This is a genomic window from Prevotella heparinolytica (assembly GCF_004342845.1).
In the GTDB taxonomy this organism is placed as follows: Bacteria; Bacteroidota; Bacteroidia; order Bacteroidales; family Bacteroidaceae; genus Bacteroides; species Bacteroides heparinolyticus.
The window spans coordinates 288,358-380,829 of record NZ_SLXB01000001.1 but is presented as its reverse complement, the minus strand read 5'-3'; the positions used below and the strand labels follow the sequence as shown (position 1 = coordinate 380,829).

Annotated in this window: 60 protein-coding genes, 1 tRNA gene and 3 pseudogenes (1 of these 64 only partly in view); 43 read left to right on the top strand and 21 right to left on the bottom strand. The window is 48.8% G+C overall.

Translation table 11 applies throughout. The features are described 5' to 3' along the window. Positions 1-423, top strand: a pseudogene (locus EV202_RS01400) (IS5/IS1182 family transposase); the annotation flags it as partial. A gap of 809 nt (positions 424-1,232) precedes the next feature. Beyond that, positions 1,233-2,303: a M20 family metallo-hydrolase gene (locus EV202_RS01395; RefSeq protein WP_131924891.1), complete on the top strand. Its 1,071-nt coding sequence runs from the start codon at positions 1,233-1,235 to the stop codon at positions 2,301-2,303. Positions 2,304-2,315: 12 nt separating this feature from the next. Here EV202_RS01395 and EV202_RS01390 read toward each other — a convergent pair whose 3' ends face one another. The 4 genes from EV202_RS01390 to dut are packed head-to-tail and all read right to left on the bottom strand — an operon-like array spanning position 2,316 to position 6,495. Further along, complete coding sequence (locus EV202_RS01390; RefSeq protein WP_131924888.1) at positions 2,316-3,629, bottom strand: murein hydrolase activator EnvC family protein; 1,314 nt, start codon at positions 3,627-3,629, stop codon at positions 2,316-2,318. An 18-nt stretch (positions 3,630-3,647) separates the two neighbouring features. Beyond that, positions 3,648-4,235: a DUF4292 domain-containing protein gene (locus EV202_RS01385; RefSeq protein WP_106069797.1), complete on the bottom strand. Its 588-nt coding sequence runs from the start codon at positions 4,233-4,235 to the stop codon at positions 3,648-3,650. After that, a complete protein-coding gene (locus tag EV202_RS01380) occupies positions 4,213-6,042 on the bottom strand; it encodes a tetratricopeptide repeat protein (protein WP_131924885.1) in 1,830 nt (609 codons plus the stop codon). The genes EV202_RS01385 and EV202_RS01380 overlap by 23 nt, the downstream gene beginning before the upstream one ends. Before the next feature lie 18 nt (positions 6,043-6,060). Beyond that, positions 6,061-6,495, bottom strand: coding sequence for a dUTP diphosphatase (gene dut, locus EV202_RS01375; protein WP_131924932.1), 435 nt, complete (start codon positions 6,493-6,495; stop codon positions 6,061-6,063). A 209-nt stretch (positions 6,496-6,704) separates the two neighbouring features. On the opposite strand from dut, the gene EV202_RS01370 reads away from it, so the two are divergent. After that, positions 6,705-8,030 (top strand): deoxyguanosinetriphosphate triphosphohydrolase, encoded by a 1,326-nt coding sequence (locus tag EV202_RS01370; RefSeq protein ID WP_131924882.1) that lies wholly within the window; start codon positions 6,705-6,707, stop codon positions 8,028-8,030. A 211-nt stretch (positions 8,031-8,241) separates the two neighbouring features. Here the strand turns inward: EV202_RS01370 and EV202_RS01365 are convergent, their stop codons facing one another. Together EV202_RS01365 and EV202_RS01360 are read right to left on the bottom strand one after the other, a co-directional pair. Then, positions 8,242-9,231: a GNAT family N-acetyltransferase gene (locus EV202_RS01365; RefSeq protein ID WP_106069794.1), complete on the bottom strand. Its 990-nt coding sequence runs from the start codon at positions 9,229-9,231 to the stop codon at positions 8,242-8,244. A gap of 43 nt (positions 9,232-9,274) precedes the next feature. Next, a complete protein-coding gene (locus tag EV202_RS01360) occupies positions 9,275-10,093 on the bottom strand; it encodes a 1-acyl-sn-glycerol-3-phosphate acyltransferase (RefSeq protein WP_131924879.1) in 819 nt (272 codons plus the stop codon). 223 nt (positions 10,094-10,316) lie between these two features. On the opposite strand from EV202_RS01360, the gene EV202_RS01355 reads away from it, so the two are divergent. The 16 genes from EV202_RS01355 (at position 10,317) to EV202_RS01280 (ending at position 29,333) form a co-directional block, all read left to right on the top strand. Next, on the top strand, positions 10,317-10,820 hold the full coding sequence (locus EV202_RS01355; protein ID WP_106069792.1) for an RNA polymerase sigma factor: 504 nt from the start codon (positions 10,317-10,319) through the stop codon (positions 10,818-10,820). Positions 10,821-11,616: 796 nt separating this feature from the next. After that, positions 11,617-12,105, top strand: a complete 489-nt coding sequence (mraZ, locus tag EV202_RS01350; protein WP_106069790.1) for a division/cell wall cluster transcriptional repressor MraZ — start codon at positions 11,617-11,619, stop codon at positions 12,103-12,105. Positions 12,106-12,147: 42 nt separating this feature from the next. Further along, positions 12,148-13,065, top strand: coding sequence for a 16S rRNA (cytosine(1402)-N(4))-methyltransferase RsmH (gene rsmH / locus EV202_RS01345; RefSeq protein ID WP_106069789.1), 918 nt, complete (start codon positions 12,148-12,150; stop codon positions 13,063-13,065). 1 nt (position 13,066) lies between these two features. Further along, the gene (locus EV202_RS01340) at positions 13,067-13,414 is read left to right on the top strand and encodes an FtsL-like putative cell division protein (protein WP_106069788.1); all 348 of its coding nucleotides are present in this window, start codon (positions 13,067-13,069) and stop codon (positions 13,412-13,414) included. Between the two features lie 86 nt (positions 13,415-13,500). Then, the gene (locus EV202_RS01335; protein ID WP_131924877.1) at positions 13,501-15,645 is read left to right on the top strand and encodes a penicillin-binding protein; all 2,145 of its coding nucleotides are present in this window, start codon (positions 13,501-13,503) and stop codon (positions 15,643-15,645) included. 88 nt (positions 15,646-15,733) lie between these two features. Beyond that, entirely contained in the window at positions 15,734-17,182 is a 1,449-nt protein-coding gene (locus EV202_RS01330; RefSeq protein ID WP_131924874.1) for a UDP-N-acetylmuramoyl-L-alanyl-D-glutamate--2,6-diaminopimelate ligase, read from the top strand. A gap of 101 nt (positions 17,183-17,283) precedes the next feature. Further along, positions 17,284-18,552: a phospho-N-acetylmuramoyl-pentapeptide-transferase gene (gene mraY / locus EV202_RS01325; protein ID WP_131924871.1), complete on the top strand. Its 1,269-nt coding sequence runs from the start codon at positions 17,284-17,286 to the stop codon at positions 18,550-18,552. A 27-nt stretch (positions 18,553-18,579) separates the two neighbouring features. Beyond that, positions 18,580-19,914: a UDP-N-acetylmuramoyl-L-alanine--D-glutamate ligase gene (gene murD, locus EV202_RS01320; RefSeq protein WP_125238407.1), complete on the top strand. Its 1,335-nt coding sequence runs from the start codon at positions 18,580-18,582 to the stop codon at positions 19,912-19,914. Between the two features lie 77 nt (positions 19,915-19,991). Continuing rightward, positions 19,992-21,308 (top strand): FtsW/RodA/SpoVE family cell cycle protein, encoded by a 1,317-nt coding sequence (locus EV202_RS01315; protein ID WP_106069784.1) that lies wholly within the window; start codon positions 19,992-19,994, stop codon positions 21,306-21,308. A gap of 52 nt (positions 21,309-21,360) precedes the next feature. Continuing rightward, positions 21,361-22,551: an undecaprenyldiphospho-muramoylpentapeptide beta-N-acetylglucosaminyltransferase gene (murG, locus tag EV202_RS01310; RefSeq protein ID WP_131751714.1), complete on the top strand. Its 1,191-nt coding sequence runs from the start codon at positions 21,361-21,363 to the stop codon at positions 22,549-22,551. Continuing rightward, complete coding sequence (gene murC, locus EV202_RS01305) at positions 22,548-23,933, top strand: UDP-N-acetylmuramate--L-alanine ligase (protein ID WP_125238409.1); 1,386 nt, start codon at positions 22,548-22,550, stop codon at positions 23,931-23,933. The genes murG and murC overlap by 4 nt, the downstream gene beginning before the upstream one ends. Before the next feature lie 22 nt (positions 23,934-23,955). Beyond that, a complete protein-coding gene (locus tag EV202_RS01300; RefSeq protein ID WP_131924868.1) occupies positions 23,956-24,693 on the top strand; it encodes a cell division protein FtsQ/DivIB in 738 nt (245 codons plus the stop codon). A 102-nt stretch (positions 24,694-24,795) separates the two neighbouring features. Beyond that, positions 24,796-26,220, top strand: coding sequence for a cell division protein FtsA (gene ftsA, locus EV202_RS01295; protein WP_131924865.1), 1,425 nt, complete (start codon positions 24,796-24,798; stop codon positions 26,218-26,220). Between the two features lie 63 nt (positions 26,221-26,283). Further along, a complete protein-coding gene (ftsZ, locus tag EV202_RS01290) occupies positions 26,284-27,609 on the top strand; it encodes a cell division protein FtsZ (protein ID WP_106069779.1) in 1,326 nt (441 codons plus the stop codon). A gap of 89 nt (positions 27,610-27,698) precedes the next feature. Continuing rightward, positions 27,699-28,148 (top strand): GatB/YqeY domain-containing protein, encoded by a 450-nt coding sequence (locus EV202_RS01285; protein ID WP_106069778.1) that lies wholly within the window; start codon positions 27,699-27,701, stop codon positions 28,146-28,148. A 690-nt stretch (positions 28,149-28,838) separates the two neighbouring features. After that, complete coding sequence (locus tag EV202_RS01280; RefSeq protein WP_106069777.1) at positions 28,839-29,333, top strand: DUF3836 domain-containing protein; 495 nt, start codon at positions 28,839-28,841, stop codon at positions 29,331-29,333. A gap of 11 nt (positions 29,334-29,344) precedes the next feature. On the opposite strand, the gene recO is transcribed toward EV202_RS01280, so the two are convergent. After that, positions 29,345-30,073 carry a DNA repair protein RecO gene (gene recO / locus EV202_RS01275; protein ID WP_106069776.1) on the bottom strand — a complete coding sequence of 243 codons (729 nt, stop codon included), beginning with the start codon at positions 30,071-30,073 and terminating at the stop codon, positions 29,345-29,347. A 285-nt stretch (positions 30,074-30,358) separates the two neighbouring features. Between recO and EV202_RS01270 the strand changes: the two genes are divergently transcribed. The 3 genes from EV202_RS01270 to gyrB all read left to right on the top strand — a co-directional run bounded on the left by EV202_RS01270 (position 30,359) and on the right by gyrB (position 32,906). Further along, positions 30,359-30,430 (top strand) — tRNA-Glu (locus EV202_RS01270). Between the two features lie 36 nt (positions 30,431-30,466). Next, the gene (gene rpsT / locus EV202_RS01265; protein WP_125238414.1) at positions 30,467-30,721 is read left to right on the top strand and encodes a 30S ribosomal protein S20; all 255 of its coding nucleotides are present in this window, start codon (positions 30,467-30,469) and stop codon (positions 30,719-30,721) included. 211 nt (positions 30,722-30,932) lie between these two features. Further along, complete coding sequence (gene gyrB, locus EV202_RS01260) at positions 30,933-32,906, top strand: DNA topoisomerase (ATP-hydrolyzing) subunit B (RefSeq protein WP_106069774.1); 1,974 nt, start codon at positions 30,933-30,935, stop codon at positions 32,904-32,906. Positions 32,907-33,298: 392 nt separating this feature from the next. Here gyrB and EV202_RS01255 read toward each other — a convergent pair whose 3' ends face one another. Next, the gene (locus EV202_RS01255; protein WP_131924862.1) at positions 33,299-33,880 is read right to left on the bottom strand and encodes a DUF3109 family protein; all 582 of its coding nucleotides are present in this window, start codon (positions 33,878-33,880) and stop codon (positions 33,299-33,301) included. 180 nt (positions 33,881-34,060) lie between these two features. Here EV202_RS01255 and EV202_RS01250 point away from each other — a divergent pair, with 180 nt between their 5' ends. Further along, complete coding sequence (locus EV202_RS01250) at positions 34,061-34,690, top strand: porin family protein (RefSeq protein ID WP_106069772.1); 630 nt, start codon at positions 34,061-34,063, stop codon at positions 34,688-34,690. 84 nt (positions 34,691-34,774) lie between these two features. Here EV202_RS01250 and gpmI read toward each other — a convergent pair whose 3' ends face one another. Then, positions 34,775-36,289, bottom strand: a complete 1,515-nt coding sequence (gene gpmI / locus EV202_RS01245) for a 2,3-bisphosphoglycerate-independent phosphoglycerate mutase (protein ID WP_131924860.1) — start codon at positions 36,287-36,289, stop codon at positions 34,775-34,777. A 194-nt stretch (positions 36,290-36,483) separates the two neighbouring features. Here gpmI and EV202_RS01240 point away from each other — a divergent pair, with 194 nt between their 5' ends. Both EV202_RS01240 and EV202_RS01235 read left to right on the top strand, forming a co-directional pair. Next, positions 36,484-38,037, top strand: coding sequence for an outer membrane protein assembly factor BamB family protein (locus tag EV202_RS01240; RefSeq protein ID WP_131924857.1), 1,554 nt, complete (start codon positions 36,484-36,486; stop codon positions 38,035-38,037). Between the two features lie 689 nt (positions 38,038-38,726). After that, the gene (locus tag EV202_RS01235) at positions 38,727-39,653 is read left to right on the top strand and encodes a magnesium transporter CorA family protein (protein ID WP_131924854.1); all 927 of its coding nucleotides are present in this window, start codon (positions 38,727-38,729) and stop codon (positions 39,651-39,653) included. A 25-nt stretch (positions 39,654-39,678) separates the two neighbouring features. On the opposite strand, the gene EV202_RS01230 is transcribed toward EV202_RS01235, so the two are convergent. From EV202_RS01230 to EV202_RS01215, 4 genes are read right to left on the bottom strand one after another with little or no spacing between them, the layout of a single operon-like run. Then, positions 39,679-40,284 carry a ribonuclease HII gene (locus EV202_RS01230; protein ID WP_131924851.1) on the bottom strand — a complete coding sequence of 202 codons (606 nt, stop codon included), beginning with the start codon at positions 40,282-40,284 and terminating at the stop codon, positions 39,679-39,681. A gap of 59 nt (positions 40,285-40,343) precedes the next feature. Continuing rightward, complete coding sequence (locus tag EV202_RS01225; RefSeq protein WP_129588753.1) at positions 40,344-40,979, bottom strand: hypothetical protein; 636 nt, start codon at positions 40,977-40,979, stop codon at positions 40,344-40,346. Between the two features lie 16 nt (positions 40,980-40,995). Next, positions 40,996-41,928, bottom strand: coding sequence for a 4Fe-4S dicluster domain-containing protein (locus tag EV202_RS01220; protein ID WP_131924850.1), 933 nt, complete (start codon positions 41,926-41,928; stop codon positions 40,996-40,998). Continuing rightward, entirely contained in the window at positions 41,904-42,284 is a 381-nt protein-coding gene (locus EV202_RS01215) for a hypothetical protein (RefSeq protein ID WP_131924847.1), read from the bottom strand. Before EV202_RS01215 ends, EV202_RS01220 begins: the two co-directional genes overlap by 25 nt. Positions 42,285-43,159: 875 nt before the next feature. Between EV202_RS01215 and EV202_RS01210 the strand changes: the two genes are divergently transcribed. The 15 genes from EV202_RS01210 (at position 43,160) to EV202_RS01140 (ending at position 72,792) form a co-directional block, all read left to right on the top strand. Next, entirely contained in the window at positions 43,160-44,782 is a 1,623-nt protein-coding gene (locus tag EV202_RS01210) for a tetratricopeptide repeat protein (protein ID WP_131924844.1), read from the top strand. Between the two features lie 613 nt (positions 44,783-45,395). Then, on the top strand, positions 45,396-48,473 hold the full coding sequence (locus tag EV202_RS01205; RefSeq protein WP_131924842.1) for a SusC/RagA family TonB-linked outer membrane protein: 3,078 nt from the start codon (positions 45,396-45,398) through the stop codon (positions 48,471-48,473). Between the two features lie 29 nt (positions 48,474-48,502). Beyond that, positions 48,503-50,038, top strand: a complete 1,536-nt coding sequence (locus tag EV202_RS01200) for a RagB/SusD family nutrient uptake outer membrane protein (protein ID WP_131924840.1) — start codon at positions 48,503-48,505, stop codon at positions 50,036-50,038. A gap of 126 nt (positions 50,039-50,164) precedes the next feature. After that, complete coding sequence (locus EV202_RS01195) at positions 50,165-52,174, top strand: MGH1-like glycoside hydrolase domain-containing protein (protein ID WP_131924838.1); 2,010 nt, start codon at positions 50,165-50,167, stop codon at positions 52,172-52,174. A 69-nt stretch (positions 52,175-52,243) separates the two neighbouring features. After that, a complete protein-coding gene (locus EV202_RS01190) occupies positions 52,244-55,480 on the top strand; it encodes a glycoside hydrolase family 2 TIM barrel-domain containing protein (RefSeq protein WP_131924835.1) in 3,237 nt (1,078 codons plus the stop codon). A gap of 101 nt (positions 55,481-55,581) precedes the next feature. After that, positions 55,582-55,860, top strand: coding sequence for a LysO family transporter (locus tag EV202_RS01185; protein WP_106069754.1), 279 nt, complete (start codon positions 55,582-55,584; stop codon positions 55,858-55,860). After that, on the top strand, positions 55,857-56,459 hold the full coding sequence (locus tag EV202_RS01180) for a lysine exporter LysO family protein (protein WP_106069753.1): 603 nt from the start codon (positions 55,857-55,859) through the stop codon (positions 56,457-56,459). Before EV202_RS01185 ends, EV202_RS01180 begins: the two co-directional genes overlap by 4 nt. Positions 56,460-56,601: 142 nt before the next feature. Further along, on the top strand, positions 56,602-59,721 hold the full coding sequence (locus tag EV202_RS01175; RefSeq protein WP_131924832.1) for a glycoside hydrolase family 2 TIM barrel-domain containing protein: 3,120 nt from the start codon (positions 56,602-56,604) through the stop codon (positions 59,719-59,721). Between the two features lie 81 nt (positions 59,722-59,802). After that, positions 59,803-61,734 carry an MGH1-like glycoside hydrolase domain-containing protein gene (locus tag EV202_RS01170; RefSeq protein ID WP_131924829.1) on the top strand — a complete coding sequence of 644 codons (1,932 nt, stop codon included), beginning with the start codon at positions 59,803-59,805 and terminating at the stop codon, positions 61,732-61,734. 149 nt (positions 61,735-61,883) lie between these two features. Beyond that, positions 61,884-62,450 carry an RNA polymerase sigma factor gene (locus EV202_RS01165; RefSeq protein WP_131924826.1) on the top strand — a complete coding sequence of 189 codons (567 nt, stop codon included), beginning with the start codon at positions 61,884-61,886 and terminating at the stop codon, positions 62,448-62,450. 57 nt (positions 62,451-62,507) lie between these two features. After that, complete coding sequence (locus EV202_RS01160; protein ID WP_131924823.1) at positions 62,508-63,494, top strand: FecR family protein; 987 nt, start codon at positions 62,508-62,510, stop codon at positions 63,492-63,494. Then, positions 63,491-65,527: a beta-glucuronidase LacZ4 gene (gene lacZ4 / locus EV202_RS01155; RefSeq protein ID WP_131924820.1), complete on the top strand. Its 2,037-nt coding sequence runs from the start codon at positions 63,491-63,493 to the stop codon at positions 65,525-65,527. The genes EV202_RS01160 and lacZ4 overlap by 4 nt, the downstream gene beginning before the upstream one ends. A gap of 432 nt (positions 65,528-65,959) precedes the next feature. Then, positions 65,960-69,379, top strand: coding sequence for a TonB-dependent receptor (locus EV202_RS01150; protein ID WP_131924817.1), 3,420 nt, complete (start codon positions 65,960-65,962; stop codon positions 69,377-69,379). 21 nt (positions 69,380-69,400) lie between these two features. After that, positions 69,401-71,338 (top strand): RagB/SusD family nutrient uptake outer membrane protein, encoded by a 1,938-nt coding sequence (locus EV202_RS01145; RefSeq protein WP_131924814.1) that lies wholly within the window; start codon positions 69,401-69,403, stop codon positions 71,336-71,338. A gap of 101 nt (positions 71,339-71,439) precedes the next feature. Further along, entirely contained in the window at positions 71,440-72,792 is a 1,353-nt protein-coding gene (locus EV202_RS01140; protein WP_131924929.1) for a sulfatase, read from the top strand. 30 nt (positions 72,793-72,822) lie between these two features. Here EV202_RS01140 and EV202_RS01135 read toward each other — a convergent pair whose 3' ends face one another. From EV202_RS01135 to EV202_RS01105, 7 genes and pseudogenes are all read right to left on the bottom strand, one after another. Then, positions 72,823-75,024: a sodium-translocating pyrophosphatase gene (locus EV202_RS01135; protein ID WP_131924811.1), complete on the bottom strand. Its 2,202-nt coding sequence runs from the start codon at positions 75,022-75,024 to the stop codon at positions 72,823-72,825. A gap of 177 nt (positions 75,025-75,201) precedes the next feature. Further along, positions 75,202-75,522, bottom strand: coding sequence for a heavy metal-binding domain-containing protein (locus EV202_RS01130; RefSeq protein ID WP_131924808.1), 321 nt, complete (start codon positions 75,520-75,522; stop codon positions 75,202-75,204). Positions 75,523-76,004: 482 nt separating this feature from the next. Next, on the bottom strand, positions 76,005-79,223 hold the full coding sequence (locus tag EV202_RS01125) for a cyclically-permuted mutarotase family protein (RefSeq protein WP_131924806.1): 3,219 nt from the start codon (positions 79,221-79,223) through the stop codon (positions 76,005-76,007). Positions 79,224-79,251: 28 nt separating this feature from the next. Beyond that, positions 79,252-81,312, bottom strand: coding sequence for a family 20 glycosylhydrolase (locus EV202_RS01120; RefSeq protein ID WP_234878221.1), 2,061 nt, complete (start codon positions 81,310-81,312; stop codon positions 79,252-79,254). 327 nt (positions 81,313-81,639) lie between these two features. Next, a complete protein-coding gene (locus EV202_RS01115; RefSeq protein ID WP_131924803.1) occupies positions 81,640-83,277 on the bottom strand; it encodes a sialidase family protein in 1,638 nt (545 codons plus the stop codon). A 153-nt stretch (positions 83,278-83,430) separates the two neighbouring features. After that, on the bottom strand, positions 83,431-84,987 hold the full coding sequence (nanU, locus tag EV202_RS01110) for a SusD family outer membrane lipoprotein NanU (protein WP_131924800.1): 1,557 nt from the start codon (positions 84,985-84,987) through the stop codon (positions 83,431-83,433). Between the two features lie 18 nt (positions 84,988-85,005). Then, positions 85,006-88,331, bottom strand: a pseudogene (locus EV202_RS01105) (SusC/RagA family TonB-linked outer membrane protein). Positions 88,332-89,097: 766 nt separating this feature from the next. Between EV202_RS01105 and EV202_RS01100 the strand changes: the two are divergent. Together EV202_RS01100 and EV202_RS01095 are read left to right on the top strand one after the other, a co-directional pair. Continuing rightward, positions 89,098-89,862, top strand: a complete 765-nt coding sequence (locus tag EV202_RS01100; protein ID WP_131924798.1) for a hypothetical protein — start codon at positions 89,098-89,100, stop codon at positions 89,860-89,862. A gap of 85 nt (positions 89,863-89,947) precedes the next feature. Next, positions 89,948-91,030: a hypothetical protein gene (locus EV202_RS01095; RefSeq protein WP_131924795.1), complete on the top strand. Its 1,083-nt coding sequence runs from the start codon at positions 89,948-89,950 to the stop codon at positions 91,028-91,030. A 24-nt stretch (positions 91,031-91,054) separates the two neighbouring features. On the opposite strand, the pseudogene EV202_RS15490 reads toward EV202_RS01095, so the two are convergent. Next, positions 91,055-91,150, bottom strand: a pseudogene (locus EV202_RS15490) (IS982 family transposase); the annotation flags it as partial. An 819-nt stretch (positions 91,151-91,969) separates the two neighbouring features. On the opposite strand from EV202_RS15490, the gene EV202_RS01085 reads away from it, so the two are divergent. Next, positions 91,970-92,472, top strand: partial view of an ATP-binding protein gene (locus tag EV202_RS01085; RefSeq protein WP_131924792.1) — the beginning only. The gene runs 871 nt beyond the window's last position; the window shows 503 of its 1,374 coding nt (coding positions 1-503); its start codon is at positions 91,970-91,972; its stop codon lies off the right edge, out of view.

Here is a 92,472-nt window from a genome sequence, read left to right as displayed (position 1 = left end):
CGGCAAGGCATACCGGTTATCATGTCTTCGCCTAAAAGCGGCGAACATCATGATACTCATGACATAAAAAACGTAATCCGCTCCATGATGCATGACCTTGGGATTGCAAAAGTCAGAACAGATGGTCTTTTCTTGAATGCGGATGCCGGATTTGACTGTAAAGCTCTTCGAAGTGTACTTGGCTGTCATGGAGTAGTCTCCAATATCTGCATCAATAAAAGAAACGGGACTCCCAATAATACCGTTGTGGACGAACTGTTATATGCTGAACGCTATACCATTGAGAGGACCAATGCATGGATGGACAGTTACAGGACTGTTTTAAATCGATTTGAAACAACGGTTAGGAATTGGGAATCATGGAACTATATTGCGTTTATGGTAATTCTGCTAAGGAAATGTTTGAGAAAAAGAAAAGTTTAAATCACTTCTTTTTATGTAATTCCAGCCCTCAAAGTGTACTTTCATAAATCACGAAGCGTGGAACTGTAATGCCACATCGTAAAGTTGAGGTCCTGAGAAACCCTTGATACAAATATGGTAATAGCAGCCCACGCTATAACGTGAGAACCACTATGCCAATCTCTTGTATCAAAATAGAAATTTCTCAGGTTTCCAACTTTACAAGATAAGCATAACGCTTCCTTCTTTATCTAATACACCTTGGGATGAGTTGCCCCAATCCGGTGGCAAAAATAATAAAATTCTGATAAAAGTTGCATATAGACATTGCACTAATGTGTCTTACATTAACGCGAATTCGACATAACTTAACCTGAGTCGGGATGAGAAGCTGGTCGACAACCTCACCCGGCGGCTTGTGTTTTAAGGTCAAAGCATATTGGTTATCAGGCGTTTGCCATGCCCCGTCAGACACTTGTCCCTGACAGCTCAAACACTTGCGTCTGTCGCGACAAACACAAGTGTCTGTCGGCTTGAACACTTGCCACTGTCGCGACAAAGGATTGCAGCTGTCAAAACAGGGCGAGGGCGGGTCGGCGTAAAAGGCCCTCTTCTGCCCGGCCACTGTAAACCGGTGCATTCAGGAAATATCCGTCCGATAGGATGCAACCCCTAAAATCTTTAGCAAAAGCAACCGCCTGTTCCGAACTCAAGTCACATTGAATACAATGAACCAACTTGGCAAAACAATAAAGCGTTTCTCTTCTTTATATTAATTCTGAAATTTATCCGTAAATTTGCGCCCAAACAGATTATAACCCCACAGCATTATGAACTACGATATACCCGGCCTGACATCAGAAGCCATCGGACTGCTGAAGTCGCTCATCAGCATCCCCTCCATAAGCCGCGACGAAGAGAAGGCCGCCGACTTTCTGCAAAACCACATCGAGATGCAAGGTATGGCAACGGGCAGGAAAGGCAACAACGTATGGTGTCTCAGCCCGATGTTCAATCTGGAAAAGCCTACCATCCTGCTGAACTCCCACATAGATACGGTGAAGCCCGTGAACGGATGGAGAAAAGACCCGTTCGCCCCGACGCAGGAAAGCAACGGAAAGCTGTACGGATTGGGCAGCAACGATGCCGGCGCAAGCGTAGTCAGCCTGCTGCAAGTGTTCCTGCAACTGTGCCGCACCACGCAGCCCTACAACCTGATATATCTTGCCTCGTGCGAAGAAGAAGTGTCGGGCAAGGATGGCATAGAGAGCGTCTTGCCGGAACTGCCTCCCATCCGGTTTGCCATTGTGGGCGAGCCTACCGAGATGCAACCCGCCGTGGCCGAGAAAGGGCTGATGGTGCTGGATGTAACGGCAACCGGCAAGTCGGGACACGCCGCACGCAACGAAGGAGACAATGCCATCTACAAGGCGCTGGACGACATCGCTTGGTTCCGCGGTTACCGCTTCCCGAAAGAATCTCCCCTGTTGGGCCCGGTAAAGATGAGCGTGACCATGATAAATGCCGGAACACAGCACAACGTCGTCCCCGACTGCTGCACGTTCACAGTGGACATACGCAGCAACGAATGCTACAACAACAGCGAACTCTTCGACGAGATACAGAAACATATCACCTGCGAGGCCAAAGCCCGCTCCCTCCGGTTGGGTTCGTCGCACGTACCGCTCAATCATCCCGTCGTACAGAAAGCCATTGCCATGGGGCGCACGCCTTTCGGCTCGCCTACGCTTTCCGACCAAGCCCTGATGCCGTTCCCCTCCATGAAGATGGGACCCGGCAAGAGCGCACGCTCTCACACGGCCGACGAATTTGTCTTCATCAAAGAGATTGAAGAGGCCATCGCATTGTATCTGGAACTGCTGGACGGGATAAGAATGTAAGCCCTCCCCCCCCTATCTGTTGAGCCACGGTTCGGGGTTCAGCTTCTCCTTCTCCTTTCTTAACTGGAAGTGAAGCACCGTGCATCCGCCATCAGCCCCGTCGGAAAAGATTTCGCCGAGCGTCTGCTTGGTAGTGACATTATCGCCCTGCTTCACCGAGGCGGAAGAGAGATTACAATATACGGAAATGTAGTTGCCGTGGCGGATAAGGATGTTGAACAGTCCGTTCAACCGGAATACCGCCGCCACCTTGCCGTCGAAGATGGCACGAGCCTGAGCACCCGGCCTACCTTGAATATCGATGCCTTTATTGTCGAGTTTGACGTTGCGCAACCCCTCTACGGCATACTGCCCGTAGTGGCTGACGATAATATAAGCACCGGTGAGGGGCATCGGCAGTTTTCCCCGATTATTGGCAAAGTTGCCTGAAAGCTCGCGGTCGGCCTTGCTCATCGAATAAGTCTCCAAAGGAGTGGCCTTAGGCTTCGAAGACGTGGAAGAAGCGGCACTCTTCTCACTCTTTCCACCTTTCTCATCGGCCTTTTTGCGTGCGGCGGCCTCGCGTCGCGCCTCTTCCTCGGCACGCTTACGGGCTTTCTCTATCTCTTCGGCTATCAACCGGTCGATACGGGCATTGAGGCGGTCAGCCTCGCGGCGTTTCTTACCGATTTCATCTTGCAAGCCCCGTTGCTTCTTCCGCAGATTGGCAACCAGCGTCTTTTTCTCTTTCTCTTGCACCTCCAAGCGGGCTTTCTCCGCCTCACGCTCCTTCAGCAAGCCTTCTTTGGCGGCCTTCACTTGCCGGAGTTCCGCCTGCTTGCGGTTCACCTGCTCCTGCTTTTTCAATACCTCTTCGCCTTGCAGGCGCTGATAGGTGGCGTATTCGCGCACATAGCGCATGCGACGGTAGGTTTGGGCCAACGTCCGGGCAGAAAAGATAAACATCAGCTTCTCCTCGATGGAACGGTTCTTATACAGATATTGGACAGACGATTCGTACTTCTGTTTTTTGTCCTTCAAATCGTTTTGCAGGCGCACAAGCTGACGCCCCAGCACGCCCAGCTCACGCTCTATCGCCTCAACATCGTTGTTGATGGCAAGGATATAACGTTTCCGTTCTTCTATCTGTCCGGTCAGTGCGGCAAGTCCGCTCAACTGGCTGCCCACATCCTTACGCGTATTGACCAACAGCGTCTCCGACTCTGCAATCTGCTTCTGCAAAGCCCCGCGCCTGTTTTCCAACTCCTTAATCAGCTTGTTGGACTGGGCAAGAAGCGGAATAGCCAGACAGAAACAACTTATAAGAATAGAAAAGAAACGTTTCATGCACATGACATATGTTGATTAAAGGTCCATCAGCATCTCCAACAACTCCTCCCATGCCACCTCTCTGTATTTTTGCGAGAGTTGAGTGGGAGACATCGTGAATCCCTTGTTAGAGAAGTCGGAAAAGACAAGTTTCCCTTTTGCCAGAGAGGGAATGCCCAGTTCTTTGCCGGTCAATGTTTTTTTGCCATCGGGTTTGGAAGCGGCATAGAGCAGTTTCTCCAACCGGGCAAAGTCCGCTTTCTTGGGCAATATGCGCTTCAGTTCCTTACGGGTGGCCTGCACGTAGCGTTTTCCCATACGGTCTACCAGCAGGATGTCGTCCGGTGTGACTTCCATGCGTGCCACTTCCGTGCGCAGGATGGGCATAAGGAAAGAGAGTTGCATGCGCTCGCCCTCTTTCAGTTTCATGGTTCCGTTCACCGTGAGCACCGCATCCTTATGGGGAACGGTCAGTTGCACTTTGGAAGAAAGGTATCCGGTATTCTCAACGCCCATGTGAGCCATGCGCGACGTCTTGCACCCGGCAAGGGCCACGGCCAGCAGAAGCAAAGGCAACATGCGGAGTGCCTTCGACACTGTTTTATTGAGCAGGTTTGTTTTCATCGGCTATGTATTTCTTTTTCTGGATTTTCTGTTTCAGCGTATCGGAGCGGCTGCCCTTCTCCCAAGCCTGTTTCCAATACTTCAACGCTCCTTCCACGTCGCCCGTCATGTAGTAGATGTCGCCGCAATGCTCTATCACCACGCTACTGTTTCCGGCATCGTTTTTCATGGCTTCGTCCATGTAGAGGCGCGCTTCGGCATAATTTCCCTTCACAAACAATATCCATGCGTAGGTGTCGAGGTAAGTGGGGTTATTCGGATCGGCCTTCACGGTCTTGTAGCTCATCTCTTCCGCCTTGTCCAGGTCGCGCCGCTCCAAAGAGAGGTAGTAGGCATAATTGTTCAGCGTACCGATGTTCGACGGATTGTAGACCAAAGACGAGTCGTAGGCGGCATAGGCATCGAGGTTGCGGTTCTTGGTGTGGTAGATGTCGCCCATAATAGCATAGAAGTTCGACACCATTTCCTTATTGCTCTCGTCGGTGACACGAGTCAGGGCTTTGAGGCAGACGTTCAGGGCATCGTCTGTCCGTTCCGCCTGATTGTATGCAAAGGCCAAATAGAAATAAAACTCCAGCATATCGGGATTCGACTCCACTCCGGCTTCGCACAAAGCCATCAATTCCTTATTGTCTTCCTTGCGCACGGCCTCGCCCACCAGCATCATGCGTGCCGCCGTGTTGGTAGGGTCGATAACCAGCACCTGCCTCAGCACCGGCCACGTCTGCTCGTTCATCTTTTTGGAAAGAAGATATTGGGCATAGAGCATCGGCAGGTTGGCATCGTCGGGGTCTTGCTCCATGATACGGTCGAAGAGAGTGAGCACGCGGGTACTGTCGCGCCCTTCCTGCTCGTTCTGCACAATGAAGCGGCGCATCACGTTCAGCTTGACGTCCGAAGCCACTTTTTTGTTCAGGAGCAGCGTGTCCAGTTGCTGTTCGTAAAGCTCTTTCTGCCCGGTCTGGTCGTAGTAAGAGGCCAGCGAATACATCGCCATCACGTTGTCGGGCTCTTCGGCCAGCACTTTCTTGTAAATGCCGTAGGCTTCGTCTTCCTTGCCGTGTTGCATATAGACATCGCCCAGCACCACTTGATAGCGCATGTCGTTGGGATACTCTTCCACCAGACTCTCTATTTCACGAAAAGCGCGCTTGTCGTCTTTCTTCTGCAGATAGATGCGGAACTTCTCCATGCTGAGCTGCTCGTTCTTGCCCGTTTTCTTCTCCAGCTTGTTCAGTATGCCTATTACCTTGTCATAGGCTTCTGCCTTGTTGTAGATTTCCAGCAGATTGTAAAGCGGGTCCATCTTGTCGGAGAAGCGGGCCGCCATCTGTTCCAGCAGTGCCGCAGCCTTATCGGTTTCGTTTTGCTGCATATAGAGATTGGCCAACGCCTGACTATACCAATAGTTGTCGGGAGCTTTCTCCACCGCTTTCTCCAAAGCGGCCTGTCCCGGCGGCACTTGCTTGAGGAAGAGGTAATACTGGGCTATCTCGTACAAAGCCGAAGGCTCGTCGGGGGCAATCGTCAGGCAGTGTTGCAGCAAGTCGAAGGCGGCGGCATACTCTTTCTGCACTTTCAGGCGTGCAGCCTCAAGGAAGAAGTAGTCGTAGCGCCGTTGCTCCTCGTCGGTAAGTTGCACCGGAGGGGAAGCCGGCTTTCTTTGTTTCTTCTTGTTTTTCTTGGCTGCCGCACCGGCGATGACAGAGGAAGCCGCTCCGGTCGCAACGCTTCCAACCAAGACTCCGTACGACGGGCCGACCGAAGAAAGGAGCAAAAGAAAAGCTATCAGTCTGATATATCTCATGTTTTCAATCTTAAATCCTTATTTTTTCCCGGTATGTCCGAATCCGCCGGCACCGCGCTCCGTCTCGTCCAGCACTTCCATTTCCTGCCAAACGGCCTGTTCGTGGCGGGCTATCACCATTTGGGCAATGCGTTCGCCGTCTTCTATCACAAACGCTTCGGCAGAAAGGTTGACGAGGATGACGCAGATTTCACCGCGATAATCGGCGTCGATGGTTCCGGGAGAGTTCAGCACCGTGATTCCCTTCTTCAGGGCCAACCCGCTGCGGGGACGCACTTGCGCTTCAAAGCCTGTGGGCAGGGCGATATAAAGCCCCGTAGGAACCAGACACCTTCGCATCGGAGCCAGCGTAAGGGGCTCGTCGAGGTTGGCACGGAGATCCATCCCGGCAGACAATTCGGTGGCATAAGCGGGAAGAGGATGTTTTGACTTGTTGATTATCTGTACATTCAGCATGATTCACAATTTAGGGGTTATTCAACAGCGAAAGGCAGTAGAGTCTTCGCCGGCCATCCAAGAGCCGCAAAACCTGCCTGTTGCATTTAATGGGCGAAAATACGGAATTTGATACAAAATAATGGTACATTTGCAGTTAAATAATAAGAAAGCTCGGGAAGAATGCCGGGTAAACCCCGACAGACCCTGAATTAATTTGACTTAATATGGACTGGAATACGCTTATATCCGCCAAACGTTTCGGATTGGAAGAGTTTCACCGCGAACGCCACGAAAACCGTTCGGAGTTTCAACGGGATTACGACCGCCTTGTATTCTCCGCCCCGTTTCGCCGGTTGCAGAACAAGACGCAGGTATTCCCCCTGCCGGGAAGCATCTTTGTCCACAACCGGCTGACGCACAGTCTGGAAGTATCGTGCGTGGGACGTTCGTTAGGCAACGACGTGTCCAAAGCCATCCTTGCCCGCCGCCCGGAGTTGCAGCACACCTACCTGCCCGAAATCGGTTCGATTGTCTCGGCCGCCTGCCTGGCTCACGATTTGGGCAATCCTCCCTTCGGGCATTCGGGCGAACGGGCCATCTCCACTTACTTTTCCGAAGGCAAAGGCATGGATTTGAGGGCGCACCTCACGCCTGAGCAATGGGAAGACCTGACGCACTTCGAAGGAAACGCCAACGCCTTCCGCCTGCTCACGCATCAGTTTGAAGGGCGGCGAAAGGGAGGCTTCGTACTTACCTACCCCACCCTTGCAAGCATCGTAAAATATCCCTTTTCGTCGAGTCTGGCGGGCAAGAAGCCGAAGTTCGGCTTCTTCACCACGGAAGAGGAGGGCTTCCGCCGCATTGCCGAAGAGCTGGGGATGAAGAAGCTGAGCGACGCCCCGCTAAGATATGCCCGCCATCCGTTGGTATATCTCGTAGAGGCTGCCGACGACATCTGCTATCAGATGATGGACATCGAGGATGCGCACAAGCTGAAGATTCTTACCTCGCAAGAGACGCAGGAGTTGCTGCTGGCCTACTTCACCGACGAGCGCAAGGAGCACATGCTGAAGACGTTGGAGATTGTGAGCGACGTCAACGAGCAGATAGCCTACCTGCGCTCCAGCGTCATCGGGCTGCTCATAAGCGAATGCACCGAGGCTTTCCTGAACAATGAAGCGAAAATCCTGGAAGGAGAGTTCGAGGGAAGCCTCATCCGGCATATATCCGAACAGCCTGCCGCCGCCTATAAGCATTGCGCCGACGTTTCAATGCGGAAGATTTACCGCTCGCGCGACGTACTGGACATCGAGCTGGCGGGTTTCCGCATCATCAGCACGCTGCTCGAACTGATGATAGACGCCGTGCGCTCGCCCGAGAAGGCATATTCGCAACTGCTCATCAACCGCGTGTCGGACCAATACAACATAAAAGCACCCGCACTCTACGAAAAAATTCAGGCGGTGCTGGACTACATTTCGGGTATGACGGACGTGTATGCCCTCGACCTCTATCGAAAGATAAACGGAAACAGCCTGCCGGCGGTGTGAGCTGCGGTGAAGGGTGAGTGGAGGAGGCATGCCGCGCGTTTCGGCCGGAAGCATCCACGTAGCCACCTATAAATCAAATGGTTGACAGGCACAAGTGTGCGAGCCGATAGAGACAAGTGTTTGAGACGACAGACGCAAGCGCCTGACATGACAGAGACAAGCGTCTGCGAAACCGCCCAACCGCCCGCCGCCAACCGTAGGCCACCGGCCGCTAACAGCTGCTTTTATACACCACTTTGTTTGCGCCCGACGTCAGCCTGCACGCTTCCGGTTCGCTCTCGATGAACGATTGGATGTGACGGATGCGCTTCTCTGCCAAGATTTCGTCCACGGCAATCAGGATGCCCGTTTCCTCCACTTCGCCGAAGCCGTAGTTGATGGCTGTACCGAACATGCGCATCGTTGGACTGAGTCCCATGTAAGCGTTCACTAAAGGAGGAATGTTATATCCCAACCTGCGTATCTCACTGTTCAGGATTTTATAATCTTCTTTGAATGTATCTTTACAGAACAAAGCCTCCAACTCTCTCTCGTCCGACTCCAAAACCAACGGTTTCATCGGGGTAATCAGGTTGTCTTTATCGGCAAAATGCTTTCTGAGAAAATAAAGAATCATGTCGCGCCCCTGCCGGTGATAGCTGGGATACATGGTAACCTTCCCGAAGAAGTACTTCACATCGGGCATCACCACCGTCAGTGCGCCCAAGCCGTCCCACAAATTGTCCAAAGCAAAAAGCCCCTTGCTGTCGCTACGTGTAGACTGGTATTCCAACGTGACGAACGAACGCCCCAACTCGATGGTGGTAGGAAGATACTCCTTCAGGAATTTTTCGGAGAAGTTAAACATATGTGCAGTAGCCAGCACAGGCGCGCCATGCCCGTCCAAACGCACATCCGTGCCCAAGATATAGCGATATCCGCCCAATATTTCTTCGGCCTCCGGATTCCATACAATCAGTTGCTTGTAAGGGTTATCCATCACGTCATACTCATCTATATCCATGGACTTCCCAGTTCCCCCTCCTGCAGCACGAAACGCAATCTCACGCAAACGCCCTATTTCCCTCATCGTGTTTGGCGAGTCTTGAGCCGTAATGATATATATTCGGTTGTTGCTTCTATTCGTCATGCGCAAGCGCTTAGCCTCAGTCAACTCTGCTTTCAGCAATTCCTTGCTCACCGGTGCAATAATATCTTCCATATCCTTTGTCAGTAGTACTTCTTTAAGTAAAATAACGGTCTTTCTACAATTTATATACAATGTCCTTCACATACTGCGCCCATGCGGCCGGCGTTTTCGACTTATCGAACGTCTGCCACGGTATGGGCTTGCCAATAGTAATGGTAAAAGTTTTGTGGCGGTTTTTCAGCATCTCGTCTGCCAGATAAAGCATGGCTATATTGAACTTGATGCCCAAAGCCTTGCACAGGTTGGCAAGGTTGTAAAAAAAGTTGGAGTTGCGTCCCTCGAAATGGATAGGAACCACATCGCGTTGTGCCTCGACACTCTTTACAATGAACGTCTTTTTCCAGTCCAAGTCACGAATCACACCGTTCTGCCTGCGCGAACACAACCCGGCCGGGAACATAATCAACTGGTCGTCCGAGGCGAAACCCGCTTCCACCATTTTCGGGAAGTCTTTGGATTGCTTTCCGGTCTTGTTGATGGGTATGCAGAGCGGTGCCAGTCCACGCAGGTTCATCAGCAGGTCATTGACCATATATTTCACCTTGCCATCGTAGAAAGTGCCCAACACATAGCCCAATGCCACTCCATCTTGCCCACCCAAAGGATGATTGGAGACAAAAGTATAAAGCCCCTCCTTGGGCAAGTTCTCTTTCCCTTTCACCACGATGTGCGCATCAAGGAAATCCAAAGTCGATTTCAGGAAATCCACCCCGACTTTATCTTTCGATTCGCGCAAAAAGACATTCAGTTCCTCTTGATGTACAATGCGCTTCAGATAAGAAACAACGAACTTAGGAATGTAGCGGACTTTCCCCGGAGCTTTCTCCCGGAGTATCTTGTCTATATCAATCAAAAATAAAGAGTCGTCAGTCATTCTTCGTTTGGGTGAAATGAATGCGCAAAATAACTCATCTTTTTAATCAATCACAAAAAAAACAGCAGAAAACTGCACCCGAACACTATCAAAAAACACCCGAAATCTATCAATTGACAATTTATCCCCCAAAGAATGTCTGAAATCCGTCGGTCGAAACGGAAGATAGTTCATAAACTTGCAACATCGAATTAAAAAAACAAGAAAAGAAAATACAGCACTTATGAACAGCATCACTTTTAAGACAGATTTAATAAAAGTTCAAGACGACTTGTTACGCTTTGCATATAAACTCACTTCCAACCGCGAAGAAGCCAACGACCTGCTTCAGGAAACCTCTCTGAAAGCCCTGGACAACGAAGACAAATACACGCCCGACACCAACTTCAAAGGATGGATATACACCATCATGCGCAATATCTTCATAAACAACTACCGCAAAGTAGTGCGCGACCAGACGTTCGTCGACCAGACCGACAACCTCTACCACCTGAACCTGCCGCGCGACACTGCTTTCGAAAGTACCGAAAGCGCATACGACCTGAAAGAGATGCACCGCATTGTCAACGCCTTGCCGCGCGAGTACAAAATCCCGTTCTCCATGCACGTTGCCGGCTTCAAGTATCGCGAAATCGCCGAAAAACTGGAACTTCCCTTAGGCACCGTGAAGAGCCGCATCTTCTTCACCCGCCAAAAACTACAACAAGAATTGAAGGATTTTGTTTAGTCTTTACGAACCAAACTGTTCCGAACAACCCTTATTCCGCACAAGACCTATGGTGCGTGGCAAGGTTGTGGTTCAGTAGCCCGCAGAGAGAATTACATAACCGTTTTTTCATCTTGATAATTATAGGGGGGGGAAGGAGAAGCCCTTATATATCAGACCTTATCCAACTCACTTTACAATATTCACCGAAAATAAAGTTATAGAAATATTCTTTATGGCAGATGGGTTCTGCAAGTTTTTTGACCAAATGATGGCAAAATACACTATCAAAGAACGTTTAATACGAAATGTAATAAATTTCCGCATCATTGCCACACAACATCACGGCTTTTTCATTTAAAACCGGGAAAAAGTTCCGGCAAAGGCTAAATATGTCACTATTTTTCCTGCATAGTCGCCCCTTCTCTACCATCTTCCTACCAACTCCTTATCATCTTCTTATCATGTCCTTATCATGTCCTTATCATGTCCTTATGATACCCGACCCATTTCTATATTTTCTTTCTCGCTATAAACAAGGAGATTACACGAATTTGATAAAAAAATATACACCCTCTTTGGAGAGACGGAAAACCATTTTATTTGGTGAGATTTTTCATAAAACAGCTATGAATTATTTGCAAAACATCGCTTATCTCCCCACTAAAAAAATCACCGAATTAAGATTGTTCATTATCAAACAAATAAACAATCAACAAGATGTTGATAACTTCTCCATAAGATTTTTATAAAAACATGGTGGGGAATTGTGGGGAAATATGTATTTTTACCGTCGCTTATTATACTAAGGTAAGAAATGGTGCAATTCTTAGGCAACATAGAGGCCAAGACGGATGCAAAAGGAAGAGTTTTCATCCCCGCCGCATTTCGGAAACAGCTCCAAGCCGTTTCCGAAGAAAGACTTGTGTTGCGCAAAGACGTGTATCAAGACTGCTTGGTGCTCTACCCCGAAAGCGCATGGTTTGCCACGCAAAACCTGCTCAGAAACAAACTGAATAGATGGGACGCCCGGCAACAAATGATTTTCCGCCAGTTTGTGAGCGATGCCGAAGTCGTGATTCCCGACAGCAACGGACGTATCCTGATACCGAAACGATACTTACAGATGGCAGGCATTCAAAGTGACGTCCGCTTCATCGGCATGGACAACACCATGGAAATCTGGGCGAAAGAGCGTGCCGACAAACCGTTCATGCCGCTCACAGCATTCAGTGAAGCCCTCGAAGAACTGCTTGGAAGTTCAAACAGCAGCCCGGAAAAGGAAGAAGCGACAGCAAAGGATTAACCAACCACCGGATTTATACCGGGGCGACAAAGAAGACAGAAGATGAAAGAAGAAACAACATATCACATCCCCGTATTGCTGAAACAAAGCGTAGACGCAATGGACATCCGCCCGGACGGCACATATGTGGACGTCACCTTCGGCGGAGGAGGACATTCGCGCGAAATCTTGTCCCGGCTGAAGGACGAAGGACGCCTACTAAGTTTCGACCAAGACGAGGATGCAGAACGCAACATCGTGAACGACCCGCACTTCACCTTCGTACGCAGCAACTTCCGCTACCTGCACAACTTCCTACGGTATCACGGCATAGACCGCGTGGATGCCGTGCTTGCCGACCTCGGCGTTTCGTCCCACCATTTCGACGACAGCGAACGAGGCTTTTCTTTCCGGTTTGAGGGAGCACTGGACATGCGGATGAACAAGCGTGCCGGAATCACTGCCGCCGATGTGGTGAACACATACGGTGAAGAGCAATTGGCAGATATTTTCTACCTGTACGGCGAATTGAAGAACAGCCGGAAACTGGCATCTGCCATCGTAAAGGCACGTGCCACCGCAAGAATCACTACCATCGGCGATTTTCTAAACATCATCAAACCCTTCTTCGGACGCGAACGCGAGAAAAAGGAACTGGCAAAAGTATTCCAGGCCCTGCGCATCGAAGTCAACCAAGAGATGGAAGCACTGAAAGAGATGCTATATGCCGCCACAGAAGCACTAAAGCCCGGAGGCAGGCTGGTGGTAATCACCTACCATTCTTTGGAAGACCGCATGGTAAAGAACATAATGAAGGCCGGCAACGTGGAAGGCAAAGCAGAGAAAGATTTCTTCGGGAATGTGCAGACTCCGTTCCGCCCGGTGAACAACAAAGTGATTACCCCCGACAACGACGAAATAGAACGCAATCCACGCTCACGAAGCGCCAAGCTGCGAATTGCAGAGAAAATAAAACAATGATATGAAACAAGAAAAAACAGAGAAAACGAAAAAAGGCCCTTCGCTGACAAGCATCATCGGAGGAGATATTCTCGCCACGGACTTTTTCCGCCGGCAGGCAGGATTGCTGTTTCTCGTCACCGTGCTTATCATTATCTACATCAACAACCGCTACGAATGCCAGCAGCAACTCATCGAGATAGACAACCTCAAAAAGGAATTGACAGACATCAAGTATGATGCCCTGACACGCAGCTCGGAACTGATGGAGCGAAGCCGGCAATCGCGCATCGAAGAGTACATTGCCACCAAGGAGAGCGACTTGCAGACCTCTACCAACCCGCCGTATCTCATAAAGAAAGAACCTTAAGATAATCTGCGAACGCATTTCCTGATATAAAAGATTAGTAACCCCTTAAACAAAATCAGATTTTGGCCGTAAACAAAAGCAACATAATGAACCGTTACTCCCTCGTACTCCTTGTACTGGGATTGATAGGGATAGCTGTTATCGTAAAAGGCGGCATAATCATGTTTGTCGAGAAGCAGTACTGGCACGATGTGGCCGATAGGTTTGTGAAAGAGAATGTAGCAGTGAAGCCCAACCGTGGGAACATACTCTCAGCAGATGGCAAACTCATGGCAAGTTCATTGCCCGAATATAAAATCTTCATGGACTTCATGTCCGGCGAAAGAGATGAAGAACGACGCAGAAAAGACCAGCACCGCAAAGACTCCATCTGGAAAGCCAACCTCGACTCCATCTGCATTGGCCTTCATCAGATATTCCCCGACATCAGCACAGCCACCTTTAAAAGCCACCTGCGCAAAGGACGGGAAATGAAAAGCCGCAACTACAATATTCTGCCCAACCGCAACAGGCGCATCTCTTACATTCAATACAAAGAAGCTAAACGGCTGCCGGTATTCAAGATGACCAAATACAAGGGAGGCTTCCACGAACAGATATACAACCAGCGCAAGAAGCCTTTCGGCTCTTTGGCCGCCCAAACGCTGGGACGCTTGTATGCCGACACGGCAATGGGAGCACGCAATGGCCTCGAACTGGCTTTTGACACCTTACTTAAAGGACACGACGGAATCACCCATCGGCAGAAGGTGATGAACAAATTCCTGAATATCGTGGATGTTCCGCCCGTAGACGGCTGCGACATTATCTCTACCATCGACGTGGGCATGCAGGATATCTGTGAGAAGGCATTGGTAGACAAGCTGAAGGAACTTGACGCCACCGTGGGTGTGGCTGTATTGATGGAAGTAGCCACCGGAGAGGTGAAAGCCATCGTCAACATGATGAAGGCAAGCGACGGCAACTATTACGAGATGAACAGCAACGCCATCAGTGACATGATGGAACCGGGTTCTACTTTCAAGACAGCCTCCATCATGGTGGCATTGGAAGACGGCAAGATTACGCCGGACACAGAAGTAGATACGGGTAATGGTGTCATGAGAATGTATGGCAGCAACATGAAAGACCATAACTGGCACCGTGGCGGCTACGGAAAGATAAACGTGACGCGTATTCTGGAAGTGTCTTCCAATATCGGTGTCTCCTACCTCATAGACAAGTATTACAAAGACAACCCGCAGAAATATGTGGACGGACTGAAGCGGATAAGCATCGACCAACCGCTCCACCTACAAATACCGGGTGAGGGAAAGCCCAACATCAAGGGACCAAAAGAACGCTATTTTGCCAAAACCACCTTGCCATGGATGAGCATCGGCTATGAGACGCAGGTGCCGCCCATGAATATCCTGACATTCTACAATGCCATAGCCAACAACGGCGTGATGGTGCGCCCCAAATTCGTAAAAGCCGCCATGAAAGGCTCCGAAGTGGTGAAAGAATATCCCACCGAAATTATCAATCCGAAAATCTGCTCGGACCGCACGCTGACACAAATCCGCGAAATACTCCGCAGAGTGGTAGCCGAGGGATTGGCTAAACCGGCAGGGAGCAAGCAATTCTCGGTAGCTGGAAAAACGGGTACGGCACAGATTTCACAAGGAGCAGCCGGATATAAATCCGGCCGCGTGAACTATCTGGTAAGTTTCTGTGGTTATTTCCCCTCCGAAGCACCCAAATACAGCTGCATCGTGTCCATACAAAAGCCGGGGCTTCCCGCCTCAGGCGGATTGATGGCAGGTAGCGTATTTGGTAAAATAGCAGAAAGAGTATATGCCAAAGACCTGCGCTTCGACATACGCAGTGCCATAGACAGCACCACCAACGTAATTCCTTCCGTGAAAGCGGGAGAGATGAACGAAACGTTTCTGGTACTGAACAAGTTGAAAGTTCCTGTCCGGAAAGAGTTCTCCGAACAGAAAAAGAAAGAAGTTTGGGGACATGCCCAAGCAGCCCCGACGGCCGTTATCTTACAAGACCAGACGCATTCTTCTTCGCCCACCGCCGTGCCCAGTGTCATCGGCATGGGAGCCAAAGATGCCGTCTACTTGCTGGAAAGCAAAGGTCTGAAAGTAAGGCTGAGCGGTGTGGGACAAGTGAAAAATCAGTCGATAGCCGGTGGTACCCGGACAGTGAAAGGACAGACCGTCTCTTTGACGCTGCACTGACATCTGAAAAGAGAATGATAAGATTAGTATATACTATATATAAGAAGGTAAGTACACTTGATACAAAAACAAATAAGAGAACAGACTTATGAAATTAAGTGATTTGTTGAAAACGATACAGCCGGTTCGGATAATCGGAAGTACGGATGTAGAAATTACGGGAATAAACATTGACTCCCGTTTGATAGAAGCCGGACATCTGTTCATGGCTATGCGCGGTACGCAAACCGACGGACATGCTTATATCCCGGCCGCCATCGGGAAAGGTGCTGTGGCAGTGCTATGCGAAGAACTGCCGGAAGAACCGGAAACCGACATCACCTATGTTCAGGTAAAAGATAGCGAAGATGCTGTGGGGAAAGTGGCTACCGTTTTCTATGGCGACCCCACTTCGAAAATGGAACTTGTAGGAGTGACCGGAACCAACGGGAAGACAACCATTGCCACTTTACTATACAATACGTTCCGCTACTTCGGCTATAAAGTGGGGCTGATCTCTACCGTATGCAACTACATAGACGACCGTCCCGTGCCAACCGAGCACACCACCCCCGACCCCATCACACTGAACCGCCTGCTGGGTGAAATGGCCGACTCCGGATGCAAATATGCTTTCATGGAAGTAAGTTCTCACTCCATTGCACAGAAGCGAATCAGTGGTTTGAAGTTTGCCGGAGGTATCTTCACCAACCTGACCCGAGACCATCTGGACTATCATAAGACGGTAGAAAACTACCTCAAAGCCAAAAAAGAATTCTTTGATGATATGCCTAAAAGTGCTTTCAGCCTGACCAATATCGACGATAAAAACGGACTGGTAATGACCCAGAACACACGTTCAAAGGTTTACACCTACTCCCTGCGCAGCCTCAGCGACTTCAAAGGAAAGGTTTTGGAATCGCACTTTGAAGGGATGTTGCTCGACTTCAACAATCACGAACTGGCCGTGCATTTCATCGGAAAGTTCAACGCAAGCAATCTGCTGGCCGTATTTGGCGCAGCGGTATTGCTGGGAAAGAAAGAGGAAGATGTTTTGGTAGCACTCAGCACCCTTCGCCCTGTGGCCGGACGTTTCGATGCCGTCCGTTCGCCCAAAGGATTTACTGCCATCGTGGACTATGCTCACACTCCGGATGCATTAGTCAATGTGCTGAATGCCATCCACGGAGTGCTGGAAGGAAGAGGCAAGGTCATCACTGTATGTGGTGCGGGCGGCAACCGCGACAAGGGTAAGCGTCCCATCATGGCAAAAGAATCGGCACGCCTGAGCGACCGCGTCATCATCACCTCCGACAATCCGCGCTTCGAAGAGCCACAAGACATCATCAACGATATGCTGGCCGGACTCGACAAAGACGACTTGCAGAAGACAATCTGCATCGTAGACCGTCGGGAAGCCATTAAAACCGCCTGCATGCTTGCACAACCGGGAGACGTGATTCTCGTTGCCGGAAAAGGACATGAAAATTATCAGGAAATAAAAGGTGTGAAACATCATTTTGACGATAAAGAGGAACTGAAAGCCATTATGTGTTGAGCATAACAGAAAAGTGAGAAAAGCCTCTCGACGTACAACGCCCATGCGTTTTCATTTATAAAAAACGAATCTACAAGAAGTCTGATAAATTAGAAGAGATTATGCTGTATTATTTATTTCAATGGTTAGACCGATATGACTTTCCCGGCGCGGGAATGTTTGGCTATACATCGTTCCGGTCGCTGATGGCAATCATTCTGGCGTTGCTCATTTCGAGCATTTGGGGAGACAAGTTCATCGACCTGCTGAAACGTAAGCAAATCACCGAAACGCAACGCGACGCCAGCATCGACCCGTTCGGTGTAAATAAGATAGGCGTGCCCAGTATGGGAGGTGTCATCATCATATTTGCCATTCTTATTCCCTGCTTGTTGTTAGGCAGACTGGGAAACGTGTACATGATACTGATGCTGGTTACAACCGCTTGGCTGGGTTCGTTGGGATTTGCAGACGATTACATCAAAATATTCAAGAAAGACAAAGAAGGGTTACACGGAAAATTCAAAATCATCGGGCAGGTGGGTCTGGGTCTTATAGTAGGGATGACACTCTACCTCAGCCCGCAGGTGGTTATCCGCGAAAACATAGAGCAGCAAAAGCCGGGCGGACAAATAGAAGTGGTGCATGCCGCCAAAGAAATCAAGGCCACGCAAACCACCATTCCGTTCTTCAAGAGCAATAACTTCGATTATTCCGACCTTGTAGGCTTCATGGGCGAATATGCCCAAACTGCCGGATGGATATTGTTTGTCATCATCACCATCTTCGTTGTCACTGCCGTTTCCAACGGTGCCAACCTGAATGACGGTATGGATGGCATGGCCGCCGGGAACTCTGCCATCATCGGATTGACGTTAGGAATTCTGGCCTACGTATCCGGCCATATCGAATATGCCGGCTATCTGAACATCATGTACATTCCCGGTTCGGAAGAACTCGTAATCTTTATCTGCGCATTCATCGGTGCACTTATCGGTTTCCTTTGGTATAATGCTTATCCCGCTCAAGTATTCATGGGCGATACAGGCAGCCTGACCATTGGAGGAATCATAGCTGTATATGCCATCATTATACACAAGGAATTGCTGATACCTATTCTTTGCGGCATATTCCTCGTAGAGAATCTGTCGGTCATCCTGCAACGTATCTACTACAAAGCAGGCAAACGAAAAGGCGTGAAGCAGCGCCTCTTCAAACGAACACCAATACATGACCACTTTCGCACCGGCATGAACCTGGTGGAGCCGGGATGCAAAGTGGTATTCACCAAACCGGACAAGTTATTTCACGAATCGAAAATCACCATTCGTTTTTGGATCGTGACCATCATGTTGGCAGCAATCACCATTATAACATTAAAGATAAGATAAAAGCTAAGAAGCAAAACAAAATAAGTTATGAGTAGAATTGTAGTTTTAGGAGCCGGCGAAAGCGGTGCAGGAGCTGCCGTATTGGCTAAGACGAAAGGATTCGACACGTTTGTATCAGACATGTCAGCCATTAAAGACAAGTACAAAGAGCTGCTGAACAAACATGACATTGCGTGGGAAGAAGGCCGGCATACGGAAGAGTTGATTCTGAATGCCGACGAAGTGGTGAAAAGTCCCGGTATCCCCAACGATGCTCCGCTCATTCTGAAACTGAAAGAAAAAGGCACGCCCATCATCTCGGAAATAGAATTTGCCGGCCGCTACACCAATGCCAAAATGGTGTGCATCACCGGCTCGAATGGAAAGACCACGACCACCTCGCTCATCTACCATATCTTCAAAAGTGCAGGATTGAACGTGGGGTTAGCAGGAAACATAGGCAAGAGCTTAGCTTTACAAGTAGCCACCGAACAGCATGACTATTATGTGATTGAACTCAGTTCTTTCCAACTGGACAATATGTATAACTTCCGTGCCAACATAGCCGTACTGATGAACATCACCCCCGACCATTTGGATCGCTACGACCACTGCATGCAGAAGTATATAGATGCCAAATTCCGTATCACACAAAACCAGACACCTGAGGATGCTTTCGTCTTTTGGAACGACGACCCCATCATCAAGCAGGAGTTGGACAAGCACGGATTGAAAGCTCATCTCTACCCTTTCGCCGCTGTAAAAGAAGATGGAGCCATTGCCTATGCCGAAGACGGAGAGATAGAGATTAACGAACCGATAGCTTTCAACATGGAGCAAGAGAAGCTGGCGCTGAGCGGAAAGCACAATTTATATAATTCGCTGGCCGCCGGTATATCTGCCAATCTTGCCGGCATTAAAAAGGAATATATCCGCAAAGCCTTGTCCGACTTCAAGGGAGTGGAGCATCGTCTGGAGAAAGTGGCTACAGTGCGTGGCGTGCACTTCATCAATGACTCCAAGGCTACAAATGTGAACTCCTGCTGGTACGCCCTGCAAAGCATGAATACAAAAACGGTATTGATTCTCGGCGGAAAGGATAAAGGCAACGACTATACGGAGATAGAAGACCTTGTTCGCGAAAAGTGCTCGGCCCTTGTCTACTTGGGACTGCATAATGAAAAGCTGCACGACTTCTTCGACCGCATGGGCTTACCCGTAGCCGATGTGCAAACCGGAATGAAAGATGCCGTAGATGCGGCTTTCAAGTTGGCAAAGAAAGGTGAAACCGTGCTACTCAGCCCTTGCTGCGCTTCGTTCGACCTTTTCAAGAGTTATGAAGACAGAGGAGACCAATTCAAAGCTTGCGTAAGAGCTTTGTAGCAGACAAATGCCGCATTGCCTCCAATAGAGGAATATAATGTTTGACTTTTTATTATAAACTTTAAAATAGAGAAGTATTGGACTTATTAAGAAGCATATTCAAGGGCGACAAGGTGATTTGGATTATCTTCCTTTTCCTCTGTCTCATCTCCATCATAGAGGTGTTCAGTGCCGCCAGTACACTGACTTACAAGAGCGGCGACCATTGGGGGCCCATCACCCAACACAGCATTCTTCTGATGGTAGGTGCGGTGATTGTGGTATTGGTACACAACATCCCCTACAAATGGTTTCAGGTATTCCCTATACCTCTACTGGCCATTTCTTGCTTGTTACTGGCCATTGTCATGGCGACGGGTTTCTTCACAGGCGACCGCGTGAACGGTGCCGCCCGATGGATGTCCTTCATGGGCATTCAGTTCCAGCCATCGGAAATAGCCAAAATGGCCGTCATCATAGCTACTGCCTCCATCCTTGCTCGTGGGCAAAATGAGGACGGAGCAAATCCAAAAGCCTTCAAACGTATCATGCTGATCACTTGCCTCGTCTGCGGGCTTATCTTGCCCGAAAACTACTCGACAGGGATGTTGCTATTCGGAACCGTATATCTGATGATGTTCATCGGGCGAGTACCTGCCAAAAAACTGATAATACTGGGCGGAGGAATTCTTGCCTTTATAGTCCTGTTCGTAACCTTCCTGCTTGCCACACCGAACGATACACTCGAAAAAATACCGATGGGACACCGCTTCACAACCGTGAAATCCCGTATCGCCGACTTTAGCGGCAAGGAAGAAATACCTGCCGCCAAATTCGACATAGACGGAGACGGACAAGTGGCACATGCCCGTATTGCCGTAGCCACAAGCAACTTAATTGGCAAAGGACCGGGCAACTCCGTACAACGTGACTTTTTAAGTCAGGCATTCTCCGACTTTATCTATGCCATCATCATCGAAGAGCTGGGACTGCTGGGCGGATTCTTTGTCGTATTCCTCTATATCTGCCTGCTAATACGCGTAGGACGCATCGCCAAAAAATGCGACCGGACATTTCCGGCTTTCCTTATCATCGGGATAGGGTTGCTACTCGTCACGCAAGCATTATTCAACATGATGGTTGCCGTAGGACTCGCACCTGTTACCGGACAACCGCTACCTCTCATCAGCAAGGGTGGTACATCCACCTTTATCAATTGCGCCTATATCGGCATGATATTAAGCGTCAGCCGCTATACGGCCAAATTGGAGGAACAGCGTCTGCACGATGCACAAATCCCTATGCTGATAGATACCGGAGATATAGGAAACCAAGCATCTACAACAATCAGTGACGCACAGACGGCAGCCGACCCGACAGCAGAAATGCTGAATAGGGATGCAGAATTCAAATAAATCCGACGGCAAGCAATAACTAAAAAAGACAGTATAAAGAAAGGAACCTAATATGAATCAAAACAGCAACAATAACAACCTTCCACCTCTTTCTGCAGATGAAAAGCAAAAGATCAGGCTCATTATCAGCGGTGGTGGAACCGGAGGACATATTTTTCCTGCAATTTCCATAGCCAATGCAATAAAAGAACTCCGCCCCAGTGCCGAGATTTTATTCGTGGGAGCCGAAGGAAGAATGGAAATGCAGCGAGTTCCTGATGCCGGATACAAGATCATAGGACTCCCCGTTGCAGGCTTCGACCGCAAACGACTGTGGAAAAACTTTGCCGTACTGGTGAAGCTGGTACGCAGCCAATGGAAAGCACGCTGCATCATCAAGGAGTTCCACCCACAAGTTGTTGTAGGCGTAGGTGGTTATGCCAGCGGTCCCACGCTGAAAATGGCAGGAATGATGGGGATTCCCACGTTGATACAGGAACAGAACTCTTATGCCGGCGTCACCAATAAACTGCTCGCCAAGAAAGCCGACAAGATTTGTGTGGCTTATGAAGGCATGGAGAAATTCTTTCCGGCAGAAAAAATCATCATGACCGGAAACCCTGTACGCCAAAGTCTGCTCACGCACCTCACCTCGCACGAAGAAGCCATAGGAAACTTCGGGCTGAATCCGGCAAAGAAAACCATTCTTATATTGGGCGGCAGTTTAGGAGCACGCACCATCAACCAAACACTGACCGCAGAGCTGGAAAGCATCCGTGCCAACTTCGACATACAGTTTATCTGGCAGACAGGGAAGATATATATCAATCAGGTCAGAGAAGCAATCACTGCTGCCACAGGTGAACCCGTGCGCCAGCCTCACATCCCTGCGATCCCCAATCTATATGTAACGGATTTCATCAAGGACATGGCACAAGCCTATGCAGCAGCCGACCTCGTAATTTCACGTGCCGGTGCCGGTTCCATTTCCGAATTCTGTCTTCTACACAAGCCCGTCATTTTGGTACCCTCGCCCAATGTGGCAGAAGATCATCAAACTCAAAATGCTTTGGCTTTGGTGAATAAAGGTGCTGCAATCTTTGTAAAAGATGCAGAAGCCAATGAGAAATTGTTACCTACTGCGTTAGAAACCGTCACCAACGCAGAAAAGCTGAAGAACCTGAGTGAGAACATTGCTGCGCTGGCACTGCCAGACTCAGCTACCATTATTGCAAGAGAAGTATTGAAACTAATTAAGAAATGAATATAGAAACTATCAAATCTGTCTATTTCGTCGGTGCCGGAGGCATCGGCATGAGTGCCTTGATACGCTACTTTCTATCCAAAGGAAAGATGGTGGCGGGATATGACCGCACCCCCAGCGAACTGACCGAACGCCTGATGAAAGAAGGAGCGCAAATACACTATCAAGAAGATATAGACCTTATCCCCGAAGCATGCAAAGACAAGGCCGGCACTTTGGTGGTTTACACTCCCGCCGTTCCGCAAGAGCATGCAGAGCTGAGCTATTTCCGTGAAAACGGGTTCGAAATTCACAAACGCTCCCAAGTATTGGGAATCATCACTCGCAGCAGCAAAGCCCTGTGCGTGGCAGGCACACACGGCAAAACAACTACCAGCACCATGGCCGCCCATTTGCTTCATCAATCCCATATAGGTTGTACGGCATTCCTCGGAGGAATATCAAAGAACTATGGTACCAACCTGTTACTTTCTCCAACCAGTCCTTACACCGTTATCGAGGCAGATGAGTTCGACCGCTCCTTTCATTGGTTGTCACCTTGGGTAAGCGTGATCACTTCCACCGACCCCGACCATTTGGATATATACGGAACCAAAGAAGCTTATCTTGAAAGTTTCCGCCACTATACCACCCTTATCCAACCGGGCGGTGCATTGATTATCCACAAAGGACTGGAACTACAACCCGATGTCCGTCCCGGCGTGACCACTTACACCTATTCGCGCAACGAAGGCGACTTTCGCGCCGAGAATATCCGTATCGGGAACGGCGAAATCTTCATAGACTTCGTGGCACCGGACACCCGCATCAACAACATCCAATTAGGTGTCCCCGTCAGTATCAACATCGAAAACGGCATAGCCGCTATGGCACTTGCCCATCTGAGTGGTACCACAGACGAGGAAATCAGACAAGGCATGAAAAGCTTCAGTGGAGTAGACCGTCGTTTCGACTTCAAATTGAAGACCGATCAGATTGTTTTCCTCAGCGATTATGCCCATCATCCGGCAGAAATAGCGCAAAGCGTGAAGTCCGTTCGCGAACTGTATCAAGACAGGAAGATAACCGCCATTTTCCAGCCTCACCTCTATACCCGCACCCGCGATTTCTATAAAGAGTTTGCCGACAGCCTCTCCTTGCTCGATGAAGTCATCCTGACCGAGATATATCCTGCCCGTGAGTTACCTATTCCCGGAGTAACCAGTCAATTGATTTATGACCATCTGCGGTCGGGCATTGAGAAGTGTATCTGCAAGAAAGAGGATATACTGAAACTGCTTTCCGAGAAAGAAATAGAAGTGCTGATAGTATTGGGAGCCGGCGATTTGGATAATTACGTACCCGAAATCACCCGTCTGCTTGAACAGCGCAGCAAACAGTAAACCGTAAAATGTAATTAGAGATATGATTAAAAGGATTCTGCTTTCTATCGTTCTGCTGCTTGTCATTGCCTACCTGGTAGTGGCAGTCACCACTTTCAACAGGCGACCATCCTCGCGGGTGTGTCGTGAGGTGGAGCTGGTGATAAAGGATACGGCATACGCCGGCTTCATTACGAAAAAGGAAGTAGTGGCCCTATTGGAGAAGAAAGGCATCAGCCCTATAGGAAAGGAGCTGGAACGCATACGTACCAAAACCTTAGAAAAGGAACTTGCCAAACATTCCCTCATCAATCGGGTGGAATGTTACAAAACGCCAAGCGGTAAACTCTGCGTCGAAGTAAGCCAGCGCATCCCCATTCTGCGGATAATAGCCGACAACGGCGAGAACTACTATCTGGACAATGAAGGCACCGTGATGTCCCCCGACGTGAAGTGCGTTGCACACCTTGCTGTAGTGACCGGAAATGTAGAAAAGTCGTTTGCAATGAGGGATTTATATAAGTTTGGTGTATTTTTGCAAAATAATTCATTCTGGGATGCACAAATAGAGCAAATCAATGTGTTGCCCGGCAAGAATATCGAATTAGTGCCACGCGTAGGCGACCATCTTATCTATTTAGGCAAATTGACGGATTTCGAGAAGAAGCTGAAACGCGTCAAGGCATTTTATGAAAAAGGATTGAATCAGGTGGGGTGGAATAAATATTCCCGCATCAACGTAGAATTTGATAACCAAATAATTTGTACGAAAAGGGAATAAAGGATTTTACCATCCGTTCATTTTTCAATCACGATTCAATTGTCGGATGGTATCGTGCAGCAAATAATTAATTGTAAATAGTCTAATAGTAAATAAAAAGATATGGCAACAACAGATTTTATCGCCGCCATCGAGTTGAGTTCTTCCAAGATTTCCGGTATTGCAGGAAAGAAGAACAGTGACGGAAGTCTCCAAGTGTTGGCTTACACACGCGAAGATGCCTCCTCGTTCGTCCATAAGGGGGTCATCTACAACATCGACAAGGCTGCTCAGGCACTGACTTCCATCGTCAATAAGCTGGAAGGACAGCTAAACAACTCCATTGCCAAGGTATATGCAGGCATCGACGGACAGTCTTTGCGCACGGTCAAGAATGCGGTAAGCCGTACGTTGGAGGAAGAAAGCATCATCTCGCAAGAGTTGGTAGACGAAATTTGCGATGAGAACCGCACCATACCTCTGATAGAGATGAGTGTGCTGGATGTAGCCCCTCAAGAGTATAAGATAGACAATACACTACAAGTAGAGCCGGTGGGTGCTACGGGACAATACATCACCGGACAATTCCTCAATATCGTGTCGCGTGCATCGCTGAAGAAGAATCTGGAGCACAGCTTCGAGCAAGCTAAGATAGAAATAGCCGACGACTTACTTGTGCCCCCCATAGCATTATCCAAAGTGATGCTGACCGAAAGTGAAATGCGTTCGGGATGTGCGCTGGTGGATTTTGGTGCCGATACCACCACCATTTCTGTCTTCAAGAACAACATTCTGCGCTACCTCAGTGTACTGCCATTGGGTGGAAACACCATCACACGAGACATTGCCTCGCTGCAAATGGAAGAAGAGGATGCCGAGAAACTGAAAATACAATACGGAAACGCACTCTACGAAGAGGAAGAAGAAAGCGAAACAACCGTTGCATGTACGCTTGAAGACGGACGCACATTCGAGTTGAGCTTGCTGAACAACATCATCGGAGCACGTGCCGAAGAGATTCTTGCCAACGTATGGAACCTGCTGCAACTTTCGGGCTATGAGGATAAACTCTTCTCCGGTGTTGTATTCACCGGTGGAGGCTCTAACCTGAAGAATCTGGAAAAGGCCTTCCGCAGGATAAGCAAGATGGAGAAGGTGAGAATCGCCCCATTCATATGTAACGCCGTGCACGGCCGTGTCGAAGGACTAAAGAAAGATGGCATGCAGAATACGCTGCTCGGTCTGCTGGCCGCCGGAAACGAGAACTGCTGCTTGCAGGAAGTAAAGCCTGCGCAGACCTCCGATCCCGGAAGCGCTTTTTCCCAACAGACTGACATGTTCGATAATGACGAAACATTGAAAGAACAGGAAGCTGCCGCACGTGCCGCCAAAGCACAGCGCGACAAGGAAGAGAAAGAACGCAAGGAGCGTGAACGCAAAGAAAAAGAAGAGCGTGAGAAAGCAGAGAAGAAGAGAAGGCCCGGTTGGATTGAGAAGGGCATTAGCAGATTTTCCAATGTAATCTTCTCGGACGACGACATGAACTAAAAAAGTAATCATCAAATTGCCAATTGTCAGTCATCAATTGTCAATTATCAATTTATAAAAGATATGGATAATATAGTACAATTCGATTTCCCCACCGATTCCCCGAAAATCATCAAAGTAATCGGTGTGGGTGGCGGTGGTGGCAACGCCGTGAACCACATGTATCGGGAAGGCATACATGATGTGGCTTTCGTGGTGTGCAACACCGACCGCAAAGCTCTTGAAGAGTCACCCGTACCGGTGAAACTGCAATTGGGGCACGAAGGCTTGGGAGCCGGCAACCTTCCCATCAAAGCCAAAGAAGCTACCGAAGAGAGCATCAGCGACGTGCAGAATATGCTGAACGATGGCACCAAGATGGTATTCATCACTGCCGGAATGGGTGGAGGAACCGGAACCGGAGCCGCACCGACCATAGCCAAGATAGCCAAGGACATGGACATACTGACGGTGGGCATTGTCACCATCCCGTTTCGTTGGGAAGGCGATAAGAAGATAGACCAAGCGTTGGACGGCGTAGAGGAAATCAGCAAACACGTGGATGCGTTGCTCGTCATCAACAACGAGAAATTAGGCGAGATATATCCCGACCTCTCCGTGAAGACAGCCTTTGCCAAAGCCAACGACACCTTGCTGGTGGCCGCCAAGAGCATTGCCGAAATTATCACTATGAGAGGTATCATAAACCTCGACTTCAACGATGTACGCACGGTGATGAAAGATGGCGGCGTAGCCATCATGAGTACCGGCTACGGCGAAGGCGACAGCCGCGTAAGCATGGCCATCCGCAACGCCCAACACTCGCCGTTGCTGAACAACAACGACATCTTCAACTCCAAGAAAGTGCTGCTCAACATCTCGTACAGCAGTGAGCACGAACTGATGATGAGCGAAATGGACGAGATAAAGGAATTCATGAACCGCTTCAACCGCGACTTCGAGACAAAGTTCGGCATGGTGGAAGACGACAAGTTGGAGCAGAGCGTAAAGATTACCCTGCTCGCCACCGGGTTTGGTATTCAGGACATCCACATGAAGGAGATGGACGACCGCATCAACCAGCGCACCGCCGAAGAACAGCAGCGCCTTGCCGAATTGGAAGAAGAGGAAGAACAGAAGCGAAGCCGCCGCGAAGTGTACTACGGCAAAGACGTCAATGCACGGTCGCAGCGTAACCGCCGTCGCCACATCTACCTCTTCAATCCCGAAGACCTGGATAATGCCGACATCATCGGCATGGTAGAGAACTCGCCCACTTACTTGCGTGACAAGAGTACGCTAAATGCCATCAAGCAGAAAGCCGAGAGCAACGCCGAAGAAGCACTTGCTGCCGAGGCTGCCCGCGAGGCGGAAGCTAACGAAGGGGGAATTATCCGGTTTAGCATATAATGCCCAACCATGTGCCGGGCCTGATACAATCTTGCCGGACACACAAACCATTCTTTAAATAGTAAATAGTCAAAATAGCAAATAACAAGATGGATTTATTTGAAAAAGTCAGCGAAGACATAAAAACCGCCATGAAGGCTAAAGATAAAATAGCCCTCGACACCTTGAGAAATGTAAAGAAAGTATTCCTCGAAGCAAAAACAGCCCCCGGCGCCAACGATACCTTGAGCGACGCAGACGCTTTGAAGATTATCCAAAAACTGACCAAGCAAGGCAAGGATGCCGCCGAGATCTATGTACAGCAAGGCCGGCAGGACCTGGCAGATGCCGAACTGGCCCAAGTGAAAGTGATGGAAGCCTATCTGCCCAAACAGTTGTCTCCCGAAGAGTTGGAAGCAGCCTTGAAAGAGATTATCAGTGAAGTAGGCGCCACCGGCGGTAAAGACATGGGCAAGGTGATGGGCGTAGCCAGTAAAAAATTAGCCGGACTTGCCGAAGGACGCGCCATCTCTGCCAAAGTGAAAGAACTGCTGGGATAAAAACAGCTCCACCCGAATCATACTGCTTGTTTATAGAAGCGTGCTTCAACCCTATTGCTTTCTCTCTATCGGATAGAAGAGAGACGGCAGCGGGTTAAAGCACGCTTTTTCTATCCCCGGACGCTACCAACAGACTATCCGGGCGGCATAGACAGGATGGGGGCAGAAATGCTTGTATCTGCCTTTAAAAAAGAAGATGATTTCATGAAACATAGGGAAGAAAGCCCGCAATGTAACAATCGTTTACCTTACTGAAAACCTCTTCGAGGAAAAAAGAAAAAGCAAAAGCACCCTTGCCAGAGCACCCTCTGACGAGGGGGTACATAAGTATACGACTGATGTACCATCAGTATACGACTGAGGCACCATCAGTATAGGACTGATGTACCATCAATATACGTCCTATCCGTCCCATCTTTTTTTTCTCGGCCCTCAAAAAAGAAAATTTGGCAAGATTTTTCAAAAGGAAAGCCGAAATGTCCGTTCATAGGCGGACAACCGTTCGAAAACGAACAGTCAAGCAAACCATAATCACGCTGATTTACAGACAATTACCTGTTTGGCACAGCTATTGACCATTATCTTGCGAAGACGCAGGAGCAAAAGAGAGGACAGGCATGCAACTTTCCAACCGGCTGCAGCGTCTAAAAGTAAAACAAGGAAAGTAATAACCCTAAAAAATAAAAGAGTATGAAAACAACAGTTTTATTCAAGGCAATGGTATTCGCAGCAATGATTATGGCAACTGCTATGAATATGAAAGTGAAAGCACAAGAAGAGAATTTCATCACCAACGAAGAAGTAAAGAACGGACTGGTGACGGCCAAAACCATCTTCAAGCAAGAGGGAAGCTACCTCAGCAAACAGTTCCGCTATGAATTTACGTACGATGAACAGAATCGTCTCACCGGCAAACAAGCCAGCAAATGGAACAGCATAAAGGAACAATGGATGCCCTATTATAAGATAACCTACACTTACGGCACCGAAAAAATCATCATGGATTATGCGCGCTGGAATGAAAAACACCGCGCCTACGACAAAGATGTACAAAGAAGCCAATACGAGCTGAACGAAGAAAACATGCCGGTGGCACAGAAAATCTACCGGCAAAACGCAGCAACCCATGATTGGACACTGGTCAGCTTCAACAAAAAAGACCGCCTGGCCAACGGATGGGTATAAGAGTAATGAAGTCAGTCGAACAATTCTTTCAACACTTCGATTGACTTCAGCACCGGGAAATCAGGAAGATGCAACCGATAATACTCGTTCATGATGATCAGGCAACGCATGCGTTCCTCGCGGCTCATGGCAAAAAGATGCATCGTCTCATAATTCATCCGCATCAACCGTGTCAGCCGGGCGGCTTCTGCCGGAACGATATAATTAGAATGGACCTGCGGCCGCAAAGAGGTGAAGCAGGCATTCCGCAAATCGAAATAGTCGCCCGGACGATAATCTTCCAAATTGGGATAGAGCCCCAGGAAACGGGAAAGGCGCATCAGGAAAACCAGATGAAAATTGGCAAACCCTGTTCGGCATTCATCCAACCAAATAACAGAATGCTGCAAATAGGCAAACAATGGGCGGTTCTCAGCCTCCTCACGAACTGCACGATAAAGAAATTCTGACAGAAACATGGCTATGGCCGACTTATAGGGGTTATAAGGCAAGGAAGAGAACGGATAATGCGACTTCGCCTCCCTCACTTTATATATGGTGGAGGTAGGACGAAGTTCAACCTCCAAATCAACCAACGCCAACGGCTGGAAAAGCACCGACTTCACCATCGCCTTGCGCGAACGGGGAACAGACACCAGGAACGAAGCCCTGCCAAACGCCTCTGTATAGACATCGACTATGAGTGAAGTATCTTTGTATTTCAGGGTGTGCAGCACAATCCCCAACGTTTTCTGTAACATTCCGTCCGCTCTTGTTTGGTTTCAATCGGATAACAAAGCTACGAAAAAAGCCCGAGAAACAAAGAGCGAATAAAAAAGAATAAGAAAAACAGCAAAGGACAAAAAAATAAAGCATTAATACCTTATTGATTATCAGCCCATAAAATAAGAAAAAACGAAGATAAAGCAACTAAGCCAAATTATTTTTTAGCAAGAACATTTTGCCAATTCAAAAATAGTTTCTACCTTTGCATCCGCAAACGAGAGAAAAGGTGTTTGCACAAGCGGAAACGCTCGACAAAGGATGGCCCGTTCGTCTATCGGTTAGGACGCAAGATTTTCATTCTTGAAAGGGGGGTTCGATTCCCCCACGGGCTACAAATAAAAATAAACGAATTAAAAAGATTAGTCGAGATGGCAAATCACAAATCATCACTGAAAAGAATCAGACAAGAAAGAGCAAGAAGACTTCACAACAGATATTATGGCAAGACCATGAGAAATGCTGTTCGTAAACTTCGCAACACCACGGACAAGGCCGAAGCAATCGCCATGTATCCCGGTGTTACAAAAATGTTGGATAAATTGGCAAAGACCCACATCATCCACAAAAACAAAGCGAACAACTTGAAGTCCAAATTGGCAATCTACATCAACAAGTTGTCATAATCTGATTTGTCGTGCACAGAATACAAGAGGCTGAGCTTTTTTAGTTCGGCCTTTCTTATTTGTACCCGGTTCACCTTCCCCACTCCCCCCCTATTATCACCACTTCCTGTACTAAAAAGCTGTAAACTAATCGAATTTATCCACGCAACAAACGTCATATCTCAATAAAATTCAGTATATTTGCTCTGTTATTACAATAAGAAAAAATATTATGACTGAAGAAGAAAAGATAATTGGCGAGAACAATTATTCCGCAAGCAATATTCAGGTTCTGGAAGGATTGGAAGCTGTGCGGAAACGTCCCGCCATGTATATCGGAGACATCAGCGAGAATGGTTTGCACCATCTGGTGTACGAAGTGGTGGACAACTCCATCGACGAAGCCATGGCCGGCTATTGCGACCACATCGAAGTTACCATCAATGAAGACAACTCCATCACCGTACAGGACAACGGTCGCGGTATTCCGGTAGACTGGCACGAAAAGGAACAGAAATCCGCTTTGGAAGTCGTTATGACCGTGTTGCACGCAGGCGGTAAATTCGACAAAGGGTCTTATAAAGTATCCGGCGGTCTGCACGGCGTGGGTGTATCTTGCGTAAACGCACTTTCCACACACATGACCACTCAGATATTCCGTGGCGGGAAAATCTACCAGCAGGAATACGAATGCGGAAAGCCTCTTTATGCCGTCAAAGAAGTTGGTGTTTGCGACACGAACCTGTCGGGAACCAAACAAACCTTTTGGCCGGACGGCAGCATCTTCACCGTCACCGAATATAAATATTCCACCCTCCAAGCACGCCTGCGCGAATTGGCCTACCTGAACAAAGGCATCTACATCACACTGACCGACCTTCGCCAGAAAGACGAGGAAGGCAATCCGATAAACGAAACATTCCACAGCGAGGAGGGCGTCAAAGAATTTGTACGCTACCTCAACAGCAACAACACTCCGCTCTTCGACGACGTCATCTATCTGAACACCGAAAAGGCAGGCATTCCCATCGAATGCGCCATCATGTACAATACCGGCTATCGCGAGAACCTGCACTCTTATGTCAATAACATTAACACAAGAGAAGGAGGTACGCACGAAGGAGGTTTCCGCGCCGCACTGACCCGCGTACTGAAGAAATATGCCGACGACAACTGCGCCAAAGCTTTGGAAAAAGCCAAAGTGGAGATTTCCGGCGAGGACTTCCGCGAAGGGCTGATTGCCGTCATCTCCGTAAAGGTTGCCGAACCGCAGTTTGAAGGACAGACCAAGACCAAGTTGGGCAACAGCGAAGTGAGCGGCGCCGTGAACCAAGCCGTGGGTGAAGCGCTGACTTACTATTTGGAAGAGCATCCCAAAGAAGCCAAAGTAGTGGTAGATAAGGTGCTGCTTGCCGCAACCGCACGTGTTGCCGCACGCAAAGCCCGCGAGTCCGTACAACGCAAATCCCCGATGTCGGGCGGCGGCATGCCGGGCAAGCTGGCCGACTGCTCCAGCAAAGACCCTGAAGAATGCGAATTATTCCTCGTCGAGGGTGACTCCGCAGGCGGTTCGGCCAAGCAAGGGCGCAATCGTGCGTTCCAAGCCATCCTGCCGTTGCGCGGTAAAATCCTGAATGTGGAAAAAGCCATGTGGCACAAGGCATTCGAAAGCGACGAGGTAAACAACATCATTCAGGCATTAGGCATCCGCTTCGGCGTGAACGGAGAAGACAGCAAGGAAGCCAACATAGACAAGTTGCGCTATAAGAAAGTGATTATCATGACCGATGCCGATGTCGATGGCTCTCACATCGACACGCTGATTATGACACTCTTCTTCCGCTACTTCCCGCAAGTCATCCAGCAAGGCATCCTCTATATCGCCACCCCACCGCTTTACCTCTGCACCAAAGGCAAGGTGAAGGAATATTGCTGGACAGACCAGCAGCGTCAGAGGTTTATCGACACTTATGGCGGAGGCTCGGAGAATGCCGTTCATACACAACGCTACAAAGGTTTGGGTGAGATGAATCCGGAACAGTTGTGGGAAACCACCATGAATCCGGAAAACCGCATGCTGAAGCAAGTGCATCTTGAGAATGCCGCCGAAGCCGACTACATCTTCTCCATGCTGATGGGCGAAGACGTGGGACCACGCCGCGAATTTATCGAAAAGAATGCAACGTATGCAAACATCGATGCATAACCTCGGTGACGAAAGTCGCCAAACCATACATCTTTATTAACTAACTTCGCATCTTACAACGAAGAAGCTCCGGACGGGCAGGAATTTCCTGCTGACCGGAGCTTTTCTTATTAACGTGAGTTCGATATAAGAAATTTCTCTAATATGTTATCTATAAGGCACTTAGAGATTTATAAACCCTAAAATAAAGAAATAATCTTGTAATTCGAGTATTTATTACCACTTAAAAGGGTTATAGTGAGCTATTTTATCTAATCAAGTCCATTTTAAGAAGAATTGATAATAACTTAATGTACTTATAATCAATAAGAAACGGAATATTTTCATTTAATTCTTATATCGAACTCACGTTCTTATTACAGCGCATCTTGTTTGTTTATAGAGCCGGAGGATTACAGCATCTTCTGCTGCCTCATCTCATCTGCCACCAATTCCAATTCGGCATACCAATCCTCGCCGAATTTGCGAATCAACGGCGCTTTCAGAAACTTATATACCGGGAGGCTCTCCCTCTGTCCAAGCAATACGGCAGCTTTGCACACATCCCAACGATGGTAGTTCACAGCCTTGTAAGGTCCGTAATTACCTACTCTGATAGGATATAAATGACAGGAGACCGGTTTATAAAAATCGGTTTTCCCTTCCCGGTATGCCTTCTCGATGACACAATAGCAACAACCTTTCTCGTCATAGCAGGTAAAGACGCAATCTTTGCCGTTGACGATGGAAGTCACCAAATCTCCTTCTTCATCCGTATATACCACACCTTGCTTCTCTATTACGGCACGAGCTTCGGGAGCCAGCTCATCCCAAATCACCGGCAAGGCTTCTTCCAGTTTCCCCACCTCTTCCGGCTCCACCGGTGCTCCGGCATCTCCTTCTATGCAACATGCTCCCTTACAGGCGTCCAAGTTGCAAAGAAACTTCTCGCGCAGCACATCAAGGCTGACCACTACATCATCTATCTGAACCATTTCTCTATCGCACATTATAAAATGAGGTCGCAAAGATAACACTTCCATCTGACTGAAACCGGTCTTATCATCAAAAAACAAAGGTAAAGAACCTGCTTTTTTAATATATTATTTATCTTTGCCCCCGGTATCTAACTGATATCCATTCGAAATCAACTGAACTATTAAAGTAAAAAAGACATGAAAAAGAAAATTATGTTAGTGCTATTTGCACTGGTAGTTTCCATGAGCGGTTTTGCACAAGTATCATGGAACGTAAAAGGAGGTCTGAACATGAGCACCTATGTAGGCGACAACACAGACGATGCCAAGTTCAAACCGGGCGTACGCATCGGCGTGGGTATGGAGTATGCTTTGAGTGAGATTATGTCATTGCAACCCTCTTTATACCTTAGCTCAAAAGGAGCAAAGTTTTCCGGTTCCGCCAATTTCCTCGAAGAAAATATCAAAGGCGACATCACCTTCAATCAAACCTATCTGGAATTGCCTGTCAACCTACAATTCCGCTTCAATGCTGCGGGGAACACCAACATCGTTGTGGCCGGCGGTCCTTACTTTGCTTACGGCATAGGCGGAAAGACGACCGCTACAGTTACTGCCGGTGACAACTCAATAAAGAAGAAAGCCGATACATTCGGTAAAGATGGGGTTGACTTGAATCGTTTCGATGCCGGTATCAACATTGAAGCCGGTCTTGAATTCGGTGCCATCCTCGTTGGCATCAACACCCAATTGGGAGTTTGCAGACTTGGAGAGAGTGGATCGCCCAGAAATGCCAACATCGGTGTTACCGTAGGATATAAATTCTGATAACAGACTCTCAAAAACAAAAAGACCGTAACCTCTTTGAAGATTACGGTCTTTTTTTCTATTTATAGATTCTAAGAAACGCTCTTACTTTATCAAGTCCTTTCCTGTCATCTCCTCAGGCTGTTTCATGCCCAAGATGTGCAGGATAGAGGGAGCTACGTCGGCAAGTACGCCGTTCTCCACCTTCGCACTCTTGTTTTCAGTGACGTAGACAAAGGGAACGGGATTGAGAGAGTGAGCCGTATTCGGCGTTCCGTCTTCGTTCAGCGCATGGTCGGCATTGCCGTGGTCGGCAATGATGATTACCTCGTAGTCGTTTGCTTTGGCAGCCTCCACTGTATCTTTCACGCATGCATCGATGGCTTTCACCGCCTTCTCGATGGCTTCATAAACACCGGTATGTCCCACCATGTCGCCGTTGGCAAAGTTCACGACGATGAAGTCGAACTTCCGGGTACGGATGGCTTCCACCAATTTGTCTTTTACTTCGTAGGCACTCATTTCCGGCTTCAAGTCGTAGGTAGCCACTTTCGGTGAAGGAACCAGAATGCGCTCCTCACCGTCGTACGGAGTTTCGCGGCCTCCGTTGAAGAAGAACGTGACATGAGCATATTTCTCGGTCTCGGCCATGTGGAGCTGCGTCTTGCCGTTGGCCGAAAGATATTCGCCCAACGTGTTCTGAACGTTTTCCTTATCGAAAAGGATGTGCACGCCCTTGAAGCTTGCGTCATACGGCGTCATGCAATAGTACTGCAAACCCGGCACGGTGCTCATGCCCTGTTCCGGCATATCCTGCTGGGTCAGAACGATGGTCAGCTCTTTGGCGCGGTCGTTGCGGTAGTTGAAGAAGATAACCACATCGCCTTCCTTGATGGTACCGTCGAAGTTACCGTTCACAATCGGCTTGATGAACTCGTCCGTAACGCCCTCGTCGTACGACTCCTGCATGGCCTGCACCATGTCCGCCGCCACCTTGCCTTCACCGTTTACCAACAAATCATAGGCAACCTTGACGCGCTCCCAACGCTTGTCACGGTCCATTGCATAGAAACGCCCCACGATGGAGGCAATCTTGCCGGCCGACTTTTGGCAATGCGCCGTCAGTTGCTCGATGAAGCCCTTACCGCTCTTGGGGTCGGTATCACGGCCGTCCATGAAGCAGTGGATGAACGTATTCTCAACGCCATATTCCTTAGAAATATCGCAGAGTTTGAACAAATGGTCGAAAGAGCTGTGTACACCGCCGGTAGAAGTCAACCCCATGAAGTGAATGTTCTTTCCCTTCTCTTTTGCATAAGAAAAAGCCGAAACGATTTCCTTGTTTTTCAGGATGCTTCCATCGGCACAGGCACGGTTTATCTTCACCAAATCCTGATATACGATACGTCCGGCACCGATATTGAGATGGCCTACCTCGGAATTGCCCATCTGTCCGTCGGGCAAACCCACATTCTCGCCGCTTGCCTGAAGTTGCGAGTGCGGGTAATCGGCCAGCAGACTGTCCCAATAGGGAGTAGGCGTATTGAAAATCACATCGTCTTTGCCTTGATCGCCGATGCCCCAGCCATCAAGAATCATTAAAAGGGCTTTCTTGCTCATAATATCAATCGAATTTTAATTGTACAATCCTTTTACATCATAAAAACAAACTTTGCGCAAAGATGTTCTTTTTGCGGATACAAAGGTACAAAAAACAGGAGTTAAAATCTATGATTTCAAAAGAATTATATACTTTTGCCACGTGTTTATACCACCCGTAAACCAATGAATAAACTCATAAACAGCCATTCGTCATGAAAACACGCTTCCTGCTCCCATTGCTCTGCTTCGTTTCTGCAAGCCTGCTTGCCCAAGTACAACCCGACACTGTTTCCATCGGGACAAAAGCCGACGGTACAGAGTTGCGCGCCATCGCCTACTCATTGCCGCAACGAGCCGAGACTTTCTCCATGAGCGAAGAGGGAGATTACCTCTGCGTCAGCTTCCGCGAAACGACCAAGAGCGGGAAGTATCTGCAAAACAAAGGAGAAATAGGTTTCTACGATTTAAACCGGAAAGAGCTGTTGTGGAAAAGTCCCATCAACTACCTTTCCACCGCCACCAGATGCCTCTCGCAGGGTGTGCTTATCAACCGCAACGGCAAGGTGTGGCTGCTGAACAAGGAAGACGGAACGAAACGATGGGAAACCAAACTGCACCCCATCTACATAGACGATTCGCTGGGGCTGATGCTGGGCTACCAATCGGCCACCTCGAACAAGCTGTGCGCCATCGACCTGAATTCGGGCAACGAGCTGTGGCAGACAAAGATGCCCCACCAATACGGTTGGAGCCGGATAGAGGAGTTGGCCGACGGACGGCGGCTCATCGTGGCAGACGAACTGCACCGGCTGAATTTCCGGACAGGCGAGATGGAGACATTCCCCGGAAGCCCCGGCGCCTACGACACGAAAGCCGCCATATTGCAAGGATTGGCAGCAGTGGCTATGGGAACGATGGGTGCGGCAGTGAGTGGAGGAAACATGTACTACGCCTACGTTCCCGTAGCGAACAACACCATCACCTCGCTCTCATCGAACATCCTGCAACACGAAGGCCGGTATTATTGGGCCGACCGTGAGCAGATAGCCTGCATCGACTCGACAATGAACCTTGTCTGGAAGCGGGAGTTTCCGGACGTGAAAGCCGGGCGTTCCATCCTCTTCGTACAAGACGACAAGCTGTACATGCTAAGCTACGGGTACGGATTGCGTGCAAATGGCAGCCGAAAGAAGTACGGACGTCCTTTCATTGCCTGCTACGACCTGCAAGAGGGCACGGAACATTTCTTCAACAAGCTCAGTATGAAGAAAGACATCGTAGAAGATGCGCTGCACACCAAGGATGCGCTTTACATGCTTTTCGACGATGGCCTGGCCTATCAGGAGCTGACCGACTCCGTCGTGAACATCACCCCTTGGGATACCGACCGGAACGGACACCTCTACGCCATGCGACCCGATACCCTTTATGCCGCCAACAACGACTGCACCGCTTTCACACCCCTGTATTTCGACGGGCAATACTGCCCGGTATATAACGATAAGGGAACCTTTTACGAAATAGACAAGGAGTTGAACATCGGCCGCACTTACCACTTGTCAGAAGTGTACCCCATCCGCATCCGTCTTCGCGACTACCTCTGTATAGGACTCAACGGCAATTACCACTTCATTCACCGGATAGGCATGCCCGTAGCCCGGATGCCGCTTTCGCTCCGCAAAGGCGAAGCAATCGGCAACAAGCTGTTGATGCTGACCCAAGAAAACCGCCTGCTTTTCCTCGACATGAACGAGGCCGTCCGGTAACCGGCCGGTGATAGGGAGCGGCAGTGACAGACAGCCGCCCCAAGCACGACGCATATCCGGAGAAAAGAAGCATTAAAAAAGGCCGGAATCCAAGACCGGAATTGTTTTGAAAAATATTACCAAATCAAATCTTTCGGAGAAGCGATGAAAAAGGAGAGGCAAAATCAGTCCTATATCGAGGCTACCTAAGTCGTATACTTAGGGGGTCTAAGTCGTATACTTAGATACCCCCCCTGTCAGAAGGTGTTCTGGCAGGGGTATTCCGGTCTTCGTTTTCTTTATCGGATACAAGCTTCAAGGCGGTAAATAATAATTACGCATAAGCATCCCTGCAAGCGATTCATGCAATTTCCTCTTGAAGGGCAGACGGAAAGAAAGCTTATTATCCCCGCCCCGTATTAAAGCAACCGCTTTCCTGCCCGAAAACCGCCTTGATTCTGTTTTCAGCCTTCCTGCCGGGCAACGACAGGGCTTCTCCCCGAAAAAGCCGTTTTGCAGGTCGACAGCACAAAAAACAGCGACTAAAGCGTACATTTTGAAATGATTTATGTATTTTTGTCACGCTTAAAAAATCTAAAAGAAGAGAATATGGACGATTCAAACCCACGAACGTGCAACAATATTAACCATTAAAACAAACGGAGACGTTGCCCGCAATGCCTCTGTTCCAAACCGAAAGGAGGCAAACAATGAGAAAGTATCTGTACAGCGAAAACGGCTTTGTGGAAAAAGCCGAGTGGCAACCCAACTGCTGGGTAAACGTGGAATGCCCCGACGATGACGATTTCCGGTTTCTCACCGAAGAACTGAAAGTTCCCGAATCTTTTCTGGAAGACATTGCCGACGTGGACGAACGCCCGCGCACGGAGAAAGAAGACAACTGGCTGCTGACCATCCTGCGCATTCCCATGCAGAGCAACCAGCGCGGCGTGCCGTTCATCACCGTTCCCATCGGCATCATCACCAACAACGACATCATTGTTTCCGTATGCTACCACCACACGGAACTGATACCGGACTTCATCCAACATACCCGACGCAAAGGCATCGTCGTGAACAACAAGCTCGAACTGATTCTGCGCATCATCTACTCTTCGGCCGTATGGTTCCTGAAATACCTGAAGCAGATAAACAACGACGTGACCGCCGCCGAGAAAGAACTGGAAAAGAGCATCCGCAACGAAGACCTCCTGCAACTGATGAAGCTGCAAAAGACGCTGGTATACTTCAACACCTCCATCCGCGGCAACGAAGTGATGATAGGCCGGCTGAGAAACATCTTCCAGGGAACCGGCTATCTGGATATGGAACTGCTGGAAGACGTTATCATCGAGCTGAAACAGGCCTACAATACCGTGAACATATACAGCGACATCCTTACGGGAACCATGGATGCTTTTGCCTCCATCATCTCCAACAACGTAAACTCCATCATGAAACGCATGACAAGCCTCTCCATCACCCTGATGATACCCACCCTGATTGCCAGCTTCTACGGCATGAACGTGGACATACATATAGAGGAGTTTCCCCATGCCTTCGTGTTCATCGTCCTGTTGTCGGCCCTGCTGTCGACAGTGACGTTCGTATGGTTCAGGAAAATCAAGTGGTTTTAGCCTGTCTCCGAAAGGGGATATCTTCTTAAAGAAAGTCGAGCGACAGTTGTCCGTCGCCCAGCAGATTGAACGTCATGCGGTGATAAGGAGTTGCGCCGTGGGCTGCAATGGCGGCACGGTGCTTCTTGGTGGGATAGCCCTTGTTGCCGTCCCAACCATATAGGGGATACTCTTTGTGCAGCCCGTTCATATAGTCGTCGCGATACGTCTTGGCCAGTACGGAAGCGGCGGCGATGGAGAGATACTTCCCGTCGCCTTTCACCACGGTGGTATGCGGCAAATCGCGGTACTTCCTGAAGCGGTTTCCGTCGATAAGCAGATGTTGCGGACGCACGGAAAGGCGGTCCAAGGCACGGTGCATGGCCAGAAACGAAGCGTTGAGGATGTTTATCTTGTCTATCTCTTCGGGAGAGACAATGCCCACCGCCCATGCCAAGGCTTCCCGTTCGATGACTTCGCGCAGTGCATGACGCTGCTTCTCGGTCAGTTGCTTGGAATCATTCAGCAGCTCGTTCCTGAAATCCTTGGGCAGAACAACGGCGGCGGCATAAACCGCACCGGCCAGACAGCCGCGACCGGCCTCGTCGCAACCCGCCTCCACCAAGTCTTCATGCAAATAAGGTAATAGCATAGTTCGTATATCGTTATCTTTGAGAGGCAAAGATAAAATAATTACTGCGTAGTTACCCTCTATTTTATGTTTTTCATCTCGCCGAGACTATTCTCTTTTTTCAGTGGAAAAATGTCATCTTTCAAACTGTAGCCCATCGTATATTTTTCAATATACTTCACTCGTCCTCCATCTGGATGTTCATTGGTCAATTGGAGTTTACAGCCTTTTCGCAATGCTATGTCGAGATTCTCAATTGCTTCCATGGAGATATTCAAATCTGCCGGAAATGCAAAATTTGCACACTTCAATATTCCATTCAAATCGAAATCAAGCCACATAAGGAAAGTGTCGTCATTGATGTGTTCCAAAACATCCTTTTTCAAATATGGTTTAAGATAGATATATAACGCTTGTTTTAAATAGCGACTGATTTCATGCTTATTGTCAATTCTGTAAAAAAATTGCCACTCTATTTCATTCTTTATACCCTCAAAAGGATCATGGACATTAGAAGTAATCACTACTCTATGATCTCCTGATTCATCCGAACCATAATAATTCACAATATATCTGTAAGTTTTCCCTATATACAATTCTGTTTTTGATGGGATATTATAGATATTCGATTTAGCAGAGTCTGTCTGTGCATAAACGTGTATGCTTAATAATAAGATGAATAATAAAAAGAAGTGTTTTTTGCATTTTGTTTTCATAACCATATTATTTAGATTAAATACAATTCTGGGATAAAGATAGAGCTTTTATTATCGCATTACTATTATAATGGGAAGGAAAATTCTTATGCATGTATGCACGACTGCATGTTTTGAAAACCTCTGCCCACTTGGAGAAGTCTTCGTTAGGAATGGATGTGGGAACTTTCTTTCTGTTTTTTGTAATATATTTCAGCCAATCTCTATATTCTTTGGATACTGCTCCATTCGCTCCATTATCTATCCATGGACTTCTTCTATAATCTCCATTATCCCCATATTGGATGTAATACATTATATCAGTGAACAAAGTTCTTTCATACTCCATCATTCCATCGGATTCTATTCCCCAATTTGAATGTTTTTGCTGAAATAAGTGGAACATTTCATGAAATAAAGATTCACCATCTATGGTAGAAGCGTTCCTAAAAGTGAGACTAGCATTCGAAAAGTTATATCCAGCATTTCCTAATAACGAAGGATCAATACTAACACTAGTGAACCTATATCCATTATTAATTAAGTAGTTATAAATGGCACTACTACTACAAACTTCCAACATTTCATCAAAAGCTCTATCAAGAGATTGAAGTGCAGCCCCATTAAGATTCTTATTTTTGAAAATCAATTTATTAAACTTAGCGGGTAAAGCAGGTATGTCTCCCCACTTTCCTCCTCCATTATATATTCCAGAATCATTATTATCTTCCATACCACCACTTTTTCCTCCATCTTCTTCAATAGTACAACGTAACCATGTATCGGAAGTTAATTTATATTTGAGACAATTAATTGGACATACACTTACACACTCTCCACAGCAGTTGCATAAAAATGTGTCTACAAATGTATTTTTATATTCCTCGTTGACAAAAGCCAATTTAATAGCTTTTCTAAGACATATATCACTACAAGCTCCACATCCTATACAATCAAAGAAGATTCCCATATTTTTATTTGATTTAAACTACGCGTATTCGCATTTGCAACAATAAAATTCTTTTTAAAAGTATCTGCTTGCATAATACAAGGCAATGAGAATTCCTTATCCAGAATAAGTTCCGGGTAAAATCTTTTTACTCTAATAAGAATTCTCAGGACAGTCGGCTCCGGAAACTGAACATAACTTATAATATCTTCAGGAACATCTGTCTCTATTTTGAATGTATGAAAGTTTATTTGCTTGATATCAATTATCCTATTCTCGAATTTATAAAAATCAAAATTACATTTCATAATGGCAAATGTTGTAATAAATAGTATATAGTCTGCCTTATTCTTTCTGAGAATTTCTTCATCATTCACAAAGTCAATTTTATCAGCAATTACTATGGAGCGTTATTGCCTGAATACATCAGGGTTTCTTTCGTAGTACCCCTTATTGGATTCCCTTAAATATCGTAAAAGCTCAGGTTTGTATTTATCACTTTCACTTAGGAACGACATCTCATCCGGCATACAACTATGAATGATGTAGGCTAAAGTTAGGCCTTTTATCCCCTGCCCCATCTTCAAAAAAAATGTGCGTCTATCCATTACAATAAAACATTAAAAATAGTTCAATACAGACATTTATTTTTAGTTCTCTCTATTCGAGGGAAAAAAGTAGCATAAATTTAACCTGTGAAATCTATTGTATTCTTCCCCATGATATTGGAAACCAACAAAACACAAACGATATTCGCCATGATTATTAAGAACAAGACTACTAAAAAGTTATGTATTATCAATGGGGTTAACAAAAAAATAAAATAGTAAACTTGAAAAATCAGTGTTTGCCAACAGAGTGGGAACTTTTCAAAATATTGTTTTGACCCAAACAGACACATTAGCACATGGATTAAAGGCAAATATGAAGAACAAGATTGCATCTATATAAAAAGTTATTATCAGAAAAGATTTATCAGAAATATATCAATAAATAGCTCAAGAAAAAGTCAAATCCGATCACCTATGACATCAGTCAGAGCACAACATGAATTTATACTCCCCACTTACTGCATACACTCCTTCTACAACAATTTGGGAAAATTGTTTGTGCATATCCAGAAAATAAGATAACAAGTGCTTTTCTAAACATTAATTTTCCCGAACTCATAAGAACTGTTTTTCAAATCTTTTCAGAGGCAGACGGGAGTTTTGAGAAGAAATAATTAAATTTGCAGAAATAAGACGAGACGATGAAGAAAGCCTTTTATTTATTACTCACATGCCTTCTGTGGGCAACGACACCCCTGCAAAGCCAAGATACAAAGCAAGCCCAAACCCTGATCGGACAAGCACAGAAATACCTGTACAACAACCCCAAACAAGCCTCCTACTACGCAACCCAAGCTTCCGCCTTGTTTCCCGAAGAAAAACCGGACGAAACCCGTGCAAAAGCCATGATTCTCTACTGTCAGGCCGAACAATTATTGGGCAACTTCGACCTGAGCATCAAGAATCTATATGATACCCAGAAATATATCCATCCCGCCAACAAGAAGCAAATGGCACAGCTCTACTCTCTGATGGGGCGCGTATACAGCAAGCTGGGCGATTACAACAAAGCCATCGAACTGAACGACAAGGCAACCTCCATCTTCAAGGTTATCGGCGACTCCGTTTCCGTGGCCGGGTGCTACAACGAGCGTGGAGTGATGCACCATTTCATGAATGAATTTGTCGTTGCCGAACGTTTTTTCCAACGCGCGCTGGTCATCAACCGGGCACAGCGGAATCTGAAAGAGATTGCAGCGAATCTGAACAACCTCTGCCTCTACCGGGGAAATACGGAAGAAAAACTCACTTTCATCCGGGAAGCCATCACCATCAACAAAAACCTGGACGCACAATGGGCGCTCGGAGAAAACTACAACAACATGGGAAAACAGTATTACTACGGCAAACAATACGCCAACGCCTTGGAAGCATTGCACAAAGCCTATGAATATGCCCACAACATCGGTGCCCGCGAACTGATATGCGACAATTACGAATATTCATCTATGGTATATGCTGCCATAGGAGACTATGCCCAAGCCTATAAGTATCTGGGCAAAAGATACCATCTGGGCAAGGAACTGCAAAGCAGCAACAAGCTACGTAACATCGAGCAGGAAATCTCCTACAAAAGATACCAAGACCAGAAGTATGCCACCGAATTGCAAGAGCAGGCTTACAGGATAGAACTGCTGAAGCGCAACATCTGGCTGCTGGGCAGTGTCCTCGTTCTGGGTGTGGCTTTTTGCATCTTTCTTTATAAATGGTATAAACGTAGGAAAGACCTGCAATTGGTAAAGGCGCGCTACCAGCTCGAACTGTCGGAGCGCGAGGTCTCCGAACTGAAGCTGCATCAGCAGGAACTGGAACTGGAGCATGTGCAAAACGCGCTCAATACCAGCCGTCAGGAAGCCATGAGTTTCGCCGTATTCCTCAGAAGCCGCAACGAACTGCTAGACAAGATACGCGAAATGATAAAAGAAGGGTATAAGATGGACAACCAACTTCTCATACCCCATCTGAAAAAGGTGAATGCCTTCATCAGCCAGTGCCAAAGCGGAGACAAGAACAACAGCGCCGTACTGACAAATGTGGAAGACAAGAACAAGGAGTTTCTGCAACGCCTCGTCGCCCTCCATCCCAAACTGACACAAGGCGAAAAGTATCTTGCCACCCTGCTAAGAGTGAACCTGTCTACCAAAGAAATATCCATGCTGACCGGCACCACTCCGAAAACCATCAACATGAACCGCTATCGCCTGCGCAAGTCGCTCAACCTCTCTTCGGAAGAAGATCTGACGGACTATCTACAGAATATATAATCCGGCGCTCAAGCCCAAGACGCGCTGAATATTTATATTGCATTTCCACCCTCACCATCCTCACTGCTTGCCTGAAAATCTTTGTTCATCGGGCTTGCAGGGGTGGATGAGAGCAATTTTAAAAAGAGGTTGTGTCAAAACTCTGGCACAACCTCATCTGCAAGGGGTATCTGCAAGCCTGTAGCTTATTATATAGTAATGCGATAAGTACCAAATCCTCGCAGATGGCAGATAAAATGAGAAAAAAACTCTGTGCAGGCTGCCTCGTAAATGCGACTTTATTATTTGAATCTTTACCTTTGCATATACTTTTCAAATTGCCTGATATTTCTAAAAGAGTTGGTTTCCTTCTTCATCTAATCACCGTTTACTTGCGCAACTCAATAATTAATGTAAATCGGGAAAGTTGATGTGGATATAGTTTTGTAGATATAGAATATCTCATTTAGCCCCTATTAGTCAGACGTTTACAGAACCATTTGTAGATAATAAAACAAAGAATATCCCTCTTTTGTAGTCCGTTTATAGATAACATTCATTAGCGTTTCTTGTTTATGAAGTTTAATTTAGCATTGTGAAAAGCCAATAGTATTAACCTTAAAAACTTATTCAAATGAGTAAAAGTAACTACTACAGAGAAAGAGTCATTCAGCTACTTCTCTTCTTTGCTTTTATGCTGCCTATGGGCGCATTGGCACAGAACATTCAGCTGAACGGTACCGTAACCGATGTTTCCGGTGAATCTGTCATCGGAGCCAGTGTATTAGAGAAAGGAACAACAAATGGAGTAATCACTGACATCAACGGTAACTTTACTCTCAGCGTTTCCCCCAAAGCTATTATTATTATCTCTTACGTGGGCTATGCTCCACAAGAAATCGCCCTCAATGGTCGCAAGGAATTGAAAGTGGTGCTGAAAGAAGACACCGAACTACTGGACGAAGTAGTCGTTATCGGTTATGGCACACAAAAGAAATCGGATGTTTCCGGTTCGGTAAGTTCCGTATCGGGCGATAAACTAAACAACATACCTACCGCTAATGCCGAAACTGCCCTGCAGGGTATGGCTCCCGGTTTGATAGTTAACTTTGGTAGCGGTGCTGCCGGCTCCACTCCCAGCCTGCAGGTGCGCGGTGTAACCACTTATGGAACAGACAACTCTCCGTTGGTAATTATCGATGGAGTTCCGGGTGATATGAGTTTTCTGAACCCCGAAGACATCAAGTCAATGTCTGTATTGAAAGACGCTTCCACCGCCGCTATTTACGGAGCACGCGCCGCCGCAGGCGTTATCCTGATTGAGACTTACCGTGGTGCCAAATCCAAACCCAAAATCACGTTCTCAGCTTATTGGGGAGTGGATCAGATAGCCAAAAAGCTTGACGTCTGCAATGCCGAAGAATTTATCCACATGGCAAAGATGGCCCGCACAAACGCCGGTCAAAACCCCAAAAACTGGCCTGCTTACATTGCGACTTATGAGCAAGACCCCACACAGTTTGGAGACACCGATTGGCAGGACGAATACTACCGCAACGGCTTCACACAGAAATACAATGTGGGGTACACTAGTGGTAGTGAGAATGCCAACGTAGCTTTGTCCGTATTCTATTCAAAGAACGAAGCCATCGTGACCGGCACGGGTGACGAGAAGTATGGCTTCCGCTTAAACTCAGACATGAAACGCGGCAAGTTCAAAGTGGGCGAATCGGTAAACTACAGCCGTTGGGAATCGGAAATGGAAGCCAACTCAGGTTTTCCCGGCATATACCAAGTGACCAACATGGAACCTATCGCACGTCTGTATGACGAGAATTGTGACGGCGGATACGGTGGTGCCATCCCCGGCATGAACATGAGTGATGCTGCCAACATGGTAGGTTACAACAACTTGATTGAGAATACCCGTGCCACCGATTACATCAAAGGATCGGGCTATATGCAATATGAGCCCATCAAGGGACTAGTAATCAAGGCACAGGCAAGCCGTAGCCTCCTTTTCCGCGAAACCCGCGTATTCAAACCTACTTACGAACTGGGTGCCATGAAGTGGAACGAAAGCGCCTCACTATCACAAACCCGCACCAGAAGCGTCAACGACCTGCTGGAACTGACTGCCAACTACAACTTCACCATCAAAGACAGTCACGACTTCGCCTTCCTGCTGGGAGCTTCACAAGAAGAAAGCACTTACGACCTATTGGGTGCATCGGGTTCCGAATTCGAGAACAACGACATGGGCATTCTGGGCCAGGCACGCAAAGACTATGGTGTGCAAGGTGAAAAGACCCGTAGCGGCTTGCGTTCCGTATTTGGCCGTGTGAACTATAGTTGGAAAATGCGCTACATGTTAATGGCCTCGTTCCGCTATGACGGTTCTTCACGTTTTGCCGACGGTAACCAGTGGGGGTTCTTCCCCTCTGTATCAGTAGGTTGGAACATTGCCAACGAACCTTTCTGGGAAGATATGAAAGAAACAGTCAGCTCCTTCAAATTGCGTATGAGCTACGGCGCCCTCGGTAACCAATCGGTACCTCTCTATCTCTACATTCCCAAATTGGACTCCAACGCCGACAACATCAACTACCCCTTCGACGGCAAAGTCGTAAACCAGGGATATGCAGTACGTAGCCTTCCCTCAAGGAACATCAAGTGGGAAACTACCTTCTACAAGAACATCGGTGTGGACATGAGTCTATGGAACAACAAACTGGAATTCTCGATTGAAGGTTACATCAAGGACACCAAGGACATGCTTTCCGAAAAGAACATCAGTCTGTCTACCGGTTACGGTGCACTGACGGTGAACGACGGTGAACTGCGCACCACCGGTATGGAAATGCAACTGATTTACCACGGTAATGCAGGTAAGGACTTCAAATATGACCTTGACTTCAACCTGAGCCACTTCAAGAGTAAACTGAAATCAATGGCAGACCCCAACTATATGTACGAATATGGTGCTTCACGTACCTACGTGGGTGGTTACTTCGGTGAATTCTGGGCTTACGAAACCGCAGGTATCATCCAAAATGAAGCAGAAGCCAAACTTTGGAAAGAATCACACGGACGCAAGGACAGCAAAGGCAACTGGATTCCCATGCAACCCAACGCAGAACCCGGTGACCTCCGCTTCGTAGACCAAAACGGTGACGGCATGCTGGACAGCGATGACAAGAAGCTTCTGGGCAACGGTTGCCCCAAGGTCTCTATCGGCTTCAACGTAACACTGAATTACAAGAACTTCGATTTGGTAGCCAACTTCTACGGTGACCTCGGTGTAGACCGTTACAACTATACCAAATACCAATTGGAACGTATGGATACCAAGTTCAACTATGGCAGAAACGCACTGAAAGCATGGACTCCAGAGAACCCCAACACCAACATTCCACGTGCTGTATACGGCGACCCGAACAAGAATGCCCGCACTTCCGACCGTTTCATCGAACGAGGCGACTTCTTCCGCCTGAACAACTTGCAACTGGGCTACAACCTGCCCTCTACGGTTTGCGGTAAGTTGGGTATCAGCAACCTCCGTTTCTATGTAGGTGGTACACGCATCTTTACCATCACCGGTTACAGTGGTTATGACCCCTCTACCAACAGTGGTATTGACCGCATGGGTTACGACTATGCTTCATCACCTCTATGCCGCACTTTCATGGCTGGTATTAAATTCGGATTTTAATTGAACCAAAACTTAAAAAACAGATGATTATGAAATTAAAGAATATATTATTGTGCGCCTCAGTCTTAGGAGGCCTGGCACTCTCTTCATGTACCGGGAATTTCCTGGATGAAGACAGAAACCCCAACTCACTGGACCCCGAAAACTTCTGGAAGAGCGAATCCGACATCCTCAAAGGACTTACCGCAGCCTACGCTGGCCTACAGCCTACCATCGAATGGGCGCAACCTTTCGAACGCTACATTGTGATAGACAACTACCGCAGCGACGAGCTGGACTACCGCCCCGACGTGACCGCCTGGATGGAACTGGCCATGTACAACAACGAATCGACCAACTACGTACCCAACGACGAATGGACCAACCTCTATACCAGCATCAACTATTGCAACCAGTGTCTGGACAACATTCCCAATGTGCCCGACAACGATGACGAAGGCATCAAGCAGACCAAAGCGACCAGTATTGCCGAGGCACGTTTTCTGAGAGCCTTCTACTACTACCGTCTCTTCATCAACTTCGGTGAAAGACTACCGATGTTCGAGCACGAACTCGAAGGTACCGAAGAGGAATTCTATCCTCCTCAGGTAGAAGCCGGCAGACTGAAGACTTTCATCGAGACAGAACTGAGTGAATGTCAAGCCAACCTTCCCGAAAAGCGGAATACAAACATGGTCGGACGCGTCACTAAATATACTGCCGCAGCACTCTTAGGCAAATACTATATGTTCATCGGCGAAAAGGCCAAAGCCAAAATAGAATTCTGGAAAGTCATTGACAGTCACAGATATGAACTGATGGAGAACTATGGCGACAACTTCAACGGACTACACGAGAACAACAAGGAATCCATCCTTGAAGTACAGTTCACCGGAAGTCTGGAAGGCGGGCACAACGAATACAATCTCTTTACCTTGCACTTGGGTCCCGACAGTGGCTGTGGCGCATACGAGGAAGCATATCCATCCAAATGGTTATTCAATACACTGAAGAAAGACCTCACCGAAGATGGAGAATACAGCGACCGATTGTATGAGACTATCATTTTCGACAATCCCAAATCCCGTCCGTTCTATTACGAAGACGGCAAAGGATTCAGTGATTACCACCAAGAAGACAATATCTACTGGCGCAAATATGTGACTTACGACAAGTCATTGGGTGATTACTGGGATTATTCCGGTTTCAACATCCCCCTCATCCGCTATGCGGACATCTTGTTGCTCTATGCCGAGTGTCTGAACGATGAAGGAAACTCTAAAGAAGCCATCAAATACATCAACAAAGTACGTGACCGTGTACACGTAACGCTACTGCCCGACACCCTAAGTAAAGAACAAGTGCTGAAGCACCTGCAGGATGTGGAACGTCCTTGCGAACTGGCCCTCGAAGGCTCACGCTGGTATGACCTCATCCGTTGGGGCATTGTGGAAGACGCACTTAAGAGTCATGAAAAGCCTTTCGCAAGCAATTTCATATCGACCAAGCATATCAGACTCGCTATCCCTCACAAAGAATTCCTGATGAATCCTGATTGGGTACAAAACGAAGGTTACACAAAATAACCGATAACCCTACAACTCAGTCTCTATCGGAAGCGAAATGCCGGAAACGGGCTCCCATCCGATAGAGATTGCCTTTAATAGAACTCTCTGTTTCAAAACTTCATTTCATCATATACTTAATTTACCATGAGACATCCAAATAAAAACATCGCTTTGACCGGTATCGTTGCCTGCATACTGGCCTCGTGCCTCAAAGTTCCCACTTCCTCAGAACCGCTTTTATCCAAGCAAGCGGACTTCTGTAATCTTATCAACATAAAGAACACTCCCGCCGGAGCCGTAGACTGGGATGCCTACGTCTTTGCCGACAAAGGTGCTTGGATGGCATACTCACTGCCCGACAACGAAAACCGTCGCCATGCCGGTGCTTTCATGGGACCTATGGTCATGACCGGACGCGGATGGATAGCTGCCGGACTCGCCGAACCTACGCTGTGGGTGAACGGCGAACAGTATAGGATGGTGTACAATGTACAGACCACCCAATACCTCCCCGGCAAACTGATACAGGAATACAACGATGAGAATTTAAACTTCACTACCGAATTGTGCTACCTCACCTCACGTTCCGTAGCCATACGTTCAATCGTGAAGAATATGAGCCAAAAAACGGTAAAGGTCAGCTTCGACTGGAACGGAGGCGTATACGAGCCTACCTCTGTCGTAAGCAGCATAGATAAAGGTCTCTCTTTCATCCGCCCCAAAGATTCCACGAACACGGTAATCCGATTCCTCACAGCAGACAAGATTCAGGCTGTGGGGAGCGATAGCCTGCACGTCACAGAAAAAAGTGAAATGACCCTGGAACCCGGCAAGACTTATCAGTCGGAGATGACCCAAACCCTGACGCTGCGCGGTGAAGACACAGCCAAAGAACTGGCTGCCATAGCAACGCTGAATATAGACAATTGCTTTGAACTAAACGAACAGCAATGGAACGCACAAATCGCTTCGCTGCTGAACGGGAAAAGCAAGTATCTCCACGACAACAAATACCGCAAAGTACTGGTAAAGGCAATGATGACCCTGAATACCAACTACCGCACTCCTGCCGGTGACATCCTGCATGGCGGCAGCAACCCGTCGTACAACGGATTCATCAACGGCATCTGGTCGTGGGACTCCTGGAAGATTGCTTCGGGCAACGTACATTTCAACGAGGAGATAGCCAAAAGCGAAATGATTACCCTCTTCGACTATCAAGCCGACAACGGCATGGTACCCGACTTCATCAGCTACAACAAGAAATACAATAACTGGCGCGATGCCAAACCGCCCGTAGCCGCCTGGGGAGCCATGAACGTGTATAAAGCTACCGGCGACAAGAAATTCCTCGAAACAATGTTTGACAAGCTCTATAAGTTCCATCAGTGGTGGTATGCCGAGCGCGACCACAATCACAACGGTATCTGCGAATACGGTTCCACCGACGGCACTCTCATTGCTGCTTGTTGGGAAAGCGGCATGGACAACGGCGTACGCTTTGACGATACCGTGATGCAGAAAAACAGCGAGAAGGCATGGTCCATGAACCAGGAGAACATCTGCCTGAACTCGTTCCTCTACGTAGACAAAACCATCCTCGCCGAAATGGCAACCCTCCTGAACAAGCCCGAACTGGCGGCACAGCTTAATGCCGAAGCCAAAGTCATCAAGGAATTCGTACAGACAAAGATGTGGGACAAGGAAACCGGATTCTTCTACGACACCCGTATCGATATCGGCGAGCACATCAAAGTGATGGGTGCCGAATGCTGGCTGCCACTCTGGGCAGGCATCGCCACTCCCGAACAGGCCAAACAGGTGATGCAGAAGATGATGGACCCGCAGAAGTTCAACTCCACCCTTCCATTGGGTACCTTGGACATCAGCCATCCTCGCCTGCGTCCCGTGCGCGGCTACTGGCGCGGCCCGGTCTGGGTAGACCAAGTGTACTTCGGTATCACCGGCCTGCGTAACTATGGTTTCGACCGGGAAGCCGACATACTGACTGAGAAGTTCATCAATAGCGCTCAAGGACTCACCACCGACGGCCCTATCCACGAGAACTACAACCCGCTGACCGGCGAAGCGCTCAATTCGCCTAACTTCGGCTGGAGTTCGGCATGTATCATCAAGATGCTGCTCGATGAGTAACTCTCACGCAAAACAGCTCTCAAAAGTCTGAAAAGACAAACGATTATACATCATTAAAAGCATACGAATATGAATAAGATACATTCAATCTGCACCCTCGCACTGATGCTACCGTTATGCGCATTTGCACAGTACGACGGTACACCCATGAACAAGACGGGCGACACCAAGAAAGCGGAAACCGCCGTAAGAACCGACAAATATCCTCACTCGGACAACGATTGGGAGAACTTTGATGTGTTGCACATCAACCGTCTGCCTTCCGCCGCCACCTTCATGGCCTACACCACCAAAGAGAAAGCAGTGAAGAACGACAAGAGTCAATTGGAATATTTTCAGTCGTTGAACGGTACCTGGAAGTTTCAGTTTGTTCCCCGTTCGGACCAGCGCCCGATGGACTTCTTTGAAAAAGGCCACGATGTAAGCGGATGGGGCAACATCAAAGTGCCCGCCAATTGGGAAATGGAAGGCTATGGCCATCCTTTCTATGTAGGTGCCGGCTACGGCATCAAGCGCAACCCGCCACTCATTGCCGTGGAAAACAGTCCCGTAGGCTCATACAAACGCACATTCAACATCCCTGCCAACTGGAGAGGCAAGCAAATCGTCCTCCACTTCGGAGGCGTGGCCTCAGCTTTCTATGTGTGGGTCAACGGTAAAAAAGTGGGGTACTCTCAAGATTCCAAGACCCCCAGTGAGTTCGATATCACCCCCTATGCAGTAACCGGACAGAACGAGATTGCCGTGCAGGTATTCAAGTTCAGCGACGGCTACTACTTAGAGGATCAGGATTACTGGCGCTTTGCCGGTATACAACGTGACGTGTACCTTTATGCTCGTCCCAACATCCACGTGCGCGACTTTGAAGTAGTGACCGACCTCGACAACGAGTACAAGGATGCCGACTTCCACCTCTATGTGGAACTGGACAATGCCCAAAGCTCCCAACGTACTCAAACGCCCAAGGTAAAAGGTGCCGAAGTGGAAGTGAGCCTGACGGACAAAGAGGGAAAAGTCATCTACACCGAACGTCAATGCGCCAAAGACAACAAGCTACACTTCCTGAAACACATCGAAGCGCCCCTGCTGTGGAGTGCTGAAAAGCCCAACTTATACCAGATGATGATTACACTACGTGCCAACGGCCAGACACAGTACATCTGCCGCAACATCGGATTCCGCAAATCGGAAATCAAACATGCACAGTTACTCGTCAACGGGCAACCCGTCTACATCAAGGGCGTAAACCGCCACGAACACGACCCTTACCACGGCCATGTAGTGGACGAGGCCTCCATGATACGCGACCTGGAACTGATGAAACAAAACAACATCAACAGCGTGCGCACCTCCCACTACCCCAATGACCCGCGCTGGTATGAACTGTGCGACATCTACGGCATGTATGTAGTAGACGAGGCTAACATCGAAAGCCACGGCATGGGTTACAAACCCGTCCAATGCCTCGCCAACCAACCCGAATGGCAGAAGGCTTTCATCGACCGCACAGAACGTATGTTTGAACGCGACAAGAACCACCCCTGCGTCATTATCTGGTCATTGGGCAACGAAACCGGCTCAGGCTGTAACTTCCAAGCCACCTATGCTTGGATTCATGCCCACGACCGTTCCCAACGCCCTGTACACTCCGAGGACTCTGGCAAAAACCGTCCTTTCACCGACATCTTCTGCCCCATGTACAAGAAGATAGACGTATTGATAAACCATGCTCTCTATCTGCCCACCATGCCCCTCATCCTCTGCGAATACGCTCATGCTATGGGTAATAGTGTGGGCAATCTGCAAGACTACTGGGACATCATCGAGAAGTACCCTTCTCTACAAGGCGGTCACATCTGGGACTGGGTGGACCAGGGCCTTTACAACAAGACCGACGACGGTAAGTTCTACTGGGCCTACGGCGGCGACCTTGCCCCCGAAGGCACTCCAAGCTCGGCCAACTTCTGCATGAACGGCCTGGTTGCCGCAGACCACACATTGAAGCCCCACATACATGAAGTGAAACGGGTGTACCAGAATATGGCTTTCAGATTGCTCAATTATCACGAAGGATTGGTAGAGCTTAGAAACAAGTTCTTCTTCACTAACCTGAATGACTTTGACTTCACTTGGCGTTTGGAAGGCAACGGCGAAGTATTGGCACAAGGACGCATAGATAATGTAGATTTGCCCGCCCAACAGACAGGCGTATTCCGGACACAGTTCCCCACCATCCATTCCTCCGAAGGAGTAGAATATTACCTGAATTTCTATGCCAGCCAGAAGCGCGACGAGGGTCTGCTGAAGGCCGGTACACAATTGGCTGCCGAACAAGTGAAGCTTCCATTCTATAAGGCTGTTACCCCCAAAGCTGCCTCAGGCAACGTGACGGCAAGCGACAGCGAAGCCCTGCTTGTTCTCACTGCCGGAAATGTCAGTGTAGGATTCGACAAAGCCACCGGAGCACTCTGCTCGTTCAAGGAAGGCAAGGAAGAGATGATTAAGGAAGCACTGCGTCCCAACTTCTGGCGTCCGGTAACGGACAATGACATGGGTAACGACATGAACAAGACCCTGCGCCCGTGGCGTGAAGCCGGACGTGGCGCCAAACTCACCTCATTGGAGAAAACAGCGCTCGACAAAGATGGCTATGAAGTAGTGTCACACTACCGTCTGCCCGAAGAAGTTGCCAGTTCGAAATTCATTGTCCGCTACCGCTTCTCACCGAGAGGCAGCCTCGATGTGAACTGTACTTTCATTCCTGCCAACGACACTTTACCTTTGATGCCCCGCATGGGTGTGAGCATCACCCTGAACAAGCAATACGACCAAATGGCATGGCTAGGTCGAGGTCCGCACGAGAACTATTGCGACCGCAACGGTTCTTCCTTCGTGGGTCTGTACAAAGGTAGCGTAGCCGAACAGTACTTCGCCTACGACCGTCCACAAGAAAACGGCAACAAGACCGATGTACGTTGGATGATCCTCACCGATTTGAAAGGCAATGGCCTGATGGTTATCGGTGCACCCACAATCAGCGGCAGTGCCTACCTCTTCCCGACAGAAGATTTGGATGAACCCGGCACACGCAAGTCACAACGCCATATGTCAGACATCCAACCCAAAGATATGGTGACTTGGAACATAGACTTCAGGCAGATGGGTGTGGGTGGAGATACCAGTTGGGGAGCCTACCCGCATCAACCGTACCTGATTCCTGCCCGTAAGATGGAATTCTCATTCCGCTTATGCCCTGCACAAGAAAAAGGAGTGAAAGAGAACCAAAGATATTTGGAAATGAAGTAATTTCGCAATTGTCAAACCTCAGGAGCGCCTCCCCCTCTTTGAACAGGAAGTGCTTTTGAGGGTAAGACAGCTTTCCATCTATTCACAAAACCATACAGACAATGTTTGCAATCATCGGACTGATGCTCACCGGAATGCTGCTGGGCTATCTCTTACGGAAACGGAATCTACGGAAAATCTCCCAAATCATTACCCTGCTCATCTGGCTGCTGCTTTTCATTCTCGGCATAGAGGTGGGAAGCAACGAACAAATTATCAAAGGCCTGCACACCATCGGCATGGAGGCCGTGATACTGACGCTGGGTGGAACGCTGGGAAGCGTCACCGCCGCATGGGCCTTGTGGAAGAGCCTGTACAGACAGAAAGGAGGCGAAGTATGAAAGGAAGCCTCGTCATCGTCGGCTTTTTCGTGCTGGGTGCGCTGTGCGGAGTTTCCGGTCTGATACCTTTCGACATTGCCGAAACCGACATCGGCTACTACGCCCTCTGCGCACTGATGTTCAGCGTGGGGATAAGCGTGGGCAACGACCCGCAGACACTGAAGAATTTCCGCTCGCTCAACCCCCGGCTGATATTTCTGCCCGTGATGACGATACTGGGCACGTTGGCAGGTTCGGCGGCGGTCAGCCTCATCCTGACTCACCGTTCCGTAACAGACTGTCTGGCCATAGGGGCGGGCTTCGGTTACTATTCGCTCTCCAGCATCTTCATCACCGAATACAAGGGAGCCGAACTGGGAACCATCGCCCTGCTGGCCAATATCAGCCGCGAGATACTGACACTGCTGGCAGCGCCTCTGCTGGTACGGTGGTTCGGAAACCTCGCTCCCATCTCGGCCGGAGGCGCCACGACGATGGACACCACGCTGCCCATCATCACGCGGACGGCCGGACAACAGTTTGTGGTGGTTTCCATCTTCCACGGCTTTGTGGTGGACTTCAGTGTACCGTTTCTGGTCACCCTGTTCTGCTCCTTATAGGGGCTTCGGACACGGTTGTGGACAGGCTTCGGCAGCCGTCTTGTCAAACACTTGTCCCTGACGCGTCAAACACAAGTGTCTGACAAATCAAGGAAAACAGCGCGTCAGCCATACCTTATTTATATATCAAATCTTATTCATAATGAAAACCAGACTTTATACCTTTCTCCTCGCCTCGCTGCTTTGCAGCAGTGCCCCGGCCGATAACGAGCCGTGGCAGAACCCCCAAGTCAACGAGCTGAACAGAGAGCCGATGCACGCCCACTTCATCCCCTTTGCCAGCGAAGCCGGCGCCATGAAACAACGCTCGTTGCCGCCCGAAGTGCGTTTCGACGTGAATTCTGCGGCAGAACGGCGCATATCGCTGGACGGCACTTGGAAGTTTCTCTTCTCAAAGAACAATGGGCTTTGCCCCAACGACTTCCACAAGCCGGGATACGACACACGGAAGTGGAGTAAAATAGAAGTTCCCGGCAGCTGGGAATTGCAAGGCTTCGACGCCCCCATCTATACGGACACACGCTATCCGTTCCCCGCCAATCCGCCGTACGTGCCCGCCGACTACAATCCGGTAGGCGCTTACGTCCGCGAGTTCAGAGTTCCGGCAGGTTGGGAAGGCATGGACGTCTTCCTCGATTTCGAGGGTGTGGAGTCGGCCTATTACGTATGGGTGAACGGCAAACTTGCCGGATATGCGGAAGACAGCCGCCTACCATCGCACTTCAACATCACCCGCCTGCTGAAGAAAGGCAACAACCGGCTGGCCGTGAAGGTGTTCAGATACAGCGACGGCTCCTACCTCGAAGGGCAGGACTACTGGAAATACAGCGGCATCGAACGCAGCGTATATCTCTATGCCCGTCCCGAAAGCCGCGTGAAGGATTTCCGGATGACTTCCGAACTCGTCAACAACTACAAAGACGGAGAGCTGAAACTGGATGTACTTCTGCACAGGCCGAAAACGGGACAAACCGTAGAGGTAAAGGTGCTGGACGCAAACGGCGTAATCTACAGGCAAAAGAAAACCACCGCTTCTGCCGCCGACACGCTCTTTGCCCTGCAACAGCAATTTCCCCGCGTGCGCGCATGGAACGCCGAAACGCCCCACACCTACACGCTGGTAGTGAACACCTACGATGCACAAGGCAAATCTTTGGAATCTTTCACCCACCTCTTCGGCTTCCGCACGGTAGAGATGAAGAACGGCATGCAGCTAATCAACGGGAAAGCCGTCTTGTTCAAAGGCGTGAACCGCCACGAGCACGACGCGCACAAGGGGCGCACCATCAGTACGACTTCCATGATACAAGACATCCGGCTGATGAAACAGTTCAACCTGAACAGCGTGCGAAACTGCCACTACCCCAACAACTACGCTTGGTATGAGCTATGCACCGAGTTCGGCCTCTACATGGTAGACGAGGCTAACATCGAAAGCCACGGCATGATGGACCATAAGGACGGAACGCTTGCCAACTATCCCGACTGGGAGCTGCCGTTCATGCAACGCATGAGCCGGATGATGGCCCGCGACCGCAACTGTTCGGCCGTCGTCACTTGGTCTATGGGTAACGAATCGGGCTACGGCAAGCACTTCGAGACGCTCTACGGCTATGCCAAGAAGGCCGACCCGACACGTCCCGTCCAATACGAAGGCGGCGGCTACGAGGGCAAAAGCGATATTTACTGTCCGATGTATGCACGCATCTGGGCGCTCCGCCGCCACGTGAACCAACGGGATGCCCGCCCCCTCATCCTTTGCGAGTATGCCCATGCCATGGGCAACAGTGTAGGCAACCTTCAGGACTACTGGGACTTGATTTACAAGTACGACCAACTACAAGGCGGCTTCATCTGGGATTGGGTGGACCAGACCTTTGCCATCAAGGATAAAGCCGGACGAGACATCTGGGCCTTTGGAGGCGACATGGGCTTCGTGGGCATCGTCAACGATTCCAACTTCTGCGCCAACGGTCTGGTGGCAGCCGACCGCACCCTGCATCCGCATATCTACGAAGTAAAGAAGGTATTGCAATACATCCACTTCGAGCCGCTTGCTTTCACCGCCAACCGGATAAAAGTAACCAACCGCCACGACTTCATCGGGCTGGAAGGATACCTCCTGCGCTGGTCTGTGGAGTGTAACGGACAGGCCGTTCAAAGCGGAGAGGCCGATTTCCCGGCCATCGCACCCCGCTGTACTGCCGACATGGAACTACCTCTGAAACCTCTCCCTGCCGACGGCAAAGAGTATTTCCTCACCCTGCGCGCATTCACCAAGCAGCCGATGCCACTCATCCCGAAAGGACACGAAGCCGCCATCGAACAATGGGCTTTACCCACTATCCCGGCAGCCAAACCCGTTCGCCCCATAACCGGGACACTGACCACACGCCGTAACGAGCAAACACTGACCGTGAGCGGCAACGACTTTCAAGTGGACTTCTCCACCCTGACCGGCGAGATGACCGCACTTGTCTACAACGGGAAGAACCTGATTAAAGAAGGCTTGCAACCCAACTTCTGGCGCCCGCTGACCGATAACGACATCCCCAACGGACACCTGACACGCTGCGAGACATGGAAACACGCCGGACGTGATGCAAAGCTGCAAGATATTAACTTGACAGAAACCGAGCACCTTGCCACCGTCACTGCCACCTATCGCATGGAAGCGCAAGACGCCACCTTGCAAACCGGTTATAAAATCCGTCCCGACGGCTCCATTCAAGTGACGATGCACTTCATTCCCGGCAAGAAGCCGCTGAGCGAGATGCCCCGCTTGGGCATGCGCATGGTGCTGCCTGCCGAATACGAAAGGATGTCATGGCTGGGACGCGGCCCGCACGAAAGCTATGCCGACCGCAAGACCGGTGCTTTGATAGGCCTTTACAACGCCACCGTATGGGAGCAATTCCATCCGTATGTGCGTGCCCAAGAAACAGCCAATCACTGCGATGTGCGTTGGGTGGCCCTGCGCAATGCAGCCGGAGAAGGTCTGCTAATAACCGGAGAAGAACCGCTCAGCATCAGTGCATGGAACTTCCCGATGGAGGACATCGAATATCGTCCTTCGCAAATGGAACGCCGACACGGCGGAAGCATCCAAAAGAAAGAGATGGTATGGTTCAACATCGACCACCGGCAGATGGGCGTGGGAGGCGATAACACATGGGGAGCTCAAGTGCATCCCGAATATACCATCACCCCGAAAGAGTGGAGGTATGGCTTCAGGCTGCAACCGCTTAAAGCGGTGGAATAAAAGATGTACTTTCTTTTTCCTTGACGCAAAAGAAAAAGTACACAAACATATCGTTATAAAACCATTAACCCCTTTAAATATATGAGATACAAATTTACATTCCTCCTTTGCTTTCTCCTGCTTGCGGCAGGACTTGCCTCCTGTACCTCCGACGTTCAAAGCACACAGCAAAGAAGGTACGCCTTCAACAACATACTCGACATAGCCTATACCCCCGACACCCTGCATCGTTGCCACGGCTGGTTCACCGATGCCGGCTCGTGGATGGGCTTCACCCTGCCCGAAAAGGAGCAATGGATAAACGGCTTCTGCGGCCCGTTCAGTCTGGACATGTTTCGACGTCAATGGATGGCACAGTCGGCCGTAACCGTTGGCTTCGCCAAAGAGCCGCAGGGACTCTTTGTGTCCGACTCCACCTGCTATTATCCCGGCGAGTTGTATATGTCGGCTCGTTCCGGCAAGGGAAGCATCACGCAACGCCTCAACTTCGCCGATGCCTCTACCGCCCTGCTGCGCATCGAAACCGACAAAGCGGAGAAACTGCTTCTGACAGGTAGCCGATGGGCCGACGACGTAAGCGTGACCGTAGAGCAAAGCTCCGTCATCGCCCGCCATCCGAGTGGAGAAAGCGTGACCATAACCTTCACGCCGGATGTTATGCTGACCGAAACGGAGCATAACTATACAGCTCTTGTCTCCGCCTCCAAACGCACCGTCAACGTGGCCATCTCTTTCTTTGCTTCTGAAAAGGAGATGACCGTGGGATTACAGAATCTCCCGGCATTGCTCAACAATCCCGAAAACGCCTTGCAAGCCAATGCCGAGCGTTGGGAAGGTTACTTCAGCAAAGTGCTGCGCACGGACATGAAGCCCGAATACGACCGCATTGCCGTGAAAGCCGTCACTACCCTTATCTCCAATTGGCGCACGCATCATGGCGGACTCTTGCACGAAGGCATCGTACCCAGCCATGCCGTAGACTACTTTGTCGGTTTCTGGGCATGGGACAGTTGGCGTTTCAGTGCCGGAACCGCCAAGTTCGCCCCCGAACTGGCCAAGAACAACATCCGCGCCATGTTCGACTATCAGCAGCCCGACGGCATGATTATCGACTGCATCTATACCAATCCCGCAGAGAACAACGCCCGCGACAGCAAACCGCCCTTGGTGTGCTGGGCAGTAGATGAAATCTTCACCCAAACAGGCGACACGGCTTTCGTTGCCGAGATGTACCCGCAACTCTTATCCTACTATAACTGGTGGTACCAGAAACGCGACCACAACCGCAACGGTATATGCGAGTACGGCTCCACCGACGGCACATTGGAAGCCGCCGCATGGGAAAGCGGCATGGACAACGCCATCCGCTTTGACAACGCCACCATGCTGAAGAACGAAGGAGCCGACGATGCTTGGAGCATGGATCAGGAGAATGTAGACCTCAATGCCTACCTGGCATTGGAATGCCGGCTGCTGAAAAAGTTCGCCGGACTGCTGAATACCTCCTTCTCCGGTCCGGACTATGGCGACCGAGTGGGCGATTACTTCTTTGACAAGCGCATCAACTTCTTCTGCGACCGCCGGCTGAAAGACGGTTCATTCATCGAAGAGCCGGGTTGCGAGGCTTACACCCCGTTGTGGACGAAAATCGCCACGCAAACCCAAGTAGACAGCATGTTGCCGATGTTGCGCGATACGGCCAAGTTCTCGACGTATATCCCCTTCCCCACCATTGCCGCCGATAACTCCAAATACGACCCGCGTGGCTACTGGCGCGGCCCTATCTGGCTCGACCAAACCTACTTCGCGATTCGCGGACTGCGCAACTACGGTTACAGCAAACTGGCCGATGAATATACCCTGCAAGTCTTCGACCGTCTGAGCGGACTGAAAGAAGGTGCCCCCATACACGAGAACTACGGAACCCACAACGGCGAATGCCTGAAAGCTCCCCACTTCAGTTGGAGCTCATCGCATCTGCTGATGCTGTACGAGGAGTACGGCAAGGAGTAGACCATAGCCACAAGAAACGCGAAACCTTGCAATCAGATAAAGCCTGCCCACTACAAAGGAGCAAAATCTCTTTTAACAGTCGGCAGGCTTTCTTTCTCGATATGTTCCATTATCTTTAGGCCGTTTAGGCGCATAATCAATTTAATACTATGGAGGAAGCTCTATTAATCACCCGACTTAGAAACGGCTCTTATTCGGCATTCAATACCCTATACCGAATGTACGCCAAGCGTTTATACGCTTATTGCCTGCAATTCACAAAGTCGGCCGAGGAATCCTGCGACATCGTACAAGAGACATTCGTCAAGTTGTGGGAAAATAGGAATAAGCTGCAAGACTGCCCTTCAATCCGCCCCCTGCTGTTCGCCATAGCCAAAAACGACCTGATAAACGCTTATAAAAGGCGTATCAACTCACCAGCATACGAAGACTATGTCTGTTTTCAAGATGCCTTAAAGGACGAAGACACGCATCTCCATATCGAATATCAAGAGTTTTTGGACAACGTAGAAAAAGCCATCGGGAAACTGTCGCCCTCCCAACAAAAAGTCATCCGGCTATCTCGCTTCCAAAACCTTTCCAACAAGGAAATAGCCACTCAAACCGGTTTAAGCGAACAAACCGTAAAGAACCAACTATCCATCGGACTGAAAAAACTGCGAGAACTCATCACCGAATTCATCAGCTTGGCACTCCCGTTATTATTAGTTAATTAAATCCGTGCCGAACGGTACTTTACATCTATTATATTGTACTATCCAAAAAAGAAAAGAATGGAAAACTTAGAAAAGAAATACAGGCAAGACCGACTGAGCCGAAAAGAGCTTGAGCTTCTTCGCCAGCAAGTAAATTCGGAAGAGAGGCAAAAGATGGAAGCCCGCTTGCTCGACATCTGGATGAACGAAGATACGGAAAACGAGACTGCCGTAAGCGAGACTGAAATAGCACGGATGAAAAAGGCCATCGACCACAGAACGGAACGGGAAACGAAACCTTTGCGCCGTCTGGGCATTGCCATGAAAGTAGCCGCCGCCATATTAATTCCCGTATTGCTCATATCCACCATTACATTATACAGACAGAACAGCCGGCTGAACTCGAAAGAGATAATCGTAAGCACCGGCAGTAATGAAAGGGCGCATGTGACCTTGCCCGACGGGACAAACGTTTCACTCAACGAAAAGTCGTCCATCCATTATCCGGCGGTCGCTTTCAGCTCCGGGCAACGACATATCCGCTTCGAAGGAGAAGGCTATTTTGAAGTAAAGAAAAATTCGCACATGCCGTTCAGCATCCACACCTGCCATTTGGAAGTGGAAGTAGTGGGAACCAAGTTCAACCTCAAAGCCCGTAAGGACGAACAACATGCCGTGGTCACTCTCGATGAAGGCAATGTCCGCCTGACCTCTGTTCTTTCCCGGCAGTCATTGGCTATGAAGCCGGGCAACAAAGTCACCTTGAACTATCAGACCGGCAATTTTAGCCTTGAGACGGAGCCTCGGAAAGAAACTCCGGACTGGAAGAAACGTCAATTCGTATTCCGCAACTCCAGACTGGAGCATGTGGTAAAAGTATTGGAAAAGAACTATGCCGTGACCATCGAGATTGCCGAACCGGCACGCTCGGAAGATTTGTTTACAGGAACCATCACAGCCTCCAACCTGCACGAAGCCTTAGATATTGTCGCTACCACCTATCACCTCATTATTCAATACACCCCAAAGAAAATACTATTGACAAATAAAAAACACCAACCATGAAAGCATTCATTTCAAGTCTCACAGCCATTATCTTATTTGCGTTTACAGAACCCGCACTCGGCCAGCGACAAACCTATTCGCTCAATCCCGACTGGCAGTTCCGCTTCTCACACCAAGTGCATCGGAACACGGAACAAAGAGTGGATCTTCCGCATACTTGGAATGCGCAAGACGCACTGTCAGGAAAGATAGACTATAAACGCGGCATAGGCAACTACACCAAAAAGATATTCATCCCCGAAGCATGGAAACAGAAACGCCTGTTCATCCGGTTTGAAGGAGCCAACAGCATAGCCAACCTCTTCGTCAACGGCAAACATCGGGGCGAACACAGAGGAGGTTACGGAGCGTTTATCTTCGAACTGACAAACCACGTCCGCTACGGAGAGGAGAACTCCTTGTTGGTAAGAGTGAACAACGCAGAGCAACTCGACGTAATGCCTCTGGTAGGTGACTTCAACTTCTATGGAGGCATTTACCGAGACGTAGAGTTCATAATAACGGACAACGTATGTATTTCTCCTTTGGATTATGCCTCGCCGGGACTTTACCTGACACAGCAGGACGTAAACGAAAAACAAGCCAAGGTACAAGCCACCGTAATGTTGTCCAACGTATATACCACCCCACAGGAACGAGCCATAAGATTACAGATAAAAGAAAACGGAAAGATTATTGATGAATACGAAAGGAAAGTGACCGTGCAGGCCCAACAGCATAATCAACCGGTATCTTTCACTTTCAAAATAGACAATCCGCACCTTTGGAACGGCACGCAAGACCCTTTCATGTATCAAGTCACTGCCTCCGTATGGGAAAAGAAACAACAGACAGACTGCGTGACACAACCTCTGGGACTGAGATATTACAGCGTCGATGCCGACAAAGGCTTTTTCCTGAATGGAAAACATCTGAACCTGCACGGTGTTTGCAAGCATCAGGACAGAGCCGAAAGGGGAAATGCCCTCCACCCTTGCCATCACGAAGAGGATGTCAGTCTGATGCGCGAAATGGGAGTGAACGCCGTTCGTCTGGCGCATTATCCGCATTCCACCTACCTATACAGCTTGTTAGACCACCATGGCATCATCGCTTGGGCGGAAATTCCCTTTGTAGGTCCCGGCGGATACGCCGACAAAGGATTCGTAGACATGCCCTCATTCCGTTCCAACGGCAAGGAACAGCTCAAGGAACTGATTCGCCAGCACTACAATCACCCCAGTATATGCTTCTGGGGATTGTTCAACGAACTGAAAGAAGAAGGAGATAGTCCGGTCGAATACATCAAAGAGCTGCACGAATTGGCACACCGGGAAGACCCGACACGTCCTACCACAGCGGCCAGTAATCAGGAAGGCGATATGAATTTCATTACCGATGTAATAGCATGGAACCGCTACGACGGATGGTATGGAGCAACTCCCGCCTCATTGGCCACATGGTTGGATAAAACACACCGGGAGAATCCGCAACTGAAAATTGCCATCAGCGAATACGGCGCCGGCGCCAGTCTATACCATCAGCAGGACAGCCTCCGGCAAAGCACGCCCAAAAGTTGGTGGCATCCGGAAAATTGGCAGACGTACTATCATATACAGAATTGGCGGATTATTTCCAAACGTCCCTACGTCTGGGGAAGTTTCGTGTGGAACATGTTCGACTTCGGGGCGGCGCACCGCATGGAAGGAGACCGTCCGGGCATCAACGACAAGGGACTGGTGACGTATGACCGCCGAACCCGAAAAGACGCTTTCTTCTTCTACAAAGCCAACTGGAATCCCGAACCGATGCTCCACATCTGCGGCAAAAGGAACAACCGGCGTACAAAAAAAGAAACAGAGGTATGGATATTCGCCAACGGAAAGGAAGTCACACTCTATGTGAATGACGAAAAGCCGCAGACAGTAAAGACCGACGAATGGAATACCGCTACATTCAACATCTCGCTTATGCCCGGAGTAAACCGACTAAAGGCACAAACCTATATTAACGGAAAAATAGAGGAAGACGAATGTGTCTGGACGCTGGAGTGATGCACGAATCGTCATAAGGTAGAAGTACATCATGTTATGGAAAAACAGACCGGAGATGCAATATGTTTTATAACACATTGCTTCCCCGGTACTTTTTGAAATCCGTTTTGTACTACCATTAAAACAAACCGTAATCTCATTAACCGTACTAATACATACCTGAGTTCGATGTAAAAAGAGACTCCGCCTATACAAAAAACGCTCCCGGAGGCATTCCCGGAGGGGTCAATCAGTGGTGCCAAGTCTCGTATATGCGACGTGTGTGGTCTCGTATATGCGACGTGTGTAGTCTCGTATATGCGACGTGTATGGTCTCGTATATGCGACGTTCAGCACCTCATATATGCGAGGAAAACGGCAAGATATATACAAGTATTTAACAGGCATATAACATCTTGTTTTATACCGAATTCAGGTTAATACATAATAAATATGAAGAAGAATAGAGTAAAACAGTTCTGCCTACTTACACTGTTCATGTTGTGGACAAGCTTTTACGCTTTCGCCCAAGAAGAACCGAAAGTCAGCATCCATCTGAAAAACGCTTCCCTGCAAGAAGTCTTTAGTTCCATCGAAGCGCAAACCTCATACCGTTTCTCTTATCGGGAAACCGTGATAGACAACCGGAAAGACATCTCCTTGCAGATGGAGAACACCTCGGTATCTTCTGTGCTGAACCAAGCCTTGAGAGGGCGAAATCTAACCTACAAAATAGTATCCCACACCTCGATTGTGATTACCGACAAAGTAAATCAAACAGGAAACCAAAACCGGTCGAAGAAGATAACCGGTATTGTTCGAGATTCCGGCGGAGAACCTGTTATCGGCGCCAGCATCTTGGCCGAAGGCAGCACCAACGGCACCACAACCGATATTGACGGACGCTTTTCATTAGACGTTTCACCCGGCAGTCTGCTGATATTCTCCTATATAGGATATCAGTCTCAGAAAGTAGCGGTAAAGGACAAATCGGTATTGGAAATCGTTTTGAAAGAAGACACCGAACTGCTGGATGAAGTGGTTGTTGTGGGATATGGCACGCAAAAGAAACAAAACCTGACCGGAGCCACAACCACTGTCAATATGGACAAAGTTTTGGGCAACCGCCCCGTAGCCTCTACCGGCACCGCTTTGCGAGGCGTCATTCCCGGATTGCAGATTTCCAATGGGAACGGCGAACCGGGGGCTTCCAATAAATGGTCGATACGCGGTGCCATCGGAACCATAAACGAAGGGGGAGGCTCTCCTCTCGTATTGGTGGATAATGTGGAAATGGACATCGACATGCTCAATCCCAACGACATCGAATCGGTGACGGTATTAAAAGATGCCGCCTCGTCGGCCATCTACGGTGCCCGGGCTGCTTTCGGCGTCATCTTGATTACGACGAAGAAAGGAAGCAGGGACGACTCTTTCCACCTCAACTTCAATGCAAACTGGGCCATGTCCACCCCCATGAACCTGCCCAAGAAAGCCTCTCCGCTGCAAACAGTGGAAATGTATAAGAACACCGGAGACTTCAGCGGCCCTCAAAATCTGGACAAATGGATAAACCTGATTAAGGATTATAATCAGTCGCCATCATCCTATCCAAACGGATATGTCATGGGAACAGAGGCCGAGGGTGACGCCGGCATCAAGTACTCCATGGCCGAAACAGACATGATTGAGGACATGATGTCGTCTGCCGGATTCCAACAAATCTACGACGTGGTGGCCGACGGAGGCAATAAGAACATGTCATACCGCATGTCTCTGGGCTATGTCAATGAAGACGGCATCCTGATAAGCTCCAAAGACTCCTACGAACGCTACAACGTCACCGGCTACATCCGCTCCGACGCCAAACCATGGATAAAACCCGAACTCGACTTCAAATACAGCAACTCTACCAAAAAATTGCCGGAGACCAATGCCAACTTTGGCATTTGGGGTGCAGCCATCGCTTTTCCAAGCTATTACTCCATCGGCAGCGGAAAAGTGGATAATACGGCCTACGACTACAACACCCCGGCCAATTTCATCAAAAACGCATACGCCACCAACGTGCAGCTGGATAACCTGCGCCTGACCGGCAGAATCACCTTAATTCCGTTAAAAGACTGGAACGTGGTAACCGAATATACGCTCGACAAGAAGTTCTATAACAAGAAATCGTTCAACCCCATTTATACTTATCTCCGTTGTCAGGACGACGTATTGGAACAGTCGGCCACGGAAACCACTTCGGCCTACAACGTGGCGGAAGAAAAGACAAACTACTCTTCTTTCAACCTTTACAGCACCTACTCATTCGGATTGGGCGAGCGACATTTCTTCAAGACAATGGCCGGTTTCTCTCAAGAGTCATACAAATGGGAACAGCTCCTCAGCCGAAAAGCCAATATGATTAACCAAGACATGCCAAGCATATCGGGCGGCGTGGGCGAAGTCTATTCCGATGACAATTTCTCATCATATACTTTGCGCAGCGGATTCTTCCGGATGAACTACAGCTATGCCGACAAGTACCTGCTCGAAGTAAACGGCCGCTACGACGGTTCTTCCAAGTTTCCCACCAACTCACGTTTCGGTTTGTTCCCATCTATCTCGGCCGCTTGGCGAATCAGCCAAGAGCCGTTTATGCAAGGCATGGAAAAGGTGTTGAGCAATCTTAAACTCAGATGCTCGTACGGAACCATAGGCAATCAGAATATTTTGCCCTACAAATGGTTGCCGGGCATGAGCATACGCAAAGCGGCATGGTATCTGAACGGAGGATATGTCTATACGTTGAACACACCCGGTTTGGTAAGCAGTTCCTTTACATGGGAGAAAGTGAAAACACTGGACTTGGGACTGGACGCTTCTTTCCTGCAAAACCGCCTGAACATGACTTTCGACTGGTACGTGCGCGACACGAACGGCATGCTTGCCGAAGGCAGCAAAAAGCCGTCGGTGCTCGGCACAACCGCGCCATTGGAAAACACGGCGAACCTGCGCACCAAAGGTTGGGAACTTGCCGTGAACTACAACGGAAGCATCAGCAAAGACATCGACTATACCATCGGGATAACCCTGTATGACAGTAAAACCAAAATCACCAAGTTCGACAATGTTTCCGGCTTGCTTTCGCAGCACTACAACGGGCAGTATATCAACGAAATCTGGGGATATGAGACAGACCGTTACTATACGGAAGACGACTTCAACTCCGACGGCAGCCTGAAACCCGGCATTCCTTATGTAGACGGTTATTCAAGACCTAATCCGGGTGATGTGCTCTATATAGACCATGACAAGAACGGAATCATAGACAAGGGACAAAACACATTGTCCAACCCCGGCGACCGCAGCATCATCGGCAACTCCAGCCCACGCTACCAGTATGGTATAAACGGAGGAATATCCTACAAAAACCTGTCGTTCTCTTTCCTGTTGCAAGGTGTAGGCAAGCGCGACTTATGGATTTCGAACGAACTGTTCTGGCCGTGGTTCGACGAGTATTCCACCCTGATGAGCAGCCAACGAAACTATTGGACAAAGGAAAACCCTGACGCTTACTTCCCACGCGTCTACGACAAGGCCAAGAAAAACACGAGCGCCAACCGATTGCCCCAAACCAAATACCTGCAAAACGGCGCATACCTGTCCATACGCAACATCACCGTGTCGTACAAGCTGCCTAAGAAGTGGCTGAAACCGGTCAGGATAGCCCAAGCCTCCGTCTTTGCAAGCGGAGAGAACATTGCCACATTCGACCACCTTCCCGACGGACTGGACCCCGAAGCCGAGCTGAACAGAGAAAACGCACGAGGATGGACTTATCCTTACCTGAGAAAATGGTCGGCAGGAGTAAAAGTAACATTCTAACAACCATATAAAGCTACAGATATGAAAAAGATATATTACATAATAATAGCATCGGCAATGACAGCCTTGTGCAGCGGATGCAACGACGGTTTCCTCGAAGTATATCCCAAAGACCAACAAACCGAAGTGACCGCATTCACCACAAATGCCAGTTTCAAGACTTACGCATGGAGCCTGTACGAGATATTCGAGGGATACTCCGACACGAACTTCAGCGATGAAATCAATGCCGGCTACTTCATCACGAAGAGCAACTCGGCCGCCGGAAGCCTGTCTAAATGGGCAACCGGCGACATCACCGTGCCTGCCAATCCCGAAAATTACGAAGACACGGAAAATCCCGATAAGGTGACGTATCATCACGACTGGGATTTCGCATTCATACGTCAGGTGAACCTGATGCTCGACAACATCGAATCCTCACGGATGGACGAGGCCGATAAAGAGCATTGGAGGTCGGTGGGCTATTTCTTCCGCGCATACCGCTACATGGAATTGCTTTCACGCTACGGCGACGTGCCTTGGGTGGAGCATGTGCTGAACACCCATTCTACGGAGCTGACCATGCCCCGGACACCCAGAGCGGAAGTGGCCGACCATATCTTGGATAACCTACAATATGCCGAAAGCCACATCCGCCAAGGAGGCGACGGAAACAACACCGTCAACCGGAACGTTGTCAATGCTCTGATTTCACGCTTCGGCCTTTTTGAAGGAACATGGAGAAAGTACCATAATCTGCCGGATGGCGAAAAGTTTCTGAAAGCATCAATTGAAGCATCCCGAAAAGTATTGGCCGCCGTGCCCGACGTACACCCGCAATACGACGCCTTGTTCAATTCCAACACCGACAACATGAGCAAAATAAAGGAAGTACTCCTTTATAAAGAGTATCGTAACGTAAAGGGAGAAGGACACTCCAGAGTGAGAAGCCTGCGCACCGGCGAGGCACGGACGGAGGCCACCAAAGACTTTGTAGACCGATTCCTCTGCACCGATGGGAAACCGATAAGCACCAGCGACGTATATGAGGGCTACAAAGAAACCGACGGTTCCAAGAAAGAGTACGCCAATTTCAGAAACCGCGACCGCCGGCTCTACCTGACCATCATTCCTCCATACATGACGGACAATGCACGTTCCGGCAATATCACCGCCTTCAAACGCTACGAGCCGACAAGCCCGAAAGCCTACGCCGATGAGTTCATCCAACTTATCAACGCCAACTCCGGTTCCGGATGGGCAGGCAACAAGACACTGCCCGCTTCCAACTTCAAAAACTACTACACAACGCGCATGCCCAACCTTTGGCAATCGAGCAATGGAGTGTGGAACTGGCAGAAAGCCTATATGGGCTATATTCCATGGAAGTTCTACAACACGTGGGTGATATGCCCCAGCAACGACTCATCCAACGATTCGGCAGCACCCATATTCAGGGTGGGCGAAGTGATGCTGAACTATGCCGAAGCGGCCTGCGAGTTGGGCGAATTTACCCAAAGCATAGCAGACGCCACCATAAACAAACTTCGTACGCGCGGCGGAGTAGCCCCGATGAAAGTAAGTGCCATTACAGACGGCTGGGACAAGTATCGCGAACCGGACGTTAATCCCCTATTATGGGAGATACGCCGCGAAAGAATCGTGGAACTTGCGTGCGAGGGCTTTGCCTTCAACGACATCAGACGCTGGAAGAAAGCCGAAAGCCAACTTTCAAAAATGCCGATGGGAGCCTATATAGTGAAAGCCGATTACGGAAACCCAAGCAGCATGAAAGTGGCACGGTATAATGAAGACGGCACAATCAACACCTCCAACACGCTGAAAGAAGGCCATCTGTATATCTTCACCATGCAAGGGCTGAAAGGATGGCAACCGCACTATTACCTCTATCCTGTGCCGCTGAGCGAACAGGCTTTGAATCCTAACCTGACACCCAACCCCGGATACGACAAATGAGACGAAGAATGAATGGTTTACGAACTTTGGCAACGGGAGGACTCGCCTTATCGGTTCTCCCACCGCTTCTGCATGCACAAGAGGCGGCACAGTCCGGACGGATGAACGTGCTGATGTTGATTGCCGACGACATGAGACCGGAATTAGGCTGCTACGGCATCGAAGCGATACACACTCCGCACATTGACCGACTGGCCTCCATCGGCCTACTCTTCCGGAATGCCTATTGCAACATTCCTGTCAGCGGTGCATCACGTGCCAGCCTGTTCACGGGCATGTACCCCCGTTACCCGCAACGATTTACCCACTACGAGGCATCGGCCTCAACAGATGCCCCCGACGCCATTCCCCTTTCCGGGTGGTTCACGGCTCACGGCTACCACACCGTCTCCAACGGCAAAGTGTTTCACAACATCACCGACCATGCCGAGAGCTGGAGCGAACATCCGTGGCGGGTGCACCCCGACGGATACGGGCACGACTGGGCGGAATACAACAAATGGGAGGTGTGGATGAATGCCGAATCGGGCAACAGCATCAACCCCCGGACCATGCGCGGCCCATTCTGCGAATCGGCCGACGTGGACGATGAGGCCTACGACGACGGCAAAGGCGCCACCCGTACCATCGAAGACCTGAAAAGGCTGAAGGAACTGGGTAAACCCTTCTTCCTTACATGCGGTTTTTGGCGTCCCCATCTGCCTTTCAATGTTCCTAAAAAGTATTGGGACATGTATCGGCGCGACGAGATACCTTTAGCCGCCAATCGTTTCCGACCACGATATTTGCCGGAAGAGGTTCAAGGCTCGCAAGAGATACTCTCGTATGCACGGGTCGATACCAAAGCGGAAACTTTTCAACGTGAAGCCAAGCACGGCTATTATGCCTCCGTGAGCTATGTAGACGCGCAGATAGGCAGAATCCTCACGGCGTTGGAAGAGTTGGATTTGGCCGACCATACCATTGTCGTACTTTTCGGCGATCACGGATGGCAATTGGGAGAACACGGTTTCTGGGGCAAGCACACGCTGATGCGGGAAGCCACGCGGATACCGCTCATCGTACGCGTGCCGGGCATGAAGCGAGGAGCAACCGAATCGCCCGTGGAGCTGGTGGATATATATCCTACATTGTGCGAGCTTTGCCGCATCGGTATGCCTCAAGGGCAGCTGGACGGAAGCAGCTTCGTTCCCATATTGAAGAACCTAAAAGTTCAAACCAAAAACCATGTTTACATACAATGGCAAGGAGCAGATAACGCCGTAAACAAAAGATACAGCTACGCCGAATGGCCTCAAACGCCTGGAGGGCAAAGCCGGATGTTGTTCGATCACCGTACCGACCCGACAGAGAACGAGAACGCAGTCGGGCAAAAGAAATACAGCCGGACAATCCTCAAATTATCCGGCTATATCCGAAAGAAGAAAAACGGCACAGAAGCAACAGCCCGATAGGCACATTTATGCGGATTGCGGGGGGATGCCTCAGAACAAGCTCCACGCCACCGTAAGCCCTGCCATCACGATGGCCACCATGCTCATCAGCTTGATGAGGATGTTCAGGCTTGGACCGGAGGTATCCTTGAACGGGTCGCCCACGGTGTCGCCCACCACGGTGGCTTTGTGTGTCTCGCCGCCTTTACCGCCGAAGTTGCCCTCTTCCACGTATTTCTTCGCATTGTCCCAAGCACCGCCGGCATTGGCCATGAAGATGGCGAGCACGAACCCGCTGCTCAGTCCGCCAATCAGCAAGCCCAGCACGCCGGGAACGCCAAAGATTAGTCCTGTGAGGATGGGAGCAACAATGGCTATCAGCGAGGGAACCACCATTTCGCGTTGTGCCCCTTTGGTGGAGATGGCCACGCAACGTTCGTAATCGGGTTCGGCTTCGCCCGTAAGGATGCCCTTGATTTCGTGGAACTGGCGGCGTACCTCATCTACCATGTGAGAAGCGGCGCGTCCCACGGCATTCATCGTCAATCCGCAGAACAGGAAAGCCATCATGGAACCGATGAACATGCCCGACAGCACCTTCGGGTTCATCAGTGTCACATCGTAATGGTGCATGAAGTCGAAGAACGTGGCATCTTGCACGGAGATGGTTTGGCCGCCGGAATGTATCTCAGTCATCCCAATCCGGGTAAGTCCGATACGTATCTCCTCGATATACGAAGCCAGCAGGGCCAAGCCCGTGAGGGCGGCGGAGCCGATGGCAAAGCCTTTGCCCGTGGCGGCGGTGGTATTGCCCAGAGAGTCGAGTGCATCGGTGCGTTTGCGCACTTCTTCGCCCAATCCGGACATCTCGGCGTTGCCGCCCGCATTGTCGGCAATAGGCCCGTAGGCATCCGTAGCCAGTGTGATGCCCAGTGTGGAAAGCATGCCTACGGCAGCAATGCCGATGCCGTAAAGTCCCAGTCCGACGTTAGAGAAATCGAAGCCCGAAGCGAAGAGATAGGAGGCGATGATGCCCGTCACCACGGCAATCACCGGGATGGCTGTGGAGAGCATGCCCAACCCGATGCCTGAGATGATGACTGTGGCAGGGCCTGTTTTCCCGCTCTCGCTCAGCTTCTGGGTCGGCCGGTAGGATTGAGATGTGTAATACTCTGTGGAACGGCCGATGACAATGCCCACTACCAGTCCCACTACCACCGAGCACGCAATCCAAGCCCAGTTATCCAGTTTCAGCAACCAAAGAATGAAGAAGGTGGCCACCACAATCAATATGGAACTAAGATTGGTACCCAACGCCAGCGAGTTCAGCAAGTCCTTCATCTTTGCATTCTCCTTGGTACGCACGGAGAAGATGCCTATGATGGAAAGGAGTATCCCGACCGCTGCAATCAGCATGGGCGCAATCACCGCCTTGAACTGCATCAGCGTGTCGCCCGAATGGATGAAGGCGGCAGCGCCCAGAGCAGCCGTGGCAAGGATGGAGCCGCAATAGCTCTCGTAGAGGTCGGCGCCCATGCCCGCCACATCGCCTACGTTGTCGCCCACGTTATCGGCAATGGTGGCAGGGTTGCGCGGGTCGTCCTCGGGGATGCCGGCTTCTACCTTGCCCACAAGGTCGGCGCCCACGTCGGCCGCCTTGGTATAGATTCCGCCGCCCACACGTGCAAAGAGCGCCTGCGTGGAGGCTCCCATGCCGAAGGTGAGCATGGTGGTGGTGATGATACAGAGTTTATGGGTGGGCGTCATCACGTCTGCCGGAATCACGGCGTTGAGCAACAGGTACCAGAAGGAGATATCGAGCAAGCCGAGGCCTACCACTACCAGTCCCATCACCGCCCCGCTGCGGAAAGCGATGCGCAAACCTGCGTTCAACGAGTTTCGCGCGGCATTTGCTGTACGTGCCGAGGCGTATGTCGCCGTCTTCATACCCAGAAAGCCCGAAAGTCCCGAGAAGAAGCCCCCGGTAAGGAAAGCCACGGGCACCCAAGGGTTCTGCACCCCGAAGCCATATGCCATGACGGAGAACAGGACAACAAGTGCGAAGAACACCCAGCCCACCACTTTGTACTGCTGCTTGAGGTAGGACATGGCCCCCTTGCGCACAGCGGCGGCAATTCTAATCATTTGAGGAGTACCCTCACTCTCTTTCATCATTTCGCGATGGAAATACCCGGCAAAACAAAGCGCCAGAACAGATGCGGCCGGAACCAGCCAGAATAGTAATTGGTCCATAGTATATATATTAAAAGGTTTTTTAACAACTGTCTAAAAATAAAGAATCGGAACGAGAAAAGCAAACGGGAAGGAGATATTTTTCAGAAAAAGAGATTGCGCGGAGAAAAAACAAAAAATCCCCTGAATGCATGTGTACACGTATCCAAGGGAAACAGACGTTATCTGCCGTCGTTTTTACTCTATCGTCACCGCCGTTCCGCAGGCCGTCATCATCAGCATGCTGCCGCTGCCGCCCACCGTTTCGTAGTCGAGGTCGACCCCAATCACGGCATTGGCGCCCATCATACGGGCATTTTCCTGCATCTCGTGCAAGGCTGTTTCTTTGGCTTGACGAAGCACTTCCTCGTAAGAGCCACTTCGTCCGCCCACCACATCCCGGATGCTGGCAAAAAGATCGCGAAACACATTGGCTCCGATAATGGTGTCTCCGGAAGCAATGCCATAATAACGGGTGATGCGTGTACCCTCAATCGTAGGAGTTGTAGTCACTAACATGATATTCTTCTTTTAAGTTATTCTGCTATATCAGATGCACGGCAGATAGGAAAAGTTGCAGCAGACACGCATTTTTTTATGTTTGCCCGCACTTTCACCCCCCCGATAATGATAGCGCAGTTTTTGAGTGTAGAAAAAAGATGACAATCGACACTTTGCGCATCCCTTTCTGTGAGTGAATGGATATTAGGTTGATTTTCAGTCGATAACGTCCCTCTTTTTTCTCTTCTCCGAGGTGGCGTATGAGAGGCACCGAGGAACGAGGCCTCCGACACCGAGGAACGCCCTCTTCCACACCGAGGAACGAGGCCTTCGGCACCGAGATACGATTTACCCCTATCGCATCCATACATTATATTTTACAAATGAGCGCTCCGGCAGAAGATGCCTACTATATGGGGGACTCAATCTCGAGAAAAAGAACCGTATCACTACTCAAAAAATAGAGTAATGATACGGCTTCTTAATATTTAAAAAGTCTGCTATTTCAAGTTTATTTTAGTAACTCCGGGTATGCGGATGCCGGGCTTCAGTTCGCCGCCGATGTAGAAGCAAGCGCCGTTGCCACCCACCAGCGCCGCGCCTGCACGGGCTGCATCGGCTACCTCGGCCACCTCCTGCCAACTATTGGCGGCGACATCATAGAGCAGGATGCGGCGGTTGAAACGATACCACTCTGCCGGATGGCGCAGGTAATCCTTCGCCGGGCTGCGCAAGGCGGAGAGGAAGATGTCCTTGTCCACCCCGCCCATGCAGAGGATGCGGCCATCGTCCAAGGCAATGGCAGTGCCGCCGCCCAATGAAACGGCCTCGCCATTGCGCCCCGTGGGGGTGGGCACCGGTATCCATGTATCAAAGGCGGGGCCATAGCAATACCCATTCACAGAAAGCGTTGCCTCACGCCCTTGCGAGGTGGGAGCGAAACCTCCCCAAAGGAAGAAACGATAAGCACCATCGACATGCACTCCTGCCGAAACGGGCTGTATACGGGGATTTCCGGGGAAAGGCGTCAGTTCTTTCCAGCCCTCGCCCGGCCGCTCCAAATCAAGACAGAGGAACGTGTTCGAGGCAGCTCCCTGCCGGTTGCCTCCTGCCACGTAGATGGTGTTTCCCATCAGGCTGCCCGTCAGGTTGTCCAGCGCATAGGGCAACGAGGGAAGCGTTTCTATCCGTACCTTTTTGTCTTTATTACCGATGACAAGGCGATAGACGTCCGTTGTACTGCCTTCGGCGTTCATGCCACCGATGCAAACCAGTCCGTCGGCCGTAGGCACGGAAGCGCCGTAAGCCAAAGGCATGGGCAGTTCGCCCACCTTGCGCCAAAGCAACACGGAATCGGCAGGCAGCGGGGCGGCATAGATGCCTCGATAGTACCGCTTCCGTCCACCATCGGCAGCCGGAACATCGGGGAAATTGCAACCGCCCGCCATCAGCAACCGGCCGTTCACCACACCGGCAAAGCAGGCGGAAACTCCGAGTTCAAATCCTTTCTCTCCCTTCGGAGAACCTTTCATCGGGCGCCAACCGACCTTATTACTCACCGGCAAAGCAGGTTGACAGAACTCCCGAGAGGTGTGCAGGAAGAACCGGAAAGCCTCTTCATACGGGTCCGGAGACGGTTTGCCCATCCAATCCAAATCTTCTGCACGGAACGTGGAAGCGGGAAGCCCGGCGTCATTCACCAGATTGGCTTGGGTAAAAGGCTGCCAGCCGTAACGCACGTAGTGCGGATGCTTCACCGCCTCCGACCATACTTTCAGGCGTCCGTCCTCCACGGTTGCTTCCGCAGGGTGGAACAGTCCGTCCGTCTCGGCCACTTCAAACGTGCGCAACGGCTGTCCGTCGGCGCTTCGCAATCCGTCACCGTAATCAAAAGTAAGGTAGACGGCTCCGTCACGGAACGCAGCCTTGCGCAGCAACGGACCCGAGGGTGTCAGTGCCCGATGATAGGTGTCGCTCAACGCCCAGCGTGCCAGCCGCTCGCCCACCGGTTGTTTCTGCATGGGGTGCACGTCCAGCAAGTCGCCCACATCGCTACTCACCGCCATACCTGTATAGGGCATCTCCCGCATCAATCTGCGCTGGCTGTCTCTGAACCACGGCCACGACGGACGGTTCAGACTCGACAACTGCACGTAGTAGAAAGGCAAGCGGGCGTTTTCCCACTTCTTGCGCCAACTGCCCACCAGCAGTTTGAACAGCCGTTCGTGAGCATCCTTGTTATGAGCGTTCGATTCTCCCTGATACCAGATGACACCTTTCAACGGATAACTTTGCAAGGGGACGATGCCCGCCTCGAACAGGTAGCAAGGCTCGTACGGATGGCGTTGATAGGGATTGGCAGACTTCTTGATGTTCAGTGCCGCGCGACCGCGCACCCAGTCTTGTATGAAATCGTTCCGTTTCCAATCTTTCAGGATGGCGGGAAACTCCTGCTCAAGCGTGCCCCGGTCTATCCAAGCTTCTGTAGGCGAGCCTCCTACGGCATTGCAAATCAGCCCTACGGGCACTTGCAGGCTGTCTCTCAGCATGCGACCGAAGTAGTAAGCCACTGCCGGGAAATCGCCCGCAGTACGGGGTGTGCAGGCTTCCCATTCCGCCTCCTCGTAATAGTGTAAGGCGTTGAGCGAATCCAGTATGGCAGAATCCCATTCCACGGCATTCGTACGCCAGCGGGCTTTTATATCATAAAATCGCAGTTCATCGTCATCGGCCTTCGGAATATCCCGTCCGGCGGTAGCCGCCTGCTTCAACATAAACTCCATGTTGGACTGCCCGGAGCAGAGCCATACTTCGCCCGCCAACACATTCCGGTAACGCAAAGTCTTGCCGGATGTCGATACCGTCAGTTCATACGGTCCGCTGGCTTTCAAGGGCAACAAGCGGGCAGTCCACCTTCCGTCCTTACCGGCTACGACACTGCAACGTTGCCTGCCGATGTTCACCGTCACCCGCTCGCCTGCATCGGCCATGCCCGACACATCCAGCGGTACATTACGTTGCAACACCATGTTGTCTGTGTACAAAGCCGACAGGCGCAAGCCCCCGTAATCGCCTGTCAGGGCGGAATAGACCGTACGTGCCAGCAGTGTTGCGCCTTCGGCTGTAGGATGGAGGGCATCTGGCAATAAATGAGGATAAGGATAAAGCGGCGCATGAAAGTCGATGAGCTGCACGTCGGCACAGCGTGCCACCGCTTCGATGGCTGTCTGTATTTCGGCATGCCAATCGCGCGTGCCGGAAAGGAAACGTGCGTGCCGGTCGGATATGGGCGAGAGCCTTGCTATCAGGATGCGAACATCCGGATTCGCACTGCGCAACGAATCTATCAGCGACAGATAGTCGCTTACAAAAGCGTCGCGATGATGGGGCCAGTTGCGTGGGTCGGTATCATTGATGCCGAGGTGTATCACCGCAATGTCGGCGGCAAAACGGAGCGCATCCCTGAACTCCTGCTGTTGCATATACGGCCTGTGCCCCCGATTGAGCAACGTGGCCCCCGACTTGCCGAAGTTGCCCACTTCATACCGCTTGCCCAGCATCTGTTGCAACTGTGCAGGATAGGCCTGCTTCTCCCTGTCGGGCAATCCAGCTCCGTAAGTGATACTGTTGCCTATACAAGCCACTTTCGTCTTTTGCTGCGCCAACGAGGAGAAACAAACAAATAAGACAGAAGACAAAACCAATAGTAAATGTTTCATGGCAAATAGAAATAAGATAAGTTACAGATTATCGGACAGGCAGTTTCCGTTCGGGAGAATAAACCAACCCGTCGACAGCTTTCTCGCCGCCGGGTGTCACGAAGACGCAGGTAAACATCCACTTCACCAACCTCACCTCAGGTGTGGTGAACCTGCCCACCGGAAGTTTCAAGAGCACCTTGTTCCACCCCTTGCTCAATTGCACGGAGAGGGGCGGACGCGCCACGCAATTCTCATTGCCGAGGGGTGTTTCATTGTTCTTCACCCCGTGGGTAGCCGTCCACACGGGCGGAGCAACTTCCCGGCCGTTAATCCAGATGCGGCTGCCTTTATGGTCCCACTTACCCGGCAAAGGCGGCAAATCGGGTTCCGAACGCGAATAATTCTGGAACTCCGCCCACAGACCCACCGTCTGCTTACGGGGAGAATATACATACGTATAGGCATAGGCCGTGCTATTTTCTTCGGGATGCTTATAGAAAGCCGGTACGGTTACCCCCCATACATGCCGCAGATAAATGCCTGCTCCCACGGCAGGACGCACGCCATAGGTCTTTCCGTCATACTCATAGCTGTCTGCAACGATGGTTTCGGGCGGAAAACTCTTGTCAAGACTCCCTCCGTTGGGGAAGGCGTCGGTGATGTGCCAGCGCACATCGGTCTGTCGCACATAAGCAAACGGATAGCCGGCGAAGGTATGTTCCTTGTGCCACAGCAGCCGGTGTTCAAAATCGGCAAAGCTCCTGAATGTATCTGCCTGCTCGTCGGCAGGAAGCACAGTGCCGTCTTTGTCGAAGTACTCCGTTCCCCCACCCAGCCACGCACGCTCGGCCATGGCCAGCATATTCGGGTAGAGGTGGTTTTCGAGGATGATGTTGCGCTCCGAGCTCAGCAGGCGGTCGTTCCAGATGGCCAGGATGCAGCCCGCCAAGTCGTCGGAACCCTGCGGCTCGTTGTAAATGCGGCTGTTGTACAAAGCCACGATGTCACCGAACGTATCGAAATGGTTCAGATAATGAAAGCGGGAATCGATGGCGGGAATGCCCGATTGCGCTTTCCCCCGATAACTCCACAACTGAGTCATGTCTATCTCACCCGGCTTGTAGCGCCAACCCGGATTCCACGAGATGACTTTCTTTCCTTTCGAGCGGACGTAGGCCACCATTTCAGGAACAAACTGCGGATTGGCGAACTTCACCTCATCCGTACCGATATGCAGCCAAGGCACGTCGAAAGTATCGCAAACCTCGTCTATCAGAAGTTTCATAATCTTCATACCTTCAAGACTTTGCATATCGTGCCCGAAGGTACGCACGAAAGCCGCGCTATGCCCCGGCATGTCTATCTCGGGAATGAGCGTCATGTGGTGCGCCTTGCAGAAGCGCACCAATTCCTTTGCCTCCTCCAGCGTGTAAAACTGTCCCGGCATACGGGTCATGTTCGCACTTTCGTTCAATGCCGGAAAGACCTTGCTTTCCAACCTCCATGCCTGATTCTCGGTGAGATGCCAATGAAACGTGTTGATTTTGAACTTGGAGAGCACGGCGATTTCACGCTTCAGCTCTTCCATCGAGATGTAGCTGCGCCCGGTGTCGTGCATCCAACCGCGTATGCGGAAAGCCGGCCAGTCAAGTATCTCGCAGCAGGGTATTCGCACGCCTTCCGCTATCTTCCCCGCCAACTGACGCAACGTTTGAACGGCTCGATACACGCCGCACTCGGTGACGGCCTCCACCCGGATGCCACGCTCGTCCACCCGCAGGCGATAGGCTTCGTCCTGATTCAAGGGCACTTCCTCCAACTCAGGCACCAACACAACGGAAACGGCAGAAGCGGCATGTTCACTCACCTTACCTCCCAGCTCGACGATCAGTGCCTCCCAATCATTCAAAAGCACATTTGTGGAAAGTTTCACCCTATCCAGTGCCAACGAAGACGAATGCCACTCCACACGCCGGGGGCGAGGCAACAAACGTGCTCCGGCATCATCCGCATTCCGAGCCGGAAAAACAACACTCAAAGCAGGAGAAACCGCCTGCAACATCAGGAAGAGCAGAAGCACACAGCCCCGCACACACACCATATTCATAGGTAAATGAAAGTTTAGATATCGGTCATTCAACAGACGAGGACAGATGAAAATCCTCAAAAACAAGTCTCCGGCGAGGTTATACCTGAGTTCGGGACAAGAAGCGGGTCGACGATATCACCCGACGGCTTATCTTTAAACCATACAACGCTGGCTATCAGCGATTTACTTCCGCATTGTCAGACACTTGTCTCTGACGGCTCAAACACTTGTGTATGTCACGTCAAACACTTGTGTCTGTCGGCTTGGACACTTGCCTCTGTCATGACAAAGGTTTGCAGCTGTCAAACTTAGCAGAAGCAACCGTCTATCCCGAACTCAGGCAGGTTATCTCTTCTTGATAATGTCTGTCAGCTTCACGCTTTGGAAAGCCATGTGCGCCACGCTGCTCTCATACAAGATGCCTACCGTTTCCTTGTCAATCATCGTCAGGCAGGAATATCCCCAGCTCTCTCCCTCATCGAGCAGCAGTTGGTTTTCGGGCAACCAAGTAAGCCCGCCGTCCAGACTGGCCTTAATCGTGATATGATGACGTCCTTTCTTGGTATTGGGGTTGGAGAAAAGCAGCAGGTCTTTGCCCAAAGCATTGTCCTTGGCCTTCACGCTGATAAGGCTGGCCATACATACCGATTCCTGCAAAGCCTTGCGCGAAGAAGGGTGCTCCGTCCAGGTGCGACCCAAATCCTCGGTCACGGACACGGCACGGCTTCCACCTCTGTTGTCGCGCATGTTCAGCATCAGCACGCCCGGAGCCACTTCGGCCACCTGCGCTTCGGTGGTGTTGGTGCGGGCATGGTTATGGATGGTCCACGTGTTGCCACGGTCTTTGCTGTACATGATTCCGGCGTTGGGCACACGTGTAGAGTCGATGTACTGAATGGGGAAGACCAGCGTGCCGTCTTGCATGGTGATGCCCCGGCCCGGTCCTTGCAGCAGGAAGTACCACGAAGGCTCTTTCACCTGCTCCGTGATGTTGAAGGGTTCCGACCAAGTCTTGCCGTCGTCCGTACTCTTGGCCATGACAAGCTGTGCCGTACGGCTTCTGTCCATGCCCGGATGCGAACTCCACCACGCACGTTGGTTGCCCATGCCATGCGTCCAAGCGGCCACCACCCACACGTCGTTCGTTCGTGTGTCTACCAAGATGGAAGGGTCGCCCACCCCGTTCTGGGCGGCAGGCAGGCCACCTGTCTCGCCGAACGCCAGCGGCAGACGCATCTCTTCCCATGTGCGGCCACCGTCCGTGCTGCGGCTGAGCCCCACGTCTACATGTTCCTGCAAATCGGCACTGTTGTTGTAGCGCACATCGTAAACGCCAAGCAGCGTTCCGTTGTTCGTGGTGGCCAGTCCCGGAATGCGGAAAGCCGCCGAGCCGTCGTCGCCCGCATGGCGCACGCCTACTCCCATCCTGTGAACGATGCCTTCAGGAGTCGCCATCTGTATCGGAGCTTGTTTTCCGTCCACCTTTACCGAAGCCACAGTCGCCGTCACCTTACTGAAAAGAGTCGCTTCCGGTTTCATCTGCAAACTTACCCAGAAGTAATTGATTCCCGGAAAGAGTTCCTGATTGACCGTCATCACCACCTTGCCGCGTGGTCCGTCCACCTGCGCCTTGCAAATGGAATAAGACGGGTTAGCCGCCAACGTGCGGCCCACCGTGAAGGCAGAAACATAATCCACCGGTGCGAAAGGCTTCTTGGCATAGTTCTGAAGAGCTTCCGTACCGCTGTAATAGAGTTTCACCGAACGCACCTCGGAGAGCTTCACCTCCTTGCCGAAGTTCAGCACCACCTCGTTCAGCCTCTTGGCGGAAGTTGCCTCCAGCCGCATCCTGAACAGCACATTGTCCTGACGTTCTATCAGCACGGGAATTTGAGTTTCGTGCACAAAAACTGTGTCCGCAGCCTGCGCATAGGCCGCCTTTCCCGCCAGCAGCAGGAATACAAATAACAGGATTTTCTTCATTTCTTTCTTCTTTTTCTATGTTATAACTTCAAAGATAGGGCTTTATTTCAAATCCCCATCCGCTCATCTCCTCTAAAATTAAAAGAGTCCGCTCAAGAAGATTCGTATCCTCTCCTCAAGCGAACTCTTCACGTTATTTTCAGATTGAGATTATCAATTCTTATAACCCGGTGTTTGGTTCAACAGGTTATTATTCGTCAATGTATTTTGGTCAATCGGCCACAGCAATTTATCGGCAGACGCAGTAGAATACTTCGAGGTTAAACTGAAAAGGCGAATATCATACCAGCGACGACCTTCAAACAAAAATTCTCTGAACCGTTCTTTCAAAACAGCTTCAGACGGATCTTCATCCCCCGAAACAAATTTATTGTCGGTGTAGAAATCTCCCTTATCGTTTGGATAAGCCACTGTTTCCGAATAATTACTGCCATAAGCACGCTTACGCACTTCATTGATTTCGGCCGCAATATCCTCATTCAAAAAAGCCTTAGCTTCGGCCAACAACAACAAACAATCCGAGTAACGATAGATGGGATAATCATCGAGCATACTCCGAGTAGAACCACCAGCAAGCATGGTACCCTGAAATTTGTAAGCAAATGGAGCTACATACACCAATTCTCCCGCCGCATTTTTATTGTAAACAGCTTTCAATGAAGCAGCTTTTCTCGAATCTCCTTCTCTATACAATTTAAAATACAAATCTTTCTTGATAGCCAGGCGAGTCAAGCCGTTGATCTGACAGTCTTTCGTCTCCTTGATATTCGTTCCGGTTTCATCGTAATACGAACCATTGTTCATATAAGCCTGTTGAGGCAGAAGATTGCCATTGTAATATCCATTCCACAAAGTAAACTCATTCTCATTGCTGACAAAAGCAAAGATAATCTCGTTATTCACCTTATTATTAAAGCTGAATACATTGGCAAAATCCGACAATAAAGCTACATTCGGACAATTCTTCACTTCCTGAAGTGCCGCCTTCGCCGTCTGATAATCGGACGCTCCTCCATTCATCTGCTTACCGCTCCAAAGATAAACCTCTCCCTTCAGCATCTTAGTAGATCCTAACGACCAGTAATATTTACCTTTTGTAAAGGCATAGTTCGTTCCGAAAGCATCTTCCGAAGCCTGTATATCCTTCTTTATTTGCGTCATGACTTCCGCAGCGGCATCTTGCTTTCTGTTCAAATTCGACAAGTCCAGAGTAGCACCATTGGTATAATCCAGATAGATAACGGCATCGCCCCATGAACGCAACAAATGGAAATATAAATAGGCTCGTATACCGTAAGCAGCACCCAAGAAATATTTACGATCAGTATCACTCAAAACGGACGTATCCGTGGTCTTACTAATCATCAAGTTACATTGGTTAATCACATTATACAATCCGGCATAGTTGCTGATTCCCGGCTGTACTTCGGAAATGGTGTTATACGGAAAACGTTCCATGCCTTGTGTGGCTTCACCTCCGAAAGGAGTATCGCCATAAATATCGGCACGCGGTTCACCCAACAGAAAAAAATTATAGGAATAATTCCTAAAGTAAGAGTGAATGCCCACATTGAACGCACTGAAATGATCGGTCGTCCGCCAATAATTGGCATCTGTAATTTCACTTTCCGGCTGCAAGTCCAGAGAGTCGCAAGCAGCCACCGCAAATAAAGCTGCCCCAAATAATATATTGCTAAAAAACTTTTTCATACTTAATCGTGTGTTTAATTAGAATGTCACTGATAAACCGAACAATAATGTGCGAGGTGTGGGATAACGGCCGTCATCGACACCTGCCGCATTAGTTCCTGCAACAGCCGGTTCGGGAGATATACCGGAATAACCGGTAATATAGAATAAGTTCTGACCTGTCACGTAGACAGAAGCGTCACGTATAAATGCACCCTTTATAAGGTTCTTCGGAAGATTATAACTCAACGTGATCTCACGACATGCCAAATAATCACCTTTCTCATAGAAACGGGAACTGTTGTTATTCAAAGTCAAACTGGCATTGTTAGAACGCGTAATGTTATATTTGGCCAACTGATCGGCATAGTAGAATTTAGGCAGATCGGCATCAGGATTTGCTTCACTCCACGTATTCTTCACTTCTGAGATCAGATTGAATGTTCCTTGATACTGTCCGAGAGAACGAGCCAACAAGTCATTATACAATGTATGTCCCAACGCATAATCGAAACGGGCATACAGTGAGAGTCCCTTGTATCCGAAAGTGGTAGAGAAACCACCCGTCAGGTTGGGGAATATATTGCCTATCACCTTGCGGTCATACGAAGTAATCTTTCCGTCTCCGTCCATATCTTCCCAATAAACGTCTCCCGGCTCAATAGGTTTGTATCCGGCTTTTCCTTTGTACTCATCGGCTAAACCGGGACCATACAATTTACCTACGTCATCATACAACATATTGGCATTCGCTTTTACATCGTCCCAATCACGATAGATACGTTTTTGCTGATAGGCTACAATTTCGCCCAACTTACCGCCTTCCTGACGACCGCCTACCCATTTTGTATTATACGTCCACGTACCATCGGCATTTTTTACAGCTTGTCCGGCTGCCACTTCATAACCACCTACGCGGTTATTGTCATTGCTGTTTTTCGGCAACTTAAGGATTTTATTCGACACAGTAGTGATATTGGCCGTCATGTCCCAAGTAAAATCTTTTGTTTTAATCAGGTTGGCACGAATTTCAGCCTCAAATCCAGAGTTACGCAAATTACCCATATTGGTTGTAATGGAACCGAAACCTGTATAACCCGGAAGGTCAAGCGATGTCAGTAGATCTTGCGTCTCCCGATTGTAATAATCCAGAATGAACGAGAATTTGTTATGGAACAAACCTACATCCAAACCGACCTCGAACGTCTTACTTTTTTCCCACCGTAAGCCGGTATTCAACAGACCTATATTTACGATAGATGTAGCATTTCCGTAATTAGGCAGCGTGAAATTGCTGTTTACCTTAGAGCCATAAGCTCCATAAACCGTATAGTTTCCCAAGCCGTTTACATTACCGTTTGTTCCGTAGCTGACACGCGGTTTCAATGTAGTAATCACGTCTGCAACTTTCATCTCTTTCCAGAAGTCTTCCTCAGTTACATTCCAACCCAATGACACACCCGGGAAGAATCCCCAACGATTGTCCTTCAAGCGAGAGATACCGTCATAACGTCCTGTCAATGCCAGCAAATACTTCATTTTGAATTGTATTCGGCACGACCGAACGCGGACAAAATGCGATAAGCCGTTTTCTCCGTAGAAATGCCATCGTATTCCGACGCAACATTCATCGTAGCTATATCATCAGTGGGTGCTCCATGCGCACTTCCCTTCAATGTAAAACGGTCATAGGTATAATATTCACCGCCCAACATTACGTTCACGTCATGAACACCGTTGAACAGGTTGGTATAATTCAAAGTCGTGTTCATCTGCAGTTGGTTATATTTATCAATCTCGACGCTTGATGAACGGGTAGTATTGGGACTACCCTGATTCTGTTGCTGGTATGCCTTATTAAATGTTTCTTTCTGATATTGATAATTCAGTAAAGAGATATTCCCGTTCAGCACCAACTGTTTTTTGATAATATCAAGCGCAAACCCCGTGCTGAAAGTATAGCGTGCGGTACTGTTGTCTCGTTGTAACTTTGAAATCCAATATTGGGGATTACCGTCGGCCGACCCAAAGCCGCTTGCCGGTGAGCCATCTTCCCGATACGGATTCCAAGTGGGACGCTGCGAACGAGTACGATAGAATAAATTGTAGTTGCTGGAATAGATTTGCGGAGTAGTAGACCATATATAATTGGCACTTGCCTTAACCAAAAGAATAGGTAAAACTCTATACGAACCAACTAAATTGCCACTAAAACGTCTGAATCCGGTACTTTTCACTTGTCCGTCTTCATCATAATAGCCGAAACTGGCAGCAAATGTACCTTTATCATTTCCACCCGAGATATTCAGGTAATGTTCTTGAGTGGTGGCACTGTTATTAAATACCGCATCATCCAAAATACCGGAATGGTCTTTATATAAAATCTTCTTCCCGTCGTGATAAGGATCGTCCATCAATGACCATCCTTCATTTTGCAGATGTGAGGTTTCATCGGTCAGATAGCGTATATCGAAATTCGTATTACCAATACCATATCCCATTTGCCCGTCTACACTATAACCTTTACTGTTATATGCACTTACCGCCTCATTGGTTCTGCGCATACCCAAACGATTGTAATAAATATAATCGTGGGCATTCAAAAAGTCATATCCTTTGCGGGAATAGTTCTTACCATATTTGAAATTGTAGGTCACGGTAGCCTTGCCTTCCTTGCCGCTCTTCGTTTCAATCAAGATTACACCGCCATTGGCACGAGCACCATAAATAGCCGTAGAAGCAGCGTCCTTCAGCACCTGAATAGATTCTATGTCTTGCGGATTCACATCGGCCATACTGTTACGCACAATACCATCGACAATCACCAACGCATTATTATTACTGCCTGTGATAGTTGCTCCACCACGCAACACCATATTCGGAGTTGTACCGGGTTGACCGGAAGTATTGATAACACGAAGTCCCGTCACAGAACCTTGCAGTGCCTGACCGGCATTGCTGAATGCAGAGTTTTTAAGTACACTATTATCTACTTTTGAAATAGCTGTCGTCAAAGCTGCTCTTTTCTGCGAACCTCCATAACCAGTAACAACCACCTCTTCAAGTGCCTGTGCATTATCATGCAACACAATCTTCAGTGAAGTTCCGTTCCAAACAACCTCTTGCGTTTCATAACCCACGAAAGAGATTTGAATCACATCTCCTTTCTTTACACCTGCCAATGTAAAATCACCGTCTAATCCGGTAATCGTACCGTTGGTAGTTCCTTTCACTATCACCGACGCTCCGATTACCGTTTCACCGGTTGCATCGACCACCACACCCTTGCAAGTACCACTCTGCTGCATTATCTGCGCATGGGCACTTTTGCTTTCATCCGCTGCATAAACCGCACTCGACGACATCGCCAATGCCAGTAACAGCGTACAAACTGATTTCACTTGTTTCACCATAGCATTTATATTATTAAAAAGGCAATTTATTAAAGCGCAACCATAAAACAAATTCTTTAATATAAAGGTTATATTTTCACCGCAAATATAATTTAAAAATTGAGAATCTCAAAGATTAAATAAAAAAATATAGGAAGTTTGGGTGAATTATTAAAAACAAAACGGGAAAGAGGTAGATTCAGTAGATTCTGAACTACGCAAAACATCCCCAAGGCCTTACAGAAGGTTTCCGAAAAGCAGAGAAAACGATACGAAGAAAAGAGGTACATGTTGCTTTGCTTCCGAATGCAATATACCTACTGCGCACAAGTTGGCATCTTATGCTACTCAAGATGGCGTCTCGTGTTGTTCAAGATGGCATCTTGAGCATGGTATAACGCCGAGGCGAACAGGACTGGGATATATCAGGGGCTGGGGAATCTTAAGAATAGCCCCTATTATATAATCAGCCTTTAAAGGAATATACCGTTCCTGCCAAATCCACAAGTTTTTCTGTGTTTTTTTGCATATTTCAATCTAATCAACTATATTTACACACAAGTTGTATTTATGGTGTTTTTATCCAAAGTAAGCATATGTCTATTGACCTATAATCGACAATAGCATATACAATTCTTGTGTATAATTTGTTTTTAAGGGCATTCCAATCAACGGATTTCTAAAAGGATATAGAATTCCAATCTATATAATATTGTATAAACCTTTAATTAACATTATTATGAAACAGAAAACCTTTTATCTTATTTTCTGTGCATGCATCATAACCGGATGTATGGACTCCACACTTATAACAGAAAACAATCCTGTCCAAAATGAGTCAAAGGCATGTACTGCTGGCTCTCGCACATTTCAATTTCCCGTCCTACAATGGGAAAACTTTGAAAATTATGACCAAAAAATTGCGGCCTGTCAAATCCCTGAAGCCATCCTACCTAATATTCCTACCGACGAATTGATAGAAATTTGCATGGAATACCCCTTACTCTTTGATGCCTATGCCTTCAACACACCTTTGGCAGGGCTTAAGATTGTAGTCTCACGCTTCAATGGGTTTCAAGAACTGATGAGTAGAGAAGATAATTGTCTTTGCACATTCAACTTCTTAAAAGAACAAAACTTTAAAGAAACAGATTTCTCTAAGCTAACCAAGGCTGAAGAAGGGAAAATAACATTGAACTATGCCCTTTGCGAATATTTGATATCCTTTGATGAAATATTGCATAATGCGACAGACGCAATAAGAAAAGATATTGCAAGATATGCATATCAGACTTTAGAATTTAAAGAATCTCAAAAACAGAATTTCGCATGGAATGACCTCACAGCATCGGTATATCTTTGCGCAAAGATGTCTTCCATCAATAAATGGCAGACAAGAAGTACAAATCCTGCATTAAACGATTTTCTTGCAACAGGAGTATTGCAAGACATGAAACAATTCAATGACATTAAACAACAATGTCGAATATTAATTCAAGACTAAGGCTTTACGCCCAAGTTAAAGATATTATTTTTTCATAACAAGTTTCACACTCCTTCCATAAGAAGGAACATTATTACAAATTACCATGAAACATAATAAGACTCATATCAGAATCATACTCGGAATGGCTGCATTGTTCATTATGCTGCTAAGCCAGAGTTCGTTTGCCCAAATTTATACACCTCAAGGATCTCCCGTAACAGTATATAATATAGGTGAACAATTTACAAATGCGCAAAAAATCGCAATAAGACAAGATTTACAAAGAAGATACCCTAATGCCATCTATGTAGATGAAGCTACAACAACCTACAATTGTCATGCTTATGCGTGGAGCGTAAGCGAAGGAGGAAGCAAATATTGGATGAATTCACCTAATGACGACATCTATATGACAGATGGGAGCTATACCCAGACTTACCTATCTGATTCAAAGGCTACAAAAGTTTCTTACGCTGACGATGATCACTCAGCCATAGTATCATACGGAGGATATCTCATCTCTAAATGGGGGGCTTTATGCTTAATGAAACATAGACCCAACGATTGCCCCTACACTTCTAATAATCTAAAATATTACAAACTCAGCATGAGTATTTCTGGTGAAGAGAACATTCAACTACCTAGTAATACAGCTACTGTAACGAAACAATACACTTTATCAAATATTCCTGCAAATGCTACCGTAAATTGGAGCGTCAGTCCTGGAGCCTCTATCCTCAGCGGGCAAGGTAGCCAAACGATTCAAGTCGCATTTACAGGAACAGGAATAAGAAATGTAAAAGCAGTAGTGCATACCTCAACTGGTCAGAGTTTAAACATTCCCCCTTTAACGGTCACTACATCAATTGCCCCTATTGTTACAGATATAGAAATTTTTAAGTACTTTCAGGGTACAGGAGAATTCACATTAAAAGCCGTAACAAACAACCCCAATGGTATATTTACTTGGACCATAGAATCTGGAAATGCCGAACTATATGAGCTTCCTTATCCTGACGACGCTTCATTCTTAGAGTTTCCCAATATTTTCGCAGCAATTCGTTTCTATGAGTATGGCTGGTGCACAGTTACTGTAACTAGCACAGATATAAACGCCATTCAGAGCTATACTTATAGCAAGTCTTTCAGCATATCAGAAATATACGAAACGCAAAATTTTTATTAACCAAACGTGAATTCGATATAATTCTTATGCAATAAATCTGCTTTTGTCAATAATGTCAATATTCATGGACGGCTTCTTTGGCAGCAGGTTATAAGCTGTCAGCCCTGACAAGAGGAAACTGTTTATTCTTATTTCCGGGAAAGACATTACCCGATAAAAGCCCCTCCTTCCTTTGAAAAAAGTTGACACTCACTCTTATCATCTTCGTATTTTCTTCGTGTCTATAGCGAGCAACTCCACACGAACATGATACGAACTTGATACGAACATGGTACGAACATGGTACGAAGATGGTAAAACGAAGATGATGGCATTATAGCCCTTACAGAATATCTTTACAATCGACAGGGATAAAGGATTTGTTTTACACAGTTATCGATATTCAACCATAAATAAGTGAGATTACCAACTTTTAGTACACTTTTCTTATCTCGAACTGACGTTAAGTTATATCGAACTGACGTTAACCAATAACCCTGCACCACAATCAAGTTCATACCGGTTCTGTATCTTCCGTTCATGTATAGGAGCAGATATGGACTTGGCATGAATCACACTTGAGCATATTATGAACAAGGATTTATTTATAATGAGAGTGTGTCGCAATAAACGATACACTCTTTTTTGCATCTCACATAATTCAGATCATATATAACAATGTGTAAACACCCGTATGCCTCCAAGCTTGTTAAAACAGATTCAAAAGAAAACCATCCTACATATATTAAAAGCAAAAAGTGATAAGCAGTGAGAGCATACGTATAAAAAATGGAAAAGTGTAATATTTCAACGCTTTTAATGATGGAAAAAATGTAAAATATACAATGAATTCACGTTGGAAAAGTGTAAATTCTCTAAAGACCTCTCGCTTATTTGAGGAAAAAGCCATACCTTTATCGGCGAAAAGTGCAGACTTTATCAACTAATAAACAACGAATTATGATAAAACGTAAAGTTAACGAACAAATACGCGACTTTCTGTTGAACGACAGACGTTCCTTGCTGGTGACAGGATCCAGACAGGTTGGCAAGACTTTTTTGATCCGTAAAGTGGGGAAAGAGTGTTTCGACAATGTTGTGGAAATAAACTTTGTAGAACAACCCGAAGCCGTGGAACTGTTCAATGAACAGAAAGGGGCAAAAGACTTACTTCTACGCCTCTCTGCTTTCGCCCGCAAGCCTTTGATGCCTGGAAAGACCCTGATATTCTTTGACGAAGTGCAGAAATGCAAGGAGATTGTAACCGCCATCAAGTTCCTTGTGGATGAAGGAAGCTACAAATATGTCATGAGCGGATCGCTTTTGGGCGTGGAACTCGACAACCTGCGAAGTGTACCCGTAGGCTATATGGATGAGATTGAGATGTATCCCCTCGACCTGCTGGAATTCTTTGAGGCCATAGGTATCGGCAATGAAGTTATCGCCCATTTGCGTGAATGCTT

Coding starts and splice junctions, on each gene's coding strand:
- EV202_RS01395 (WP_131924891.1), top strand. CDS start 1,233: ATGAACTACGATATACCCGGCCTGACATCAGAAGCCATCGGACTGCTG.
- EV202_RS01390 (WP_131924888.1), bottom strand. CDS start 3,629: ATGAAACGTTTCTTTTCTATTCTTATAAGTTGTTTCTGTCTGGCTATT.
- EV202_RS01385 (WP_106069797.1), bottom strand. CDS start 4,235: ATGAAAACAAACCTGCTCAATAAAACAGTGTCGAAGGCACTCCGCATG.
- EV202_RS01380 (WP_131924885.1), bottom strand. CDS start 6,042: ATGAGATATATCAGACTGATAGCTTTTCTTTTGCTCCTTTCTTCGGTC.
- EV202_RS01370 (WP_131924882.1), top strand. CDS start 6,705: ATGGACTGGAATACGCTTATATCCGCCAAACGTTTCGGATTGGAAGAG.
- EV202_RS01365 (WP_106069794.1), bottom strand. CDS start 9,231: ATGGAAGATATTATTGCACCGGTGAGCAAGGAATTGCTGAAAGCAGAG.
- EV202_RS01360 (WP_131924879.1), bottom strand. CDS start 10,093: ATGACTGACGACTCTTTATTTTTGATTGATATAGACAAGATACTCCGG.
- EV202_RS01355 (WP_106069792.1), top strand. CDS start 10,317: ATGAACAGCATCACTTTTAAGACAGATTTAATAAAAGTTCAAGACGAC.
- mraZ (WP_106069790.1), top strand. CDS start 11,617: ATGGTGCAATTCTTAGGCAACATAGAGGCCAAGACGGATGCAAAAGGA.
- rsmH (WP_106069789.1), top strand. CDS start 12,148: ATGAAAGAAGAAACAACATATCACATCCCCGTATTGCTGAAACAAAGC.
- EV202_RS01340 (WP_106069788.1), top strand. CDS start 13,067: ATGAAACAAGAAAAAACAGAGAAAACGAAAAAAGGCCCTTCGCTGACA.
- EV202_RS01335 (WP_131924877.1), top strand. CDS start 13,501: ATGAACCGTTACTCCCTCGTACTCCTTGTACTGGGATTGATAGGGATA.
- EV202_RS01330 (WP_131924874.1), top strand. CDS start 15,734: ATGAAATTAAGTGATTTGTTGAAAACGATACAGCCGGTTCGGATAATC.
- mraY (WP_131924871.1), top strand. CDS start 17,284: ATGCTGTATTATTTATTTCAATGGTTAGACCGATATGACTTTCCCGGC.
- murD (WP_125238407.1), top strand. CDS start 18,580: ATGAGTAGAATTGTAGTTTTAGGAGCCGGCGAAAGCGGTGCAGGAGCT.
- murG (WP_131751714.1), top strand. CDS start 21,361: ATGAATCAAAACAGCAACAATAACAACCTTCCACCTCTTTCTGCAGAT.
- murC (WP_125238409.1), top strand. CDS start 22,548: ATGAATATAGAAACTATCAAATCTGTCTATTTCGTCGGTGCCGGAGGC.
- EV202_RS01300 (WP_131924868.1), top strand. CDS start 23,956: ATGATTAAAAGGATTCTGCTTTCTATCGTTCTGCTGCTTGTCATTGCC.
- ftsA (WP_131924865.1), top strand. CDS start 24,796: ATGGCAACAACAGATTTTATCGCCGCCATCGAGTTGAGTTCTTCCAAG.
- ftsZ (WP_106069779.1), top strand. CDS start 26,284: ATGGATAATATAGTACAATTCGATTTCCCCACCGATTCCCCGAAAATC.
- EV202_RS01285 (WP_106069778.1), top strand. CDS start 27,699: ATGGATTTATTTGAAAAAGTCAGCGAAGACATAAAAACCGCCATGAAG.
- EV202_RS01280 (WP_106069777.1), top strand. CDS start 28,839: ATGAAAACAACAGTTTTATTCAAGGCAATGGTATTCGCAGCAATGATT.
- recO (WP_106069776.1), bottom strand. CDS start 30,073: ATGTTACAGAAAACGTTGGGGATTGTGCTGCACACCCTGAAATACAAA.
- rpsT (WP_125238414.1), top strand. CDS start 30,467: ATGGCAAATCACAAATCATCACTGAAAAGAATCAGACAAGAAAGAGCA.
- gyrB (WP_106069774.1), top strand. CDS start 30,933: ATGACTGAAGAAGAAAAGATAATTGGCGAGAACAATTATTCCGCAAGC.
- EV202_RS01255 (WP_131924862.1), bottom strand. CDS start 33,880: ATGGTTCAGATAGATGATGTAGTGGTCAGCCTTGATGTGCTGCGCGAG.
- EV202_RS01250 (WP_106069772.1), top strand. CDS start 34,061: ATGAAAAAGAAAATTATGTTAGTGCTATTTGCACTGGTAGTTTCCATG.
- gpmI (WP_131924860.1), bottom strand. CDS start 36,289: ATGAGCAAGAAAGCCCTTTTAATGATTCTTGATGGCTGGGGCATCGGC.
- EV202_RS01240 (WP_131924857.1), top strand. CDS start 36,484: ATGAAAACACGCTTCCTGCTCCCATTGCTCTGCTTCGTTTCTGCAAGC.
- EV202_RS01235 (WP_131924854.1), top strand. CDS start 38,727: ATGAGAAAGTATCTGTACAGCGAAAACGGCTTTGTGGAAAAAGCCGAG.
- EV202_RS01230 (WP_131924851.1), bottom strand. CDS start 40,284: ATGCTATTACCTTATTTGCATGAAGACTTGGTGGAGGCGGGTTGCGAC.
- EV202_RS01225 (WP_129588753.1), bottom strand. CDS start 40,979: ATGAAAACAAAATGCAAAAAACACTTCTTTTTATTATTCATCTTATTA.
- EV202_RS01220 (WP_131924850.1), bottom strand. CDS start 41,928: ATGGGAATCTTCTTTGATTGTATAGGATGTGGAGCTTGTAGTGATATA.
- EV202_RS01210 (WP_131924844.1), top strand. CDS start 43,160: ATGAAGAAAGCCTTTTATTTATTACTCACATGCCTTCTGTGGGCAACG.
- EV202_RS01205 (WP_131924842.1), top strand. CDS start 45,396: ATGAGTAAAAGTAACTACTACAGAGAAAGAGTCATTCAGCTACTTCTC.
- EV202_RS01200 (WP_131924840.1), top strand. CDS start 48,503: ATGAAATTAAAGAATATATTATTGTGCGCCTCAGTCTTAGGAGGCCTG.
- EV202_RS01195 (WP_131924838.1), top strand. CDS start 50,165: ATGAGACATCCAAATAAAAACATCGCTTTGACCGGTATCGTTGCCTGC.
- EV202_RS01190 (WP_131924835.1), top strand. CDS start 52,244: ATGAATAAGATACATTCAATCTGCACCCTCGCACTGATGCTACCGTTA.
- EV202_RS01185 (WP_106069754.1), top strand. CDS start 55,582: ATGTTTGCAATCATCGGACTGATGCTCACCGGAATGCTGCTGGGCTAT.
- EV202_RS01180 (WP_106069753.1), top strand. CDS start 55,857: ATGAAAGGAAGCCTCGTCATCGTCGGCTTTTTCGTGCTGGGTGCGCTG.
- EV202_RS01175 (WP_131924832.1), top strand. CDS start 56,602: ATGAAAACCAGACTTTATACCTTTCTCCTCGCCTCGCTGCTTTGCAGC.
- EV202_RS01170 (WP_131924829.1), top strand. CDS start 59,803: ATGAGATACAAATTTACATTCCTCCTTTGCTTTCTCCTGCTTGCGGCA.
- EV202_RS01165 (WP_131924826.1), top strand. CDS start 61,884: ATGGAGGAAGCTCTATTAATCACCCGACTTAGAAACGGCTCTTATTCG.
- EV202_RS01160 (WP_131924823.1), top strand. CDS start 62,508: ATGGAAAACTTAGAAAAGAAATACAGGCAAGACCGACTGAGCCGAAAA.
- lacZ4 (WP_131924820.1), top strand. CDS start 63,491: ATGAAAGCATTCATTTCAAGTCTCACAGCCATTATCTTATTTGCGTTT.
- EV202_RS01150 (WP_131924817.1), top strand. CDS start 65,960: ATGAAGAAGAATAGAGTAAAACAGTTCTGCCTACTTACACTGTTCATG.
- EV202_RS01145 (WP_131924814.1), top strand. CDS start 69,401: ATGAAAAAGATATATTACATAATAATAGCATCGGCAATGACAGCCTTG.
- EV202_RS01140 (WP_131924929.1), top strand. CDS start 71,440: ATGAACGTGCTGATGTTGATTGCCGACGACATGAGACCGGAATTAGGC.
- EV202_RS01135 (WP_131924811.1), bottom strand. CDS start 75,024: ATGGACCAATTACTATTCTGGCTGGTTCCGGCCGCATCTGTTCTGGCG.
- EV202_RS01130 (WP_131924808.1), bottom strand. CDS start 75,522: ATGTTAGTGACTACAACTCCTACGATTGAGGGTACACGCATCACCCGT.
- EV202_RS01125 (WP_131924806.1), bottom strand. CDS start 79,223: ATGAAACATTTACTATTGGTTTTGTCTTCTGTCTTATTTGTTTGTTTC.
- EV202_RS01120 (WP_234878221.1), bottom strand. CDS start 81,312: ATGAATATGGTGTGTGTGCGGGGCTGTGTGCTTCTGCTCTTCCTGATG.
- EV202_RS01115 (WP_131924803.1), bottom strand. CDS start 83,277: ATGAAGAAAATCCTGTTATTTGTATTCCTGCTGCTGGCGGGAAAGGCG.
- nanU (WP_131924800.1), bottom strand. CDS start 84,987: ATGAAAAAGTTTTTTAGCAATATATTATTTGGGGCAGCTTTATTTGCG.
- EV202_RS01100 (WP_131924798.1), top strand. CDS start 89,098: ATGAAACAGAAAACCTTTTATCTTATTTTCTGTGCATGCATCATAACC.
- EV202_RS01095 (WP_131924795.1), top strand. CDS start 89,948: ATGAAACATAATAAGACTCATATCAGAATCATACTCGGAATGGCTGCA.